Raw genomic sequence first — 115,343 nt, 5'->3', positions numbered from 1 at the left:
TTGAAAGCTACAAAAAGGCATTATCGATTCAGCCCAACACACCAGACTTGCATTTCAACCTAGGAATCGCCCTTACCAACACTGGAGACATAGAAGCCGCCAGCAGGCATTATCAGCAGGCGATTGCATTGCAGCCCAACTTCTTTGAGGCCTATGGCAATTTAGGCGCGCTATTGCAAAAGCAAGGCTTATTAGAGGATGCGATTAAGAACTACCAGATTGCATTAAATATTCATGAAGATGCACGCGGCCATTTCAACATGGGCACGGCACTACGGGACCAAGGCAAACTGGATGACGCTATCCAGCATTTTAAACATGCGATTCGTATGTTTCCAAATTATGCGGATGCCCACAACTACCTAGGTGAATGTTTGCGTGACCAAGGCAATATGGAAGATGCTGTTAAGAGCTATCTTGATACATTAAAACTCAATCCCGACCATGCCGGCGCCAATTACAATATGGGTGAGTTTTTATACTTGGCTAATCGCTTTGACGAGGCGGTTGAGCACTTTGAACGCTCGCGCCTAGATGATTGGCAAGAGCGTGCGCTGTATTGCACCTATAAAGCAGAGCACTTTGATGTGTTTAAAACAAAGCTAGATGAAATTGTGCGTACCCACAAAAAGCATGACGCACCGTTTCTGGCTACATTATCTTCACACTATGCTCGCAATTTTGGGGTAGAAGACCACTATAACTTCTGTAAAAACGGCTTTGATTTTGTTTACCAAAACAGCATTGCAGAACTTGCTGAACCTAATAGCCAGTTTCTTAAAGACCTGCTTAACGACATAGACAACACCGCGATTGAAGTACGCGCACAGGGCATGATTATCAACGGCAAACAATCTGCCGGCAATTTATTTAAACGCCCGGAGGCATCCTTCAGAAAGCTGGGGGAATTAGTTAAACAAGAGTTTATTAACTACAAAAATCGCTTTGCCGGCGCCGACTGTGAACTGATTAAATCATTTCCGAAGGAACTGGAATTCACCAGCTCATGGTATGTACGATTACGCCGTGCGGGCTACGTAGATCGCCATATCCACGAAGTGGGCTGGATTAGTGGCGCGGTGTATCTGGTGTTACCTAAAGATCGCAAAGACCCTCTAGAGGGCTGCTTTGAATATGGGTTACATGGTGACAACTACCCACAAAAGCACGATGACTTCCCTGTAGGCGTCGCCTCACCTAATGTTGGCGACATTGTGCTGTTCCCATCCTCGCTGTTTCATCGCACTATTCCATTTAACTCAAATGAAGAGCGGATTTGTATTGCCTTTGATTTAAAGCCACAAGGTGAAATTTTCAGACGATCTAACTATTAAACAGTTAGCCCTTTCTGATCATGCTATCTACAAAACGCGCATCCCAAATACTAGTAGCATTGGCTGCTTGGGCCTTCATTTCGGCAGTGCTTTCGTTGCTGATTGTCAAAATTGTTTATACGGCGACATTACCGACGTCGTTAACTAACATCACAAGCGAGATCAACCGCATTCAAGATCTGACAACACTTAAAAAGATTTCTGTGCTATTGGCAGACTCGATTACGGCTGAAAAAGATGCTGGATGGTTATTGGTGTCGTGGGGACTTTGGTTCGTTGCCACATGGTCCACCATCTTCGGTATTGCCACTATGTTTTTGTATCGCCAGTTGATTACTACTAAGGCGACTGAAGATTCTCACCCGAAAGAAACAATGCTGGATTTGGCACTTACTGGCAAGCTGAAACTTTGGCAAGCGTTTTGGGGCCTGTATGTCGCGCTTCCGATGGCTGCATCGTTCGCTGTTTATGAAGTGCTTGCATTCCTCAAAGGCATTCACATTATTGAGCCAACCAAGGTGGCTGACCTAATCCTTACACCATTATCCTACTCGGCAGTGTTGGTGATTTTCTGGGGGGGGCGCAATCGTCACATGGCGCTGCTCCGCTAACACAACTCACAAGGCTTTATGCTACCTTGCAAGAGTCGCTGTTGTTTTACTCACAGTTGCACCGCTAGTTCAATCCGCAACATTATTGAGCCATTATCTTGTGCGCTAAGGCGGCCAAGATATCTTAGGCTACTAACAACTAGCAGCACCCACTTGCCCTACACCTAGTTGGAAAAAGTTTGCACTTACTTACCCGCAGAGCTAATCTGCATCAGGCTCTATAAGCTTGCGTGCATCTTCAATCATAAATTCCAAACGCGCTTCGGCAATATCTACCTGTGTATCCATAATAGGGTCGATACACTTACTGCCGAAGATAATTTTGCCTTCCAAATTGGCTTGGCTAGTGAGACGTGTGTAGTCTTCCACGATACAGTTCTTAATTACTGCGCCGCTCTCAACCACACAACTTGCCCCTAATACTGCAGGGCCTACAATCGTGGCGCCAGCCTCAATCTTGGTACTACCACCTATATAAACCGGCGGCGTAATATTGACCTGGTCAAAATCAACATTTAGATTAATGCCTACATGCACGCCCGGCTTCACCTCGCGACCCGGCATTTTGAACCCGGCAACTTCACCGTTTAATATCTGGCTGGTCACTGTCCACACATCCTGCACATTGCCAATATCTAGCCATTGGAACGGCAAGTTAATGCCGATAAAAGGCAGGTGCGCTTGTGCAAGTTTAGGGAACAATTCGCCTCCAATATCATAGGCAACACCTGAAGGAATATAGTCAAAGATTTCCGGTTCAAAGATATAAATACCGGTATTAGCTAGATTTGAAATTGCGTCTTTTGGATCTGGCTTTTCTTGGAACTGCAAAATACGATCATCTTCATCCAGCGCAACGATGCCGTATTTAAATACCTCATCGTTTGGCACTTCTCGAATAATAATGCTGGCAATCGCCTTTTTCTGGCGATGAATCTCTAGTGCTTTACTGATATCTAAATCAATCCAGGCATCGCCACACAGCACAATAAACGTTTCGTCAAAGAACCCTGAAAAATCCTGGATCTTTTTCATCCCACCAGCCGAACCAACCGGTGAGCTAATCGCGATACCAGACTCTACATAACCCTCGTATGAATAAGCCATGCTCACACCAAACTGCTCACCATCTCTAAAATAGTTCTCAATAATTGGTGCCAAATGGCTGGTATTGACCATAATCTGATCAACGCCATGCTTTTTCAGCAGTTCAATCAGATACTCCATCACTGGCTTGCGCACCAATGGGATCATTGGCTTAGGAATTTCATGGGTGATAGGCTGTACTCTAGTACCTTTACCAGCCCCAAGTATCATTGCTTTCATGTTTTTCTTAACTTCAGATTTAATTATTTAATAGACTCTATTATGCCTAATAAATAACAAGCTGACACGACTTGCTTTAGCAGAATCAGCCTATTAATACGTACGATGCAAACAAGGGAGTGGATATCGGAACAACGTAACCTCACTGGAGTAGATTACAGCACAACTAATGGTGCGTTGCCTTTTGTTTATACATGGCAGTATCCGCCGCCTTAAGCAATTGATTGATTGTTTGCTCATTACCTTTGAACAGCGTAATACCCAGACTAACAGTCACTTGATGCTCAAATAACTGCAACTTAAAAGGCTGCTCTACTACGGCACGAATCTTATCAGCAACCTGCACTGCAGCTGCATTGGCTTCAGTAGACTCAGTGCCTAACTCACTTAAAATAACAACAAACTCATCCCCACCTAGACGAGCGGCAGTATCTACATCCCGAACACAACTCTTGATTCTTTTAGCCACTTCAATCAAAAGCAAATCTCCAGCATCGTGCCCCTTCGTATCGTTAAGGCCTTTAAAGTTATCAATATCCAGAAAAATAACGGCGCCATACTGGCCACTACGTTCACTCACAGCCAAGGCTTGCTCCAGCCGATCCAACATCAGCATCCGGTTAGGGATTCCCGTGAGCCCATCCTGATTGGCAAGCTTCCACAACATATTCTGGTGATTAATATGCCTGAGTCTTCCGCGCTGAATAGCGCGCAAATATCGATACAAAATCGCCGAAGAGGCAAATGATAATACAGCCATTAATCCAATCAAGCCCAAACTCAAGTCAGTCCAGCCCGCTTGCCTAGTCATTAAAATTAAAAATGGCTCACCCATGGTGGCCAAAGACTTTTGATGTTTAAAAACCGGGAATATCGCCACCTCAATTGCACTGCGGGTGCGCCCGGCCACAGAAAAGAGCTGACCTTTAGGGTCGTGCACAGTAAAGTCTTTATGATAAACCGTTGCGCTAAAACCATCTCGCATCAGATTATCGCCGGGCCGCAGCAACTTATCTGCATCGATAATCATATCAACAATCATGTTTTGTTCTGACTTTATGGGGCAGAACACTACATAAGCAAGGTTGCCTTGTATCAACCGGAATGGATGGCTCGCAACGGGGCGCTGCAGTGTAATTGCCTGAGTCACTGCACTTTCAAGGAACGGGACACTTGATACATCCAAGCCAATAATTTCATTTGAGCTAGATGACAGCGACTCCATATAAATGACAGGATAATAATATGGCTTGTCTTGAGGATGCTCCCACCCCCGATGCCCACCAAAAGCAAAAGCCTTCAGCGTAAAATCAGGAGTGCCACTGAGCCGCCGGCTGACAATAAAATCTTGCAGCTGCTTCTTTGCTACTTTTTGTATAATTTCTAATGCAAAAATTTGATCGTTGGTATCAATGACACTACGCACATACACAGACACCTTTTCAGGGCTAGTATTGCCAATGGCAGCAAACAGCGCAGAAAATCCCTTCAGAACTGTTTCGCTACTCACCATACTTCTGTTGAGTTTATCTACGTAGTCCTCACCATGCTCGGTGAAGCTTCTTTCAGCATCGCGGAGATTGAGGTTAACCACGGCCCACAGTGCCACTGAGCAAAGTGACACCCAAACCACTAACGCTATAAAGATAGCTAGGGTTGAAATTGGTTTAATATCATTTAACTTAGCGTTCATCATATCCCGCCAGCCAATCAAGATTAAGGCAATACTAACTCATTTGTCACTCACCTATCGCAGCCACTTGGTGACAAACAATCAATACAGCGGACACACAGCTTTAAAAAACAAAAGTTGCACACCGAATACTACATCCTCCCAACAACTCCTGCAAACAAGTATCCGCGCGGCAATACAGTTTAGCAATCACCCTAAAGCATGCACAACCTCATTTGTGCAAATGAATGCAACAAGTCTAAGGACAAATGCACCCGCCCGAACTAATGCTCTTTAGTAGTGTATATCCTGATAATTATTAACAATCGCCTGTATTTCAGCGCGTTGTTCTAATAGCACATCAACACAATTTGCATCCAGTTTACCAACTTCCACCATGTGCTTGAGCTCAGTAAATGCATCATCTAGTGACCAGCCTACTTTATATGGCCTAGTGCTTACCAGCGCATCTAACACATCGGCAGTCGTAACTATGCGCCCCTCAATAGGAATAGCATCCCCTTTAATTCCTTTAGGATACCCAGACCCATCCATCAGCTCATGGTGAAATGCCACAATATTACGCATCACCTTGGATTCGGCGAATTGCTGTAAATTAAAATCCCCGAGTATCTTCTCAATAATCTCAATACCTTTTTCAACATGCGTTTGCATGATTTTTTTCTCGTCAGGGTCTAATCTGCCTTCTTTTAATAATATTTTGTCTGGAATACCAATCTTGCCAATATCATGCAAGGGGGCAAACAAGTACACATGCTCAACAAACTCATCTGCCAAACCCAGCTTACTCGCCACGCCTTTTGCAATCACTCTAGAGTAACGTGCCATTCTTTCAATATGTGCCCCAGTCTCAAAGTCTCTAAGGTTTGTCAGCTCTTTAGCCATTTCAACCGAAGCAATCACCGTACGTAATGCGGTCATCTCAGTTGATAGTGTCATATTAATCAAACTTGAAAAAAGCAGCAGATCACGCTGAGTTTGAGGGGTAAATGCCGCATGCTCTACCGAATCAAAGAACAAGAAGCCTAAAAGCATCCCTTGGTCATACATTGGAATCGTAAATGATGACTGATAGCCCTGCTCTAGCAGCCAAGCAGAATGCTGATTGCTTGGTTGAATTGACTCTTGAATTGAGTCAATCACCCGAGGGCTTCCACTTAACGCAATATCTGACAAGGAAATACTGTCACCAAGCTTAATTTCATAGCCTGAAATCGGCATGCCTTGCCTAGTGCTATTTACGAAGGTTTTTAGTCTATCTTCTTTTGCATCATAAATCGCACATCCAATCCGGTCCACGGCCGGCACAGACTCAAGCATCCGATCATGCAAATGGCTTAAACGCTCATTTAACGTGTCGCCATGCTTTGTTACATCAAGTAATTGGGGATTTATCATATTTTCTTAGTATTATTAACCAACAGAACAACTATTTGGGAACAGGCTTTTTCGTAAACATTAAGCAATTTGTACCAGATGCCTCAAATACTTCACTACATGGCGTGCGCTTGCTTTGAAAATTTAACGCCCGGCAGCCATAAGGAAAGTTTGGCTTATATGTAATGAAATAATGAACACAACGTGAGCATAACTTAGTATCCAGATGATTTGAATCATTAACCATAGGTTTCATTTACAAAAAAATAGCCACCTCTCGGTAGCCAAAACACGGCGCATATCATCAGTCATGATATTGCGTCTAATAAAACACATCAACCATGGCCTTCAGCAATTAAGACTGCTATCAATCCACATCGCGCAAGTGAGAAACTCACTCGCGATAGCTACAGTCAACCCACATCACCGCATACAGAACAACTAGCCAACCTAAGCACGCCGTCTGAGATCAAAAGCGGTTTTTTGATAATCATGCGCTGCTAATGGATGGTGCACTACACCATCTTGCATTACCACCTCTTCAGGCAAAGGTAACTCGTTGATTGCTCGTTTCAATGCAAGCTTAGTTGCCTCGTAATTCCAGTCTTGGATTTTATTATCATCGGCTGCATCCCAATGAATAAATACACCAACACAAATGAACAAGTCATTTGCTTCACCAATAGGAATCAAACCCTCTTTCACACTATCAGCTACGGCCTGCGCAACCCCACACTGGGCTGGACCAAACATCTGAACCGCTTGCTTAGCATTTTTGATATCAACCTTATTAAACATCACAGTGGCCGGTTTAGCCATCATATTAGGCGCAAGCACTGCCAATAAACCGTTCACACCACGTTTTTGGTTAGTAAGTGTATTACAAAATGCTGTTTCAGCCGGGCTACCGCGTGGACCGATGATTAAGTCGACATGGGCAACCTCATTGCCCTCACCATACAAGGCTTCGCCGACAAACACCTTGTTGATTTTCATTGTGTTCATGATAAACCTCTCACTTAATCTGCTATTGGTAAGCACATTGAAAGATTTATCGTTTATTATCGTTAGCTACAATCGGTATTACGGTAAGGAGCATTTAGGTAGCTATCGACCAAATTCAATCACTTACCTCAAGCTATCTCCTCAATAGTTAAGACTTGTGTTCAGTAAGAGAGTTCTGGTTAAGTTAGCAAGCTTGGCACAAATTTATTAATTGATATTGCGCAGGAATACATCGTGAATGGCTTTAACACGGGTGGGCTTTAATAGGATATCCGTCACATTGAGAGACTTAAGCTCGTACAGCAGTCCTTCAGTAATTGCGCTTGTCATCACAACAATCGGCACACTTTTATCTGTCAGTGTCATGCCGCCTCTTATCAACTCAATAAAATGCTTTTCTTCATGCTCTTGCCCCATTCCGATAATAACTAATTCAAACGCATTGGTCTGACACAAGTTATTTGCTGTAGGCAAATGTGCGGTTTCCATCACGCTTGCCTTTGCAGTTTGATTCGCCAGCAAGGCAAAGACACTTCTGATCATATATTCAGAGTCGTACAACAACACTAACGGTAGTTTAGAGTTTTTGTAGGCATGTAGTGACATAGGCTTTACCAATTAATGATCTACGGACTTATCGCTATTTGCTACTAGCTCAGTAACCACCATCTGCCTTAACGTAGACAAAATGCTCAGATCGTTTTCATCCAGCGTTCTGGGTTTTCTGTCTATCAGACAGAAAGAACCTACAGCTTCGCCTGTGGGCAGCACCAACTGCGCCCCAGCATAGAAACGAATATGCGGCTCTCCAGTCACAAATGGGTTGTCATGAAAGCGCACATCTTGGGTTGCATCCTCAATCACCATAATCTGATCTTGCAAAATGGCGTGCCCACAAAAAGAAATATCTCTAGATGAACTACAAAAATCAGTGCCAAACGTAGATTTACACCACTGCCTTTCATCATCTATCAATGAAAGTAACACGATAGGCACATCAAACTCAAAGGCTGCGAATGCTGTTATTCGGTTAAACCGTTCTTCTGGCGGGGTATCTAGGATAAGTAGCGCCCTCAACGCTTGCAATCGTTTGTCTTCATCATGAGGTATGGGCGCTGCAATCATAAAATTAGTCTACCATAGGCATTATTGGGTTTATATTCCACTGCTACTTAATGATTCTATAACCATTTAAGTAACTATACAAAAGATTACCGTTACCTCCTAGCTACCATATGGGGCGAATCCTACATCACGCACTTAAATTGCTTTCCGAGCCTATCAATAAGTTAGGGCTAACTAAATCTGCTTGGCTTTTGCACTTACTTTTATATCAAATTTTTGTTTGTTGATAATGAAGCGTTCATGACGCCCTTTGGAAATTAAATCCACTCCATCATGCGCCTCCACATTAAACAGCAACTTTCTACCATCGATAGCAAGCAATTCAACTTTCACGGTTATTTCACAGCCGGGAGGGGTTGCAGCTTGGTGGCTAACATCAATATGCGTACCTACCGTCTGCTCGCTTGGCCAATCTATATGAGGGTTAATGGCTTTAATGCATGCCCACTCCAGCAAACCTACGAGAAAGCCAGTTGCAAACACCTCGGGCATAACAGCAAACTCTGTGGATTCTGGATAAAGAGCTGGTACTGTTTTGGATAAAGGAACCAAAAACTTATGCTCATATTTGATGCCAGGCTTTAAGGTTTCTTGCATTGGAGCAATCCCAATTAATGACCTAGTTGATGACAGTCTGTAAAAATAATTCTTTACAGCTTAATGTTGCAACAACAAGCAGCTAATGCTTAAACAAAACCAACAACATAACTGGACAATGCTTTACCAAGTAACTCATGCTGCTCTAAATCAAGATGCACGCCGTCAACATTACTGGATGCAGTTAATAATCCTGCATCAAAAAAACGGCATTGCATTTCTGCGCACAATTGCCGGTATGCATCAGCTAACCCTATGCATTTTATTTCGGCACCTTTAAACTTAGCGGCAATATCTCCCTTAGCTTCCCTAATCGGGGGCGCAGCTACCACCAGTATTTCTGGAACTGGCATACCCGGTTCTATAGGAGCAGTGCGAATCGCCTTAATCAACGCTCGCATGCCAAAGGCAGCATCAGATGCGTTATGATCATGATTGAATTGGAAATCGTTTGTCCCCAGCATTACAATCATCAGTGCTAAAGGTGAGTTAAGCTCTATTCGCTGTGCCAAACCAACCAAACCATTACGACCAGGTTTGACTGCATCCTCATAAACAGTGCGCCTGCCATTAAGGCAATCTTCAATGACGCGCACATTTTTGCCTAAACTTAGTAGCTGGTTTTCCATAACACCAGGCCAGCGCTGATTAAAGTCAAAACGCTCCCTAGTCATGGGAATAATGCCCCACGATAGCGAATCAGAATATACGAGGATCTGTTTCATGCAATAAATTCTACATAATATAATTAACAATCAATTAGTTAAAGTTGCAAACAGCGCACTACCAAGTTCTTCTTAAATAGATTTGCTTAATTAAATGACGATTTACACTTCCAAACAGATTTTACCAAAATGCTTATTAGTCTCCTGATATTGAAAAGCCTCGACTATGCTCTCCAGAGGAAATACCCGATCAACAACCGGGTGCATTTTGTTTGCATCAATCGCTTTAATCATGTCTTGTTGTTGTGTGCGATTGCCAACGATAAGCCCCTGTAAACGTAGCTGCTTAATGAGCGCTGTCACTATAGAAACTTCACCCCCTAACCCCGTCAGGATACCAATCACTGAAATGTGCGCACCAACACGTGCCGCCGCCATAGACTGATCTAGTGTTGCCGGACCACCTACCTCAACAATATGATCGACGCCTCGTCCACCACTAATTTCACGTGCCAGCTCACCCCAATTAGCGGTCTTTCGATAATTGATTAAATGGTCTGCGCCAAGCAGCTTAAGTTTTTCTAACTTTTCATCACTGGATGATGTTGCAATCACGGTAGCGCCTGCCATCTTTGCAAATTGCAAGGCGAAAATTGACACCCCCCCTGTACCCTGCACCAGTACAGTATCACCTGGCTTTAAAGAATCGTCTGACATTAATGCACGCCATGCGGTAAGCCCAGCCGTTGTAAGCGTGGAAGCCTCCACATGGCTCCAGCCTTTAGGCGTTTTAGTAAAAGCATTGGTGGCAGCAGTAACCATTTCACGTGCATAGCCATCAACGCCATCACCTGGCACTGTCGCAAACCCTTCTACCAGCGGCGCTCCTGCTAACCAAGTGGGGAAAAAGGTACTTACCACATGGTCACCCACCGCAAACTCTGTCACACCGTCGCCGACTGCAGTCACCACACCTGCGCCATCTGCCATAGGGATTCTAGGTTCGACTGGGCCCCACATGCCACTCACTACAGCAAAGTCGTGGTAGTTGAGTGAGTTAGCATGCAAACGCACAGTAATTTCACCCGCTTTGGGGTCTTTAGCATCGCGCGTACCAACCGTCACTTTATCGTAACCGCCACCAGTCTGAACAATAATTGCCTTGTTTTGCATACGAATCCTTTCCAATCATTTACTTGAAAATATTAACCGAAAGATGCACGTTCAACAGCCACTCGGCGTTGAACTGACCGGAAACTTTGAGAATCGCTCACTAATTTTCACGTTTAATGGCTAATACATATTTGATCAGTTTTTTCAATTACTCATTATTATCAGAATCTAGTAATAAGGAAATAGACTACAACAATACCAACAATTATCGTGAGCACAGCCAACCTAACTAGCCGCTTACGATTTAACTCAACCGCATTGATAAGCTGAGTATTTTGATCTGCAAGCACCCTGATCAGCTCAGCCGACGCAAGTATTTGATTGTGCAGATCCGCATAGGCAGCTTCATTTGCTGCTAGCCTCTCTTTTAACCATTTAACTTCCTGATCTTGAGAGCTGAATAAATGGTTTTCAGTTTCAACTTTAATGTCTGGATTTGAAGGGTTTTTTGCAATCGTATTCCATAACTTTTTTGCACTTTCAGCCACTTCAGGCGCTTTTTTGGCCACTTCTGCCCAAGGAACTGCTTTCAACAACGTCAGCCAGCCAATTGCCATAACAACCTCTCTAGTAAGGGCTAAAATATAAACTACCACCTCAAATATATTAACTCACACTCTTAATATCCTGCCATTTAGTTGTATCAGTCAGCATCTTATTTTTCTTCTTAAATATCCAAACTTGCTCTAACAATTGACCATACGATTTTCCACTTCATCCTGATTTACCCACATGAACCCGGAAGTCTTAGATACTTAAAAAGACCCTGTACTGCTTAGCCATCAGCGCTCTAACAAAAGAGATTTCGTCAGAGACTGACTCCCTCATCTACACAAATGCACGCTAGCGTACCGACAGGCTAACTTATATGAGTAAAATTTTCGTAACTCAGGACTATGCTAGATAAAATGAGTGTGGCGTATTAACCCTGACTTGCTAACCATTGACTGGGAGTTGCCATGTGTATTCAATATTTCAGACTTATCTGTTGCGCATTGTTTGCGCTGTCACTCTCACCTACGGTAAATGCTGCTGTTATTCATTGGGAGTTGGATAGCTCCTCTGGCGCGTATACCGATGGCTACGTAAAGGGTGGATTTGATTTCAATACAGCCAACAATCAAATTAACAACATCACGGCTGAAGTATTTACCAACGGCTATGGTTGCATTCAATGCATGTTATACGATGACGCCACAGTCACTTATTACCCCGGCATCCAGCCTATTGTGGAATTCAGCAAAACATTTTATACGAACAATGTGCTGGATCGAGAGGGCTACTTTTCAATTAGCGCGAGCAATATTGACGACGTTATCTCGCCATTCGATTTAAGTTCACCAGGAACATACGTTGGACTTTCGTACAGGGAAAGAGGCTACTTAAGGCTGGACAACCCGATGGATCCGAGCATCTTTTCGCAGGACGACTGCCCCCAATGCGCTGTGGCAGTAGGCACACTGATTGCCATACCTGAACCGGAGAGTTGTGCATTGTTACTTGTAGGCTTAGGCATGATTGGCTGGCGTCTAAAATCGATGCAAAAAACTGCAACCAACCCACTAATAACAAGTAGCTGAAATAACGGAAAATATTAAAATGTGAAATTGACAGAGATTTATCTAAGTCGTTTATTTTTGGTGGCCTCAATGGCGAACACATTACAAAGCTAAATAGTTATAAGTAAATTTAGGTGCAGATATTGATGCAATCTACAATCAGAACCTAGGCCTAACCTCTTTGTACAAACTTGAATTTAATTAACACGTAAGAATAATTAAAAACAATCAGTTACTACTGCCTTTTATCGAAAAAAATCCGAATAGGTGTTGAAATCACAATTTAGACTAGAACAGCTACTGCACACACTACCGCCCCTGTGGAAACTAAACTTATATATCAACCTCCAACTTAAGTTGAACCATAACTCAACACTCCTGCAGTTAAGTAAAATCAACAGAAAGTGGGGTATCAAAATGAAAAGCATGAGCAAAACCGTTATGTACTCATTACTGTCCATTGCACTTCTGGGCATGAGTGCCTGCAGCAACATGTCTACACGTGATAAAAATACCGCAATAGGTGCCGGCATAGGCGCAGTTAGCGGCGCAGTGCTTACAGGCGGTAGCGCTTTGGGCACAGTCGGCGGCGCAGCAGTTGGCGGCGTAATAGGCAACCAGATCAATACGAAAAAGAAATAGCGCAATAGTTATTAAGCGCCTTAAACGTTTAACTCGCTTTCCAAATCTAGACATTTAAAAGCAAGTTAACTGATTAAGGACGCGACTTGCTGCAACTCGCCAACGGCAAGCTTTGCAATAAAATCAAAAGACAAGGCCCAAGGCGCTAACCTTGGGCCTCCAACAGAAGGTCTCTGTGTCGAACATAGCCCTACGGCTTATGAGTAAAGAATCGTAACATGTTATATAGACTTGTAGTAACTACTGCATTACCAACTGTAATCGCAGAAGCTATCAATACGCCACCCTAAAACTCTCATTCAAATTAATTAGAAAGTAATCATCGGAACAAATAAACCATTTTTGCATCCTACGTTAAGTATTTAACTTATCAAGATGGCTATGAAAACACTTAACTTAATATTATCTAGCTTAACTTTTATCATTCTTAGTCAATAAACCGTATATAACAAAGACGGTAGCATTAAATACCAAACCTCCTAATTTGATGGCAAAGAAGTTAACTAGTATAAATTTGCTTATTTCTCAGCCCTTACATATCAAATGCAATTTCATCACTAATCTCCATTAAAACACTCATGACCAAGTGAATAATCAATCTATTTTTAAAGGTAATAAAAGCCACTTACCAACTAAACTATGCACATGTTGTGGTTTGACCATGGCATGGCGTAAGTCTTGGGCCAAAAACTGGGATTCCATTAAGTATTGTTCTGACAAATGTCGAAAATTATCTAAAGCTCACCAATGACTCGCAACCTTATTTTGATCTTGGGTGATCAATTAAATTTTGATAACCCCGCGCTAGAAGGCTTTGATGCTTCTCAAGATGCGCTATTAATGGTTGAAGCAAGCCATGAAGCAACACAAGTCTGGAGCCATAAAGCCAGAATTGTCTTATTTTTATCTGCTATGCGTCATTATTATGATTCCATTGCAAGCCAATACCCATGTGGCTTACAAGGCGCTTATTTAAAGCTAGGTGAGCACCAATTTGCAACGCTGAAAGAGGCTTGGGCAGAACAAATTGCCATGCTAAAACCAAAAAAAGTGATCATTTGTGAACCGGGTGAATATCGCATTCAGCAAGACCTAATTACACTTTGTGAAGAAATGAATACGCAGCTCATTATTCGAGATGACAGCCATTTTATGTGTAGCAAAGCTGATTTTAAGCATTGGGCTACTGATGGTAAAAACGGGCAAAGCAAAGAACTACGTATGGAGTTCTTTTATCGAAAAATGCGCCAAAAATATGATGTGTTAATGGATGGGCACAAACCTGTAGGTGGTGCATGGAACTACGATGCTGAAAACCGCAAAGCCTTTGCCAAGGCGGGCCCTAAAAATTTACCTGTAACACCTAAAGTTAATATTGATGAGCTGACACAAACGGTTATTCATGTAGTTGAGCAACATTTTCCTCATCATCCTGGTAGTTTAGAGAATTTTATCTGGCCTGTCACACGTAATCAGTCACTGCAATTTTTAAATACCTTTGTTAATAATCAACTTGCAAAGTTTGGTGACCATCAAGACGCCATGTGGCAATCAGCCGACAATAGCCAAAGCCCCTATTTATGGCACTCTCTGCTATCTACGTCGCTCAATTTAAAACTGCTTAACCCGCGTGAAGTGATTGCGGCTGCAATAACTGCCTACCAAAAACATCAATTACCGCTCGCCAGTGTAGAAGGTTTTATTCGGCAAATTTTAGGCTGGCGAGAATTTATACGCGGCGTGTATTGGCTAGATATGCCACACATGGGCGAGGCTAATTATTACCAACATACACGCGCATTACCAAACTGGTATTGGACAGGCGAAACGCACATGAACTGTATGCGACAAACCATTAATGACACCATGAAGCTTGGCTATGGACACCATATTCAACGCCTAATGGTCACTGGCATGTTTGGCATCTTGGCAGAGCTTAATCCGCGTGAAGTAGAAGCTTGGTATTTAGCTGTGTATGTAGACGCGGTCGAGTGGGTAGAGCTACCCAACGTTACAGGCATGGCCCTATACGCCAATGGTGGCCGCTTTACAAGCAAACCCTATGTGGCGAGCGGTGCCTACATTAAACGTATGAGCAACTATTGCAACCACTGCAAATACAAACCAGAAGTTAAATTAGGCGCGGATGCCTGTCCTACCACTACACTCTATTGGAATTTTTTAATTAAACATTACGACTCTTTTAGCCGCAACCCGCGTACTGCATTAATGGCTAAAAATGTCGATCGATTTAGTGAGCAAGATACTGCGTCACTAAAAGCGCAAGCGCAATATTTGCTAAAAAATATCAATACTGTTTAAGCCAATAAATCGCTAGCTTTTGCTTTTTAAAAATTGAAGGTGCGTAACGTTAGCAAAGTTGGTCGCATTGATGACAATACCAGTAGTGGTAGCCACATTGATCACAGCAGCAAGGTTGCTGCAATGATGATCAAAAAAAGCTTATTGATTGATCTCAAGCGATAATATGGTGAATAAAGAGTTACAAAAAGATTTGAATGTAGAATCAGTGACTAAAAAGAGTTTTTAATAACATGGAAGCAGAAACCTAAATGCAAAACTGGGTGCTGTTGACTGTGCAATCTAGCTATTCACAAAAAGTTTCTTACACCCTTTTACACCGCAGCTAAAACAAAAACGACCTAGAGATTTCTCTCTAAGTCGTCTTTAATTGGTGGCCCCCCTGTGAGTCGAACACAGCACCAACGGATTATGAGTAGAAGGCAGCTAATGAGCACCCGTTGTGTAAAGTTGAAGATTTGTAATAAATTTTTGCTTTCATAAAACTCTCAAAAGCAAGCTACCGAAATGAATACCGAATCAATAAATTGGAAATTTCCAGACTGCAAGTAGTGACTTCATTTAAATCAATCACTTACTTACAATTTCACCGAAAAAATTCTGAACATGATTTTTTGAAAAATTTATCCAAAAAGTCTTAATCCGAGGTGTTCCAATTGTTATTAAAAATTGAATCAATGATAGTGCGAGATAATGACAAACGATTTAAGTTGGGGATACACCAAACCATTCACCCTCAAAAACTTTTGTCCCTTGCCCCCATAGCAGCGCAAGGCGAGGCAACTTTCGCCACCCCACCTCTCACCTTCTTGATTGGCTAAGTAACCCGAGCCATATCTTTTTCTGTTGGCATTGCACCAGCGATGATAGCAGAAGCACCTGCTGAAGCTTCATGTAATGACTTGATTGATAAGTGAGCATAGCGTTGAGTTGTGATTGGATCAGCATGACCCAACACCTGACCCACGAGATAAAGACTTGAACCAGAATTTATCAACATGGATGCAGCTTGGTGACGTAAATCATGAATCCTCAACCTCGGAAGTTCTGCTTCCACCCTCAACTCCTCCCAAATCTTATGAATGCTGGCGTAAGGCAGTTTAGTTTTCTTGTTGATGAAGAGGTGTGCATAGGCGCCTTTAGTATCTAGCTGGTTAATAACAGCCATTGCACTGTCATTAATCGGGACTGGCCTCATTCTTCTCGACTTACTATTACTAGCAGGAATGCGCCACACACGACTATCTAAATCAAATTGATCCCACGTCGCAGAAAGCACTTCGTTTAGACGTGCCCCCGTAGCTAGCAGCATTAGAGCTATGTTGCACACACCACGTCGAGAATCAGTTTTTAATACCTTTAACAACCTAGCCAACTCTACATCATCCATATAACGCTCGACTTTGTTATCTTCGAGAAACATTGGAATTCGTGCTGCAGGGTTAGTAGTCACCATATTCCACTCAACAGCAAGACTATAAAAACGTCTGATCAGCTTAATATAATGATTAGCTGTTGCAGGAGCCAAACCTTCAGCTAATACCTCACTGTGGAATGTTTGTATCTGCTGACGAGTCACTTCATTCAGGCGTTTTTTACCGAACTTTGATGATATGCGCAACTCGTATAATGTTACATCTGACTCCCAGCTTCGTTTCCTCGGCTTCACATAAGGCAGATAGTGCTCTTTGAAGAATGTATCAAAATCAATAACTGCCAAGCGTGCCTTTTCTTGTGCCACAGGATCGGCACCTAAGTAGTCAATTTCTGCTTTTACCTTTCCCGCCATCTGGCGAATTTCAGTGAGTGATAATTTGTTGCTGTGCCCGAGTCGATGATGACTCATGGTCTTGTTTTGCCCAGAGGCATATCTGTAATACCAAGTTCCTTTCCCTGGATAGCCTGTACGTATCTCTAGGTAAAGTCCTGGAAAATCCGCATCCACATACTCAATACGTTTTTTGCCTTCTGGTGTCGACAACTGTGTAATTGTGTTTTCATTAAACTTTATGACTGGCATGATCTAATTCCTTTCATTGTGTTAATCCATAGAAATGGAATGACCACAGCAAAGTAGCGCCGTGGACACTCATTTGCTTGTTACTTTCTTTACTTCAATTGGCAATCTTCGCCATCATCACTAACTTTTGGCTCCGAATGTAGACTTAATAATCTGATGGGTAGGAGGGGGAAGCAGAAATTTGAACTTGGGAATGAGGCTTAACAACTTACATCTCACCACCTACAACTTACCAAACTTGCAGCCCCTCCCTCCCCTTTATCATTTACTTGCTCATCAATATAAGTCATCCTTATTAGTTGGGTTTTTAGGTCTTTTTGGCTTAGTTGACTTTTTAGGAACACCGAATATCTCATCGAACACATCTAACTGAGGTAAGAAACGAACGCGCCATTTATTCTGACCCTGGATTCTTTTTGACTCACCGTAACAATCCCTAAGTACTGCTGCACACTCTTTGCATTGCTGGTTTGTGGGCTTATCAATATTGAGTCTTTTCAGGACCTCAGTAGGTGTCATGGTCGACTCATAGTCGTCATTCTGATAAGTCAACTCTGGGTCTATCGCACTTAGTATCCGCTCACGAATGACACTGACATAAGCATGACTTTTGTTGTGCTCTTCTAAGCATTGCTCCTCAGCTTGTGTCAGCCACCATTGCTCACCCTGTTCGAACGCAATGGCCATCTGAGCGAACAACTGCTGCATATCAATATTGTGTGCAAAGTTAATCTTACTCACGGCAATGGACCACCAACGTGTATTGCCCGTGGTATCGACCAGAAAGTCATGATCGTTCACGGTCGCGCAAAACACTGTTCGCCTTTGGTATTCAGACTCGGTTCTTGCATAAGGTCGCCGCACAATATCTTGGTCAGCAGTGATGAAGCCTTTCAAGCGGGCATTATCTTTTCTGAAGCTACTATCCAGTTCACCTATCTCAACAATCCAGTGACTAACAGCTATCAGTAAAGAGTCTTTATTGCCTGCATCAAGATGGTGGTCGAGTTTCACAACCGACTCTCTTAGCACCACATCGGGTACAAGTGCGTTGACCCAAGCTGTTTTTCCTATGGATTGCGGCCCCTGCAAAGTAAGCACACCGCGTGACCTGAATCCACTTGGCTTGAGTGCTGCTGCCACTGCACTGATCAGCCATCGGCGCATCAGGGTCTCTTTCAGAGTCTTAGGATAGCCCTCAGCCTCTGTCAGCGTGTCGAAGAATGCTTGCAGCCTGTCTTCACCGTCCCACGACCGTTGCTTAATCCAGTCGGCCACCGGATTGATCTGGTTCCTATCGGCTAACATCTCAACAAAGCTGGGAATCAATCCTGTTTGCATACCATTTAGATTCGCCAAGGATATGATTTGTGTCATAGCCACATTGTCAGAATTGTCCGGTGACCCGTAAAAGTCAGGAAGGTGGATCAACAGCCTTTTCTTGATGACGTTGTATTGCGGCTTAATGCCGTATACATTCAGCATATAGTCCACATTTGGCACTGTAGTCGGAGGTGGATTGTCTTTCTTTCTCGGTATATGGATGAACTTGTAGGGATCAATTGCCTGTGCCACATCTAAGCATGACTTGCCTCTTTCTGGTGGCTTGGTTACTTTTGTACTCGCCGGATCAGGTGGCAGTCCAGTAGCTTGATTAATTGGGAGGGGACTACCACCAGACTTGGGAGTTTTTATATTTTTCAGGTCATACGTTCTACCTGTCTTTTCTTCGTAATTTTTCATTTATTTTCCTCATAGTTTTATTGCTTTTTTACCCCCAGAAAGTTAAGAGTTATAAGCTCTAAGGTAACGGGTTCATAACATACTGATTAATATAGATAATCCCTAAACAGGGAATTTGTGTTTTATTAACAAAATTTTGATAAGGTGGAGGCGAAAATTTGCCTTAATTTGACGTAATAATTACTCAATGTGAGTACCAAAATTAGGGCTAATTTTCATAGTTAAAATTAAAATTCTTAGAACTTGCACCCACCTCCACCCACAGAAAAAAAACTAAAATTTCCAGCTATTGATACGCTGAGTAATTTGCTTTTTTAGTGGATGGAGTGGATAGGTAACGGATGTTTAGCTTTTAGCCAGTCAATCGTACTGACCCGCCCAAATTTCTTCAGCATCAAAACCTGCGAGTAGTTTCATTTGATCGCTGACTGCAATTGGTAATAAGTCTTCTGGCAAATCCCAAGATAAAACTGTATCCAGTGCATCAAAAAAGTAATGTGCGTTGTACATAAAATTGCTCCTATGAAATTAAGTGTTAAGTAGTAAAAAGGGGATAAAACAGACAAAAAAGAGAGGTGTTACTCGGTATTGAACCGGTATTAACTTTTTGATAATTTGTGTCTAGAAAAAGACGAGGTAGAACAAGATGTTACAGAGATAGATTTTTTTAGAGCTGCGGACTACAAATACAACACAATCAAGTTTTGGACTTATTGGCTTCTTGCATAGCTAACCGTTTAGCAACTCTTGCTGAGACTTTTTTGATTGCTGGGCCAGCTTCAAATAACTCCAGTCGCTTGTGTTTCTTTTTTGGGTTAGGTTCTACTTGGATGTTGATGTTAGATGCAATCAGTTGATTGATTTCTGTGATGAATGGGCCAGGATTGGTGGCCGCATAACAGCGTTGATTCTCTTCATGCATGTGTACTAAACCTTCTTTTAATAATGCAGCGAGTAAGAAAGCTGGTGTATTCACTGACTTACCATTAAAGAGAGTGTATAAAGCGAATGATGTAGTAGGTTTTCTGCCCTGCTCTATTGCCTGTTGAATAGCTTTAAGTGAAACCCATTCAGTGCTGAAGTAGCCACCGCCGCTGTTTTCATTAACTCGAAAGTAGATGTCTGAATTTGCATTGCAACCTATGTGGTAAGTGAGTTTATGTTTACCGGATACATTGGTTGTGGTGCCAACTTTGACGATACGCGTTACTAATTCTGGACTGCTCATAGAATTGCTCCTTTGATTGAGAATTGAAGATGGTCTTCATATAAGATGGCTAAAAACCCGCACTACGAATTCCATGCGTTATGTGTTGCCGCGATATGCTCGATAACTCTAGCCATTTGCCATAGATGCTTTGGCACGTAATAGACCGGGCCACCTGCATTGTTCCAGCACAGTAGAAAGATGACCCATTGCGGTTCACCTGCTGACTCTTGCAAGTAATCGCAGCTATCCCATGACATAGGCATATCGGTGACATTCGGCCAGCAACCATGCGTTTCTGCCCATTCAAAATCACAACCTTGAATTTGCTTAAGATCTGCTTCAGTTTCACAGACATATACATTGCCACCCAAGTAGTCCGAGTAGCTAAAGGCTGCTTCTTCTTGCACAAGCAGCCAATTAATATCGTGATTGGTAATGTCTAAAGCATTTGCAACGGTTGGATGTGGATTGCTACAGATACCTAGCATGACTGCTGCTTGGTCTTGTAACAGGCGATAGGGGGTAACGCCGGATTGGCATTGCTGAAGTGCTTCGTTGAAATTATGAATTTCTATCATCAATTCTCCTTTGTATGGACGTAAAAAAGCCCACTGACCTTACGGTGCAATGGGCTGCTTAAAATTTAGTAACTAACTATTTATCTTCTTAAAGTGGATGTACCATATTTTGTTTCTAATGAAATGAGATCTGTAGCTGTAATGCCTTTTTGAAACTGCACATCCCCTACAATCCCTTCGAAGACTACCTTGCACCCGGACGAGCATCGATCCAAAAGTAATTTACGACCTTCACGGGATAGCTGCTTGTTATCGACATAGATAACGGTTGTTGATATTTCACTTTGTGACAACATACCTAGATCGCCATATGGTAAAAACTGACCACTAACTTGCACTTTCTTACCGACCATGTTGTTGTAGTCCACGTACAGATCATTGAATGCCAAGCTGGCAACTTTAGTGCTTTGTGGTGTAGGTTGAGCCAATGTATCTTTGGCGGTAGCCAGTAAATGACAATATTCGTAGTTAGATTTCATCACCTCTTGAGAATTGACCGCCTCAAATGACCTTGACTCCTTAAACTTAGGTGAATCCCATAAGGTGTCATTCAGCCTTTTGGCAAAGCAGTTATATAACAACTCTTTTGATTCGTCACTCAGGTTTCCTATTGCTTCATTATCTTTGAGTGAAGATTTGACTGAATCATAAAAACTTACCAGCAATTCAGTTCTGTAATTTTCGGTGAGTGCTGGCATTTCCTTCGCAGCGGCTGCAACAGGCTTTTTGCTCGCATTCTTTGTTTCGCTATACGCTACCCCTGAAAACATAACGGTTATCAAACTGATAAATGAAATGATGAATGTGCGGAATTTGTATTGCGGAGGGAATGTATTACTAAGTGTTTTTTTGTGCATATTTTTCCTTAAATTGATGATTAAAATTTTTACAACTAATTAACCGCTTCAGCACAATCGCAACTGATACTAAGTATTCCTTAGTATCCAGTCAAGCCAAAAACTAAGAATCTCTTAGATATCTAACCGTACCTAGAGATTTGATGGACCACACATCAGTTATTACGAAACGATTGCTTGAAGCAAGACTGGCAGCTGGCTTGTCACAGAAGAGGCTTGGCATTGCGGCGGGTATTGATGAGTTCTCAGCGAGTCCACGTATAAACCAGTATGAACGTGGTGTGCATGTTCCTGACTACTCGACAGTGGAGCGTTTGGCATTGGTGCTGAATGTGCCAACACCGTACTTCTATACAAGGGATGACGACATGGCCAAACTGATTTTAAGGTACGGTCAACTTGATGCCGCTGAAAAACTAGAACTGATGAAGTTTTTAAAGCTAGATGAAGTCACGAAGTAATGAGTTTATAAATTAGGTAAAAGCCAAGAGTTGTATAAAAGATAATTAATACAATACGGACTATCAGCATCACAAATATCAGCACTATGGGCTGAATCACGCCCCATATCAAATCCAACACAAAAAGCAGGTAGTCAACAAGCCAACCCCATGCAATTCTGATGTAACCATCGGGTTTGCCAGTTTCTACTAATCGTTCGTGGCCTAGGTTTTCCCTATGCATACGCCGATTTCTTAACTTGATATCTGCAAATATGAAGTTAATACTTTGTTGTGCTTCCATGATGTTGATGTAGCGGTTAGTTGTTTCATTGGTTTCAGATTGGTGTTTTGTGAAGCTGCGAAAGGTTTTGTGCGACAAACTGGTTGAGGTTTCTAGAAGGGATTTTGAGACTTGTTTTGCTGTGTGGCCAAGTTTAGGTGTTCGGTATGTGATAAGTTTTTTAGGTTTGAAGTTAGCTATAGAAATATCCTCTTTCTGAGTTATGGGCAAAATAAAGCCTAAAGTAATTAATCGATGGGCGGTACTAGGTCTATTAGTTGTAAGTATGTAATGAGCTCTTTGTGATGGGTGCAAGCTTGGGAAAGCAGTCCTTAAAACCATTGCAATCAAATACTTGGTGTATTGAGCTTTGCATAATTTGGGTAAGTAATTCAGCTAGATAGTTATGCAAAAAATCCTTTATCGGCAGAAATCTATGTGTAGGCATAGCTATTAATACCACTCAAAGCAATTTCTAATATAATTGGGAGGTTCGCTGGGTTTAAGATGAGATTGAAGCGCTCAAAAAGGCGCAAATTGAGCTTACGAGAAGACTTTAGTTATTTTAAATGCAAAAATAATTCAATAAGAAGAAATTGTGGAAATTAAAAAAATTACATTAACTCAGTTAGAACAATACCTTTCAAAAGCTGCCTGGATTCTTAAAGGGCCCGTCGATGCTTCCGACTTCAAGGTGTATATTTTTCCGCTGCTTTTCTTCAAGCGTATCTCAGATGTTTATGATGAAGAGTATCGAATTGCGCTTGAAGAGTCTGATGGCGATAAAGATTATGCTTCTCTGCCTGAAATGCATCGTTTTGAGATTCCAGAAAACTGTCATTGGAAAGACGTACGCCAGAAAACAACAAATGTTGGCGTAGCGATTGAAACAGCACTGCGCGGCATTGAGCAAGCCAACCAAGAGTTTTTGTATGGCATTTTTGGTGATGCGCAATGGAGCAACAAAAACAAGCTTTCAGACCGCTTGTTGATTGACTTGATTGAACACTACTCACAATACAACCTTGGCAACGAGAACGTCAACCCAGACATTCTTGGCCAGGCTTATGAATATTTGATCAAACACTTTGCTGATTTAACCAACAAAAAAGCTGGGGAGTTCTATACCCCACGTTCAGTCGTTCATCTGCTCGGTTTAATTTTAGACCCCAAAGAGGGAGAATCCATTTACGACCCTGCCTGCGGTACTGGCGGCATGTTGCTCGAATGCGCTGAGCATTTGAGAGAAACCAGCAAAGACTACCGCACACTCAAACTCTACGGCCAAGAGAAAAACCTCACTTCAAGCTCCATCGCCCGCATGAACATGTTTTTGCATGGCATTGAAGATTTTGAAATTGCTCGTGGCGATACCTTACGCAGCCCCGCTTTTTTTGAGGCAGATGGTCTAAAAACATTTGATTGTGTGATTGCAAACCCACCTTTCTCACTTAAAGAATGGGGCGCAGACAATTGGGCAAATGACCCATATGGCAGAAATATTGCTGCCGTTCCGCCACAAAGCAATGGTGACATGGCTTGGGTGCAGCACATGGTTAAGTCTATGAACAGCACTGGCCGCATGGCCGTGGTATTGCCGCATGGCGCATTATTCCGCAAAGGCGCTGAAGCCACCATTCGTGAAGCGCTGATCAGGCAAGATTTATTAGAGGCTGTCATAGGCCTTGGGCCGAATATCTTTTACGGCGCATCGATTGCCGCCTGTGTCATGGTGTTTAGGCAAAACAAAGATGCTGCTAAAAAAGGCAAAGTGTTGTTTATTGATGCCGCCGACCAAATCCGCGTTGGCCGTGCGCAAAACTATCTAGAGCCAGAACATATCAACCAAATTTATCAATGGTATCTAGCTTTTGCCGATGTTCAAGATCACGTCAAAGTGGTGAATCTAGACATGCTGCAAGAGAACGATTTCAATCTCAACATTCCGCTGTATGTTGAAAAAGTTATTGAAGATAATCTACCCACGGTTGAAGAAGCACTGGCTGATTTAAAACAAGCCTGGCAAGCCAGCCTAGAAGCTGAAGAAAAATTTAAAGCGATATTACAGAAATTTATTGCCTAAGATGATGACCCAACAAGAACTAGAAAAATTTTTATGGGGTGCTGCAACTGCGCTCAGAGGTACGATTGATGCGGGGGATTACAAGCAGTATATCTTCCCACTGCTGTTCTTCAAGCGTATTTCAGATGTGTATGACGAAGAGTTTGAAAAAGCGCTGGCTGAGAGTGATGGTGATTTAGAGTACGCGGCTTTTGCAGAAAATCACCACTTTGAGGTGCCTGAAGGTGCGCATTGGCGTGATGTGCGGGCAGTGACAACCAATGTGGGATTGGCGATTCAAAATGCCATGCGTGCGATTGAGCAAGCGAACCCAGATACTCTGCAAGGCATTTTTGGTGATGCCAGTTGGACCAATAAAGACCGCCTTTCAGATGAAACACTTAACAACTTGGTGGAGCATTTTTCTCAGCGCAAACTCAATTTAAGCAATGTGCCCGATGATAAATTGGGCAACGCGTATGAATACCTGATTAAAGAGTTTGCTGACGACAGTGGACACACTGCAGCAGAGTTCTACACCAATCGCACAGTGGTCAAACTCATGACCATGATTGCCAACCCACAACCAGGTGAATCGGTATATGACCCCACATGCGGCTCTGGTGGTTTGCTACTTAACTGCGCCCTGCATTTAAAAGAAGAAGGCAAAGAATACCGCACGCTCAAACTCTATGGGCAAGAGATTAATTTGCTCACATCGGCCATTGCACGCATGAACATGTTCTTGCATGGCATAGAAGAGTTTAGTGTGGTGCGTGGTGACACCTTAGCCCAACCTGCCTTTATTGAGCACGATGCGCTTAAAACCTTTAATGTGATTTTGGCTAACCCGCCTTACTCGATTAAATCGTGGGATAGAAAAAGCTTTGAAAATGACCCGTATGGCAGAAATCTCTGGGGTACACCGCCACAAGGCTGTGCTGATTATGCCTTTCAACAACACATCCAAAAAAGTTTAGACCCTAAAAACGGTCGCTCAGTCACATTGTGGCCACACGGCATTTTGTTTAGAGATGCCGAACAAGACATGCGTCGGAAAATGATTGAACAAGACCAAGTGGAATGCGTGATTGGACTTGGACCAAACTTGTTTTACAACTCACCGATGGAAGCCTGTTTGTTAGTGACTAACACTAATAAAAGCGAAGATAAAAAAGGCAAAGTGCTGATTATCAATGCGGTAAAAGAAGTACGCCAAGACAAGAATATAGCCTTTCTAGAAGCAAATCATATAACGCGGATCTACCAAGCCTATCAAGCATTTAAAGACCAAGAAGGTTTTTGTAAATTGGTAAGTATTGATGATGTGCTCAAACACAACGCCAGCCTCAATATGGCACTGTATGTAAGCAATGTGGAATCTAAAGGAGCAGAAATTACTTTGGATGAGGCGGTAAAAAATTGGGTTCAATCATCAGATCAAGTTAAAAATAGCATGACTGAATTGTTTAAGGTGCTTGGATAAATGCTTATGGAAAACCTACCAGCACTCAATTTAAAAAATCTCGATAAATCTGAGTGGAAAAGCTACCGCTTTGATCAAATCGTCAAAAACATTTCTGAGCGCGTGGACCCTAACAATACCGACTTAGAAGTGTATGTCGGTTTAGAGCATATTGACTCAGAATCCATTCACCTTAAGCGCTCTGGCACGCCAGATGATGTAGATGGACAAAAGCTCAGATTTTATCCTGGCGATGTGATTTTTGGTCGCCGTCGTGCTTATCAACGTAAAGCAGCTGTAGCAACCACACATGGATTTTGCTCAGCGCATGCCTTGGTTTTGCGAGCCAACCCTGAAATAATTGACTCACAACTGTTTCCATTTTTTATGCACTCAGATGCTTTTATGCATAGAGCAGTGGATATTTCTGTGGGCTCTCTATCACCTACGATTAATTGGGGCACATTAAAGTCTCAACAATTTTTAATACCAAACAAGGAACAACAAAAGTCTATTTTTAAGATTTTATGGGCTCTGGATAAAGTAATTGAGCAAGAAGAAGAGTTATTAAGAAGCATTTATATATCCAGGAAAACTTATATCAATTCTGTTCTCTATAAATACGAAACTGGTATTGAGTCTGCTCTGCCAAATGGCTTCTCAGTTAAAAAATTAGAGGACGTTGCAGAGATTTCAGGGGGTTCAACTCCATCAAGGACTAATCCTGAATTTTGGGGTGGGGATATACCATGGTTGACACCTACAGATGTAACAAAAAATGAAGACATACACTTGTCAACGACTAAAGAGAGGATAACAAAAGACGGTCTAAAGAGCATTTCAAATCGTATCTATCCTCCTGGTTCAATATTATATTGTTCGAGGGCAACAATAGGCTATGCAATAATAAATGATGTAGCGATGGCAACAAATCAAGGATTCACAAACTTTATTTGCAAGTCTTCAATCAATAATTATTTTCTATATTTCTTACTACAACACATTACTCCGGAATTAACTAGATTGGCTGGAGGAAGTACATTTCTCGAAATACCCAAATCTTCAGTAAAATCATTTAAGGTTGTTATACCAGAGGAGTTTTTACAAAAAAAAATAGCTAAAAAAATTGTTGAATATGAAAACACAATCAAAACAATTAAATTAAAAATATGTAAATCTAAAGCGCTACAAGATAGCTTAATTAATCATATATTCTAAAAAATGGCTTTCACCGAACTCAACAGCGTAGAACATTACATCATTCACCAAATGAGTGGTGTGAATTTGAATCAATCTGCGCATGTTGAGCAGCCCAAAAAAGCCTATGGCGCTGAGTGGGTGTATCAATCCCCCGAACAATTAAACCGTGGTGTGAATGAGGTAATGCTAGAGTCTGAACTCAAAGCATCACTGATTAAACTTAACCCCGAAATTACCGCCAAGCCTGAGTTGGCCGATGAGGTGATATATAAGCTTCGGGCGATTTTAATCTCGGTAAACCAAGTGGGTTTGGTAAAAGCCAATGAAGAGTTTTTTAAATGGATGGTGGGCGATAAAACCATGCCATTTGGTGAGAACAATCGCCATGTGCCTGTGAAGCTGATTGATTTTGATGATTTAAGCCAAAATAGTTACATCGTCACCAACCAATTTCGCATTCATCACCGCGAAACAAAAATCCCCGATATTGTATTTTTGATTAATGGCATCTCTGTTGTTGTCGGTGAAGCCAAAACGCCGATACGTCCATCCATAAGTTGGTTGGATGGTGCCAATGAAATTCACAATATTTATGAAAACGCTGTGCCGCAATTGTTTGTACCGAACGTGCTAAGTTTTGCCACTGAGGGTAAAGAGTTGTTTTATGGCGCGATACGTTGCCCTTTAGAGTTTTGGGCGCCTTGGCGCCTTACAGAGGGTGAGAGTGTATTAGCAAAAAAATTAGGCCTGGCTGGAATTGGCGAAGAGCTCTCCGATTTATTAAAACCAGCACGGTTGCTGGATATTATGCAAAACTTTTCTTTGTTCACCACCAACAAGAAAAAGCAACGCATGAAGATAATTCCGCGCTTTCAGCAATATGAAGGTGCTAATAAAATTGTTGAACGTGTGATTGATGGCCGGATTAAAAAAGGTTTGATTTGGCACTTTCAAGGGTCCGGTAAATCGTTGCTCATGGTGTTTGCCGCGCAAAAACTGCGCAGAGCACCAGAGCTCAAAAGCCCCACGGTGGTGGTACTTGTAGATAGAACGGATTTAGATACGCAAATTAGTGGCACTTTTAATGCGGCGGATATTCCTAACGTGGAAACCACGGACAATATTAAAGAGCTACAAAGCCTGCTAGAGCGTGATACGCGCAAAATCATAATCTCGATGATTCATAAGTTTAGGGATGCCAAACCTAATATGAATACGCGTGAGAATATTATTGTGTTGGTAGATGAAGCGCACCGCACACAAGAAGGTGACTTGGGCCGCCAAATGCGCGCAGCTTTGCCGAATGCCTTTTTGTTTGGCTTAACGGGTACGCCAGTGAACAAAGCAGATAAAAACACCTTTTGGGCTTTTGGTGCTGAGGAAGATGAAGCTGGGTATTTATCGCGCTATACCTTCCATGATTCTATTCGTGACGAAGCAACTTTGCCCTTGCACTTTGAACCACGTTTGGTTGATGTGCATGTGGATAAAAAAGCCTTGGATGATGCGTTTACGCAGTTTAAAGAAGAGTCTGCCCTGACAGATGAAGAAGCCGATGCACTTAACCAAAAATCAGCCAAAATGGCGGCGTTTTTAAAAGCCCCTGAGCGCGTTGCCAAAATTGTAGAAGACATTGCCCAGCATTTTAAAGAGAAAGTCGCGCCACATGGCTTTAAGGCGATGATAGTGACGCCAGACCGATTTGCCTGTGTGCAATATAAAGAAGAGTTGGATAAGCATTTTTCAACCGAAGCCAGCCGCGTGGTGATTTCAACATCCGCCAATGATGAATATGAGTTTAAGCAAAAGTGGGCAGTAGATAAAAGCCAGCAAGAGAAAATTACGGATGAGTTTAATGAGGCGAACTCTGAGCTGAAATTTTTGATAGTGACGGCTAAATTGCTAACAGGGTTTGATGCGCCGATTCTGCAAACCATGTACTTGGATAAATCGCTCAAAGACCATACTTTATTGCAGGCAATATGCCGCACGAATCGCTTGTTCCCACATAAAACATTTGGCCGCATCGTGGATTATTTTGGCGTGTTTGACGATGCCGCCAAAGCGCTCTCGTTTGATGAAGAAAGCGTCAAACAAGTGATTAGCAATCTTTCAGAGTTGCGCGACCAATTACCAGCCGCCATGCGCGCAGCCCTTGCGCATTTTGAAGGGGTGGATAGAGAGCTAGAAGGCTTTGAAGGATTGGAGGCAGCTCAAAATGCCATCAACACCGATGCGAAAAAAGATGCCTTTGCTAAAGACTTTAAACACCTCAGCAAGCTTTGGGAATCGCTATCCCCGGATAGAGTTTTAGATTTATACACCAAAGACTACCGCTGGCTGGCACAAGTGTTCGAATCAGTCAAACCTGCCTCAGACAATATTGGCAAATTACTCTGGCTTACCTTGGGCGCGCAAACCACGCAATTGATACATGAAAATATACATGTGGGTGACGTACATCAACTCGATGAGTTTGTCTTGGATGCAGATGTGATTGAAGATATTTTCAACAACCCAGACCCCAAGAAAACCAAACAACTCGAAAAACTACTGGTTGAACGCTTTAAAAAACGTGACGGCATTCCACAATTTAAAGCACTCAGCGAACGGCTAGAAGCCCTGCGCGATAAAGCAGAAAGAGGCTTGATCTCATCTATCGAGTTTGTGAAAGAGCTCTGCAAATTAGCCAAAGATACTATTCAGGCAGAAAAAGAACTGGCCGATGCGGTACAGGAAAAAACGCCACAAGCGGCGCTTACCGAGCTATTTTTAGAGCTTAAAACCGACCAAACACCCGCTGTGGTAGAGCGTATCGTTACTGATATTGACGCCATTGTGAGGGTGGTGCGATTCCCAGGTTGGCAAAGCACTGTGTCAGGTGAACGTGAAGTGCAAAAGTCGTTGCGCAAAGCGTTGCTGAAATATTCGCTGCATAAAGATCAAGATTTATTTGATCGGGCTTATGCTTATATCAAAGAGTATTACTAGAGTTAGCCTTAAAATAACACAAGAAAATAATATCAATATGACAGGCACGGGGACGTTAGACAAACCAGATCACATAAGCTGTTTTACCGATTCAGGCAAATCACTTACAACCTCAGATGGTGCTGAAATTAAGATTTGGGAGCTTGTACCTCCCACAGAGGAAATAAAAAAAGCGTGGGCAAAATCCTTCCGTCAAAACTACTGTCCAGACCATGAGATAGACTTATTTAGAGAGGGAACTGGACTTTCTAGGAAAGACTATCTTGAGCAATTAATATTTCCAGACAAAAGTTCTGCTCCTGGCCCTTCAATTCGATCTGGTGATTTTGCAGAATTGCTGATCACTGATTATGTTGAGTTTGTTCAAAATTACTGGGTGCCCAGAACGAAGTATGCTGAAAAGGCGAGTAGAAATGAGTCAGTTAAAGGGGTAGATATTGTTGGATTCAAATGTGCAAATATTGCTACACCCAGACCAACAGACATTCTTTTAACTTTTGAAGTAAAAGCACAGTCAACGGGAGACACCTATGATAATCGCCTCCAGACCGCAATCAATGACTCATCAAAGGATATTGTTAGGATTGCTCAAACATTAAACGCAGCAAAGCAAAGATTAATCAGATCGGACAATCAAGAGAAAGCAAAACTAGTCGAACGCTTTCAAAATTCTACTGATAGACCTTATACGTATAAGTCAGGTGCTGCGGCAGTATTAACAGATGATGTTTTCGATGGGGAATCGATTCAAGAAAATACTACAGTGTCTGAACATAAAAACGCCACCAACTTAGAGTTAATAATATTTAAAGGCACTGAGCTCATGACTTTGGTAAATTCAATTTACGAGAGTGCTGCAAATGAGGCATGAGTTCAACAGTAAGCGTTTATTAGGGATTACCAGATCTATAGGTAAGATGTTTGAGTTTGGTTTGCCTGAGAATTTACATATTGAAGTTCCTCAAGGCAGCAATCCAGAGGAGCTTTTTTTACTGACGATAGGAACATTAGGTGATGTTGCTGCAAAACTTGCTCAAGCAGATGATTTAATTGATGTTTCAAGCAAAGAAATTGAGGAGCTAAGCTTTTCTGCTAGCTTCTTTGATGCTTTTCTAGAGTCAAAATTTGAACAAGAACTTAATAACGACACAATATTACTAGCTGCATCAGCATACTATCTTGCAGGCCGCCCTGGCAGTAGCCTTGTTATGGCAAGAAAGTTAGATGAATCAGTTCTTGAAGATTCTTTCGATAAATTACTTGCTTGGATATTGAAGTCCAATTGGACAGAAAACCTTCAAATCCAACACCCGCTTTGGGATCAAGCTCTTCAGTATATTATTAATTCAATTGGCAATCACTTTGCCTCTGGCACCAATCCTCAAGAGTCAATTTCACTTTTAAAGTCTTTAAGGACTGAAGTATATAAGTCTGGTACACCCAAGGAATTACTCTTTATCGACATCATCACCGCTGTAATGCGTATCAGATTTAATGCTTCAGCATGGGAAACGCTTCCAAGATTCACAGGGATTGATGCCTCTCAATGGGGCGCATCAATTAATAGAAATGGTTTTCCAAAAGAGTTATGGCCATCTCAAATGCTTTTAGGGGAAGCTGGGATTTTTTCTGGTAATTCCGGGGTGGTGCAAATGCCTACAAGCGCTGGAAAAACTCGATCTATAGAAATAGTAATTCGTAGCGCCTTTTTATCCAACCGAACGAATCTTGCGGTTATCGTTGCACCATTTAGAGCACTATGTCACGAAATTGGTACCACCTTAAGACGCGACTTCAAAGACGATAACATCAAAGTAAATGAGTTGACGGATGCAATTCAGTTGGACTTCCTGAACGACATTGCTGAATTATTAGGTGGATTTGAACCTGTATCGAAATACCTACTGGTCGTTACCCCTGAGAAGCTACTGTATGTTCTAAGGCAAACACCCTCTTTGTTAAATAGTATTGGCTTAGTAGTTTATGATGAAGGTCATCAATTTGACTCAGGAAGCAGAGGAATTACTTATGAGTTGCTATTAACAGAAATTAAATCTCTGCTACCAAATACTGCTCAAACAGTCCTTGTTTCGGCAGTAATTCAGAATGCTGCTGAAGTTGGAGAGTGGTTGATCGGTGAGGATGCAAAAGTCATAAATGGAGTGGGTCTTTTGCCAACTTCAAGATCTGTAGCTTTTGCAAGCTGGATAGAGCGATTAGGTCAGCTTATTTTCTTTGAGTCGAATGAATATACCCAAGCGGATTATTTTGTTCCAAGAGTAATTGAACAGACTAAGTTTGAAAGGCAACCTCGTCAGAAAAAAGATAGGTATTTCCCGGAAAAAAATGATCCTAATGACATCGCGTTATATTTGGGTCTAAAGTTAGTCCCTGAGGGGGCTGTAGCAATATTTTGTGGTCGTAAAGATACCGCAACAAGTTTCGCCAAACGTGTTGTTGAAATTTATGGTTTAGATCTGGGAATCGCACCACCTGCGGCTGTATCTAACCAAGAAGAACTCCGCAGACTGAATGTTTTGTTTACTGAGAATTACGGACAAAATTCTGTATTTACTCGCTCAGCCTTACTAGGTGTTTTTGTTCATCATGGCGCAACACCACAGGGTATAAGATTAAGTATCGAATATGCGATGCAAAAAGGATTGATAAGGTTTGTTGCCTGTACATCTACCCTCGCTCAAGGTGTAAATCTTCCTATTAGATATTTAATTGTTACAAGTATTTACCAAGGGCAAGAAAAAATCAAAGTTAGAGATTTTCAGAACTTAGTAGGCCGTGCCGGTCGTTCAGGAATGCACACAGAGGGGCTGATTATTTTTGCCGACTCAGATGTTTATGACACAAGACGTACTGATCGTTGGAAGTTTGACTCATCTGTGCAATTGTTGTTTCCAGATCGCTCTGAATTAACAACCAGCTCTATTTTAGATATTTTTCAACCAATTCTAAGCATGGATGAAAAGTCTTCATTAGATTTAGGTGCAGATTATCTGATGAGTATTCTTATGGGCGGGGAAAATTCATGGTCCAATTTTGCAGATGAGGTTATTAGGATAAATCAGCAAGTTAGGTTTGATAAAAAACAGATAATTGCCGATCTAGCTAGACGAAGAAAATACTTACATGCAATAGAAAGCCATTTAATGGCTAACCGCGGGACTGTTGATTTTGATGAGTTTAGATATGCTGCAGAAAGGTTGGCTACTCAAACATTAGCATTTCATTTGGCTTCTGTAGATGTTCGTAAAGACATCGTTATACTTTTCACACGTTTAGCAGATTATTTGAATGAGACAGAGCCGGATATAGTAAAACAGACTAAGTATGCGAAAACTTTACTAGGTATTAGTGAGGCAAAAAAAGTAGAGCACTGGGTCAATGAGAATCGAGAACGACTGTTAATCGCCAGCTCAAATCAAGAATTTTTAGATTTGGTATGGCATCTCTTTCCTACATTACTTGTTGATAAGTTTTTTCATGCAATAGAACCATCAACACTCGCCCATGACATAGCATTCAAATGGTTAAGTGGCCTAAGTTACGGAGAGATTTATGAGCATGTATGCTCAGTGGGCGGGAGTAAACCATATGGTGAGAATAGAAGAAGGCAGATTACTTTTGAGGATGTTATTGAGTTTTGTGACAATACGCTAGCCTTTCAATGTTCTCTTCTTTTGGGTGCTATTGCAGAGTTTTTGTTTTTTGATGAGCTTATTGTTGGAATGGATTCAGCATTTAAGATATTCCAAAAAGCTTTAAAGTATGGTCTCCCAGATTCCCTATCAATCTCAATTTATGAAAAAGGGTTTAGTGATCGGTGCGTTGCAATTCGAGTTCGTGACGAATTAGTTGGAAGAGGTTATGGCGATTCATATTGGGGAGATTCGGCTGATTTATATTACTTTGATTTAGAGGTGATTCTTGATAACTACCCTAGTTACTTTCAGACAGTTCTAAGATCAATATAAATCAGGGGGCCAGTTTTATAAATAATTTTGAGGAAACTGAAATTTTGTAGGAAACTCCGATCGTACTTTTGAAAATTCAGAGTGAATAATGCTACTAGCAACACCTATAACGGCAAAGTGCCTAAGATTCTCAAAGCTGACTGTGGCGAACTACCAATAGAGAGTGCTATAGACACATCAATAATTTTTGTCAACAAACAAAAACGACCTAGAGATTTCTCCCTAAGTCGTTCTTAAATGGTGGCCCCTCTGTGAGTCGAACACAGCACCAACGGATTCTGGTTTGTGACGGTTTCCCGCCTCCCTGGACTATGCCTTCACCATAACAACCATTACGATTGCATTAGGTGGGTGCCGTCTAGTCTCTACACTTTCAACAAACATTTCTATTTGAAGCTTAGCTCGGCATTGCCTTGTGCATTTTACTGCCGTCAGGTTTCACCGAATTTGACACCATCCCATATACAGTTTCCACGTATATGGCACATTTACATATGAGTCCGCTGCTCTAACCAAGCATGAGCTAAGGGGCCGTAACTTTTTATCGTGAACGATTTTAACATCAACACACTCCGAAACTACCGAATTAAAGTGGTCTCGGTATTACTAAATTCTTTTACTGCTATATGTACTTAAGCACATGAAAATTATCAACTAAGTCCCTAGGAGCTTTGTTGGAGCGTTGGATTATGAGTCCGCTGCTCTAACCAAGCATGAGCTAGGGGGCCTAAACTTTTGAAGTCGTTATTTTAAACTAATCTTGTCCAGTTTCTAAGAAGCTTCTTAATCTTTCTGAACGAGTTGGATGGCGCAATTTACGTAGCGCCTTCGCTTCAATTTGTCTAATACGCTCACGCGTTACATCAAATTGCTTACCTACTTCTTCCAAGGTATGGTCTGTGTTCATTTCAATACCAAAACGCATACGTAATACTTTAGCTTCACGTGGTGTTAGTGACTCCAACACTTCACTTGTCGCATCGCGCAAGCTTGCGTATACCGCCGCATCCACAGGTGCTAAGGTCGTGCTGTCTTCAATAAAGTCACCCAAGTGCGAATCTTCATCATCACCGATTGGTGTTTCCATCGAAATTGGCTCTTTGCTGATTTTCAAGATTTTACGAATCTTGTCTTCAGGCATTTCCATTTTCTCAGCTAGCAATGCTGGGTCTGGCTCAATACCAGTTTCTTGCAGAATTTGGCGGCTGATACGATTCATTTTATTAATCGTTTCAATCATATGCACCGGAATACGAATCGTACGCGCTTGGTCAGCGATAGAACGTGTAATCGCCTGACGAATCCACCATGTTGCATAGGTTGAGAATTTGAAACCGCGGCGGTATTCAAACTTATCTACCGCTTTCATCAAACCGATATTACCTTCTTGAATCAAGTCCAAGAACTGCAAGCCTCGGTTGGTGTATTTTTTAGCAATAGAAATCACCAAACGCAAGTTAGCTTCAATCATTTCACGCTTAGCACGACGCGCACGCGCCTCGCCTGTTGTCATTTGCTTGTTGATTTCTTTCAGCTCTTTCGCTGAAATACCTACTTTGGTTTCTAAATCAATAATGCGTTGTTGCTGGTCTAAAATTGAGTGATTGAAACGCGCCAATTTTTCATTGTATGGCTTGTCTGATTTAAGCTCTTCTTCCAACCAAGCTAAATTACTTTCATTGCCTGGAAATGATTTAATGAAGTACGGGCGTGGCATGCCTGCTTTTTCTACGCAGAAGTCCAGCACTTTACGCTCATGGCCACGTACAGTTTCAACTAAGCCGCGCACTTGGTCACATAGTGTTTCTACTTGTTTTGGTGAGAAACGGAATGCCGTTAACTCAACAAGAATTTCTGACAGCAAAGCTAGGTACTCAGGGTCTTGCGAGCCTTTAACCGGCAAGATTACTGTCATTTTCTGGTGTGCTGCACGCACTACTTGGAAGCGTTTAAGCAGCTCTTCTTTAAGCTTAGCTAACGCTTCAGCAGAGATAGCTGCAGCTTTTGCACCGTCTTCGTCGCCTTCGTCTTCATCTTCGTCAACTTCCGGCTCTTCATCGTCTTGCGTATCTTCTGTCATTGCGTCATCTAGACCAATATCAGAATCAATCAAGCCGTCTACCAAGTCATCTACACTCAGTTCATCACGTTCAACTTTGTCTACCATTTCCAACAAAGCAGCAATCGTGGTTGGGCAAGCGGCAATCGCCTGCACCATGTGTTTCAGGCCATCTTCAATACGGCGTGCAATCTCAATTTCGCTTTCGCGTGTGAGCAAGTCAACCGTACCCATTTCACGCATATACATACGCACAGGGTCGGTAGTACGGCCAAACTCAGAGTCTACTGTGGCAAGTGCTTGTTCAGCCTCCTCCACAGCATCATCATCAGTCACCGCTGGAGGTGCATCAGACATTAACAACGCTTCAGCATCAGGCGTTTCTTCGTACACCTGAATACCCATGTCGTTAATCATGCCGATGATGCCATCAATCTGCTCAGAGCCTTGAACATCATCTGGCAAGTGATCGTTAATCTCTGCATAGGTCAGGTAGCCGCGCTCCTTACCTAATATGATTAAGCTTTTTAGACGAATGCGGCGCTCTTCAGCGCTGACTTCTTGCAACTGTTCTGGACGAACGTAGTCTTCTGCATTTTTTTCAGCTTGTTGATCACTTTTCTTTGGTCTTGCCATGTCTTACCTCTAAAATTTTAGCTCAGCCATGATGCCTACATCACATATGGTGAATAAGATTACCGTAACCGTGCATTATAACAGAATATAGCCTTATTTTGGCTGGGGTTTATTGCCTACAGATTTCAATAATGCGATTTCATCAGCAGTTAATGCGCTCAAAGGTTTTTCGCTAATTCGCGCCAATAATGACGCACCTTGTCGCTGTGTATGCACTGCCTGCAACTGCTGTCGCGCACCTGCAACCTCTTGCGCTTGGTCTAGCGTATCATCCAGCAGCGTTAACTCACGCTGCAACTCTTGCAGGACACTAGCATCAATTTTTTTCTCCAACTCGCGTAACAGTACCGCAGGTTTAGAATGGGGATGCGTCAGGCAGATTTCAATCACCTGACGCAATAATGCATCGGCATCATCTCGTTCATCCAATAAGCTTAAATCATCTTGTTGCGCCAGCGTTGGGTGCATCAATAGCATCAAACCAAAGCGTTTTTGCAGCGACATCGTGGTTCGCGTCAACTTTGGCTTAGCTTTCACCGGCACCTTATTCAAATTAGGCAGCTTTAACAACGCGTGCATCTCATCTTCTGACAACTGCGCAAGCTCAGCTACTTTTTTACGCAAATACATCGCACTACGAGGCGCACTAATCTGCTGCATAATAGGCTCAGCTTCATTCAGAAAGCGCACCCTATCTTCCTGACTTTGCAGAGAATTATCCTCGCTCAAATGCTGCAATATGTATTGAGACAACGGCATTGCCGATTTAATTTCAGCTTCAAATTTTTCTTTACCAAACTCACGTACATAAGAATCTGGGTCGTGCTCTTTAGGCAAAAACAGAAATGACAACTTCAAACCGTCCGTCAATGCAGGCAATGCGTTCATTGCAGCACGCCAAGCCGCGGTGCGCCCAGCGTTATCACCATCAAAACAAAATACAATTTCATCCGCTTGGCGCATCAGTTTCGTAATATGGTAAGGCGTTGTTGCGGTACCAAGCGCAGCCACTGCATACTCAATGCCGTATTGTGCTAGCGCCACCACATCCATATAACCTTCCACTACCAAGGCCCGCCCTGCATCACGGATTGCCCTGCGTGCCAAAAACAGGCCATACAACTCATGCCCTTTTTGAAACAACGGCGTTTCTGGTGAGTTGTAATATTTAGGCGTATCTTCCGGATTGATTACTCGACCACCAAAACCAATCACCTGACCTTTTTGGTCATGAATTGGAAACATGATGCGATCGCGAAAGCGGTCATAGCGCTTACCCTGATCATTTTCCACCACCAAGCCAGCTACATTTAGCGCCTCGTTCTCATAATGCGGAAAAACAGTCTGTAAATTTTGCCAGCCAGCCGGCGCATAGCCTACCTGAAACTTAGCGGCGACTTGACCGCTCAAGCCACGCGCCTTCAAATATTCAATAGCGCGCGGGGATTTTTTCAGCTCAGCTTTATAAAAATTGGCGGCTTGCTGCAGCGCCTCCTGCAAGCCGACAACCACCTTAGGCGCGGGTTTATCGTTATCACGTACCTCTTGCGGCACCGTCATACCGGCCATCTTGGCTAGATCATGTATTGCATCAACAAAGCTAAGGCCTTGATACTCCATAATAAAACCGATAGAGGTACCATGCGCGCCACAGCCAAAGCAATGATAAAACTGCTTGGTAGGACTTACAGTAAAGCTGGGGGATTTTTCATTATGAAATGGGCAGCAGGCAGAATAATTAGCACCGGCTTTTTTAAGCGGTACGCTTTTATCTATCACGTCGACAATATCAACGCGATTGAGCAACTCTTGAATAAAACTCTCAGGTATCAAAGTGTCTGCTTTAGCTAAAAATAACTACGTGAATAGAATTTGCTAGCAATTCTAGCGAATTTAAAACAAAAAAGGAGCATATCGCTCCTTGAATGTCTACTTGCACTTATCGCTACAGGTTAACCTAGACGAGTTTTAATCAATCCGGAGATTTTACCCATATCAGCACGACCAGCGACTAATGGCTTAATTTCTGCCATTACCTTGCCCATGTCTTTAATACCAGCGGCGCCTGTATCAACAACAACTTTTTCCAAGATGGCTTTAATCTCATCTTCAGTCAGTTGTTGTGGTAAATAGGTTTGTAGCACGGTAACTTCAAACTTTTCTACATCAGCTAAATCATGACGATTCGCTGACTCATACGCAGCAATAGAATCGCGACGCTGTTTGAGCATTTTTTCGATGACAGCAATCACATTGCTATCATCCAACTCAATACGCTCATCTACTTCACGCTGTTTAATAGCCGCTTGTAACAAACGTATTGCACCCAAACGCACGCTATCTTTAGCGCGCATCGCGGTTTTCATGTCCTCAGATATCTGAGCTTTTAACGACATGCTAATAACTCTACTTAGAGGCTATTAGTACAATTTTGCTGGTAATGTTTGCTTCATCAAGCGACGATATTGACGCTTAACAGCAGCAGCAGCTTTACGTTTACGTTCCCATGTTGGCTTCTCGTAAAATTCGCGAGCGCGAAGATCATTCAACAAACCAGTTTTTTCAATTAGGCGCTTAAAGCGACGTAGAGCAACGTCAAACGGCTCATTTTCTTTTACGCGTACACTAGACATTTATTCTCTCTTATCTGCAACAATTTAATTAGGTGATGCTCAAGTCCGCCAAACAAAGGCTCATAAACTTGAGAAAAGTCCACCATTTTAATCGTATAATTACTTTTATTCAATTACTTTTATAGCTTTGTATTATAAAAATGCACTTTATGACAAAAATGGACCCAAATAAATGTTAGTTTTAGGCGTTGAATCATCGTGTGACGAAACCGGTATCGCCTTATACGACACGGACCATGGCCTATTATCCCATACGCTGCACTCACAAGTAGAGATGCATGCAGAATATGGCGGCGTAGTGCCGGAACTTGCATCACGCGACCATATCCGCCGCGTACTGCCACTGACTGAGCTTGCATTGAAAGATGCTAACAAAACATTACAAGACATCGACGCCATTGCCTACACGCAAGGCCCAGGCCTCTCTGGCGCACTACTTGTAGGCACCAGCTTTGCCGAGTCATTAGCATTTAGCCTGCAAATCCCCACTATCAACGTCCATCACCTTGAAGGTCACTTATTAGCGCCTTTATTAGAAGACAACCCACCTGCGTTTCCATTTGTTGCCCTATTAGTTTCTGGTGGTCATAGTCAGCTTATGCGCGTTGATGGCATAGGCCAATATGAATTATTAGGCGACACGCTAGACGATGCCGCTGGCGAGGCATTTGATAAAACCGCTAAATTACTAGGGTTAGGTTATCCGGGCGGCCCTGCACTATCCAACTTAGCTAAAACAGGCAAGCCACGCTTTAAATTACCACGCCCACTACTCAATAGTAGCGATCTGAACTTTAGCTTCAGCGGACTAAAAACCTCGGTATTAACATTGGTGAATCAGCATCAGCCACTAGATAATGAAACTAAAGCCGATATCGCTTATGAGTTTCAAGAGGCCGTGACTGAGGTGCTCACCATCAAGTGCATGAGTGCACTACGTGAGACGGGGCTAGACAATCTGATTGTATCTGGCGGAGTGGGCGCAAATGCAAAACTGCGCGAAAAACTCAACGCCGCCACCAAACGGAAGCTATGCAAAGTTAGCTACCCACGTTTAGAATTTTGTACAGACAATGGTGCCATGATTGCGTTTGCAGGCGCGATGCGCCTGAAAGCTATGCAAAGAAATCCGAATTACAGCTTTAGCGTAAAACCGCGCTGGAACTTAAGCGAACTACAAGCACCATAACCATCATACCTTATCTACAAGGCATGATGCGGCGCGCTTATTTCTTTTTACCGAAGCCTGACTCCGTGCCAGCCAATAGCTTTTTGATATTGCTTCTATGGCGCCATATCAGGAAGACGGACATTACCAATACCATCTGCACATAATCTGAAACACCAATTGCATTATCTGCATTAGCCAGCAAGAACCATGCATACACCGGCGCCAACGTAGCAGCTACCAATGCTGCAAGTGATGAATAACGCGACACGGCAAACACCGCAATCCAAGTTAACACAGCTGCCAAAGCCAGCATAGGATCAATCGCCAGCATTACACCTAAGGCAGTTGCCACTCCTTTACCACCTTTAAAACCGTAGTAGATTGGGTATAAATGACCAAAAAACACCGCCAAACCTACCGCGCTCACTACCCACATGGTCATGCCAGACTGTAAAGCCAGCCATACCGGGAACCAGCCCTTAAACACATCGCCCAGCAAGGTAAGAATCGCAGCGGACTTTTTACCACTACGCGCCACATTGGTTGCACCAATATTGCCACTGCCCACGGTGCGCGGGTCAGGCAAGCCAAACAACTTACTCACCAAAATACCAAAAGCAATAGACCCCAGCAGGTAAGCCGCAACTATCCATACAGCAGGAACCAAGGTAACCGGAATAAAACCTAACTCATTCATTTAAACACTCTCTCTAATTGTCATCCCATATAGACGGGAATCCATTTCTTATTAGCGCAACACCACAATAAATTGTGGTTTAATATTCAAGATATTACTGGATTACCGCCTTGGCGGGAACGACGACATACAAATAAGGCATTATGGACACCATTTTTTTAAGCGAAGTTAAAGTACAAACTAAACTCGGCGTGCCCGATTGGGAGCGTATGACCGCGCAGACGATTATCCTAGACATAGAAATCGGCTACGACCTCAGTCAAGCTTGCCAAAGCGACGATGTAAACGACACTATCGACTACGGCGCAGTGGTTAGCCGTGTACGTGAAACCCTACAAGAAAACAGCTTTCAGCTAGTAGAAAAACTAGCAGAACATCTATGCCAATTGATACTGAAAGAATTTAACGCATTGAGCGTGAAGATTAAAGTAGCTAAGCCTACGATATTGCCAGGATTGAAGGCTTTGGGTGTGATAATCGAGAGGCGAAAATAATTACCCCCTTCTGACGCGCCGAGTAACGCTATACCCGTGAGAAATTCTGTTAATCAGCTGTTGGAGCTCCGCGACAAACCATGCTTTATGTGGCTTGTTAGGGCGAGTTTTGATTGACAGTCATAGGGATGAGCAACGTAGTAAATCAGCGGCACGGGACGCTGTTTTCTTTGGTTACTTTTGGCGCCAAGATCGCTGTGTAACAGCGGGCACTTGGCGGACACACCCAATTACTGATGCTTTTCAGGCAGTTAATGAAAGTAACTAGCTATCGGGCTACCCCCGACACAGTTCAACAATCACCTTAGCCACAAAGCCACTAGATTGCGACTTTCGTCGGAGTGACCACTAACCTCGCGGATGATGAGCCGCATGCAACTTCTTCAAGCGCTCACGTGCTACATAGGTATAGATTTGCGTCGTTGAAATATCTGAATGCCCGAGCAACATCTGCACCACCCTTAAATCCGCCCCATGGTTGAGCAAATGTGTGGCAAAGGCATGACGCAACACATGTGGGGAGATATGTTTAGTGATGCCAGCCAGCAATGCATAACGCTTAATCATGTACCAAAATGTTTGGCGTGTCATAGCATCACCACGGTTTGTCACAAACACAGCATCACACAGGCGATTTTGCAAAATATGCGGCCGTGCAGTTTTTAAATAGCGCGAAATCCACTCTACGGCATTTTCACCCATCGGCACTAAACGTGTTTTACTGCCCTTACCCGTGACACGAACTACGCTGTCACTCATGCTAATTTCGCTAATTTTAATTGACACCAATTCCGAGACACGCAAACCGCTGGCATATAACAACTCAAGCATCGCTTTATCACGCAAGCCCAATGCGTCATCAACATCCGGCGCGTTAAGCAATGCCTCTACCTCCTCCTCATTCAAACTCTTAGGCAAGCTACGTGGTAACTTGGGGGATTCAATCTGCAATGTAGGATCTATTGCGACTTGGTTCTCACGCAAACTATAGCGATAGAATCGCCTAAGGGTGGCGATTAGGCGACCAATACTACGTGGTTTACTAAGTGGAAACTTAACAGCCAAATATTGCTGCACATCGGCTTTATCAATGGTGAGTAGACTTTTATTCTGCGTCGACGCCCAAATGGCGAATGCGGTTAAATCTAATCGATAACTATCCAATGTATTTTTAGATAAGCCATCCTCCAACCAAATGGCATCGATAAACGCATCAATACTTGCCACATCTTCGGGCGCAAGTGCACGCTCACTCATGCAAGCGTCCTTCTGGGTTAGCTGATTCATGCTGCAACAGCCATTGCTTAATGAGCAAACCATTGTGCGTGCCCTGCATAAAGCCGCCTAAGCCACTTTTAGCCACCACTCGATGGCATGGAATCAGCAATGGCAAACGATTGGCACCACAGGCATTGGCAACCGCACGCGGGCCTGAGCCAATATGCTGTGCAAGCTCACTATAGGTGCGGGTTTGCCCACGCGGGATGGCGGCGATTGCCTGCCACACCTTTTGCTGGAAGGCTGTGCCATTTTGCTGCATAGGCAACTCAAACGCTGAGCTGGCTTGCTGCAAATATTGCATAACCTGCTGAGATGCAAGGCGCACTAATGAGTGGGTGGACGGAGTTTCTAGCGCCACTTCCCCACGCGACGGTAACGCTTGCACATCTGCTGGCAACGCCAACAGTTCTATCATTAACTGTTCATCATGAATAGTAATGCGCACAGCACCAAAAGGCGCCTTGATGTAGGCATCATCATGTACGATTGGGAGGTTAATATTCATCTTGTCATAGTAAACCAAAGCAAGATTAAACTAAAGCAAGCTAGCGTAAGCCACACCAAAGCCTACTAGCTAGGCAAGAAAACTGCCTGGTGACCGTACATAACAAAAAACCCCAATGATTTTCATCTATTGGGGCTTTGCTGTGTTTTACAACACTAAGACTGAGTCTTACGCTTTTTCTACTGGCGCTAAAACGTCTCTGTCACGTGCTACTAATTTCTCTTTAATACGTGCAGATTTACCTGAACGCTCACGGAGGTAATACAGTTTCGCACGACGTACATCACCGCGGCGTTTCAATTCGATTGAAGCGATCAATGGTGAGTAAGTTTGGAATGTACGCTCAACGCCTTCACCTGAAGAGATTTTACGTACGATGAATGATGAGTTCAAACCACGGTTACGTTTAGCGATAACAACGCCTTCGTATGACTGCACACGTTTACGTGTACCTTCAACTACGTTCACGCCAACTACTACTGTGTCGCCTGGTGCAAAGTCAGGGATTGTTTTGTTTAGGCGGGCAATTTCTTCCTGCTCTAACATTTTAATAATATCTGCCATCTTCTTTATCTCTTCCGGTTGCCCGTCGGAGTTCCTTTTAATTGTGAAGAAACTTGTTCCTGCTACTAATCTTCTTGTAGCAGCCGTGTTTCCTCTTTCGTCAACGGCCTTGCGGCCAATAAATCGGGACGTTGATCCCGGGTTCTGTGCAATGACATTTTCAAACGCCATTGCTTAATCTTGGCATGATTACCAGACATTAACACTGCCGGTACTTTCACACCCTTATATTCTTCTGGTCTTGTGTAGTGCGGGCAATCTAACAGGCCATCTACGAATGAGTCTTCAATCGCAGAATCACTATCACCTAACGCACCTGGCAGCTGGCGGATAATCGCATCCATCAACGCCATCGCAGGCAACTCACCACCACTTAACACATAATCACCAATTGATATTTCTTCATCGACTTCAGCGTCGATTAAACGCTGATCGACACCTTCATATCGACTGGCAAGCAATACCAAGCCTTGCTTCTTGCTTAACTCCATGACCTTTTGATGGGTCAGCGGCTTACCGGCTGGAGATAAATGCACCACCCAGCTATCAGCTTGCTCTATGGTTTGCGCTGCCTTAGCTGCGCCAATCGCTTGCTCAAGCGGCTGTACCAGCATCACCATGCCAGGACCACCACCATACGGCCTATCATCTACGGTTTTATGATTATCACTGGTGAAATCACGCGGATTCCAAAAGCCAACTTCATAAATACCCTGCTGCATTGCCCTGCTTGTAATACCATGCTTAGTGATGGCATCAAACATTTCAGGAAACAGGGTCACTATGTCAAATTTAAACGCCATGATTCAATTTATATGGTTTGATTTTGACCAAAACTAAAAATCTTCGTCCCAATCAACCAGCATTGTCTTAGCTTCTAAATCTACCGCTAATACTACGTCTGCAACAAAAGGCAACAGGCGCTCTTGCGGTTTGTCTTTCCCTGCATCTGCCGGCGCTACATCAGACTTAACTAGATTATCCGGTTTAACCACTAGCACATCATTTGCGCCCGTTTCAAACACTTCCGTAATTAAGCCGAAATCAACACCCTGACTATTGGTAACTCGCAAACCGACTAAGTCTGACCAGTAATATTCATTCTCGTCAGGCTCTGGCAACTCGCTTCTAGGCACAGCAATTTGTTTACCTTTACAAGCAAATGCCGCATCACGGTCATCGATCCCCTCTAATTTCACAACAATCACATCGTTATGAATTTTAGCGGTTTCTACCACCATTTCGCGCCAGTCGTCGCCTTTACCTAGCCACCAAGTGTCGTAATCAAACAGACCATCAATCACTTCGGTATCAGGCAGCACTTTGAGCCAACCATAAACGCCGTAGGGCGCAACAATGCGCCCCATTACCACCATGTTATTCACAGCCATTTTAATTGCTTAGGTAAATTACCTAAGCTTTTTAAATTAAGCGTCAGCAGCTGGTGTTTCAGCAGCGGCAGCCTCGGCAGCTTTAGCAGCAGCCTCTGCGGCTTGAGCGTCAGCTTCTGCCTTAGCAGCGTCAGCAGCTGCTTTTAATTTTGCAGCTTCTTCAGCAGCAGCTTTAGCTTTAGCAGCTTCAACTTTAGCAGCATCTTTTGCTTTAGCAGCGATAGCAGCTTCTGGGCCTTTTGCGTGGAATTTAACTAAACGTGCAACTGTCTCTGACAATTGCGCGCCGTTATTTTGCCAGTGAGTAACACGAGCTAAATCAATACGTAAACCTTCAGCATTTGCGCTAGCTGATGGGTTGTAAAAACCAACACGCTCAATAAAGCGACCATCACGACGATTGCGTGAATCAGCTACAACCACGTTGTAGAAAGGAGTTTTTTTCGCGCCACCACGAGCTAAACGAATAATAACCATAATCTTTGTTCTCTTTTGAAAAATTTAAAGCAGAAAGGCGCGGATTTTACGTTATTTATGCACCACTTGGCAAGCTATTTATCGATATTTCTTATCGACCAATCATTTATATAAAAAATTATATAAAAATCGCTTAGCTGCCAGATTTATAAATGCATTTTATAACGGGTAGGGTCCGCTAACCCTGCGGCTAAGAAGCCATCGCGCCGCAAGCGGCACGAATCACACAAACCACAGGCTTCACCTTCACTATCAGCCTGATAGCATGAAACCGTCATGGCATAATCTACACCTAACTCAGTGCCTAGCGTGACGATTTGCGCTTTGGTCATATCGATCAATGGCGCATGAATCGTAATGGTTTTACCCTCTACTGCACTTTTAGTGGCTAGGTTGGCCATATCCTGAAAAGCTTTTACATACTCGCCACGGCAATCAGGGTAGCCAGAGTAGTCCAAGGCATTAACACCAATAAATATATCTTGCGCCTGCAACACTTCTGCCCAGGCTAGCGCTAGCGACAACATAATCGTATTACGGGCCGGCACATAAGTAATGGGGATACCCTCGGTTGCACTTTCCGGCACAGCGATAGCATCATCAGTGAGAGCAGATCCACCGAACAGAGATAGATCCAGCTGTGCAGTTTTATGTGCTGCAGCACCCATCACTTTCGCTACGTTTTTAGCAGCGTGCAACTCAGCAATATGGCGCTGATGGTAATCCAAACTCAGACAATAACATTCAAAGCCCTGACTACGTGCGTAGGCAAGTACCGTGGCGGAGTCTAACCCGCCGGAGAGCAATACAACTGCATTCTTCGTCATTTCCCAGGCACCTCGCCCCATAAAATCTTATGTAGCTGCAACTGCATGCGCACAGGCAATTTATCCGCTAACACCCAATCCGCCAAATCTGACGGGGCTAGCTGGCTATAGACAGGTGAGAACAGTACAGCACATTTTGCCGTGAGCTGCTCTTTGACCAACAACTCTCTTGCCCACTCATAGTCTGCGCGGCTACACAGCACAAACTTTACTTCATCGGCCTTTTTAAGATGGGCTAAGTTACCCCATACATTGTTCTTTAACTCACCGGAATCCGGTGTTTTAATATCCAAAATGACAGATACACGGGCATCAACCGGGCTAATATCAATTGCACCACCAGTCTCTAGAGAAACGCTATAACCCAGATCACACAAAGCTTTGAGCAACACATGGCAATCCTTTTGCGCAAGTGGCTCGCCGCCAGTCACAGTTACGTATGGTGTACCGAACTCCGCAACTTTAGTGAGGATGTCATCAATCTCCATATTACTACCGCCGCTAAATGCATAAGCAGTATCGCAATATACGCAGCGCATTGGGCAACCTGTCAGGCGCACAAATACCGTAGGCAGCCCTACACGTGATGACTCACCTTGCAGCGAATAAAAAATTTCATGGATTTTAAGTTTCATCTGAATACTTTGCACACCAACAATGAAAAACGCAAAAAAATAGCGCCAATAATTAATGGGCGCTATTTTAACTTAAAAGCTTTATTTACCTAAATATAGGCAAATAAACAACTTTCTGAATTACTTATCTAATCGCCTCTAGTGCTTTTAGGCGTTTCTGCGCAGCTGGCGTCAGCTCACTGTTTGGAAATTTGGCGATTAAATCACGCAATGTTTTTTTAGCGCCCGGCACCAAGCCCAGTTGAATCTGGCTATTGGCCATATTAAACATTGCATCAGGCACTTTAGGACTATCCGCATAAGTATCAATCAGCTTTTGCTGTGTAGCAATTGACGATTTATAGTTCTTTAATGCAAATTGTGAGTAGCCCAAGCCGTACATGGCTTCAGGTGCTAAGCTACTGCTAGGATAGTCTTTAAGGAATTTATCGTAAGTGTTAAAAGCGTCTTTATGTTTAGACTCTTTTGACAGGCCGTTGGCTAACTCCAACAGCTGGTATTCTTGTGTATTTTTCTCAGCCACCGCTGGCACAGCGGCCGCAGCTTCAGCAACTGGAGCAGACTCTAACTTACGCAAACGCTCATCGATATCTGTATATAAATCTTTTTGGCGTTGAAGTGCGGTTTCAACTTTATGATTAGCGACTTCTAGCTCGCCTTTCAATCTTGCATTCTCTTGCTTCAATGCATCGATTTGCGACTGCATATCAGCCAAACCATTTCTTGTGACAGCATCTCGCTGCTCATTTGATTGCTTTAAATCACGGATTGCAGATTGCGTAGCCTGATTCTGAGTTTGCAAGTTCTTCTCAACTTCCAGTATTTTCTTTCGTGCCTCATCGTCATCGAACAATGCCGAGTGGCCGCTAATAGAAAATAATTGGGTTGCTAAAAACACGCTAGACAGAATCAGGTTTTTCATCATTTTTTAAACGTAATACCTAAAAAATTAATCGTTTTCGTAAACTACATCTACGCGACGGTTTTGTTGGTTGCAAGCTTCATCTGCACAATTTGCTGTTGCTTTTTCTTCACCCAAGCTTACTGTTTCGATTTGTTTATCTTGCACACCTAACAAGTTTAATGATTTTTTAACTGCTACTGCACGGCGTTGACCCAATGAAACGTTGTACTCACGTGTACCGCGCTCATCCGTATTACCTTGCAATACTACTTTAGCGTTGCTGTTAGCTAGCAAGTATTTAGCGTGCGCTTCCACTAGTGGACGGAACTCCGCTTTTACTGCGTCGCTATCAAAGTCAAAGTAGATGTTTCTTTTTGACAAGATGTTGTTTGGATCTTTCAATGGGTTGTTGCCATTGTTAGCATTGCTATCAATCACTACTTCTTTAACGCCAGAAGTGTCTGCTGAACCGTTTGCAGATGATTGTGTTGACGCACCTGCTGGGCTTTTATCTTGCACGCCAGCTGGTTTGTCTGTCATTGGTGTGCTTTTACAAGCAGACAACAATGCTGCTAATACTAATGCACCCAATACTTTTTTATTAAACATTCCCTTATTCATTACACTCTCCTTTAGTAAAAACAAATCTATCTATTACATACTACTAATTCAGTAACGGGCCCCAGGCAGGCTCGCGGATATCTCCGCCAGACTCACTCAGGCGCTGCTTCACGCGACCATCCGCAGACACGGCAGCAAGCGCACCACGACCAGCTGACCTAGTGGCATAAAGCACCACACGACCATTAGGCGCAAAGCTAGGTGACTCATCCTGATTACCTTCGCTTAGAATCTGCACTTGCCCAGTTGCTAAATTTTGCAATGCAACGCGATACCTTCCACCGTCATTGCGAATCATCGCCAACGACTTACCATCCGGTGAAAAACGCGGGCTTAAATTGTAAGGGCCGTCAAACGTAACGCGCTGTGCGTCACCACCGATAGACGACACTTTGTAAATTTGCGGACTACCGCCGCGATCTGAACTGAAATAAACCCATTTAGCATCCGGCGACCAAACAGGCTCAGTATCAATGGCATTGCTTTTGGTCAACTGCCTTAAGCCGCTGCCATCAGCGTTAATTAAATATAACTGTGAGTTTGCAGCATGTGTTAACACGATAGCAAGTTTGCTGCCATCTGGCGACCATGCCGGTGCACTATTATTACCTTTGAAGCTAGCCAAAGTAATGCGCTGCCCAGTCATTAGTGACTGCACGAATATAATAGGCTTTTTCTTCTCAAATGAAACGTAAGCGATTTTGCTGCCATCTGGCGACCATGCCGGAGAAATTATCGGCTCATTAGACGATACCACGGTTTGCGGATTAACGCCGTCAGCATCTGCCACTTGTAAGGCATAACGCCCTTTAGATTTATTAATGTAAGCAATGCGGCTGGCAAATATCGCTGACTCGCCGGTTAGCTTCTGGTAAATCACGTCTGCAATCTTATGCGCTGTCATGCGCAATTGGCTAGGCGTAATGTTGTAATCCATATCGGCCAACTGCGTTTGCTTGAGAACATCGCCCAACTGGAAACTTACTTTAAGGCGATTGCCAGGCAGTGCTTCAATTTTACCGACGGCAATCGCTTGCGCCTGCAGGCTAGTCCAATCACTGTATTTTACTTGCGATATAGCGCTAGGCTTACTCGCCACGCCAGCAGTCTCCAACACGCGAAACATGCCGCTACGGCGCAAGTCGGCACTGATGATATTGGCGATATTTTCTTGGTTTTTAACTGCATCTTGGTTAAAAGGCACAATGGCGATAGGTAATTGCTGCGCATTACCGCCGCTGATTTCAATTTCTAAGGCGGCATGACTTACTGAAGTCATCATTGCAGATACGGCGACTGTGCAAACAAACAATACAGTCTGAAATAAACTAGGCATTTTTTTCATATAGCGTATGGTCAGTAAGGTGTTAAAAAGTTCATGAAATTTTACTGTAATCTGCAATAGATGCCAGCGCATTTACACTTGCTTACATTTCACCCTTACCGCATTTAGTCTTTGTTCGGGTGGAAAGTCAGCTTTAGTGTTCTAAATTGTGGGAATAAAGCTTTATCATCAGGCAGCGGCAAAGGTTCTGCGGCACGAATCGCCCGTTCCACTGCGTCATCACAACCAGATATACCGCTAGACTTAGTTAGCTTAGGCGCCGGCCCCAAATCACCTGTAGGTAACAAGGCGATTTCAAACTTCACTTCTGGGTTGCCATCACCGCATAGGGATTTATTCATTTTGTTACGGATTGCCGCCTGAATCTTGGCTTTAAACTCATCCACTACGCCTGTTTTAGCAGCATTGACTTTAGGTTCTGCAGAGGTGCCGGAGTCACTCAGGCTTTCTTGCTGTAGCTTTTTCAATGCATCATTGACCGGCGGTTTTTTAGGCTTTTCTACAGGCTCTTGCAATAACTGCTTCTGCAACTCGGCTAGCTGATCAGTTTTTTTGACCGGTTTAACTGGCTCTTTTGGCGGCTCTTTAATCGGCTCTTTCTTAACCGGCTTTTTAGGCGCCTCATGTTTAATCACGATTTCTGGCTCAGGTTTAGGTTCTGGCTTGGGTTCAATCACCGGTTCAGGTTTTGGCTCTGGCTTCGGTTCAGGCTTGGGCGTTTCTTTCACCACAGGCACTGGCGGCGTCACTTCAGGCTTAAGCACATTCGCGGCAGGCAGGCTATCCCACAACTCAACCTCGGCAATACTGACAGGGTGAGTGGTTTTCCAGTTAAATGAAACCAACAAGGCAGCCAGCAATATGGCATGCACAGTGATAGAAAGCACACCGGCTTTAAATGAGTCTGGATTTTCGCGCTGACGTAACATAATGTAATTAAGTGCTAACCGCACACCTTAGGCAGGTTTTAGCAGCAAACCAACTTTATTGACATGGTTGGTTTTAAGTAGATCCATAATGCCAATCACATCTTCGTATTTAACGTTTTTATCCGCGGCAATCACAACAGAGCGCTCAGGTGATTTTGTAAGTGTGGCCTGCACCGCTACCAATAGCTCATCACGCTGCATGGCTTTGCTATCAAGCTCTATGCTGCCATTCTTTTTCACCGTTACCACCACTGGCGGCAACTTAGGTTGACTGAGGGCTTGCCCAGCACCCGGCAACTCAACAATGCCGGGGTTGGTCATAGGTGCGGTGACCATAAAAATAACCAGCAAAACCAAGGTCACGTCGATATACGGCACGACGTTGATTTGATTCATCATCCGGCGTTTACGTGTTCTGCTCATCACGCAACTCCTGTTGAAATCAGTTTAAAAGTAAGCATAAAGCGCACCGCCACTTAAGATTTGCGCTGCAAAATATTAGTAAACTCTTCCATAAAGCTTTCGTAGCGCACGGAGAGCCTATCCACAGAACTGGCAAAGCGGTTATAGGCAATCACCGCTGGAATCGCCGCAAACAGGCCAATCGCCGTTGCTACTAATGCCTCAGCAATACCTGGCGCCACTTGGGTTAGGGTTGCTTGCCCAACACTGGATAAGCCTCTAAACGCATTCATAATGCCCCAGACGGTACCAAACAAACCGATATACGGACTAACAGAACCCACAGATGCAAGGAAAGGTAAGTGTGCATCCAACTCATCCATCTCACGGTTGTAAGCGGCGCGCATGGCACGGCGTGCGCCTTCCATCACGTCAGATACATCCATACGCGTCTGCTGCTTGTGGCGTGCATACTCTTTGAAACCTGCTTCAAAAATACTGGCCATGCCTTGTGGTTTGCGGCGATGGGCCGTAATGCTATCGTACAGCTTATTGAGGTCACCACCGCTCCAGAACGTATCTTCAAAATCTTCCGCGTCACGCTCGGCGCGCTTAACAGTCGCCACTTTGATAAAAATATACCACCAGGAAAATAAAGAAGTGATGATCAAAATCAGCATCACCAGCTGTACTGGCAAACTTGCGCCTGCTACCAGGCTGAAAAAAGACATATCACTACTAGCGTTCATAACTTCTCCACTTTTTATCTACCGCTTTTTTGATCTAATACGCTGTTAGCAATGTGCTGGTATAAGCACTGCTTAGCCGTAATTGCCATGATTTTAATCTATTAATCACGCCCAAACGCACGTAACTAACAACGCTAATTAAGCATAGCTTGTTTAATTTGTGTTGGAATCCCTACCGGCTTGAAGGTTACGGCATTTACAAAAGCCGCTTTCACATGCGCGTTAATTAACAACTCGCCATTACGCGTAATTGTTTGCGCCAATTCGATACTACCGTGACCAATTTTAACGATATCACAATGAATTTCAAGCATGTCATTAAAATTTGCGGGCTTTTTAAAGCTAATAGACAAGCTATGAACCACAATAATCACCCCATGACTGTCTTTCACTTCGGTTTGCTCAAAACCTAAAGCGCGCAACCACTCAGTACGCGCACGCTCCATAAAGTTCAAATAATTGGAATGATAAACCACGCCGCCGGCGTCGGTATCTTCATAATAAACGCGCACAGGCCAAGTAAATTTTGCTAGGGGCATCATGGCTCCTGCCACGATTCGCCACTGGCAATCGCGCCCGGTACTGGTAAACCGAAATGCTGATATGACTGGCTGGTAGCAACCCTGCCGCGCGGCGTACGCATTAGAAAGCCTTGCTGAATCAAATACGGCTCTAGCACGTCTTCAATCGTATCGCGCTCTTCGCCAATCGCCGCAGCCAAGTTATCCAAGCCCACAGGCCCACCGCCGAACTTCTCCAGCACCGCGAGCAGCAGCTTTCTATCCATCACATCAAAACCTAGTTTGTCTACATCCAGCATTTTCAATGCGGCATCGGCAATATTGGCACTCACCTTGCCATCTGCTTTAACTTGAGCATAGTCACGCACACGGCGTAATAAGCGGTTAGCAATACGCGGGGTGCCGCGGGAGCGCTTGGCAATTTCTAGTGCACCGGTATCTACCATTTCTACATCCAGCAAACCAGCAGAGCGCTGGACAATGCGGCCCAGCTCATCTGAGGTATAAAATTCCAGTCGAGAAACTATGCCGAAGCGATCACGCAAAGGATTAGTCAGCATACCGGCACGCGTGGTAGCTCCTACCAAAGTAAATGGCGGTAAATCCAGACGAACACTACGGGCAGCAGGGCCTTCACCAATCATGATATCCAGGCGGTAATCCTCCATCGCTGGGTATAAAATCTCTTCTACCACTGGGGACAGCCTGTGTATTTCATCTATAAACAGCACATCATTGGGCTCTAGGTTGGTAAGCAGCGCTGCCAGATCACCCGCTCGTTCCAGCACTGGGCCGGAGGTTTGGCGCATATTGACGCCCATTTCTTTAGCAATAATGTGCGCCAGAGTAGTTTTACCCAAGCCCGGCGGGCCAAACAGCAATACATGATCTAGCGCCTCACCACGACCCCTCGCGGCATTGATAAATATTTCCAGTTGAGCACGGGCTTTTTCTTGGCCGATATACTCATCCAGCACCTTAGGGCGCAGTGCACGTTCTAGCGCATCCTCTTGTGGGCTCACGACATCCGGAGCGATTAAACGATCAGTTTCTATCATACAACTTCATCTGCTCTCTTATTTTGCAAAACTACCCAATGTGAAACCAGTGTTAACCCAACCGCTAGCAGGGTTGGCCCCAAAAATATGCCAATAAAGCCAAACATCAATATGCCGCCTAACACCCCTAACGCCACCAGCAACAACGGTAAATGCGATGAATGACTAATCAAGATCGGCTTAACAACATTATCCACCATGCTAATCACCAGCAAGCCATAAATCAGCAGAAAAATTGCCCAGCCTTGATCGCCATGATTAAACAGCCACAGTGATGCACCACCCCATACCAATGGCGGCCCCACTGGAATCACTGATAAGAAAAATGTAGCCAGCGCTAATAGCAGCGGCGCCGGAGCCCCTGCCAGCCAAAAACCAAACAGCCCGACGCTTGCCTGTGCCAACGCGGTACCAAATACGCCTAGCATCACACCTTTTACCGTGTTGCATGACAAAGCAAGCATCTCCTGCCCCAACTCACCACCCAGGCGGCGCACGATGGTCGTTACCGCAGCAGCCAGCTTTGTGCCATCCCTGTAAAAGAAAAATGCAACAAATACCACCAGCACCAATTGCACAAAGCCGCCCATGACCACCTGCACCACCTTTAACAGAAAAGTACGAATAGGCTCTGCATACTGGTTCAACAAGTGCATTAACTCCTCATGACTCACAACGACACGCTGCCAAGATTCAGCCAAGGGAGCACCAATAATAGGTAGATTCTTAAGCCATGCTGGCGCAACAGGCTGCAAGCTTTGCAACACCGCCTGCGCCTCATCAAGCAATAGCGTAGCTGAATCTGCAAGGTTCATCGCTAAATAGGCCATGGGCATAATCATCGCAAACAGCAAAAGCAAGGTCATGGTCGTGGCAGCAAGCATATCGCGTCGACCTAGTAGCTCCCATATGCGCTGATATAGCGGCCAAGTAAACACACAAATAATGGCAGCAAACAGCATTGCCGCCATAAATGGATACAACACAAAAACACAGCCTACTATCAGTAGCGATATCGTGGTGATACGGGCAATTTGGTTGGTGTTAATCATGCGGAGCCCTTAAATTGTGGATGACCTATCTATTGCAGCCAATTGCCACTACATCATACTGCATCCTACTTTGAAAGTAATTTTAATGCTTGCTTAATGCCGTCTGTCACACTAATTTCTTTATCTAATAGCTTAACTGCAGCCACTGCCTCGCGCTCGTTGTAGCCCAGCGCCAGCAAGGCATTAAGCACATCACTAGTGGCGGACTTAGGCTGATGTTCATTCATGGCGGCGACACCATCAATCGTAAATTTATCCTTTAGCTCCAACAGCAAACGTTCTGCCGTTTTTTTGCCAACTCCTGGCACGCGCGTTAGCATGCTGGGCTCCTGCAACGCCACAGCTTGCACCAAATCATCAATAGACAGGCCACTTAAAATAGATAACGCAGATTTAGCGCCAATGCCATTCACTTTTAGTAGTTGTCGGAAGGTTGCACGCTCTTGACTAGTACCAAAGCCATATAGCAGTTGTGCATCCTCGCGCACCACAAAGTGCGTGAGCATCACAACCTTATCGCCGATAGCGGGCAAGTTATAAAATGTGCTCATTGGCACTTCGCACTCGTAACCCACCCCATTACAATCAATTAACACCAAGGGAGGTGTCTTTTCTAACAAGGTACCGCTTAATCGACCAATCATCGGGCATTCCAATTACAAAATAATTACGAACAATAACGCATGGCTACGTATCCCAGCAAGCGTAGATTTATGCATGCAATGCCGCACCTTAAAATCGAGTGTGCATCTACTGGCTACAAAACGAAAAACAGGAGAAAGTGGAACGGAAAAGCGAATTAGCTTAGCAGCAAGGCGACTGGCACCAAAGGACAGGACTACCCAATTAAGTAATCAGCCAACTAGGCGCCCGCCTCGCACACGGAAACCGGCGGTCGCCATTAAACCTAAACCCTGTCCGCCATGCGCATGACAAATGGCACAGGCAAGCGCATCTGCAGAATCTGGCTTTGGTGCAGCAGGTAGCTTGAGTAATCGCTTGACCATTTCCTGCACCTGCTCTTTTTGCGCATGCCCACTCCCAACAACCGCCTGCTTCACTTGCAGCGCGGTATATTCGGCAACACTTAAATTGCGGATAACGGCAGCACTGATTGCAGCGCCACGCGCCTGCCCAAGCAGCAAAGTGGATTGGGGGTTAACGTTCACAAACACTTTTTCAATCGCCACTTGATTAGGCTGATAAGTATCGATCACCTCAAACAAACCATCTAAGATAATTTTGAGGCGGGCCGGCAACTCTTCACGTTCAGGGTCGCCCTCTACTTTGCTTTTTTTGCCGCTGGCAGTTTTGATGGTACCACTGGCAACGTAGGTGATTTTCTCACCTACTTTTTCAATTACGCCAAAGCCTGTTAATCGCAGGCCGGGGTCTATGCCGAGAATTCGCGTAACACTCACAGCAAGCCCTTAGTGGGTTTAAACATGCAGACTTATTCTTCAATCACTGCAGATGTATAAACATCTTGCACGTCATCTAAGTCTTCTAGCGCGTCCAGAATTTTTTGCATTTTTACGGCATCATCACCGGTAAAGATAACTTCAGCATCAGGCTTCATAGTGACTTCACCCATTACTGCCTTCAGGCCTGCCGCTTCTAAGGCTTCTTTAACTGCCACAAAATCAGCTGGCGGGGTAATTACTTCAATACTGCCATCATCATTGGTGATTACATCTTCAGCGCCGGCTTCAAGGGCTACTTCCATCACTTTATCTTCTGAGGTGCCAGGCTCATACACCAAGCTACCACAGTGCTTAAACATAAAAGCAACAGAACCATCAGTACCCAAATTGCCACCGTGCTTACTCAATGCATGACGCACATCCATTACCGCGCGTTGTTTATTGTCTGTTAAACAATCAATAATAATCGCGGCACCGTTGATGCCATAGCCTTCGTAGCGGATTTCTTCGTAACTCACGCCTTCTAACTCACCCGTACCTTTTTTAATCGCACGTGTAATGTTATCCGATGGCATGTTTTCTTCTTTTGCCAAGGCAACGGCCGCACGTAAACGTGGGTTCATATTAGGATCACCACCGCCCAAGCGGGCTGACACCGTGATTTCTTTGATGATTTTAGTAAAAATCTTACCGCGCTTAGCGTCTTGGCGACCTTTGCGGTGTTGAATATTTGCCCACTTACTATGACCTGCCATGTTTAGATCCTAATTTCAAACTAAATAAGGCGAATTTTATCACATGCGTTTACCCAAATTACAGGCTTTTAAATGAGAGGGTACAGGGGATTAATACTAGGGGGTAAGACTTAGGGCAATAGCATCTAAGCACTAAATGCCTAGACGCTATTCATTCATGTTTACTCTTGCCCAATTGCAGGGTCAACAGGGGCGTGCTTTTTAATACTGACGAAAGAAATAATCACTAACGACAATGCGATTAATACCATGCCTATCAATTCCATGCGATTTGGCACTTCATTTAACTGTATCCAAGCTGCCAGCACGCCTATTACCGGCGCTAGCATAGATGCCATACTAGCTACGCCCGCAGGTAAAATCTGCAGGGCATATAGCCATAACAGCCAAGCCAGCGCGCCGCTTAGAAACACATTAAACAATACAGAGCCAATAAAATAGCCAGTCCATTGTATCGGCGGCGCCGGTACGATAAACGCAATTGCCAGCATAGGCACAGAGCCTAGCAACATTGGCCAAGCTGTCAGGTTTAATAAATCCAGATGCGGGCTGCGTTTATGTAATTTTTTAGAAATTATGGCAGACAGCGCCCAAGACACCCCTGAAATAATTGCCAGGAACATACTAAATCCATCGGCTTTAATATGCAGCGGATCAAAAATCAGCAGCATGCCGAACACCGCTGAGATCACTGCCAACCATTGCCAGCCCTGCACCTTTTCACCCAGAATCGGCCAGGCAAACAACATCACCCAGAATGGCATGGTGTAAGTGAGCACAGCAGTTTTACCTGCGCCGCCTTCTACCAATGCCCAAATCAATAGGCCAGTAAAACCTACCGTTTGCAACAAACCCAATACCAGCATGGTAGGGAACTCTTTAAGACCCAAAGGACGTTTGGTTGCATAGATAACGACAAATAGCACTACCGCACCAAAGAACACACGCAAGGCAGCAAACTGAAACGGGCCTGCATATTGCAGCGCGCTCTTCATCACCACCCAGTTGTAGCCCCAAATAATGGTGAGTACGATCAGCGCAACAAATGCGCTAATGATTTTTTTTGTACTATTTTCCATCTATTTTCTATGCCTTAATCAATTTGTTAGCACAAACTGCTTAGTTCCAAATATGCGTAACCGCTTTCCAGTTGCCATCCGGTTGTTTGCGATATACCAAATGTACGTTACCGCCAAAAGTTTGTTTTTCGCCTTGCGCATTGAACATTGCACCCGCCCAGTTGCCGCGCTGAAAAGCTAAATTACCGTCTTCTACTGCATCTATCAAAGTGAGTTTGTGCTCAATTACGCCCGCATCAATTAAGCCAGCAAAAAATGTTTGAATCGCGGCAGCCCCTACCACCGGCTCCCCCGCTGGTGCTGGCATCACAACCGCGCTGTCAGCATAGAGCGCGCCAATCGCAGCGGCATTTTTAGTGTTGAACGCATGGTCAAAGCTTTGGTTGATTGCGCTAATTTGTTGTTGAATACTGCTCATATGATCTCCTAATTTCTTGAAAGAATTTACTTCTGCTTGGTTAGTTCCGGAATACCTAAATTGATTAACTCCAACATCTGGTGCAACTGTTCGCGTTGCGCTTCATTAATTCCCTGCATACACAACCTTAACCTTTGGTAGTAATCAGGCATCACTGCATCCAATTTCGCCTGCCCCGCCTCAGTGAGATGAATCAATACACTGCGTCTATCGCTTTTGGTAAAAACACGCTCGACTAAACCGCTTTGCTCTAAGCCATCAATCAAGCCAGTCATGGTGGCACGTGTAACGCCGGCTTTATCTGCCAACACTGAAGGCGTTGAAGCTTGTGACTCCTCACGCATCAACAAAATCAGCACCCACCAGCGCCCTTGCAGCAAACCATGCTTACTCAAGCAAGCATCCAGCGCGATAGACAAATCGGTTGCAACCCGCATTAAATGCAAAAAGCTCGATACTGCCGTGATATCCGCATCAGGATATCGTTCAGCAAACTTATGGAGCACCCCGGTTGTAGGTAAGTCTTTTAGTTCTAGCATAATTAGGTTCATTATAGTTAGCTGACTAACTATGTCAAGAAAAAATTAAATTTGTATAAGATTTAGACCTATATACAGACTATAAATCAAGTAAATAAATGATGCCCAAAACCTAGCAATATTAGCTAAGACAAGCACATCAAATCTCACAGCAGCGCCAAAAGGCAAGGGATAACAAACACACACCGAATGAATTAGTAACAGACAATTACACGAGTTCATAAGTTTTTCATTTAAACTAGCGTAAATTAAAAATTAGCAATTACACAGTAAATGTAATGCGAGTATGTTATTTTTAGCAGTGGTTTTTCTATCTTTACCGATTTAATAAGGAACATAATGAAACGCTTTTTGATGTTATTAATGGTTGCTATCACTTGTGTAAGTTTTATGTCGTCACTGGCAGAAGCCAAACGTTTTGGTGGTGGTAGCAGTTTTGGCAAGAGCAGACCAGCTCCAGCAAAACAGTCACAACAAAAAGCACCAGAAGCCACACCGAATAAACCAGCGCAGTCCGGCGCAAGCAAATGGTTAGGACCATTAGCAGGTTTAGCAGTGGGTGCCGCACTTGCCAGCATGTTTGCTGGCTCAGGTATCGGCGATGCAATGGGTTCAATATTAATGGCGCTAGCCGCTGCTGCTGCCATCATGTTTTTAATCTCTAGATTCAAAAAATCGCAGCAGCCAAATATGCAATATGCAGGCACTGGCGGTGCATACCAAGCGCCAGCTCCGATTACAGAGCCAGCCCTTAGTAGTAGCAGCCAAACCAGAAATAGCAATCAAATCCCGCATGATTTTCCTGTAGATAGCTTCTTAAGAAGCGCTAAAGCTTCTTTTATCCGCTTACAAGCAGCCAACGATAGAAAAGACATTAATGATGTGCGTGAATATACAACGCCTGAAGTGTTTGCAGAAATCTCCTTGCAAATGCAAGAGCGAGGCAATGAGGTGCAGAACACTGAAATCGTTGCAATTAACGCAGAGTTATTAGAAGTGACTAATGAAGATGCATACGTAATTGCCAGCGTCCGCTTTACAGGTCAACTGCGTGAAAACAATGGCGCACTGGAAAACATAGATGAAGTGTGGCACATACAAAAAGACACGAGCAATATCCAAGAAAAATGGTTGCTGGCAGGGATTCAGCAGCTTAGTTAAACATAAGGCTAGCATAATCGCCAATTGAAGAATCCGTAGGTAGTGGCTATGTAACCGACTTTTACTTAGCCACTGTTTGCTACCAGCTAGCTTAATCGCCTTGCGATTGCGTTTAAAAGATATTACCATCCAAATTATGGGGAGTTAGCAGCCTCCCCGTTTCAAGACATTCACGTCCAAGGCCTGCTCAAATCTTATGGCATAATGCCCTAGAGGAGAAGCTATGGACGCACAGAACAACAAAAATCTAAACTCAGCCCCTAACTCAGTACCATTTGTAGAAGCCATTTTATACTGGCTCAAACTTGGTTTTATCAGTTTTGGCGGTCCCGCCGGGCAAATCGCCATCATGCATCATGATTTAGTTGAAAATAAACGCTGGATTTCAGAAAAGCGTTTTTTGCATGCACTAAATTACTGCATGTTACTGCCAGGCCCTGAGGCACAGCAATTGGCGACCTATATTGGCTGGCTCATGCACCGCACTTGGGGCGGCATTGTTGCTGGCACCTTATTCTTTCTACCTTCGTTCTTTATTTTGGTGGGGCTAGCGTATATCTACATGGCCTATGGCTCAGTACCTGCAGTTGCCGGCGCGTTATATGGCATTAAACCTGCAGTGGTTGCGATTGTCATGTTCGCCGCATATAGAATCGGCTTACGCACGCTTAAAAACAAGCTTATGTGGGGCATTGCCGCAGCAGCTTTTTTAGCCATCTTTATACTTAAATTACCTTTCCCGCTCATTGTGTTAACAGCCGGCCTGATAGGCTACGTTGGCGGCAAACATTACCCTAACTACTTTAAATTGGGTGGGGGTCACGGTGCTGCACAAAAGAGCTACGGCGCAGCACTGATTGATGACGGCACACCGACCCCGGCACACGCACTCTTTAGCTGGCGTAGGCTATGGCAAGTGGCCATCAGCGGCTTGGCGCTATGGCTAATTGCCATGGCAGTGTTAATGGCAAATTATGGCTGGCAAGGGGCATTTACGCAGATGGGCTGGTTTTTTACCAAAGCGGCTTTACTGACTTTTGGTGGTGCTTACGCGGTATTACCTTATGTTTACCAAGGGGCAGTTGAACACTACCACTGGCTAACCCCTACGCAAATGATAGATGCACTAGCACTAGGGGAAACCACGCCTGGCCCGCTGATTATGGTGGTGACATTTGTAGGGTTTGTTGGTGGCTGGGTGACGCAAACATTTGGCGCTGACGCTCTATTTGCTTCAGCGTTTATTGCAGCAACAGTTGTTACATTTTTCACATTCTTGCCGAGCTTTGTGTTTATTTTGTTAGGTGGTCCGTTCATCGAAACTACGCATGGCAACCTTAAATTCACTGCACCATTAAGCGCCATTACCGCAGCAGTGGTTGGCGTTATCGTTAACTTAGCGCTGTTCTTTGCGTACCATGTATTTTCACCACAAGGGCTTACCGGTCAGATTGATTGGCTCTCGGTTGCACTGACCGCTTTAGCGACACTTGCAATATTCAAGTACAAAGCCAATGTCATCTTAGTAATTATCGCTGGTGGCATTTTAGGCATGGCTTGGCAGTTGCTTGCATGATGCCGCACAACAAAGGTTAATGCGCTATCCCCTAAAACTTAGGGGATAGCGCAAAATCTACTAGAGGTTAGCTAAAAACTAAAACATTTAAGCCAATACACACTAATCATAAGAACTCACTATCTAACCATAAAGGTACCAATCGACTTTAGCCTCTAATACAATTGGTAAAAGTAATTATTGGTGTATATTTACTATTTATACAGTATTTTTTGCACAACACTTTTTTGAACGTATTTTTACGCATCACAAGGGAGAGCAGCATGAAAACACTACAACAATTACTAGATGGTAAAAAGTATAAAGAGGTTATTTCAATCGCACCGTCCCGCCCTGTATTTGATGCGCTAGTCATCTTGGCTGAATACAAAATTGGCGCTTTAATTGTGCTGGACGGGCAAAACTTAGTCGGTATTTTTTCAGAACGCGATTACGCGCGTGAAGTAATTCTTAAAGGCCGCTCATCTAAAACCACCTCAATCAACGAAGTGATGACCAGCAAAGTGTTAACTGCCAGCCCCAACGACTCTGTTGAACATGCTCTATCACTAATGACAGAGCACCGTATCAGACACTTACCTGTAGTGGTGGACGAGAAAGTGGTAGGCGTGCTCTCGATAGGCGACTTAGTAAAAGAAACCATTGCATACCAGCAAGAGCTGATTAAGCAGCTACAAAGCTACATTAAGAGCTAGTTTATTAATAGATGAGCCTAAAATAAGCTGGGCAGCACCATGATTATTTACCACGTATCATGGCACCAATCAGGTTTTTACCCAGCCACTTGGATAGCACCGTCACTGCCAGCAAATGCAGAACAACCACGCCCTGTAATGAGTAAGATAAAGCTTCGTGCAGATCAACAGGCCAATCTTCTCCCCACAACTCATCTGTGCGGCTCAGCCAGCCTGTAAGCGCTAGCAAGAAAATCAACACCCACATCACGTAAACCGCATATTGACCCAAGGGGTTGTGCCCAACGTAATCATGTTTCTCACGTTTCAGCAGCGATTGAACATGTGACTTAATCTCGTTAGCTCCGGGCAAATGCAGCTTTGAAGCCTCAACACGTGCAAAGAAAAAACCATTAATTAAGCGTAACAGCACTAACCCAGCGCAGATGTAGCCTATCAAGCGGTGCGTATAACCAGATTCATTAAAGAAATTAACAATCACCCCTACAGCGACTAGCCAATGGGTTAAACGTACGAACAATGTCCACTTTATCATTATTTTTCTATCGCATTAGCGCCAAAGTAACTTAACTCAAGATAGGTGACTTAACTTAATATCAGCCAAGGTAGCGGCACCAGAAAGCGCCATGGTCATCTCCAACTCATCACGCATTAAACGTATCACATGGGCAACACCAAGTGCACCTGCCACAGACAGCCCCCAAATATAAGGTCGGCCAATCATCACTGCATCGGCACCCAGCGCCAGTGCTTTAAATGCGTCTTGCCCGCGGCGGATGCCACTATCAAACAACAGGCAAGCTTTGCCGGCAACCATATTGGCAATTTCAGGTAACACGACAAGGCTGCTAGGCACACCATCCAACACACGCCCACCATGATTTGAAACCACCAGACCATCGCAACCCAGACGCAAGATGCTGGCAACATCATCAGTATGCAATACGCCCTTCACCAGCAGTGGCACTTTGATTTGTTCTCGCAACCAAGCAACATCATCCCAGCTTGGCGCCTGCGACATCCAGCCATCAAACACCAGGCTTTGATGTGCCTGTACGGGTGGTTGCGATAATGGAGACTCCAGATTCACCGCACGCATACCGTCAGGCAAGGCCATGACAGCCTGCTTCACTGGGGCATCCACAGTAAACATTACCGCGTTGTAACCTGCTGACAATGCACGATTGAGCAAGCGCAAAGTACGTGGGCGGTCGCCCTGCCAATACAACTGAAACCATAGGGGTTGGCCTGCCGCTTCGATAATTTCCTCTAGTGATTGGCTGGCAAGGCTACTGACGACCATTTGCCCAGCTTGTGCATTGGCTGCCATGGCACTCACTTTTTCACCATGATCATGAAACAAGCGCTGGTATGCGATTGGAGCGAGCAATAAGGGATGCTCAAAATTTTGCCCAAATAAATTGAGGCGTGTGTGGCCGCCTTTTACATCCACCAACGGCCTAGACATCAATTGCACTCGGTCAAATGCATCCAAATTGGCCTTTAAACTGATGCCTTTACCCGAGCCGCCTTCAAGGTAATGCAAAACCTCTGGACTTAATCTTGGCTGGGCATGAGCAAGATAATCTTCTGCGGTTTGAATGCCAGGCGGGATCGCTGTTAACTTGCTGAGCAAAGCCATTACTCAGCCCATAGACGTAAAAGATTGTGGTACACACCGGTTAAATGCACAACGGCTTCAGACTCACCCACCGTTTGACGCAACTGCGCCAGCGAGATATCCATGTCGTACAGCAGGCGACGTTTTTCTGCGTCACGCACCATGCTCTGAATAAACATAAAACAGGCCACCCGCGCACCTTTAGTGACAGGTGTCACTTGATGCACAGAAGACGATGGGTACACCACCATGCTGCCTGCTTTCAATTTGAATGCGTGGCGACCAAAGGTGTCCTCTATCATCAACTCACCGCCTTCATACTCATCCGGCTCTGATAGAAATAAAGTCGCAGAGACATCGGCACGCACATAACCACTGCCGTCTGGCATCATGCGCATCGCGTTATCGACATGAAAACCATAGTGATTAGTTTGACCAATATAGCGGTTAAAAAATGGCGGCAAAATTCTAGAAGGTAGTGCCGTAGAGAAAAACAGTGGATTACGACCAAGCGCCATATGCACCAACTGCCTAAGCGCACGTATTTCGGGTGCATTTTCCGGCAGCTGTTGGTTATTTTTCACAATTGCAGCTTGGGTTCCCGCAGTGACTCGGCCATCAACCCAACTCGCATTAGCAAGTAAACGCCTGGCTTCTGCCAGCTCTTCAGCCGTTAGTACATCAGGCACATGCTGCAACATACGATTCCCTTAAATTGCGCTAATTGTTAGATTGAACTAACGTTGAGTTAGTCTTTAATACCTTCGGCCTTGATAATTGCCAAGGTTTTTGTATCAAAGTAGATTTCCACTTTTTTGCCATCTTTATTACGGCCATAAATCTCGTAGCAATTACCATCTACTTTAAATTTCTTGATGGTATAGCCTTCATCCGCCAATGCTTTTTTAAGCGTATCTTCTGATGCCCACTCTTCTTTTGGATGCACAGGGCAATCTGCCGCCGCGTGTGCGTAAATAGGGAGTAAAGCCAATAGAGCGAACAATATGCGCATATTAAATCCTTTATTAATTTAAGTTCTAGCCCACGTGTGAGCCATGTTGTAATGATGGCGGTGCTTTAATCACTGCTATGCTATCGACTATTTGTAGGCAAAATTAATTCAATTTAGGTGCACACAACTTAAAACAATGCACCTCGAACCCGCTTTTATAAACCAGATAATAAACAGAAAAAGCCATGAGGACTACTCATGGCTTTTTTTAGCATAACAAGTTAGAACTTGATCTCAGTGGTTAAGATTGCGGTTCTGCTGTTTCCTGGAGTCAGGAAGGCGCCGTTATCATAAACATCGCCATAATAGACTTTATCAAACAAGTTTTTCACGTTTAAACGTACCGCCCATTTTTTTGCCTCATACGCAGCCATCACATCCCAGCGAGTATAGCCTGGCACCACATTAGGCTTAAATGCACCATTTACAAAGTTAGTACCTGCACCACCACTTGGGTTATAACCAGTACGTTCGCCTTTAGCCTCAAAACCACCACCAATTTTCCAGTTACCTGCAATGGTATAGGTTGTCCACATATTAGCTGTCATAGCGGGTGTATTACGTGCGCGCTGGCCTTTGTATCCTGCGTAAGCATGCGTAATCAGACCGGTGCTTGCATTCACGTTCTCTGCGACTTCCAGAATTTTTGCATCCATAAATGCCACGCCACCAAACACTTCCCAGTTATCCGTCAAATGCCCCGCCAATTCAAACTCCAAACCATCGGTACGACGTTTCTTAGTAAGGATACTTGCGGTAGCCTCTAAATCGGTACTACGTTCCCAGTCTTTAGTTGTACGGTATAACGCTGTCCGGAATGATAAATCACCATCTAGGAACAACCATTTAGCACCCAACTCAACAGTCTTACTTCTTTCAGGCGGCAATGGTGCCACTGTTAGCTGATACAAATCTGCTGTTGGGCTGAAAGAGTCGCTAAAACTAACATAGTAATGGCTATCTGGTGTTTGGTGCCAAGACAAACCGGTACGATAGCTATTTTCACCGTAGCTAAGTTTTGGCGATGTAGCACTTGAATAGTCTGCGCGAAGTTCATCTCGACGCAAACCCACTAACAAATCCCAGTTTTTTACAAACTCAATCGTATCTTGTGCATAAACTGCGTAGTTATCTGCATCAAATTTAGTTGGCGTCCCTGTAACTTGGCTTTCAGTGTAGCCAGGTACAGAGGCAGTCCCTATATTTCTCAGACTTTGACGATAAGAGTCTTCTTTCAAATACTCAACACCTGCCAATACTTGATGTTTCATCCCCGCCAAATTTAATTTGGTGCTGAAGTCTGATTGCAAATTCAATGTATCGTAGCTTGATTTTCTTGCCTGATTCTGACCCAGGACTAATGAAGCATTAGTAGGCACTGCATTTGCAGCGGTTTGATGTGGCGTCTTTGCCCAATACGCACGGTCATAACTTGCACTCCTCAACTGAGTGCGTAGCTGCGTATCTTCCGAAAACTTATGAGTAAAAATACCGGTAGTAACACGCGTATCACTATTATCAAAGTTTTGATTGCCACCATAGAAAGTCTTGTCATCAATTTTACCCGTTGCAACAGTTCGATTAGCTGGGCGCTTATTGAAGAATGAAATACCAAAATCTGGCACATCACGTGTTTGTGTGTACACGTGATTCAAATAAAACTCGTTATCCGTACCGATACCAGTGCCAAAGCTAACCGCAATACCTTGACGATCAATCTCAGGCCTATCACCAGTCGCTGGATTCTGACGATAGTTTTCCTCATGTCTATCCATCACATTGACACGAATTGCTGTGGTGTCGCCTAGTTTCTTATTAAAGTCACCAGTCATTTGATGATAGGAATAACTACCTAAGCTACCGGTAACCGTGTTTTTATCTTCAAGCTTAGCCATTTTAGTCACTTGGTTAATCACGCCACCCGCTTGACCACGACCAAACAGCATTGCTGCAGAACCACGCAGTACATCTACTTGGTCCAAATTGTATGTTTCACGGTAGTATTGCGCTGTATCGCGCATATTATCTAAGTAAATATCACCAAATGTGTAGAAACCGCGCAGATTGAAGTTATCGCCACCACGACCGCCTTCAGCCGCGTTAAAAGTTAAGCCTGAAACGTTGCGCAATGCATCGCGTAGTGAGCTAATTTGCTGGTCATGCATTAAATCATGCGTCACTGAAGTAATTGCCTGCGGAATATCTTGTGGATCTTGCAACACTTTGCCTACGCGGGTTTTTGTTGCTTGGTAGCCACCAATCTCACTGACTGAAGCTGCTTTTACATTTACCTCTTCCAGTGTTTGTTGTGGCGCTACTTCTGGCGCTTTTTCTTCTGCAATTGCGTTTGCGGCTGGTAAAGCCAGCATCACCGCTAAATACAGTGATTTTTGTGTCAGTGATTTATGTTGTGTCAACATCATGCTTTAGTATCCTAATGATAAATGTCAATCGCTGGCTAACTAAGTCTATTGCATGAGCAACACTTACTGGCTGGCTAAAAAATTGGAATTAAGCTTTACATAAGATATACAAATGTAAAACTAAGTAAATTAAGCGCTAATGATAACTGTTCTCATTTAGAATTGCAACTATTATGTATGATTAGCTTCATAATCATTAATCGGTCACTTTCAGCGATGAAGGCACTGACTGCTTAGGGATAAAATTTGCATCATGCACCTCAATATCAAAAATGATTCAATATAACATTGTGCTAAAGACCAATATAAACATACGCTTATGTGTGGCTAGCTTGCTGCTAATCACTCAACACGCTTTTGCTGAAGATAGCATCTGGTACCAAGATCAACATGCTCAGCAAAACGACCCACTGCAAACTAAACTATTTGCATTGCCAAAACTCACGGATGGCTATCAATCGCCAGATTCACCGTGTGCAGAGCAACTATCTGCATCCACTTTTGCCAAGCCTCTCACATTAGCTGAAGTTGCCAATGCCAGTTTGTGCAATAACCCACAAACCAGTGAGGTTTGGGCCAGCGCACGCGTGCAGGCAGCGCAGTTAGGTGTTGCTAAATCAGCTTACCTGCCAACGTTAACCGACAATATTGGCACCAATCTGAGCGTACTCCATCCAGAATCAGCAACACGTAGCAACCCCAACTTGAATCTAAGCAATAGCCTAGTGGCAAGCTATCTTTTATATGACTTTGGTAACCGTAATGCAAACTTAGAAAGCGCACGCCAGTTGTTACTTTCAGCTAGTGCTAGCCAAAGCAGCACGGTACAAAGCGTGCTGCTCGCAGCCACCGTTGCGTTCTATCAAGTACAAGCCAAGACTGCTGCGGTAGAGGCTGCATTACAGGCAGAGCGTGCGGGTAACGAAAGCTTTAAAGCTGCTGAGGCCAGATACAACGCTGGCGTATCTACCCCAGCAGATAAGTTGCAGGCGCAAACCGCTTACGCACAACTCACGCTAACCCGCATTACTAACGAGGGCAGTTTGCAAACCGCTTATGGCAACTTGGCAAATGTGATGGGCTTACCTGCCAACCAGAAAATACGCGTAGTGAGCAATACCGCCATGCCATCCGCCAACATATTAAGTGATGTCAATTCACTGATAGAACAAGCCAGCACACGACGCCCCGACCTGATTGCCAGCGAGGCTCAGCTTAAAGCCGCACAAGCAAGCATTGATGCCAGCAAGGCTGCAGCTAAGCCTACCGTTTCGGTTTCCATGTCCAACAACCTGCAAGATGGGTCTAGCCTGGCCACCAGCAACAACTCTACCTTGGGATTGACTGTGGCAATCCCGCTATTTAACGGATACGCCCCAACTTACAGAATACGTGCCGCCGAAGCGACTGCAGATTTACGCGCGGCACAGCGTGACCGCTTACGGCTGCAAATTTCATTAGATGTATGGACGGCTTACCAGAACTTACGCACCGCACTAGAATCAGTAAGCGCGACCGAAGTGCTGGTAGCAAGTGCAGATCAGTCTTACCGCGTAGCGCTTGGGCGCTACAAAGCAGGTGTAGGTAATATTATTGATACGCTCAACGCACAAAGTGCCTTAGCCAGCGCACAGCAACAACAAATTCAGGCAGCGCTTAACGCCAACATTACACGCGCTACATTAGCTCAGGCCATGGGTTCACTGGATCATGCCATGATTCAATCGCTACCGAGCGCAACCGTTAATGCCTCGCCTACCACGAACACTCCTTCAATCGATTAGCTCGCTATGAAACTATTTAAAAACATCATCCTGATTATTGCGTTCATCGCATTAAGCGCTGCTGCTTATTTCTATTACCAGCGCACGCACCAGGCCAACCCAGCTGACACCTACCGCTTATCGGAAATCACACAAGGCGATATTGAACAGACCGTATCGGCAAACGGTACACTCAATCCAGTAACGCTGGTAAGTGTAGGTACACAGATTTCCGGTATCGTTAAAAAGCTGTACGTAGACTTTAATGATGCGGTGAAAAAGGATCAGGTGCTATTAGAGCTGGATAACTCGCTATTTATGGCGCAAATCAGCCAATCGCAAGCCAGTGTACGCAACAATCAGGCCGCTGTTGAATTAGCACAGGCTAATGAAAAACGCATACGCCAGCTATATGCACAGGAGTATGTATCAAAACAGGAGCTAGATACCGCAGTACAAGTATTGAAGTCTGCAAAAGCACAGTTAGACAGCGCACGCGGCCTGCTAGCACGTGACCAGACCAACCTTAATTTCACGATCATCCGCTCACCTGTTTCAGGCGTGGTGGTAGATCGCGTGGTAGACGTTGGGCAAACTGTTGCCGCCAGCTTTCAAACACCAACGTTGATTAAAATTGCACAGGATTTATCAAAAATGCAGATTAACTCCAGCTTTGCAGAGGCCGATATTGGCAATATCAAAGTGGGACAAGTTACCAAGTTTAATGTGGATGCATATCCCAACCGCAATTTTGAAGGGGTAGTTAAACAAGTACGCCTTAACCCAACCAACACCTCAAATGTAGTCACCTACGACGTAGTAATCTCAGTGGATAACAACGAACAACTGCTACTGCCAGGCATGACCGCTTACGTGAACATTGGCGTTGCCAAGCGCGAGCAGGCATGGTTGGTACCCAACGCGGCATTACGCTACAAACCAAAGCTAGACAACAACACTACAGACAGTGCGAAAAACGAACCACGCAAAAATGCGAGTGGTCGTAAAAAGGGGAATAAAGGCTCAGACCTTAACACCGGTAGCATTTATATCTTAAAAGATGGCAAGCCTTTAGCAATTAAAGTGCACACCGGCATTACCGATGGACGCAATACCGAAATTACCGGCCAAGATTTAAAAACACATGGCATCAATATAGGTACGCAAGTGATTGTGGCTGAGTTGCAAAGCAATGGACAAGCACAGTCTGGCGGCAATATGCGCGGGCCTAGAATGTTCTAGATTGGATATCAGCCATGCAAAACAGCGTTATTGAAGTCCATCATCTATACAAAGACTACCAAACAGCAGCAGGGCCATTTCCGGTGCTTAAGGATGTTAACCTAAGCATAGAAAATGGTGACTACGTGGCCATTATGGGGCACTCAGGTTCAGGTAAATCCACGTTTATGAACATCCTGGGTTGCCTGGATAAACCGAGCAAAGGTGAGTACATATTAGATGGTCACCCAGTTGCCAATATGGAGCAAAATGCGGTGGCGCAAGTGCGCAACAAAACCATAGGCTTTGTGTTTCAGGGCTTTAATTTATTGGCGCGCTCCAGCCTGCTGGATAACGTGGCGTTGCCGCTGGTATATGCCGGGGTTGATAAAGCAGAGCGCCACGCCCGCGCCAAGATACTGTTAGAAAAAGTAGGTCTGGCTAAATATCTGAACTCACGCCCCAATCAAATCTCTGGCGGTCAACAGCAGCGAGTAGCCATTGCACGCGCTCTGGTAAACAAGCCTAGGCTCATTCTGGCGGATGAACCCACTGGTAATCTGGACAGCACGACTAGCGAAGAAATCATGGCACTATTTTCTGAACTCAACCAAGATGGCATCACTATTGTATTAGTAACCCATGAAGCTGATATTGCAGAACATGCCAGCCGCCAAGTGCGATTCTTAGACGGCAGAATTGTGCAAGACACTCGCACCAAGGAAATTGGCATGACATCCACGCAAACCATTAGTGAGACTATTTAATGTTTACTGCAATGCTAGGTGAAGCATGGCATGCCATGGGCGCTAACCGCTTACGCACGTTTTTAACCATGTTAGGCATGGTGATAGGCGTAAGTGCAGTGGTCTTGATGATGGCGATTGGCCAAGGTGCTGAGGCCGCAGTTAAACGCTCTATTAGTGCAATGGGTAGCAACCTGTTTGTAGTACTCTCAGGCCCGCCAACGGCTGGTGGCGCCAGATCAGCCACGGGTAACGCACCATCGCTGAATGTGAAAGATGCAAATGCGGCCGCTGAACTTGACGGTGTAATTGGGGTTGCACCGGTGACCATGGGTAAGGCACAAATCGTGTTTGGCAGTAATAACTGGAATACCGACATCATCGGCACCACCCCTAGTTATTTAGACATCCGTGGCTGGAGCTTAAGTGACGGCTATGCTTTCTCTGAGTCCGACCTACGCTCGGCCACCCGTGTAGCACTGATAGGCCAAACCATAGCCCAAAATATCTTTGGCGACAATATTGACCCTATTGGCAAAACTATCCGCATCAAACAAAGCCCATTTGTGGTTTTAGGTGTGCTGGATAGCAAAGGCCAAACCTTGGACGGTCGCGACCAGGACGATACCATCATTGTGCCGCTCACCACCGCGCAGCGTAAACTTTTTGGCAACCAACTGCCGGGCAGCGTCAGGCAAATCATGGTGCAGGCGGAGTCTGACAACACCATGACCATGGTGGAAGAAGGCTTGAACAGCTTGCTGAACCAGCGTCACAACATCCGCGAAGGTGCTGAAAGTGACTTTTCGGTACGCAACCTAACGGCTATTGCCAACTCCGCAGCGGAAACCACACGCACCATGTCACTGCTGTTAGGGGCAATTGCTTCAGTTTCTTTACTGGTAGGCGGCATCGGCATCATGAACATCATGCTGGTATCGGTGACAGAGCGCACCCGTGAAATAGGCATACGCATGGCAATTGGCGCACGCCAGCGCGACATCTTATTACAGTTCCTGTTGGAGGCAATTGTCATCTCGATTGTCGGCTGCTTAATCGGAATTGCGATAGGCGTAAGCGGAGCCATCATGGTGAGTACTATCACCAAAGCTGAGATTATTATTTCAGTAAACTCTGTAGCCATTGCATTTGGTGTGGCTGCCAGCATCGGCGTATTTTTTGGGTTTTATCCGGCACGTAAAGCCGCAAGGCTAAACCCGATTGAGGCCTTACGTTATCAATAATGTGATGTAGAGACTGATATGCAATTAGAGCCATAAAGGGGGATCAAAACCATGCGTAAATTGTTATACCCCACTTTAGTTTTCGGACTCTTAATACCCGTCCATAACTTTTGCGACTTGTGATGCAAACGCTGAAGGGTCAACCTCATACTTAAAAGCTGAAACTTTTATATACACCTTGCCTGAAGTAAAAGCTTGGAGAAAACTGGTGTACGCAACACCTGGTAGAAAAGTAACAACAATACCAAGTTCCGACCATCAGTCATTGATTGAAGGGCAATGTTATTGGTCAGTTACTTTATTTGAAGATACGCCCGAAAAATATACGCGCTGGAATGAATTTTACATTCGAGATAAAGACAAACATGTTCTTGTTGATGACATTACTGGCGGAGATCCGATGACATTGAAACAATGGAGAGCTCAACAAAAACGGGGGAGCTCTTACCAATCATTCAAATGAGAGCGGCCCCTTAATTCAAACGTTAGGCAACATGGAATAATGGAAACATTATTAACCTTCTATATCATCACCATCATTCCTTCCGCTATTGCATGCCATTACATCGCAAAGACTTGGGCTTGCAATCGTGTTCAATGGGCTGCGATTGGCTTCTTCTTTGGCATATTTTCCCTTTTATTTATTGCTCACAGCAAGCCAGAGCAATCCAAAAAATGAAGGTTGCTAAAATGTTAAGCAACGACACACCTACCACCCGCTACTCACATTAATCATAGTTGTGAAATTTATTGTGACGTAAAATCTAAGCAACATACAAAAAAATGGCGCAGTATTCACTGCGCCATTTTTCAACTCACTCACTCAGTAAGCGACTACTTACTCTCGCTCACAAAGCCTAATTTAGAGACCCCTGCATTTTGTGCATCGGCCATCACTTCAGCCAAAATCTGATAACGTGTTTCTTTATCCGCACGGATATTCAGTTCTGGTTGTGGCTTTTGCTGCGCCACTTGTTGCAGTTTTGATTTCAACTCACCATCAACCAACGGTGCATCATTCCAGTACATTTTGCCTGCCGCATCAATCGCGATTGAAATCACTTCAGGTTTTTCAGGAATCGGCTGACTGCTGGTTTGTGGTAAATCAATCTTTACCGCATGCGTAAGCAAGGGAGCAGTAATAATAAATATCACCAACAACACCAACATCACATCGACTAATGGCGTTGTATTAATCTCAGACATAGGTGCTGAATGAGATGAAACACCTGCATTATGACCTGACCCTATCATGCTGACGCACCCACTACATGCATAGTTTGTTGCACAGCATCATTGTGCTTATGCGCATCACGTTTAGTGCTCATAACTGCGCCAGTGATAATCAAGGTATGCAGTTCATAACCAAACTTTTCTAACTCAGCAGATAACGCACGGTTACTACGAACAATTGCGTTGTACGCCAACACAGCAGGAATCGCTACAGCCAAACCAAACGCCGTCATAATCAAAGCCTCACCTACCGGGCCTGCCACTTTATCCAAAGTTGCCTGACCGCTTAAGCTAATGCTTGCCAACGCGTGGTAAATACCCCAAACCGTACCAAATAAGCCCACAAACGGAGACACACTGCCTACAGATGCCAACACAGTAAGGCCGCTCTCCATATTCGCACTTTCTTCAGCAATACTGCGATTCATAGCGCGTGCAACAAATTCGTCTTGCGCGACAATTTCTACAGCTTTAGCTGCGTGTAGTTTGTGATGTTCTGCGGCTAGCACTGCCTTTTCTGCCAATCTAGCCATGCCTGTTGCTGAGGCTTGCTGACCTTGTTTTACAGCAGCCGCTAAGCTTGGTGCTTGCCAAAATGCAGCTAGATAAGCTTTATAAGCACTACGTGTACGCCATACAGCGATGCTTTTTGTCACAATAAAATACCAGCTTGCAACAGACATTACCAACAGCACCAAAGCCACCAGCATAGAAACTGGCCCACCAGCCGTGATAAATTCCCAACTATTAAATTCATACCCGTTTTGCATCATTTACCTCGCTTCATTTGTAATCTGTACATTAATCTTATAGTCTAAATCTTGCGGCTTAATCTTATGGTCTAACTATTCAGTGAAAAGTTGATTGGCACTAATACGTATGCGCTCATTGGCTTATTGCTGCGTTTGGCCGGTACAAAACTCCATTTCTTCACCGCTTCAACCGCTGCTTCATCTAACTTGCTATGACCACTGCTTCTATCCACTTGCACAGTCGTAGCTTTACCCTCTTCTGACACCAACACCTTGAGTAATACTTTACCTTGCTCGCCCATACGTCTTGCTGACATAGGGTACGCCGGTGCAGGGTTATTTAAGTAAGCAGCGCCAAAACTTGGTGGCTCAATCGCTGGCTCAGGCGCTGCTTTTGCCTTTGCCACCTCAGCCACAGCTTCGCTCGCTTTTGCCGCCGGCTGTAAATCGGTAGGTGTATTTTCAGCAACAACCGGTGTTTCCACTTTCTCTGTTGTCACTGGCTCTTTTTGTTCGATTTTTCTCGCCGCATCATCGTTTACCACGCGTGGCTGCTCTACCACCTTTTGCGGTTTAACAACGGCTTTTTTAACTACCGGCTTTTGCTCCACCACCGGCAAAGGTTTTTCTTCCGGCATATTTTCAACATGGCTCACCAGACTCACCATCATCGGCGTCTGTGGCTTCTCTAGCTCAACAGTTTCCGGTTTAGCATAAAGAATGCCAACCAACCCGGCCATATGAAGCAGCAGCACGGTGATGAGCAACTTGTAAGAAACTTTATCCTCTGCTGCAGATGCAGTACTTGCATATGCGTTAAGCGGCGTAGCTTTTACATTTAATTTACCGGCGCCCTCTACGCTACTAACAACAGGATCCAAGAAGAAATGAGGATTCACCGCTAACTCTGAACTTGATACCATATCTTCCTCCCATCCTATTGCAAAAAACCAATTTCCATCGGTTACAGTCAGTACTACTTAGTTAAAATCAACTTACCTTGGCTAGTGAGTCTTAAACGGTAATCCTCACCGAAATGCTTAATCACCAACTCACGCGCACCTGCGAACAAAGCCTCACTCGTGGTTTCTTTCACGGGGGCAGTCTGCGCAAGTTTAGGTGCATTTTTCTTGTCATTAAGCATCATTCATCTAACTTTAGTATTCGGTTAAGTTTTGGGATGCTTACACATCAACAAACTCGAAGCACAATGATAATTGTTATCATTTAGATTTGTCAATCTATTTATTGCCAAATCATGCGCTATGTTATTGATTCTATTTAGTTGAGCACATCAGTGCACGTTGTAATTGATTGCTGTTGGCTTACTATAAACAGCCTGTTCTTGCTGATATAGTGTTAATCGAGTTGTAGCATCTGCCAACAGCATTTTTAACGAATTAAGTGCGCTGCCCTCTATGCGCAAACTAATGGCGCCAATTTCCAATTCAGCCACACTACAGCCCTCACAAAACACAATTCGGCCTATTTCATTTTTTGATAACAAAACACGCGAGCATGACTCTTCATTGTTCATTGCTTGCTCCTGCTTATTATTTTTTTCCATCTCGCACCTATTTAGTGAGTATCAATTTATTTTGCTTGGTCACACGTAAAATGTACGTCTCGTTCTCGTGATCTATCATTACCTCTTTTACATTGGTAAATAACTTATCACTGTGCAATCTCTTAATCCTTGTAATCTTAATGTCTTCATGCGTACGTTCAGTGTCTGTCACGATCGCTATATCAAAACTCATGTGCTCTTTAGAGGTTAAATTAGTAATGATTTTCATGATGGCTGCCCAATTGATACGCTCAATTAAAAAAGATGGTCGACTTACATAAGCAATTAACTTAACGCAACCATAAATGACCGATTAAGATCAAGGAGACGCATGTTGCCATGCAGTACTACATTTAAGCTGCTGTTAGGAGCAACTCAAATTCTGTTGCCAGCCGTTACACACGGTTAGCGTAATATTCAACCACCAGTTGCACATCCACCGGGAAAGGCACATCAGCAATCGCTGGCAAGTGCGACACTTTGACCAACTGCTTATCCGCCTCCCATGCCAGCCATTCTGGACGCTCTAATGATGGCTGTTTAATTGTTTCAACCACCATAGGCATATTTTTACTTTTGGCTTTAATCGTGATTTCATCCCCTACGTTCAAGCGAATCGAAGGGATATTGGCAGGCTTGCCATTCAACATAAGATGTCCGTGACTTACCAACTGGCGCGCAGCAATCACCGTAGGCGCAAATCCAGCTCTAAACACCACGTTATCCATACGGCGCTCTAACAACTGTAATAATCGCTCGCCAGTTGGCTCTTTGCCTTTACGCGCGTCTAAAATCAATCTGCGCATTTGTGTTTCTGTTAGCCCATAGTTAAAGCGGATTTTTTGCTTTTCAAGCAACTTCACCCCAAAGTCAGAACGACGCTTGCGTGAAGCTTTATTGCCATGCTGGCCAGGCGGCGTTGGGCGCGCCTCTATCGTTTTACGTGACAACCCTGGCAAATCAATCCCCAGTGCGCGCATCACCTTTAATCTTGGGCCAATAAATCGTGACATCTTGTTTCCTTATTTATTTGATATTAATTAACTTATTGCAATGTGTTATGGCTTGCCAGCAACCAGCTATCTTCGGCTCCGTACTCACTCACGATACGCGCCCATTGTTGCACTAGACGCTCGGCAATATCTTCGATCAACTTGGTATCTGCATATTCTGGTGCCGTCAGCTTATTGGCTAACTCACTCGCCAATATCGCCAACTCTTGCGTTGGCTTCAATGCATATTGCGTAGCAACACAGCAAATTGCCGCCATTAACTCTTTAGCGGTTGGCAACTCTGGGTCAAACAATTCACTTGGTGCTTTTAATGATGTAACTTGTTTTTGCATATTTTCACTCGCTTCTTATTGCTTTAACACTTACGCCTGATGCAACTCTGTTTGCATCACTAATCTCGCCACAGCCTTACGCATCATTTCATTCATCATAAAAAAATTGCGCACTTCAAGCCGTAAAGAAGTATCACCGATCTCCAGTTCAACAATGTCTTTAGCTTTGTTGTACAACACTTTGCAATCCTCATTACCGGTTAGCTTTGCTTGGCTAATAATTAATTGCTTACTCATGATTTACTCCAATCCAGAAGTTAATTAAATGATAATGATTCTCATTTATTAAGTCAACTGTTAATTTTGACTAAATTACTAAGGTATTATTGATGGCGATTATTCAACCCAGCACGGCCTACAAAGTGAATACCATTAGCTATGTAAGTAAAGTGACTGACGGCCTTCTCATGATTAATATTAAGTACCAATCATGAATACCAATAGCTCGCCAATTGATGGGTGCGCGCATAATCCTTTTCAAGAACTAGCCTTGTGGGACAGCCCAAACGCTGGTTCTAAATTAAAACTAATTATTGTGGAGAACGATTATGTGGACATCACCATCAGCAACTGAAATGCGTTTTGGCTTTGAAGTAACAATGTACGTAATGAATAAGTAATTTGATTTCAGCAATAAAAAAGGGAGCAATTGCTCCCTTTTTTATATCACACCATTGGTTTATAGGTACTTCACGACCATCGCATTACTTAAGTCGCCAGCAACGATTGGCAGCTTTACGTAGTAGCCACTACCCGATGCCTCTTGTATTGGCTCACCTTTTTTATTAAATAGGTTTTCCACAACAATATCCTGATTACCTGTTGGGTGAATCACCTGCAAGCGATCACCCACGGCAAACTTATTGCGCGCCTCTACATCAGCCAAGCCTTTTTCTGCATCATAAGCCACTACGTCACCTACATATAAACTGCGGCTAGAGCTAGAGTAACCTTGTTTGTAATTTTGGTGCTCTGCTGTGTGGTGGCGTTGATAAAAACCATCGGTATAGCCACGATTTGCCAAATTCTCTAAATCACCTAGCAGATTCCAATCAAATGGACGGCCAGCCAGCGCATCATCAATGGCCTTGCGGTAGTTTTGGCTAGTGCGCGCCACGTAATAGCGCGATTTAGTACGTCCTTCAATCTTGAGGGAGTCCACGCCCATTTTAATCAAGCGCTCCACATGCTCAATGGCACGCAGGTCTTTACTGTTCATGATATAAGTACCGTGCTCATCTTCTTCAATCGGCAATAATTCACCAGGACGGCCTTTTTCTTCAATCAAGTAAACCTTATCCGCCAATGGATGACGGGGCAAACTGCCACAACCAGACAAGCTGGACTTTTCCATCTCAGCCTTAAAATCAAACTGATCCAAACGAATCACACCAGCGGCATCTTCTGCTGCGTCATGCACTTTATAATCCCAGCGGCAGCTATTAGTACAAGTACCTTGATTGGGGTCGCGCTGATTAAAATAGCCCGAAAGTAAGCAACGACCAGAGTAGGCTATACATAAAGCACCATGCACAAACACTTCCAGTTCCATATCCGGGCAGCGTTGGCGTATATCTTCAATTTCATCTAAAGATAACTCACGCGATAAAATTACACGTGTGAGGCCTAGCGCCTGCCAGAATTTCACCGTCGCATAATTGACAGTATTGGCTTGCACAGATAAATGCACCGGCACTTCAGGCCACTTCTCGCGCACCATCATAATCAAACCTGGGTCAGACATAATCAGGGCATCTGGACGCATAGCAATTACAGGCGCCATATCTGCCATATAGGTTTTAATCTTGGCGTTATGTGGCGCGATATTGCTCGCAACAAAGAACTTCTTACCGCGCGCATGCGCCTCTTTGATGCCAATCTCAAGGTTGGCCATCGTAAAATCATTATTACGCGCACGTAAGCTATAACGTGGCTGCCCGGCGTAAACGGCATCTGCGCCATAATCAAATGCTGTACGCATACGGTCTAAATCGCCCGCTGGGGCCAAAAGCTCAGGTATTTTCATCACAATTACTTCACTTAAATTTCTATAAAATCAAAAGTACGATGCCAGACAAGCGCCAATAAAGCACAAGCGCCGTGGCATATCATTAATAACTAAGGTGAAATTTATTAACATGCAGCACCCTAGGCAAGCTTGTACTGGTTTTACTCGCCGATAATTTTCACCAACACACGCTTCTTACGTCTACCATCAAACTCGCCATAGAATATTTGCTCCCAAGGGCCAAAATCCAGATCGCCATTAGTAACCGCCACTACTACTTCACGCCCCATGATTTGACGCTTCATGTGCGCGTCTGCATTATCCTCGCCAGTATCATTGTGACGATAGCTGCTCACAGGCTCGTGTGGCGCAAGCTTTTCTAACCATTGCGTGTAGTCATGATGCAAGCCGCGCTCATCATCATTAATAAACACACTGGCTGTAATATGCATAGCATTAACTAACACCAAGCCTTCACGCACACCACTTTCACGCAAGCATTCACGAATTTGCTCGGTAATACGAATAAACGCCACGCGTGTAGGTGGGTTAAACCAAAGTTCCTTACGATAGCTTTTCATCAAATAGTCCTTAATTTTCAATAGCCTAATTTTAACATTGCATTATCTGTTTCAGACAAATAATTTCCACATTTTAATCATGGTCAAAAAAAATGGCCTCACATTGGAGGCCATTTCATTATTAAATATTAACTTTATATTTTCACATCATATTGTTGGCTAAATGTCTTACCTTCATTATCTGTCGCTACTGCCTCTAATTTGCCTGCTGAAGCTGGAATAAAACTAAATTTGAAATAAGGGTCTTCCGCTGTACCCACGCCGACATCTACAGTCATCAGTGGCTTACCATCATAAGCAAAATCAACCTTATTAATATAAAACGCTGGTACATAACCTTGAGACACCAAGTCACGCTGTAAACCAGTGCGCATAATATGCTTGATATTAAAAGTTGCCACGGTTGGTGTGCCGAACTTGGCCGGCGCTTCCACATTCATTTTAATACGGCCGGCAGCAGCGCGAATCTCTGCCTCATTGTTCTCTACCATACCGCCACAGCCACCAGCGGCACGAATCACACGCGACCCCAAGTAGAGCTTACCATCTTCAGTTTCACCAACTAAACGTACGTATGCGTCAGTTTCAAAGCGAATACGTGTTGATAATTGAAAATCCCCCAGTGCATCCGTCAAATGATAAGTAGCGGTTAATGGAATCGGGTTTGCATCTACAAACGCATATAACTTCTTGATGACCACACCATTGGCTGCCGCACGATCAATGCTATAGGTGACAGGCACCTGCGCGCCGCTTTCTGCACGCTTCGGTGCTTCAATCTTGATGAAGTCCACCTCTTTCATTTCACGCTTTGCGAAAAAAGCTTCTTTCATTACTGCCCATAATTTAGGGTCGGCCTCTGCATTAGTATTAGCAATAAAAGCTAGAGACAACCCCACCGCAACAGCAAGTTTACCTACCCATCTTTGAAACTGCATAACCATACGATACGCTCCAAATAATATTTATTTTAACAAGACTTAAGACAAACAATTTTGCAAAATAGTTCTACAGGCTAACGACTAACAGAGAAAGCAACACCACCCCATTAACTACGCTCATTTTCCATGTAGAAAAACAACTCTATACCATTACCCACCGGATCTTTAAAATTGATTTGCTTCACGTTCAACACCGGCAAGTCTCGGGTAGTGTAGTGAATACCATGGCTTTTTAAATGTGCCTCCATTGCAGGCAGGTCGGTACAGGTAAATGAGATATGATCTATGGTGGTGAGCACATTGGTTAATGGCTCCCCTTCACCACGATACTCTGCTAAGTGCAGCACATGCGTATCACCAATATAAAGCCAAAAACCTCTACTGGTAAAACCCTCACGCGGCCCAACCTTTAAGCCAAGTACATCGCAGTAAAAATCCTTGAGCTTTAACATCGTCTCGTAAGGCGTGCGTAAATTGTAATGATTAAGCTGGGTGACTGGCATAGTATGACTTCAGTAAGTTGAGGTGGTAAGCCGATAAGCTTTCGGCAATATTAATTGAAACACTTTAACATCTTTGCTGCATTGCGTAACTAGCACAAAGAGATGAAATACAGGATTAATCGCCTTCAAACTCGCATAGTGAATAAGGCACCAGCCCAGCATCACTTAAGCGCTGAGCCCCGCCTAAATCAGGCAAGTTGATAACGAAGGCACAGCCCACCACCACGCCACCCAGTTTTTGTAGCAAGGCCACTGATGCTTCGGCGGTACCGCCTGTTGCAATCAGGTCATCGACTAATAGCACGCGTTCACCTTGCGTAATGGCATCAGTATGAATCTCCACACGGTCAGCACCGTACTCCAAAGCGTAATCATGGCCTATGGTCTCCGCAGGCAACTTGCCAGATTTACGAATCGGCACAAAGCCTACACCCAGCTTATACGCCAGTGCTGCGCCGACAATAAAGCCGCGCGCTTCTATACCTGCGATTTTATCTATAGATTGGGTAGCATAATGCTGTGCAAACGCATCAATCACCATACGAAAACCTATCGGGTCTTTAAGTAATGTGGTGATATCGCGGAACTGAATACCCTGCTTGGGGTAATGGGGGATAGTGCGGATAAGGGATTTTAAAGGCATAAACGCTTACACCATGTTGAAGCACATTGAGTAGCCAGCCCTAAAAACATTAGGACCAGCCAACTCATGTGGGAATTTAGAAGCAATACTTAATCTTCCAGAATACAATTCACGATACGAGAACTAGGCACATCCACGTAGACAGTACGAATAGTACGGCAAGCGGATGTAACAACGTTATCGTGAAGTGAAATGCATTTTACGCCGCTGGGTTTTGTGAACGAACGCGGATGTGCAGTTCACGCAATTGTTTCTCATCCACTTCGTTTGGTGCATTGGTCATCAAGCACTGTGCACGTTGTGTTTTAGGGAAGGCAATTACATCACGGATAGATTCTGCACCCGCCATCAATGTTACCAAACGGTCTAAACCGAATGCCAAACCACCGTGCGGAGGTGCACCGTATTGCAATGCGTCTAGCAAGAAGCCAAACTTCTCTTGCGCTTCTTCACGGCTGATTTTCAGTGCGTCGAACACTTTAGACTGCACTTCTTGCTGATGGATACGCACAGAACCGCCGCCTACTTCCCAGCCGTTTAGGACCATATCGTAAGCTTTTGATAAACAGGCACCGGGGTTAGCCGCTAGCAAATCTTCGTGACCATCTTTTGGTGCAGTGAACGGATGGTGTAATGCTACCCAACGGTCAGCATCTTCATCATGTTCAAACATCGGGAAGTCTACCACCCACAATGGCGCCCATGCGCGACCATCTACATGGCCTTTATCGTGACCAACTTTAAGGCGCAACGCACCTAAAGCTTCGTTCACTACTTTAGTTTTATCTGCACCGAAGAACACGATGTCGCCATTTTGTGCGCCAGTGCGCTCAATAATCGCCTGCAATGCTGTCACGTGAATGTTTTTAACAATCGGGCTTTGCAAGCCTTCTTCATTCAACTTAGTGATGTCGTTAATCTTGATGTAAGCCAAGCCTTTAGCACCGTAGATTTTTACAAACTCGGTGTAGGCATCAATTTCAGAACGGCTGATTGCCGCGCCATTTGGCACGCGCAATGCAGCTACACGGCCACCCACCATATTGGCAGCGCCAGCAAACACTTTAAAGTCCACGTCTTTCATTACATCTGAAAGCTCAGTGATTTCTAAGGTCACGCGCATATCTGGCTTATCTGAACCGTAGCGGCTCATGGCTTCAGCAAATGGCATACGTGGGAATTTAGCTGGCAGGTCTACGTTTTGAACTGCTTTAAGCATTTGGCGGATCATTTCTTCCACCAAATCCATAATGTCGTTTTCTTCCATAAACGATGTTTCAATATCCACTTGCGTGAATTCTGGCTGACGGTCAGCACGCAAGTCTTCGTCACGGAAACATTTAGTGATTTGGAAGTAGCGGTCAAAGCCAGACACCATCAACAATTGTTTAAACAATTGTGGTGATTGTGGCAATGCAAAGAACTGGCCATGATGCACACGGCTTGGTACTAGGTAATCACGCGCGCCTTCAGGTGTGCTACGTGTAAGCATTGGTGTTTCAACTTCGATAAAGCCGTTAACATCTAGGTAATCACGCAAGGTTTTAGCCACGCGGTAACGCAACATCATGTTTTTTTGCATCGTCGGGCGGCGCAAATCAATATAGCGGTGTTCTAAACGCACGGTTTCAGTTAGGTTTTCATCATCTAACATAAACGGCGGCGTGAGTGATGGGTTTAACACCTCAATCTCGGTCGCCAGCATTTCTACCTCACCCGTAGGCAAGTTAGGGTTAACTGTGCCTTCTGGGCGCGCACGTACTTTACATACCACTTTTAGCACAAACTCACTGCGCACAGTTTCTGCAACGCTAAATGCGTCTTTAGTATCTGGGTCGATCACAATCTGCGCTAAACCTTCACGGTCACGCAAATCGATAAAAATAACACCACCGTGGTCACGGCGACGATGTGCCCAACCACATAATGTGACAGTTTGACCAATGTGTTCGCGGTTTAAGTGGCCGCAGTAATGTGTACGCATCATAATTTAATTGTTTGAATATTGAGTTAAAAGTTTTGGAATCTTAGGTACAGGCGCAACTACGCCCATAGAAATAATATATTTAAGTGCTTCGTCTACCGTCATTTCAAGCTCTACCACATCCGCTTTCGGCATCATCAAGAAAAAGCCGCTGGTCGGGTTTGGTGTAGTTGGCACAAAAACGCTGACATAATCACCTTGCAAATGATTTGCCACATCGCCGCCGGGCGTACCGGTTAAGAACGCGATAGTCCACGCACCCTCCCGCGGGAACTGCACCAGCACGGCTTTACGAAAAGCATTGCCTGAATCTGAAAACAAAGTATCAGATACCTGCTTTACGCTAGAGTAAATCGACTTCACTACTGGCAGATGATTAAGCAGTTTTTCCCACAATATAATGAGCTGCATGCCAAAGAAATTGGTCGCAATCAAACCTGTCGTTAAAACGATTAACACGGTTAAAATCGCGCCGATACCTGGGATATCACGCCCCAACAAGGTATGCGGATGCCAAGCTTCAGGCAACAACAACAAGCTTTGATCCATCACCGCGATGAAAGACTTTAGCACCCAGATGGTAATCACCAACGGCACTAAGACTAACAAGCCTGTAATAAAGTATTTTTTCATTCGCGTGATTTATTCAGCCGCTACTAGTGACAAGCGCAACCTGTGGCGCAAGCAGCTGGCGCTGCAGCACTGGGCTCACTTGCAGACGCAGATGCTGCTGAATCATCAGATTTAGCAGGCTTACTTGCACCGCCGCCTTTAAAGTCAGTCGCGTACCAGCCACTGCCCGTTAACTGAAAGCTGGGCGCTGAGAGTTGCTTGGAGAAAGTCTCCTTAGCACATTGCGGGCAAGCTTCTACGCTTGCAGCACTCACTTTGCGCATGACTTCTGCTTTGTGTCCGCAGCTACTACATTGATAATCGTAAATAGGCATAGAAAATCACCGTTCTTAATACGTTAAATAACCAGCGATTATACCTGAATCCATTGCAATTTTATTGCAGCTAACACCGTAGCGATTTAACCAGCAAAGACTATCGAGTTTTACTCGTCACTATCATCATCTTGTTGATTTTTAAGGCGACGCGCCTTCACGCTTTCCGCCAGCATATCTAACAAGGGTAAAGTTTCTTCCCAGCCTAAACATGCATCGGTAATCGACTGACCATAGGCCAATTCGCAGCCTGGAGCATGGTCCTGACGCCCGGCTTTCAGATGCGACTCAATCATCAAGCCCATAATACGATCATCACCCGCACGTAACTGCTCGGCTACATTTGCAGCCACTTGTGCCTGCAACTGATATTGGCGCTGACTATTAGCGTGAGAGCAATCAATCATCACTTTGGCATTTAAGCCAGATTGCGCCAGCTCAACCGCCGCCGCTTCTACACTTGCGGCATCGTAATTAGGAGTTTTACCACCGCGTAAAATCGCGTGACAGTCTTCATTACCGGTAGTAGAAATAATGGCTGAACGGCCTTCTTTAGTCACAGACAAGAAATGGTGCGGGCTAGCTGCTGCTTTAATCGCATCGACTGCAATACGGATATTGCCATCGGTACCATTTTTGAAACCCACCGGGCAAGACAAGCCAGAAGCTAACTCACGATGAATTTGGGATTCTGTCGTACGCGCACCAATCGCACCCCAGCTCACTAAGTCAGCTGTATATTGTGGCGTGATGGTATCTAAAAACTCGGTGGCGGCAGGCAAGCCTAACTCGTTCACTTCTAACAAGAAGCGCCTTGCCAGCTCCAGACCGGCATTGATATTAAAGCTACCATCCAAATGTGGGTCGTTAATCAAGCCCTTCCAGCCCACAGTAGTGCGTGGCTTTTCAAAGTAAACCCGCATTACGATCAATAACTCGTTACTATACTTGTGGTATTGCTCTAGCAAGCGCTTTGCATACTCGATACCTGCCGCATAATCATGAATAGAACATGGCCCAATCACCACCAATAGGCGGTCGTTGGCGCTATGCAGAATACGATGTATATCGGCACGGGTTTTAACGATCATATCCGTAGTGGCTGCACTAGGCTCAAGTCTATTCAACAGCACAGACGGCAACGTCAGCTCTTTGATTTCGATGATGCGCACATCATCAGTAATAATTTTTTGGACTGGGCTCATTTAGATAACTCATTGGTTGCAACAACTAAACACGTGCGCAACAGCAAAACACACAAACAACAAAGCCCGTATAGCGCGGGCTTGTAAACAGTAATACGATGACATAACAGTATGCCACGGCTTTATACCGTGAGTTTTAAGCAAAAAAGCTGAACTCTCACACTTTTCTGCTTTTTTGCCTTTAAACCAATCGTCTCGTACGATTTTAACACTTTACAGCACACTTGATACAATTTAGTGGCATTTCCACCATCACGCTTAAGTTAAGCCTGCAGTCACAAGCTACCAACGCTACAAACCAGCACTGAAAAGCAAGCCTTCAAACACATCAACAGGCACAGGCCGACTAAACAAATAGCCTTGATAATACATACAGCCACTATCTAACAGTATGCCTTGTTGCACTTGCGTTTCAACCCCTTCTGCAATCACGTTCAGGTTTAAAGTATGGGCCATGGCGATAATTGTGCGCACAATGGCCTGATCGCTACCTTTAATTGCGATATCCTGCACAAATGAGCGATCTATCTTCAGCTGGTACAGCGGCAACAACCTTAGATACTGCAAGGAAGAATAGCCTGTACCAAAGTCATCCAACGAGAACCTGACACCAACCTCCTTCAACGCATCCATGATTTGAATCGCATCTTCAATATGATCCAATAGCGCACTTTCTGTTAATTCCAGCTTCAATAGCGCTGGGTTAATAGCGTGTCGTACAACAGCGTTAGTGACTTGTTCCACAAAGTCTGCTTGGCGGAACTGCTTAGCACTCACATTCACCGAAAGCGTTAGGCCGCTCGTAGTCTCACTATGCTCCCACCGCTTTAATTGTGCACAGGCAGAATCCAGCACCCATGCGCCTATCGATAGAATCATGCCGCAGTCTTCAGCAATCGCTATAAACTCATTAGGCGCAATTAAACCGCGCTCTGGATGCATCCAGCGAATTAGCGCCTCTGCACCCACAGCTCGGTCATCCAGACCAACCTGCATTTGATAAAACAGTTGGAATTCATTTTTATCAAGCGCCTTACGCAACTCGTGCTCCATATCCACACGCGCTTGAATACCCTCTTGCATTTTTGGATCAAAAAAGCTAAGTGCATTGCGTCCTAATTTCTTCGCCTGATACATGGCAATATCAGCCTGCTTTAACAGCTCGTCAGATTTCAGGTTGTTTTTACCAAATAAAGCAATGCCGATACTGGAGGTAATATGGTATTCATAACCTTTAAACTGATAAGGCTGAATAAACTTGGTCAGGATTTTCTCGCCTACCGCCTCTGCCTGAGTTGCAGCCTCTACCTCCTGGTCACTCAAGCCCTCCAAAATTACTACAAACTCATCACCGCCCAAGCGGGCAACCGTATCACCCTCTCTCACGCAAGCGGTCAGGCGCTCGGCAACTTGCTGCAACAACAAATCACCTACATCATGCCCCAACGTATCGTTCAATGTTTTAAAGTGGTCTAGATCTAAGAACAATAGAGCACCGCTACGCCCAGTACGCATAGCAGAGGAGAGCGCATGACCGAGCCTATCCAACAACAAGCGCCTATTGGGCAGGTTGGTTAATGGATCATAAAGTGCTAAGTAATTACTTTTATCTTCCGCCGCTTTACGCTGTGTAATATCGGTGCGGATAGAAATGTAGCTCTGCGGCTTGCCATCTTCACCGAGAAAAGGCGCAATCGTAGTATCTACCCAATATAAGCGGCCATCTTTGGCACGATTGCATATTTCATCATGCCAAACCTGGCCGTTAGCAACGGTACGATACATTTCTTTAAAGTAACCCTTGGGATGATAGCCAGAATTCAGAATGGCATGGTCTTGCCCGATCAGTTCTTCAACCGAATATCCACTGATTTCACTGAACTTATCATTAGCGTAAGTAATACTGCCTTTAACATCGGTGACGGCAACAATCGCATGTTTATCCAGGGCATATTTTTGGCACTTCAGCTCCTCCAACGATTTTTTTGCAAGGGCTTCACTCAGCAGCAGCGCATCCTGCGCCTGACGTAAGTCAGTCACATCATAGAACCAGCCCAATATTGCGGCAGCCCCTTCATAATGCACTGGGCGATAAGATGCCATCACCCAGACTGGCCCCTTACCCTCCACTATCAGCTGGATTAATTTATCATTGATTGCGTGTCCACTATTAACATGCGCTAGTAGCGCCTCGTACTCATCGGCTTGTGCATAATACAATTTAGGATTACGCCCCATCACCTTCTCTGCCGGGCAATTAATCAGCTCGGTATAACGTTTATTCGCGAACAAAACCTTGTCGCCGGATGAGGTAGCAATGCGCACAGCGATAGGGCTGGTTTCCAACATCTGAATCACACGCTCTTTACTCTCACGGTCGGCATCAGCCGCCAGCCGCTTGGCTGTCACATCATGAATGACGCAAACCAGCTCAGCTGATTGGCCGTGTTCACCATAAACTACATGGCGGCTGTCTGACACCCAGCGCACCGTGCCATCAGCCAATACAATGCGATACTCCAGCGCCACACTGGATTGCTCAAATACAGCGCCCATTGCCAATTGCGCTTGTGCGCGATCAGCTGGGTGAATGAGTTTTATCCAGGTATCGATATCGTCTATCAGCGCTTGCTGCGCCAACCCGCAAAGCTTTTCTATCGCTGCATTGACGTGATTAACCCTGAAATCTGGCGCACTCGCGGTCCAAATCACTTCTTCAACCGAGTTTAGAATATTGGTGAGGTAACTTTCGGTTTTACGGATTAGTGCTTCACTATTTTGACGCTCGGTGACATCCTGTACCGTACCCCGCGAGCAAGTCGGATTACCTGCGGCATCATAATCAGACGTGCCACGCTCATGCACCCACTTCACAGAGCCGTCTGCCAGCAATAAGCGGTGAGTGATATCATATGTAGCATGGTTAGCAACCGATGCCTTGAATGCACAATCTACTGCTTCACGATCGCAAGGATGCACTGCATTTAAAAACGCTTCATAATTTGCATGGAACTGGTGTTCATCAATTTCAAATATATGAAAAATCTCCTCACTCCAAAGCAACTCCCCTGTCTGCCAATCTAGCGACCAACTCCCTACTTGCGCAATCCGCTGCGCCTCTACCAAAAGCGTTTTACTTCTAAGCAGACTTTGCTCTGCTTGCGTGCGTTCCACATCGTGCGCATGCAATAAACTTTGCATTTTTGCCAGCTCAGCCAGCACGCTATTGTCTTGCGCAGGCGTGACAGTAATAGGTACAGAAAAGTCACCGGCTCCTATCCTAAAAATATGCTGATATACCTCATTTGCACTTGCCCCCAATGTTGAATGCAGTGCTCGATAGGTTCGCCATATATATAATATTGTCCAGAATGCAACCAGTATGAACAGTATCCTAAACACAGTTGCCACGCGCTTGGCGTGCGCCACTGCACGCAATGTACGGCGATCCATCATCAAAAAGGTCTCGTTAATTGGCCCCATGATTTTGGACTTAGCTTGATGGTAATTGTTATCCAACAGCATCTGCGCGGCTTTTAAGCGGTTCGCATCAACATCTGGTGTTTTCAACTCAGCAAACCGCATCGCTTCAAACTCCAAGGCGGTTAAATCATCTGAATACTGTTTTGCAGAGGCGAGCTTATTCAACTCATCCTGTGTAAATCCGGCATCACGCATCATCTCTAATAGCGCAATGCCTTTGCCATGTGTGGATGGTGGCGGCAATTTACCCACCAGCACCATATCCCAGTAAGAATGAAAGTAACCCTCAGGAAGCGGGATTTTGCCGTTACGAACATCTAGAATATTTTGGAAATAACGCTTGTATCGGGCATCCCCCGTTAACACGTAAGATCTCACCATTCGCGTCAAGTCATCTGATGTCTGCCTGAGTTGACTTGCTAACTGATGAGAAAGATAGCGAGACTCACTGGCTGCATCCAGTTGCTTCTCGGTATACACATAGTAGCTAAACGCAGAAGCTAAGAGTGCCAGTATTAATACGGCAAATCCAGTCTTCTGGCGGAAAAAGTACGCAATTGCATTCATGTTGAGCACCACCTTAAAGCACTAAATGTGATGACCAACTAAACACACGCCAACAGTGATTTGGCTGCAAATATAATTCAGATTTTGAATATGCAGATTAACTACATCGTGAAGTACACCACACATAAACCTTAGCCCCTTTAAGGAATGCTTGTTTTATTACGGATTAATCCAATAACAAAACCCTTGGAGGCGGCTTCTAGACCCCACTCACTTTACATACCAACTTTAGATTAGTTTTGAACACCATTTTTAATGGTTCAGGCAATTTAACAAACTTAATTAGCTTAATCAATCACAGATTGCCTACTATTTGATATAAAACAAAGACTTCAATCATTGGTGCCTGCCCGAGGTAGCAACAGTAGGCGAGCGATCAACTGATACAACTAGTATTCCGGCAAGATTTGATAGCAAAACAAGCACAACTCTGGCATAACTGATGCTAGTTAAGTTTTTATCATTTTAGAACTCATGCACTTAAACAGACGACTTGAGATGCGCCCTTATAAACGCGAGTTCCTGCACAGAAGCCTCTTGGGATTTAGCAATCAGCGCATGATAGTTTTCCAACACTTTAACGCCAAACTCTGTTAGCTTAGCACCGCCACCGTGGCTACCGCCTACACTGCTCGCAACCAGCGGCTGATCAAAGCACTTATTGACTTCATCAACCAGCTGCCAAGCGCGGCGGTAAGACATTTTCATTTGCTTAGCTGCAGCGGAAATCGAGCCGCACTCATGGATTAAAGCTAAGAGTTCAGCTTTTCCTGGCCCCATCGCTGTTGCCGGCCCATTAGATATTCTAATTTTGATCTGATTATTTAGCATGTCGCCAATTATAGTACCTAAAAAATTAAAAGCACCTAGCCAGCAAGCTTAATATGGCCTTGCAACTATATTTAGTCAGGGAAAATTATACTAACATCATCGCTATATTCATTGAAACATAGCGAGGTTTGTGCTTAAATTGCGTCTTCTTAAAAAATTACAATAATCATTGTCCTATGAAGAACTCGTCCAACCTGAGCGCACCTTGCCAACCAACCCGCACCAAGCCATATACAAGTGCGTTATGTGCGCCGATTTTATTAGCTGCAAGCATGCAGTACGCATCTGCTGCGGAAGGCACTAGCGGCACATACTACGTAGAGCGTAAAAGCTATGGCACCTCACTGGAAACCGAACCGCCAAAATACGTAAAACAGCTTAATAAAACATGGTTAAAAGATGTGAGCGGGCTGGAGGATGTAAGCTGGCTATATATAGGTTTAGACCACAGAATTAGATACGAGCACCGCGACAATGACTTTAGGCGCGCCAAAGACGTGATTGATGATCCAATCTTGCTCAGAACACGCGCTTATGTTGGCATTAAGGACATTTTGGACCCACTGCGCTTTGCAGTAGAGATAGGCGACGCCAGACGCAACCATAGCCAATTCAGCCGTGAGTTCGACACGCGCGACGTTAACCAAGGTGAGGTAGTACAGGCTTATTTGGAACTGTTTTTCAAAGAGACTCCACTAGGCAAAGATGACTTAGGCAACAATCGCCCAATTAGTATTAAAGTTGGCCGCCAAGCGCTGGAGCAAGGCGATAAGAGGCTGGTAGCACGTAATGGTTATCGCAACACTACCAATAACTTCGAGGGAGTGCGTGCCATTATCGGCCAGCAAAGCAACGACTGGCAATTAGAAACCTTTGCATTCAAACCGGTGCAACGTTTTACGGTGCAAGCAGACGAAGATAACGATGCGCAACATTTTTATGGTGCGCTGGGCAATTGGAGAAGATGGTCTGAAGTCATTAACTTACAACCTTACTACTACCTGCTCAAACAAGATGGCGACAAAGTTAAATATGACCTCAATGGCCGTGATGAAACAAGTGCAACGCGCAGAATCGACCGCACCATCCATACCGCAGGCTTACGCGCATACGGTGTGTTAGGCAAAACTGGCTGGGATTACGACACCAATTACGTTAAACAATGGGGCGAGCAAGATACCAGCCTCACCAATAAAACTAAAATCGACCATGATGCTTACGCCTACAACGCAGAGGTGGGCTATACGTTCGACCAATCTTGGAAACCTAGATTAAGCGGCTTCTATGGCGTGGCAACAGGCGATAAAAGCTCAACTGACAAGAAAAACCAGCGCTTTGAACGCCTGTTTGGATTTGCACGCCCATGGTCTAACAGCGATACCATGGAAATGTCTAACATCCGAGCAACCAAGCTGAGAGTAGAGTTTGACCCTAAAGTCAGCTTTATCAAAAACTTGAAGATTGACGCTGGCTACAACTGGTACCGCCTAGAAAGCGACACCGACAGCTGGGGCCCAGCCACACTGCGCGACACCAAAGGCCTAAGCGGCAGCGACATTGGCGAAGAGTTCGATATCACGGCGCGCTTCCCGATTAACAGCCAAATCTACACCTCGATTGGCTATGCCCACTTTATGGCAGGTAACTTTACGAAAAACGCTACGCAAATTTCAAGCAACAAAGACGACCCTACACGCAGAGATGATTCCGACTATCTATACGTGCAATTTGAAATCAGTGCGTTCTAAATTATTCACATAGGAATTTGGAGTTTATGATGCAATTCAATCAATATTTAAAAGTAGCAATCGCCAGCATCTGCTTAGCGTTAGCTACCAGCCTAAATGCTGCGGAAAACAAAGAGGCGGTGGTGGTGTTTGCGGCGGCCAGCCTTACCAACGCCATCAATGAAATCTCGGCCAATTACGAGCAAGAGAAAGGGGCGCAAATTAAAACATCGTTTGCAGCGTCATCTGCTCTTGCCAAGCAAATCGAGAATGGTGCACCCGCAGATATTTTCATCTCTGCAGACACCAAATGGATGAATTATTTAAAAGACAAACATGCGTTAAAAGACAATACTGTGTCTAACTTGCTGACTAACCACTTGGTGCTGATTGCACCTGTGGGCAAGCGCTTTGATGTTACTATGAATAAATCTTTCGACTTTTTTGGTGCATTTAACGGCAAACTTTGTACCGGTGAAATGGCATCAGTACCCGTAGGCATTTACGCGAAGCAAGCGCTAACTTCTCTCGCATGGCTGGATGCAGGCCAATCTAAGATAGTGGGCACGCAAGATGTACGTGCAGCACTTACCTTGGTGGAAAGAGCAGAGTGCGCAGTAGGTATAGTGTATGAAACTGATGCAAAAATATCCAACAAGGTTGAAGTTATCGCGACCTTTCCAGATAATGTGCATGAGCCAATTTTGTACCCGCTGTCACTCACTAAAGACGCAAGCGCAAAGTCTGCAGACTTTTATGAATATTTAAAATCAGATAAGGCAAAAGCTATTTTTACTAAGTACGGTTTTACGTTCTTAGGAAAAAAATAACAAACTAATCAAATGCTGGAGTTTTTCAGTTTCACGCCTGCCGAAATCGCCATATTACTGCTATCTGTCAAGGTAGCAGTATGTTGCGTGCTCTTAATCATCGCACCTGCGATAGCGGTGGCATGGTTACTTGCCAGAAAATCCTTCCCGGGCAAATCATTGTTAGACAGCCTGATTCACCTCCCGCTGGTACTGCCGCCGGTAGTACCAGGCTATTTACTGTTACTGCTGTTCGGCAATAATGGCCTGATTGGTAAATTCCTGAATGAACACTTTGGATTTAGCATCGCATTCACTTGGCTAGGCGCAGTCGTGGCCTCGGCAGTGATGGCTTTTCCACTCATGGTACGTTCAATCAGGCTAGCAATTTCGCATGTGGATCGCCGCTTAGAGCTGGCAGCCCAATCACTGGGTGCGCGCCCGCTCAGTGTATTTTTTACTGTCACACTGCCTTTATCCATGCCTGGCATTATTACCGGCCTCATTTTGGCATTTAGCCGCAGCATGGGTGAGTTCGGCGCAACCATTACATTTGTGGGTAATATCGAAAATGAAACCCGCACCCTGCCGCTCGCCATCTACTCACTCACCCAAACCCCAGATGGCGATTTAGCCGCGCTGCGTTTAGTGATTATCAGCATGGTACTGGCATTAGGTGCACTCATGATTAGCGATAGGCTGGAGCGCAAAGCGAGCCAGCAGATTGGGCATAGCCATGATTGAGGTCGTCGCACAACTTAAACGCCAAGACTTTGAGCTGGACGTATCGTTACAGCTAGACCAACACCTAACAGCTATTTTTGGCCCATCAGGCTCAGGCAAGAGTACTTTGCTCAATGTGATTGCTGGTATTAGCAAGCCAGATCAAGGCAGAGTGGTGGTGAACGGAGAAACTGTATTTGACCATGAAAAAAGAATCAACAAACCCATTCACCAACGCAGAATAGGCCTAGTATTTCAGGATGCGCGTTTATTTCCACATTTAAACGTAGAGCATAACTTGCGCTACCCATTGAAGTTTATTCCTGCACATGAACAGCAGTTTCATTTAAAAGACATCGTCAATTTACTAGAAATTGAACCGCTGCTCAAACGCACTACGCACCAACTATCTGGCGGCGAAAAACAGCGCGTGGCGCTTGGCCGCACCCTTCTCAGCTCACCTAGATTACTTATGCTAGATGAACCGATGGCGTCTTTGGATGAGTCTTTAAAAAGCCAGATCCTGCCGTTTTTAAAGAAAGTGGCAGACGAAATTAACATCCCCATGATTTACATCAGCCACTCCAAGGATGAAATCATGCAAATTACCAATAACGTGGTGTATATCAACGCAGGGAAAATAGTGGACTAAGTTATCGCAACTACCATCCAAATAGCAACTTATCACCACCAAACGTAAATATAATACGTAAACAAAGAAAAACCCCATGAATCATAGACTCATGGGGTTATTGTTTACACTGTGTTACTTGGCACATCTCAAAACGGAATATCATCCTCAAAGTCATCAAAACCAGAGCCACTGGTGGCAGGTTTTGCTGCTTGCGCTTGTCTTGCCTGACCTTGGCTAGGGGCTTGGTTGTAATCATTGTCACCACTTTGATCCATGCCACCATCATAGCTAGCGTTTGAGCCGCCACCATCGCGACCACCCAGCATTTGCATTTGGTCTGCAATAATTTCAGTCGTGTAGCGGTCTTGGCCTTCTTTAGTTTGCCATTTGCGCGTTTGCAAACGACCTTCTACATACACCGGACGGCCTTTTTTCAGGTATTCGCCTGCAATTTCAGCCAGTTTGCGATACATCACAATATTGTGCCACTCAGTACGTTCTTGCTTGGCGCCTGATTTATCTTTCCAGCTATCGGTTGTTGCAATACTGAAGTTACATACGGCCTCACCATTTGGCATATAGCGCACTTCTGGGTCGCGACCAAGATTACCAACCAATATCACTTTATTTACTGATGCCATGTTTATCCTCTCAACAATTGATACACTTGGGCGTCATCCCAATCATACGATTTATCTATCTTCAATATAACAGTGCGCTCTTGCGGCAACACTGCGGCTTCTATTACGCCAGCCAGTTTTGCAAGGCTATTTCGCACACTCGCTGCCACCTCTGCTGTCATTTGATCAGCAGACGCTTCCATGGTGTACATTTTGGTTCTAACCGCTAACGGCGCTTGCATTGAAAGCGCTAATAATAGCCATAAAAGCATCATCATGCCACAAAATACAAACACACTTGCAAAGCCGTAAACATGAGATAGATAACCACCTAATGCACCGCCCACAAAAATCCCTAAAGACTGCGCCGTGTTGTAAACACCCATCGCGGTGCCTTTGGCTGCAGCTGGCGCAATTTTGCTGATTAACGATGGCAGTGAAGCCTCTAGCACGTTGAAAGCAACAAAATAAACAGTGAGTGAGGCAACAATCCCCCAGAAATAATTTATCGATACCGAAAACATCAATTGCGCCACCAACATCATGGCAATCGCTATCACAAACACGCGTTTCATTTGGGATTGCTTTTCAGCATAAATAATCGCCGGCACCATCAGTACAAAGGATGCCAACACGATAGGTAAATAGACCTGCCAATGCTGGTTTTCATGCATGCCGCTGGCGCTCACAATCGCAAACGGTACCACTACAAACATCGCCATTTGTGCCGCATGCAGGGCAAAAATGCCATAATTCAAACGCAATAACTGCTTATTTTTAAGCACATCTTTTAATCTGGCAGGCGTAGCACTGGCATCAGAATGGTAATGACTATGCACTGGGTCTGGCACCACAAAACGCACTACGGCAATCGCCGCCAAGGTCAATACACCGGTCAAGGCAAAAATACCAGGCACCCCAATCCATTGATTCAAAATTGGGCCGCCAACCAATGACACTGAGAACGCAACGCCTATCGTTACACCGATGGTAGCCATGGCCTTGGTGCGGTGCTCATCACGGGTTAAATCAGCAACCAAAGCCGTAACTACCGCAGAAACAGCGCCTGCACCCTGTAAGGCGCGGCCAATAATGATACCTTCAATACTGCCGGCTAGTGCCGCAACTAAACTACCGACGGCAAAAATAGCCAAGCCCAGATAAATCATCGGCTTGCGGCCGTATTTATCGGAGGCCATGCCAAATGGCAATTGCAGCAAGGCTTGGGTCAGCCCATAAGCACCTAACGCCAAGCCCACTATAAAGCTGCTAGGCTTGCCAGGCAAGGTAGATGCGTAAATTGCAAAAATCGGTAAAATCAAAAACATACCAAACATTCGCAAGCCATAGATAGAGGCTAAACTCAAAGTCGCACGGGTTTCTGCCGGGGTCATTTTTTCTGATGAGAGATGTTGCGGTGATGACATGAAAAATAATTAAGCTAATTGCGTAAAAGTAGGTATATTAGCAGGTTGCCTTAATGTTAACCTGAATGTTTCATAAAATTGCATATGGTCAATTGCCTATTTTATAGCATGCAGCGTTTGCTGGCTTGGCTCATGGGCCAAAACACCACCTCTTTCACAAACTTTACCTACATCATAAAATATTGCGTAATGCGCGACTATCTTATCAGACACACAGGTGAGTAAAAGTACAATGGATTTAGCTATATGGATTTAATTCGTATTCGCGGTGCACGCACGCATAATTTAAAGAATATTTCTCTGGATATTCCACGTAATCAACTAGTTGTGATTACTGGATTATCCGGCTCCGGCAAATCTTCACTTGCTTTTGACACCTTGTATGCCGAGGGTCAGCGCCGCTATGTAGAATCGCTATCAGCCTATGCACGCCAATTTTTGGCACGTATGGATAAACCTGATGTCGATTTAATTGAAGGCTTGTCGCCAGCGATTTCCATTGAGCAAAAATCCACCTCGCACAATCCGCGCTCCACCGTGGGTACGGTGACAGAGATCCACGATTACCTGCGTCTACTATATGCACGTGCCGGTGACCCAGAGTGCCCTGAGCACGGTATTAAACTTGAGGCGCAAACGGTCAGCCAAATGGTGGATAGCGTATTGGCATTACCTGAAGATACAAAACTCATGATATTGGCGCCTGTGGTTTCCAACCGCAAGGGTGAGCAAATTGACCTGTTTGAAGAGCTGAAAGCACAAGGCTTTGTCAGGTTGCGCGTGGACGGTAAAATCTACGAAGTAGATGCGTTGCCTCAGCTAGCAAAAACCACCAAGCATAATGTCGACGTAGTGATTGACCGTATCAAGGTCAAGCCAGACATGAAACAGCGCATCGCAGAATCATTTGAAACCGCATTGCGTTTAGCTGATGGCAAAGCAATTGCAGTGGAAATGGATACCGACAAAGAGTTGCTATTCTCAGCCAAGTTCTCCTGCCCAGTGTGTGACTACTCACTTGCGGAACTAGAGCCGCGTCTATTCTCTTTCAATAACCCAATGGGCGCATGCCCTACTTGCGATGGTTTAGGCAACATCAACTTTTTTGACCCAAAACGCGTGGTTGCATTTCCGCACTTATCATTAGCTTCTGGCGCGATCAAAGGCTGGGATAAGCGCAACCAGTTTTACTTCCAGATGCTGGCTAGCTTGGCTGCGCATTACCAGTTCGATTTAGACACTACATTTGAACAACTGCCTGAGCCTATTCAAAAGATACTGCTTAACGGCAGCGGTAAAGAAGAAATCCCGTTCAAATACCTGAACGAACGCGGCGTGTTTTACCAAAAAATCCACACGTTTGAAGGTATTTTAAACAACCTGCAACGCCGCTATCACGAAACCGATTCACAAACCGTACGTGAAGAGTTGGCAAAATACCTCAACTCACAAAGCTGCCCGGACTGCGCAGGCACACGCTTACGCAAAGAGGCGCGCCACGTAAAAGTGGGCAACAAAAACATCCACGAAGTGTGCCAAGTGCCGCTAAAGTTAGCACTCACTTTCTTTGATTCGCTGGAGTTAACTGGTGCCAAACTAGCGATTGCAGACAAAATTGTTAAAGAGATTAGCAACCGCCTAAAATTTCTCACTAACGTTGGGCTAGAGTATCTGTCACTGTCACGCTCGGCAGAAACCCTTTCGGGCGGTGAAGCGCAGCGTATTCGCTTAGCATCACAAATAGGCAGCGGCTTAACCGGCGTGATGTATGTACTAGATGAGCCGTCAATCGGCTTACACCAGCGTGATAACGACCGCCTACTGGATACACTCAAACGTTTACGTGACATTGGCAACAGCGTCATTGTGGTGGAGCATGACCAAGATGCAATTATGGCGGCAGACTACGTGGTCGACATTGGCCCGGGCGCAGGCGAGCACGGCGGCCGCATTGTGGCAGAAGGTACCCCTGCCGAAATTAAAGAGAATATAAACTCTGTTACCGGTGAATATTTAAGTGGCAAACGCCAAATCACCTATAACAAAAAACGCACAGCACCAGACCCAGAACGCTGGCTCACCATGAGCCATGCCACTGGCAACAACTTGAAAGACGTGACTTTAAAACTACCGGTTGGCTTACTCAGCTGCATCACCGGCGTGTCTGGCAGCGGCAAGTCTACCTTGATTAACGACACGCTGTATCGCATCGTGGCACAGCACCTTTACGGCAGTAGCACCGAACCCGCACCTTACGGAGAAATCGACGGCTTAGCATTTTTTGATAAAGTAGTCGATGTAGACCAAAGCCCGATTGGACGCACCCCACGCTCTAACCCAGCCACCTACACTGGCCTGTTTACGCCTATCCGCGATTTGTTCGCTGGCGTACCAGAAAGCCGTGCGCGCGGTTACGGCCCAGGCCGCTACTCATTTAACGTAAAGGGCGGCCGTTGCGAGGCATGCCAAGGTGATGGCGTACTACGTGTAGAAATGCACTTCTTACCCGATGTGTATGTCCCATGTGATGTATGTAAAGGTCAGCGCTATAACCGCGAAACGCTAGAGATTCAGTTCAAAGGCAAAAACATCCATGAAATTCTAGGCATGACTGTAGAACAGGCCCACGCCTTTTTCAGTGCACAGCCTGTGATTGCAAGAAAACTGCAAACCTTGCTGGATGTAGGCTTGGGTTACATTACGCTAGGACAAAGTGCGACCACGCTATCCGGTGGTGAGGCGCAGCGCGTGAAACTGGCACTGGAACTAAGTAAGCGTGACACCGGCCGTACGCTTTACATTTTGGATGAGCCAACTACTGGCCTGCACTTTGCCGACATACAATTATTGCTAGATGTGATTCATCGCCTACGCGACGCGGGCAATACCATTGTGATTATTGAGCATAATCTGGACGTGATTAAAACCGCGGACTGGATTGTAGACATGGGGCCAGAAGGTGGCGATGGCGGCGGCATGGTGATTGCCGAAGGTACGCCTGAGCAGGTTGCAACAAGCGATATTAGCTACACCGCCAAATACTTAAAACTGATGCTTTAGCCAACAACTAAAAACGCTGATTAAATACAGGCTACGAATTTTAATCAGCGCTCTAAAAGCAATAAGTCTAGCAGGCAGTACACGCCGCAATCACAAGGCTACATCATCGCATTGGCTTCTTGCAGCAAGCCACGATAGTGCTCAATTGATGTTTGCCAGGCATCAGCATCCAACGTCAAGTGCTGAGCCACTTCTGTATTTAAAGACAAACTGATATTACTGGCATCATCGCCGCGCACTAGTCCTTGTGCAATCTGCACCGCTATATAAACCACAGGCGCAATTGCACAAGCATTTTTATCCAGCGGCGTCGCATAGTAATGTAGCACGCGTGAAATTTCGGACGGGAAATCCCAACGTAGCGCCAACTCTTCACCAATCTGACAGTGATCCAAGCCAATGACATCACGCTCCACCAAACACCGCTGCTCTGAACAAGTATCCGCACACAAAGCATCTACCTCAGCACACATTGCAGGAGAGACCAAGTGCAGCAATAAATCACCAATATTGTGCAATAGCCCGGCCAGATAAGCCATTTCAGCATCCAGTTCCATTTGCTTGGCAATGTCACGACTGATACTAGCGGCAAGCAAACTATGAATCCAGAATCTTTTTAAATCCAAACCCGGCACATTAGCAACCGCCCCGGTAACTCCACTGGCAATCACCAAAGAGCGCAGCTTAGCCAAGCCTAAAATAGCAACCGCATCGTCGATATTTTTAACGGCACGCGTCACACCATAAAATGATGAGTTGGCCATTTTCAGCACCTTGGCGGCAATTACTGCATCTTGCTTGATTAGGCTCGCCAGCTGATTAATATCCACGCTGTCATTGCTGAGCATCAGCATCACCTCTTGCACCACTTTAGGCAAGCTAGGTAAGCGCGCAATCGAATTAAAAAAATCCTCTACAGACTGCATACGCCCCTCCTTTTACCGCGAGTGATAGACAACACATCAGACGCTCATCCAAATTAGGCATCAACATGCCGCGCCTAAGTTAAGGCACTGGCACCATATGCATTCTTGCCTGTATCTTACCGGTACGCCGATTGAGATAACGCGTGTACTGATGCTTATCGTAAAAACGTGGGTTAGGTATCATTGCCGCCAGCCTTGCTGCCTGCCCTTTGCTTAAACCCGCCGCGCTCGTTTTATAGTAATGCCGTGCGGCCGCCTCCGCACCAAACACGCCATTACCCCACTCAATCACATTGAGATAAATTTCTAGAATGCGCCGTTTAGACATGACGTTTTCCAGCATGATGGTAATGATGGCCTCCTGCCCTTTACGCCAAGGTGTTCTTTTGGTTGATAAAAACAGATTCTTTGCCAGCTGCTGGCTAATGGTAGAGCCGCCAGCCACAATCTTGCCTTTTTTCAGGTTTTTTTCATACGCCTTCTGTATGCCATCCCAATCAAAGCCTTCATGATCAAGAAACTTCGCATCCTCCGACGCAATCACCGCACGCTTCAAGTTGTTGGATATTTTTCCATAATCCACCCATTTGTACTTCAGTTCTGCATCCGGGCGATTTTCTTGAATAACTTCTAAGCGGTCTTCCATGAATGCGCTAGAAGAAGGATTAAATTTAACCCACCAGCAAATATGCAAAAATATCCAAACCTGATACAACAGCACAAAAGCAATAAAAAGCACCGCAGCCCGCTCTAAATAAGCGCCAACACTTAGCGGCGATGCATTAGGTTTACTATTCATCAACCAGGTAATCATATTGCCAGCGCCCTTATCTTATCCATCACCGGTTTAGTGTCAGGGCGAACACCACGCCACAAATAAAATGCCTCAGCCGCCTGTTCTACCAACATACCCAAACCATCTGCTACTTGCGCACCATTACGGCGTGCCTGTGCCATAAAAGGCGTTTCACGACCATACATCATGTCGTAAGCTAGGCAGCCTTCAGCAAAAATTGAATCGGAAATAGGCAAAGTACTATCGGTCAAACCGGCGGATGTACTATTGATGATTAAATCAAACTGCAAACCATCTAGCTCCTCAAAACGCTTAGGCAGGCCTGAGACCCTACTGTTACTTGCTTTAACAATCTCGGCAAGCCGATTGGCCGCCTCATCTGCTTTAGCAAAGGTACGATTAGCAATCACAATAGAGCCAGGCGCTGCCTCAACCAAAGGCTGAAGAATCCCAAAAGCAGCACCGCCACCACCTAAGACCAGCACCCTTTTATGACGGATCTCAAACTTAATATTATGAGTGATATCGTTCACCAGCCCCACACCATCGGTATTGTCTGCAATCACGCCTATGTTCGCATCGAATATCAGGGTATTTGATGCACCAGCTCTCTCCGCACAGGAGTTAACCTTGCCGCGCGTAGACGCAAACTTCAATGCCTCAAACTTAAACGGCACCGTAACATTCAGCCCTTTGTAGCCGCTAGCCATCAGCGCTTCAACCGCAGCCTCAAACCCATCTAACGGCGACAGAATAGCCTCATAACTCATAGCCTGCCCAGTTTGCTGTGCAAAAGCTGCATGAATCAAGGGCGACTTACTATGTACGATTGGATTACCAATCACCGCATACTTATCCACCATCATTAATTCGTCCAAGGCAAGCCTGCGTGCTTCCAACCGTTAATCAGGGTGCGCTGCTTATACTCGTTGGCATCACCTTCAAAGCCTTCCAGCACGTTATACACATGCAAATAGCCTAAAGACTCCGCAACCAACGCCGCATTATGTGAACGCCCGCCAGTTCTGCATAAAAACATAATCACTGTATCTTTATCCGCACCTTTTTGCTTAAGTTGCGCCTGTAAGTGCGCAGCAAAATCCGGGTTAGCCACCATGCCTGGGTAAAAAGCCCACTCCACATGCAGCGCAGATGGCACACGCCCTACCAACTCCAGCTCCGCTTTGGTGCGCACATCTACCAACTGCGCACTCGCATCAGCACGCAAAATCGCATCAGCCTCTTGCGGCGTAAGCGCACCAGCGTAAGTCAAACGTTTTTCAATCGCACGCTTTTCTGCCTGCGCTAAAATTTCCTGTATATCACTCATGATACATTTGTCCTTAAATTACCTATCCAAAAACAACCTGTTAACGCCTTTTTGTTAACACCATTACTGCCGTTCGAATTATAATAAACCATCTTTAAGATTATGCTTAAACCTGTTGTGACAAACCATGTCACCGATGCTCTTTTGCACCTATTTTGTGCATAAAATCGCAAAATGCATTGAATTGGTGCATCAATCTGAAGTTGGTTTTATTTACCCCCTAAAATTCAAGCGCTTAGCGCCTTTCAGATTGGCACGTTTCCTGCTAATCTTATGAGTTGAATTTTTACTTGTTTTATTTTAACCCACACCACTATAGGAGATTCTAATGTCAGTGGAAAACGTAATGAAATTGGTAATCGATAACGACATTAAATTTGTTGATTTTCGTTTTACTGATACACGCGGCAAAGAGCAACACGTAACAGTGCCAGTGTCACACTTCAATGAAGACAAATTTACAGAAGGCCACGCTTTTGACGGCTCTTCCATCGCTGGCTGGAAAGGTATCCAAGCATCTGACATGCAATTGATGCCAGACGCAAGCACTGCATTTATCGATCCATTCTTCGACGAGCCAACACTAGTATTGACTTGTGACGTTGTAGACCCTACTGATGGTAAAGGTTATGACCGCGACCCACGTAGCTTGGCAAAACGTGCTGAAGCATACTTAAAATCAAGCGGCTTAGGCGATACAGCTTACTTTGGTCCAGAACCAGAGTTCTTCATTTTTGACAGCATCCAATGGGATGTTTCAATGAACGGCAGCTCAGTACGCATCAACTCTGAAGAAGGCGCATGGTCATCAAACGAGAAATTTGAAGGCGGCAACACAGGTCACCGTCCAGGCGTTAAAGGCGGCTACTTCCCAGTGCCACCAGTCGATTCACTACACGACATCCGTTCAGCAATGTGTACAACATTGGAACAACTAGGCGTGCCAGTTGAAGTACACCACCACGAAGTTGCAACTGCTGGCCAATGTGAAATTGGTACAAAATTCAGCACATTGACACAACGTGCTGACTGGACTCAAATCCAAAAATACGTAATCCTGAACACTGCTCACGCTTACGGCAAAACTGCTACATTCATGCCAAAACCATTCGCTGGCGATAACGGCTCAGGTATGCACGTTCACCAATCAGTTTGGAAAGATGGCAAAAACCTGTTCGCAGGTAACGGTTACGCTGGTTTGAGCGAGTTCGCACTTTACTACATCGGCGGCATCATCAAACACGCCCGTGCATTGAACGCGATCACAAATCCAGGTACTAACTCATACAAACGTTTAGTGCCACACTTTGAAGCACCAGTTAAATTAGCTTACTCAGCTAAAAACCGTTCAGCTTCTATCCGTATTCCATTTGTGCATTCTGACAAAGGCCGCCGTGTTGAAGCGCGCTTCCCAGATCCAATCGCTAACCCATACTTGGCATTCTCTGCATTGCTAATGGCTGGTTTAGATGGCGTACAAAACAAGATTCACCCAGGTGAAGCTGCAACTAAAGACTTGTACCATCTTCCACCAGAAGAAGACGCTAAGATCCCAACAGTTTGCGCATCATTAGAGCAAGCGCTGGAAGCACTTGATGCTGACCGTGAGTTCTTAACTAAAGGTGGCGTATTTACTAATGACTGGATCGATGCTTACATTGCATTGAAAATGGAAGAAGTAAACAAAGTACGCATGACTCCACACCCAGCTGAGTTTGGTTTGTACTACTCTTGCTAATGTGTTGTTAGTTTGATTCAATCAAAAAGGGCGATTTATCGCCCTTTTTGATTTTTAGCGCCTAATATCCATGCAAACAACAACGTCAACGCAATACAGCAAGCAATCGTTAAGCGGTGAAATGCCCCTCAACTTAATCCATGTTGCCTTATTTGATTAACTCTAATAAACTCACCTCATGAAAAAACACTTATTTTTATCACTGATTGCTATTACGCTCTCAAGCCATGCATTTGCTGAAATTTATAAGCGTGTAGATGCCGATGGTCGAGTGACTTACTCTAATATTAAAAGCAAAGGTGCCACACGCCTAGAGCTGGACCCTGATGCCAACAATATTACCAACGAAAACAGACCCAAAGCCAGCACCACCCCGTCAAAGCGGACAGCAACACCCGATAGCTTTCCACGCGTAGATTCCAACACGCAAAATCAGCGCGATGGCAAACGTAGAGAAATCTTGCAAAACGAGCTTGAGGCTGAGAAACAAGCGCTAGAAGAAGCGAAAAAAGCTTATGCAGAGGGCGAATCCAACCCTGAAGTCTACAGAACCGCTACCGGGCAGACCTTTAGAAACGTTCCAAAATTCGAAGAAAAAATGAAAAACCTGCAGGCCAACGTAGACAACCACAAAAAAAATATCGAGCTTTTGCAAAAAGAACTCGACTCACTACGCTAATTACCCTGCTTTAATAACAAGCAAAGCCATCATCGCACCATTTAGGTGCAGTGGTGGCTTTTTTGTTTTCTATTCCTGCTATACTTAAACCCATCGATATTCGGATTTAATAGATTTTACTGATTAACTAAATCCGAATATTTAGCACCTCAAAGGTTTTTTAACATTGATATTCAATGGGTTAATAACCACCATGTATGGCTGTGGCATATTTTAAAAACTTATTCATACTATATGTTAAAACTGGTCTGCCTTTTGCTTATGCTAAGTCAATCAATGAAATAACGAGTGAAGCACTATTATGGTTCAACCAACGCCAGACCACTTTGCTGGCCTAGAACATTTAGCAACAGCAATCATCCTACTGGATGATTGCTGCCGCGTCGCTTACGTTAACCCTGGTGCCGAAATTATATTCGCCTTTAGTGCAACTCAAATCGTTGGTCAGCATATCAATGAGGTGTTTCCAGACTGTGAAATCTTAATGCTCGCAGTAAACAACGCCATTAAAGAACAAAGCCCATTCCGTGAGCATGAGTTCACCATCAGCACCCACCGACACAACTCGTTTGCAGTCACCTGTACAGTAACGCCAATAGAATCGGTGGTTGCGAGCTTGATTTTAGAGTTCCAACCGATGGATGCGCAATTAAGGATCGCTCGTGAAGAGCGCATGTTGATCCAACAACAGGCAAATGCCGAGCTATTACGTAACTTAGCGCATGAAATCCGCAACCCGCTTGGTGGCTTACGTGGCGCAGCGCAGTTGCTAGAGCACGAACTGCCATCACCTAGCCTACGCGAATACACGCAAGTGATTATCAAAGAGGCTGATAGACTACAGGCGCTAATGGATAGGCTTTTAATTCCGCATCGCGTGCCCAAGTATCAGCCAACCAACATTCACGAAGTGTTAGAGCGCGTACGTAGCTTGTTACTCGCAGAATCGCCACGCAGCATCTTAATTAAACGTGATTATGATTTAAGTCTGCCAGAAATTATTGGCGACCGTGAGAAGCTGATACAAGCAGTATTAAATATTGCACGCAACGCCGTACAAGCCATGCAATCCAGCAAAACACCTAACAGCCAAATTACCTTTAAAACACGAGCAGAAAGACAAGTAACCCTTGCCAGAAAGCGTTATCGCGTTGCCATTAAACTCGAGATTATTGATAACGGCCCAGGTATTCCTGCTGACATACGTGACCGTATTTTTTACCCACTGGTATCAGGCAGCGAAGGTGGCACAGGGCTAGGCTTGACTCTGGCTCAAACTTTTGTCACACAGCATCACGGCATGATTGATTGCGATAGTACACCAGGTAACACCCGCTTCACCATACTGTTACCTATTGAAACTACCGCAATTAAACCGGCAACAAAGATGCAATAGTCGTGCACTGCACTCTGCAGAACACGATGTTAAATGAAGTAGATACAAAGAAAATAATAAGCAAAATTTTGTGCAACTTATATAGCATTACTGATAAATGAGAAACCTATGAAACCAATTTGGATTATTGACGACGACAAATCTATACGCTGGGTCTTTGAAAAGGCGCTTGCCCGTACTGATCTTGAGTTCAAAACGTTCTCATCAGTGGTAGAAGCGCTCAATGCGCTGGAGCACGAGCAACCGCAAGTTGTCGTCAGCGACATCCGCATGCCAAACGGTTCAGGTTTAGACCTTCTGAGTGAAATCAAACGCAGGCACCCAGACATTCCGGTCATTATTATGACAGCTTACTCCGACCTTGAAAGTGCTGTTGCAGCATTTCAAGGCGGTGCATTTGAATACCTTGCCAAACCTTTCGATGTTGATCAAGCAATCGATATTATTAAACGTGCTGTAGAAGAAAGTACCAGACAAACCTCTGAAAACGGCTTCAGCTCAGTGGCTGAAGACACGCCCGAAATCATCGGCCAAGCGCCATCCATGCAGGAGGTTTTTAGAGCCATTGGCCGCTTAAGCCGCTCGCATGCCACCGTGCTAATCAACGGCGAGTCTGGCAGCGGTAAAGAGCTTGTAGCGCGTGCATTACATCGCCACAGCCCACGCGCAGATAAACCGTTTATCGCCATCAATACTGCCGCCATCCCCAAAGACTTGTTAGAGTCAGAACTATTTGGTCATGAGCGCGGCGCGTTTACCGGCGCGGCTGCAGGGCGCCGTGGGCGCTTCGAGCAAGCTGACACTGGCACCCTGTTTTTAGATGAAATCGGTGACATGCCAGCTGATCTCCAAACGCGTTTATTACGGGTACTGAGTGACGGCCAATTCTATCGTGTGGGCGGCCATCAGCCGATTAAAGTCAACGTGCGCATTATTGCAGCCACCCACCAAGACTTGGAAGAGCGCGTTAAAAACGGCTTATTCCGCGAAGACCTATTTCATCGCTTGAACGTAATTCGCCTACGCCTACCAGCTTTACGTGAACGCCGTGAGGATATCCCGCTGCTGATTAAGCATTTCCTACAGCACAGCGCGACCGAGCTAGGCGTAGAGGCAAAACAACCCTCTGTTGCCGCACTAAAATTCTTAAGCGCGGTAAACTGGAGCGGTAACGTACGCCAACTAGAAAATGTATGCCACTGGCTTACTGTGATGGCCCCAGGTCAAAACATTGACATTGCAGACCTGCCGCCAGAATTAAAACAGGACGGGAATAAAGTAGACTCTAACGGCTCATGGCAAGAAGCCCTTGCAGCAGAAGTGACCGACGCACTCAACCGTGGCGAGCAAAATGTGTTGGAATCGCGCACTCAAATTTTTGAGCGCATTCTGATTGAAAAAGCGCTAGAGCATACCCACGGTCGCAGGATTGAAGCCGCTAACCAACTAGGCATGGGACGCAACACGCTCACAAGGAAGATTCAGGAACTTGGTATCGAAGAGTAGAGCTAGAGTAAAAAGTAAGCTGGTAGACACACAACATAGGCTTTGCTTTGCATGGACTAGGGTTATTAGGTTAGCGAGCAATGACGCTTGCTGCTCTTTACATCATCAATAGCTATGGTTTATTTGGCGGAGCCTTTTTACTACACGCAGCACATAACTCAAAGATACTACTTTTCTCAGCTTATTGACTCTTGGCATATTACAACATCTAGCCTACCGCATAACCACCTATAGCTTTACTAATCAGGCGTCAACCAGAAAGTCTCTATAAAAAACTCAGGCCGATTCAGCGACATTTCTGTAGCTAAGAGTTGCATCACATAGCAGTCATAAATGCCAGTGCTACATAAAAAAAACGGCAACCTAAGTTGCCGTTTTTTAATCTATTACTTAAACACTACAGGGAAACCCCTGTCTTATCCTAGAAGAATAAGATCGCGCCTAAAGAAACAGTTTTTGCTTTAGCTTTAACGTCAGCTGTTGCGCGGTTGTCTAAATCACGCTCAGACTCTGAGTACTCAGCAACCAAGTTCAAGTGTTTTGTAAGTGGGTGGTAAGCACCAACTGTCCACATTGAATCTTGAAGATCTTTCCATGAATCAGTAGCACGGTTGCCATCTAATGTAGACTCACCGTATGAAACGCCCAATTTAGTACCTACACCTGGAAGTGTGTATGTACCTTGTACGTACCATTGGTCTGAATCACGTGACTTACCGTTTGCATCAAAACCGTTACGTAATTGGAATGTTTGACCAATACCGTCACCTTTACCGTAGTAACCAGTTAAACCGAAACCAGCCACGTTAACTGTAGTACCGATATCGAATGCTTGAGCATTGTCAGCACCTGGAGTACCTGAGAAGCCAGATACTTTTTGATAGATACCTGAAGCCCAAACTTTACCAGCTACGTCGCCAGCCCACTCGTATGAAGCTTTACCTTCGTAAGCAGAACCTGCACCGCTACGGCCACTGCTTGCTAAGCTAGAAATGCCAGCACCTTCAGCAGCAGCAACTGAATTCCAACCTTGTGTCAAACCAACTGTGAAGCTAAAGCCATTCCAGTTTGGTGATGAGTAAGCAACTTGTGATTTCCAGTCAGCATACATGAAACCTGAACCGATACGGCCTAATGTTGTTGTGTTGCCTGAAAGTGCACCAGCACCGCCACCAACGCCTAACAATGTCATGTCGTTCAAGATAGCGTCAGATGCGTAGATACCTAGATCTTTACCTAACTTGATAGAACCCCATGATTTGTCACCGAATGTCAAGAATGCTTGACGGTTTTCTTGCTGAGCAGTTTGAACGCCTGAGTTAGATGTTGAAGCACCTGGGTTTAAGCTGATTGTGAAACCAACGTCTAAGTCGTTTTGACGTGTTTTACCAGAAACTGATAAGTAGTTTGGCAACAAACCAGTAGTGATGTTGTTTGATGATGCTGCATCACCGTTACCTAAACCTAAAGCAGCTGTACCACCGTTGTCACCACTGTATTTAGTAGTTGTGTAGTAAGCGTTTACAACACCACCAATGTCTAATGTCCAATCGCCAGCTGGAATTGTGATACCAGCTTGTGCGCTTGAAGCTGCAGCTACTAAAGCTGAAGCAACTGCTAATTTAATTGTTGTTTTCATATAAATCTCCTAAAAAATATTACTATTTTTATTACTCGATTACCTCATCAGTTTGTTACCGTACGGCAACCAAACCAAAGAGAAAGTTTGCAAACTCTCTCAACGTTTACTACTTAAGTAGCATTCACTAAGAAGGTAGAGCGTAGTATGCACAAAGATTTTTAGGCTTACAACTAAAAGTTGGGCTTTTTGTCACAATTACTTACATTTGTTGTAATTTTGCAACATTGCACGTTTGGCAGATGAATTTATAACCTCGGAGCTTGTTAATTAGGCTTATTGCCTCTCCTTATTATCAATGTGAGTTAGACGCTAACTTTCCTGCTACTGCTAAGCTCGCACGCAACGACAGAGCCACCACTACAATTTTCGTAAGTTGCACCAACAGCACAGGTTGATTAGCTCAACCTACAGATACTCTTCTACCGTAAATAGCTTGCGATGTTCTCTTATCGCAAATCGGTCTGTCATCCCTGCAATATAGTCCGCTACTGCACGTGCCTTATCTACTTCGGCATAGATTTGAAACTCATTTGGCAATAATCCTGTGTTTTCATAAAAACACGCGAATAACTCACGCACTATTCTGACCGCCTTTGCACTCATGCGATTCACTTTATAGTGCTGATATAGATTTTTGCGTAAAAACTGCTTTAGCTTTAAGTTTTGTTTAGCTATATCTTCACTAAATCCGATTAATTGCGGTAGCTGCCTAATATCATTAATACTAGCAGGTTGATGCTGTGCAATATTTTTTGCACTCTGTGTGCATAAATCCACAACCAAGGTGTTAATCATGCGGCGTATTGTTTCATGCACTAGTCGTTTCTGCTCTAGTACAGGGTATTTCGCCTTAACCTCAGCCAGATTCTGCGCAAACAATCCCACAGTCGATAGCTGTTCAATACTAATTAACCCTGAGCGCAGACCATCATCAATATCATGGTTGTTATAGGCAATTTCATCTGCATAATTTGTCAGTTGCGCCTCTAGGCTAGGACTGGTTTTTTTGATAAAACGCACGCCCACATCACCAAGCTGCCTGGCATTTCTAATTGAGCAATGCTTAAGTATGCCTTCTCGCACTTCAAACGTGAGGTTTAAGCCATCAAACTCCGCATAGCGTTGCTCTAACTGGTCAACCACACGTAACGACTGTAAATTGTGTTCGAACCCACCGTAATCGCGCATACAATCATTAAGTGCATCTTGCCCAGCATGGCCAAACGGCGTATGACCAAGATCATGCGCCAGCGCAATCGCCTCAGTGAGGTCTTCATGCAGATTTAAGGTTCTTGCAATGCCGCGCGCCATTTGGGCAACCTCTAGGCTATGCGTCAACCGCGTGCGGAATAGGTCACCTTCATGATTTACAAACACCTGAGTTTTATACTCTAGGCGCCGAAAGGCTGTTGAGTGAATGATGCGGTCTCGGTCACGCTGAAATGCATTGCGTGTTGACGAAGCGGGTTCGGCATGATGCCGTCCAATAGATTGATCTGGATTGGCAGCGTAGGGAGCAAGAGTATTCATGCTTGCATCTTATATAGGTAAGCTACTTCTCGCAAGCCACTAGCTCCCAGCACGACTCCGATGACAATTAAACAAAATGTTGCGTACGTAAGCAATGTCTCGCCTAGTATGCTGCTAGGCGAGGATTAGCAAATATTGATTATATAACTGATAAAGACAGGGTTTCTTTTAGCTTTTCAGCGTCATAGTCACTAGTAATGACTGACTGACCAATCGCTTGCTGTAACACAAGCCTGATTTTTCCATCAGCCACTTTTTTATCTAGCTGCATTAAATCAAGATACTTTTCCACACCCAACTTTGGCGCATCTAACGGTAGTTTGGCAGCGGTTAATAACTGACGAATCCGCTTCACCTCATCTACTGTTAGCCAGCCCATGCGTTGCGATAAGTCTGCAGCCATCATTGTGCCAGCACCTACGGCCTCACCGTGTAGCCAAACACCATAGCCCATCGCATTTTCTATAGCATGCCCAAATGTATGACCTAAATTCAACAAGGCCCTTTCGCCTGTTTCATGCTCATCACGCGCAACCACGTCTGCTTTATTTTGGCATGAGCGATAAATAGCCTCGGTTATTGCTTGTTCATCTAATGCCATTAATTGCTCTATGTGCTCTTCTAACCAATCAAAAAACTCGGCATCCCTAATTAGGCCATACTTAATCACTTCAGCCATGCCTGCAGAAAACTCACGTGCGGGTAAGGTTTGCAAAGTATCAATATCTGCCAGTACAAGCTGTGGCTGGTAAAAAGCACCTATCATATTTTTACCAAGCGGATGATTGATGCCCGTTTTACCGCCAACAGATGAGTCTACCTGCGATAACAGCGTAGTTGGTATCTGTATAAATGGAACTCCACGCAAATAAGTCGCAGCAGCATAACCGGTTAAGTCACCGATTACCCCACCACCAAGTGCGATGAGTGTGGTGCTACGCTCACAGCGATTTTGTAGCAATGCATCATAAATTAGATTAAGCGTTTCACTATTTTTATATGCCTCACCATCTGGCAATATAATTGGGATTACAGTCACGCCCGCAGCTTGTAGCGTATTGCTTATAGCCTCAAGATATAGAGGTGCTACCGTTGTATTTGTCACAATTGCCACATGTTTGCGCTTTAGATGCGGCAGTATCAGATCGGCATTAGTGATCAAAGACCGCCCTATATAGATTGGATAACTTCTATTCGCTAATTCTACTTTTAGTGTTTGCATAACCATGTTTACTTTTTCAATAAATCTTCAATATAAGCGGTAATCTCAAGTGCAGATTGAGCGCCGGTATCTACAATATAATCGGCCAAACTGGTGTAAATAGGATCACGCTCTAAATACAAACGCTCCAGCTTTTGCTTCATATTCCCTCCTTGCAGTAATGGTCTGGTTTTATCATGTCGAGTACGCTGGTATAAATCATTAACTTTGCCGCGTAGGTAGATGATTTTTCCACTTTTTTTCAATAAAACACGATTCTCAGGCATGAGCACCGCGCCACCACCCGTTGCCATAACAATATCGTTAAGCTGACACAACTCCTCAAGCGCAAGAGTCTCGCGTTTACGGAATCCATCCTCACCTTCCAACTCAAAAATAAGCGGGATTTTTACGCCAGTTCTACGCTCAATTTCAACATCTGAATCATAAAATTCCTTGTCTAGCTGTTTAGAGAGCATTCGCCCTATGGTGGTTTTACCTGCACCCATCAGACCTATAAAATAGATATTGTTCAAATTAAAACCATCCTTATTACCTACATACTCTCATAGCGCTAGCGCATTACAATGCCCAGCGTGATTTAGTCACAACAGCCATTAAAACAAAATGCCCATCATATTCCAGATGGGCATTTTATCAAAACAATGAACTGCATTGTCGCTACATAACCAACATCATCTATTATTGCAGGGTCAGGCGCTCATCCACTATTTTTGGAGTGATAAATATCAACAACTCTGTTTTATCATTTTGACGAGTTTTCTTCTTAAATAAGTTACCAAAAAGTGGCAGATCTCCAAAGAAAGGCACCTTACTTACATCGTCACGTTCAATCTGTTCAAAAATCCCTCCTAGCACAGCAGTCTCACCATTGCCTACCAGTACTTGGGTATTAATATTTTGAGTGTCAATTGATGGTACTCCGTTGAAGATTTGACCGACTTTGTCCTTTTTAATATCAAGCTCCATGATGATTTTCTCATCTGGCGTAATTTGCGGAGTCACTTCCAAGCTTAATACAGCAGGCTTAAACGCAACGTTGGTAGCGCCACTACTTGAAGCTTGTAGATAAGGAATCTCAGTACCTGCTGCGATTTTTGCTTTATGTTGATTCGCGGTAATAACACGCGGACTAGATACAATCTTACCCCGTTGATCAGTCTCCATAGCGGTTAACTCTAAATTGAGCAACAAGCCCGCTGCAACATTATAAATACTGTAAGCAATTGACCCTGTCGCGTTTGCAACCGCTAGGTTCGACATTAAATCAGGTTGCCCGTCAGAGCTGGTAAACACGCCGCCATTAGTTAATGTAGTTTGCACTGCACCATTGTGAGTACCTTGAGTGACTACACCTGTGGTTGACACTGCAGTTGGGCGATTACCTAAAGTACCACTTAACGTACCGACACTACTACCAGGCGTACCTGTTTGAGTAACGCCCAGCCTAGCACCTAGCGCCTTACTGTACTTATCATCAGCAATCACCAGACGTGACTCAATCATCACCTGCTTGACTGGTATGTCTGTCTTATTAATGATAGCTTGTACCTGCTCTAAATATTTAGGCGTATCTTGCACAAATACAGTATTAGTACGCGGATCCAGTACCGCATTACCGCGTTTGGACAATATCTTTTGTTTAGGGTCACTTAAAATATTTTTTAAAGCCTCAGCTTTCATATACTTCAAAGTAAACACTTCCGTGCGTAGTGGTTCAACATCATCAATCTGCTGCTGGCTTTCAAAAGCTTGCTTCTCTTTTGCCGCAATTTCATCCGCAGGTGCCACTAAAATCACATTACCATTTTTACGCTTATCCAAGCCCTTACTTTGCATAATAATCTCAAGCGCCTGATCCCAAGGAACATCTTTAAGACGCAGTGTAAGGTTGCCGGTAACTGTGTCGCTGGTAATAATATTCAGACCGGTAAAGTCAGCAATTACCTGTAGCACTGCACGCACTTCAATATTTTGGAAATTTAAAGACAGTTTCTCACCTGCATAACCAGGTTTAGAGCCTCGCACTAATTTATTTGGGTCTTCCAACACCTGACGCACATCAATGATGAACTTTTTATCTGCCTGATATG

The 115,343-nt window shown here is 44.5% G+C and carries 115 protein-coding genes (2 of these 115 running past the window's edge); 34 read left to right on the top strand and 81 right to left on the bottom strand.

Going from position 1 to position 115,343, the window contains the following annotated elements:
* Positions 1-1,334, top strand: the 3' portion of a protein-coding gene (locus tag VGD82_RS01615) for a tetratricopeptide repeat protein (protein ID WP_414684449.1). Its footprint begins 196 nt before the window's first position; the window shows 1,334 of its 1,530 coding nt (coding positions 197-1,530); its start codon lies beyond the left edge, outside the window; the stop codon is at positions 1,332-1,334.
* Positions 1,335-1,354: 20 nt separating this feature from the next.
* Positions 1,355-1,945 (top strand): hypothetical protein, encoded by a 591-nt coding sequence (locus VGD82_RS01610; RefSeq protein ID WP_331018715.1) that lies wholly within the window; start codon positions 1,355-1,357, stop codon positions 1,943-1,945.
* 201 nt (positions 1,946-2,146) lie between these two features.
* On the opposite strand, the gene VGD82_RS01605 is transcribed toward VGD82_RS01610, so the two are convergent.
* The 10 genes from VGD82_RS01605 to VGD82_RS01560 all read right to left on the bottom strand — a co-directional run bounded on the left by VGD82_RS01605 (position 2,147) and on the right by VGD82_RS01560 (position 11,463).
* Positions 2,147-3,271: an NDP-sugar synthase gene (locus VGD82_RS01605; protein WP_331018714.1), complete on the bottom strand. Its 1,125-nt coding sequence runs from the start codon at positions 3,269-3,271 to the stop codon at positions 2,147-2,149.
* A gap of 166 nt (positions 3,272-3,437) precedes the next feature.
* Entirely contained in the window at positions 3,438-4,967 is a 1,530-nt protein-coding gene (locus VGD82_RS01600; RefSeq protein ID WP_331018713.1) for a sensor domain-containing diguanylate cyclase, read from the bottom strand.
* Positions 4,968-5,237: 270 nt separating this feature from the next.
* On the bottom strand, positions 5,238-6,362 hold the full coding sequence (locus VGD82_RS01595; RefSeq protein WP_331018712.1) for an HD domain-containing phosphohydrolase: 1,125 nt from the start codon (positions 6,360-6,362) through the stop codon (positions 5,238-5,240).
* A gap of 429 nt (positions 6,363-6,791) precedes the next feature.
* Positions 6,792-7,346, bottom strand: a complete 555-nt coding sequence (gene fae, locus VGD82_RS01590; RefSeq protein WP_331018711.1) for a formaldehyde-activating enzyme — start codon at positions 7,344-7,346, stop codon at positions 6,792-6,794.
* A gap of 207 nt (positions 7,347-7,553) precedes the next feature.
* A complete protein-coding gene (locus VGD82_RS01585) occupies positions 7,554-7,952 on the bottom strand; it encodes a hypothetical protein (protein WP_331018710.1) in 399 nt (132 codons plus the stop codon).
* Between the two features lie 12 nt (positions 7,953-7,964).
* A complete protein-coding gene (locus tag VGD82_RS01580) occupies positions 7,965-8,471 on the bottom strand; it encodes a GAF domain-containing protein (protein WP_331018709.1) in 507 nt (168 codons plus the stop codon).
* A gap of 174 nt (positions 8,472-8,645) precedes the next feature.
* Positions 8,646-9,068, bottom strand: a complete 423-nt coding sequence (locus VGD82_RS01575; RefSeq protein ID WP_331018708.1) for a thioesterase family protein — start codon at positions 9,066-9,068, stop codon at positions 8,646-8,648.
* A gap of 89 nt (positions 9,069-9,157) precedes the next feature.
* Positions 9,158-9,793, bottom strand: coding sequence for an SGNH/GDSL hydrolase family protein (locus tag VGD82_RS01570; RefSeq protein ID WP_331018707.1), 636 nt, complete (start codon positions 9,791-9,793; stop codon positions 9,158-9,160).
* Between the two features lie 102 nt (positions 9,794-9,895).
* On the bottom strand, positions 9,896-10,906 hold the full coding sequence (locus VGD82_RS01565; RefSeq protein WP_331018706.1) for an NAD(P)-dependent alcohol dehydrogenase: 1,011 nt from the start codon (positions 10,904-10,906) through the stop codon (positions 9,896-9,898).
* A 161-nt stretch (positions 10,907-11,067) separates the two neighbouring features.
* On the bottom strand, positions 11,068-11,463 hold the full coding sequence (locus VGD82_RS01560; protein ID WP_331018705.1) for a hypothetical protein: 396 nt from the start codon (positions 11,461-11,463) through the stop codon (positions 11,068-11,070).
* Positions 11,464-11,865: 402 nt separating this feature from the next.
* Here VGD82_RS01560 and VGD82_RS01555 point away from each other — a divergent pair, with 402 nt between their 5' ends.
* The 4 genes from VGD82_RS01555 (at position 11,866) to VGD82_RS01540 (ending at position 15,429) form a co-directional block, all read left to right on the top strand.
* Positions 11,866-12,486 carry a PEP-CTERM sorting domain-containing protein gene (locus VGD82_RS01555; RefSeq protein WP_331018704.1) on the top strand — a complete coding sequence of 207 codons (621 nt, stop codon included), beginning with the start codon at positions 11,866-11,868 and terminating at the stop codon, positions 12,484-12,486.
* A gap of 405 nt (positions 12,487-12,891) precedes the next feature.
* Positions 12,892-13,107: a glycine zipper 2TM domain-containing protein gene (locus tag VGD82_RS01550; protein WP_414684448.1), complete on the top strand. Its 216-nt coding sequence runs from the start codon at positions 12,892-12,894 to the stop codon at positions 13,105-13,107.
* 586 nt (positions 13,108-13,693) lie between these two features.
* Positions 13,694-13,858 carry a DUF2256 domain-containing protein gene (locus VGD82_RS01545; protein ID WP_331018702.1) on the top strand — a complete coding sequence of 55 codons (165 nt, stop codon included), beginning with the start codon at positions 13,694-13,696 and terminating at the stop codon, positions 13,856-13,858.
* Complete coding sequence (locus tag VGD82_RS01540) at positions 13,855-15,429, top strand: cryptochrome/photolyase family protein (RefSeq protein ID WP_331018701.1); 1,575 nt, start codon at positions 13,855-13,857, stop codon at positions 15,427-15,429. Before VGD82_RS01545 ends, VGD82_RS01540 begins: the two co-directional genes overlap by 4 nt.
* An 817-nt stretch (positions 15,430-16,246) precedes the next feature.
* Here VGD82_RS01540 and VGD82_RS01535 read toward each other — a convergent pair.
* The 6 genes from VGD82_RS01535 to VGD82_RS01510 all read right to left on the bottom strand — a co-directional run bounded on the left by VGD82_RS01535 (position 16,247) and on the right by VGD82_RS01510 (position 21,837).
* Positions 16,247-17,449: a tyrosine-type recombinase/integrase gene (locus VGD82_RS01535; RefSeq protein WP_331018700.1), complete on the bottom strand. Its 1,203-nt coding sequence runs from the start codon at positions 17,447-17,449 to the stop codon at positions 16,247-16,249.
* 276 nt (positions 17,450-17,725) lie between these two features.
* Positions 17,726-18,826: a VapE domain-containing protein gene (locus tag VGD82_RS01530; protein WP_331018699.1), complete on the bottom strand. Its 1,101-nt coding sequence runs from the start codon at positions 18,824-18,826 to the stop codon at positions 17,726-17,728.
* 726 nt (positions 18,827-19,552) lie between these two features.
* A complete protein-coding gene (locus tag VGD82_RS01525; protein ID WP_331018698.1) occupies positions 19,553-19,702 on the bottom strand; it encodes a hypothetical protein in 150 nt (49 codons plus the stop codon).
* Positions 19,703-19,889: 187 nt separating this feature from the next.
* Positions 19,890-20,420 (bottom strand): hypothetical protein, encoded by a 531-nt coding sequence (locus VGD82_RS01520; protein WP_331018697.1) that lies wholly within the window; start codon positions 20,418-20,420, stop codon positions 19,890-19,892.
* A gap of 62 nt (positions 20,421-20,482) precedes the next feature.
* Positions 20,483-20,980: a hypothetical protein gene (locus tag VGD82_RS01515; RefSeq protein ID WP_331018696.1), complete on the bottom strand. Its 498-nt coding sequence runs from the start codon at positions 20,978-20,980 to the stop codon at positions 20,483-20,485.
* 80 nt (positions 20,981-21,060) lie between these two features.
* The gene (locus VGD82_RS01510) at positions 21,061-21,837 is read right to left on the bottom strand and encodes a hypothetical protein (RefSeq protein ID WP_331018695.1); all 777 of its coding nucleotides are present in this window, start codon (positions 21,835-21,837) and stop codon (positions 21,061-21,063) included.
* Between the two features lie 143 nt (positions 21,838-21,980).
* Between VGD82_RS01510 and VGD82_RS01505 the strand changes: the two genes are divergently transcribed.
* Positions 21,981-22,298 (top strand): helix-turn-helix transcriptional regulator, encoded by a 318-nt coding sequence (locus VGD82_RS01505; RefSeq protein WP_331018694.1) that lies wholly within the window; start codon positions 21,981-21,983, stop codon positions 22,296-22,298.
* Here the strand turns inward: VGD82_RS01505 and VGD82_RS01500 are convergent.
* Positions 22,288-22,902, bottom strand: coding sequence for a hypothetical protein (locus tag VGD82_RS01500; protein ID WP_331018693.1), 615 nt, complete (start codon positions 22,900-22,902; stop codon positions 22,288-22,290). The two genes, VGD82_RS01505 and VGD82_RS01500, sit on opposite strands and share 11 nt — an antisense overlap.
* Before the next feature lie 256 nt (positions 22,903-23,158).
* Here VGD82_RS01500 and VGD82_RS01495 point away from each other — a divergent pair, with 256 nt between their 5' ends.
* Genes VGD82_RS01495 through VGD82_RS01470 form a run of 6 tightly spaced genes read left to right on the top strand, consistent with a single transcriptional unit; the run spans position 23,159 to position 34,267 of the window.
* Positions 23,159-24,643, top strand: a complete 1,485-nt coding sequence (locus VGD82_RS01495) for a class I SAM-dependent DNA methyltransferase (protein WP_331018692.1) — start codon at positions 23,159-23,161, stop codon at positions 24,641-24,643.
* A 1-nt stretch (position 24,644) separates the two neighbouring features.
* Positions 24,645-26,108 (top strand): class I SAM-dependent DNA methyltransferase, encoded by a 1,464-nt coding sequence (locus VGD82_RS01490; protein ID WP_331018691.1) that lies wholly within the window; start codon positions 24,645-24,647, stop codon positions 26,106-26,108.
* Positions 26,109-26,114: 6 nt separating this feature from the next.
* The gene (locus VGD82_RS01485) at positions 26,115-27,305 is read left to right on the top strand and encodes a restriction endonuclease subunit S (RefSeq protein ID WP_331018690.1); all 1,191 of its coding nucleotides are present in this window, start codon (positions 26,115-26,117) and stop codon (positions 27,303-27,305) included.
* Positions 27,306-27,308: 3 nt separating this feature from the next.
* Positions 27,309-30,278 carry an HsdR family type I site-specific deoxyribonuclease gene (locus VGD82_RS01480; RefSeq protein ID WP_331018689.1) on the top strand — a complete coding sequence of 990 codons (2,970 nt, stop codon included), beginning with the start codon at positions 27,309-27,311 and terminating at the stop codon, positions 30,276-30,278.
* Positions 30,253-31,149, top strand: coding sequence for a Hachiman antiphage defense system protein HamA (locus tag VGD82_RS01475; RefSeq protein ID WP_331018688.1), 897 nt, complete (start codon positions 30,253-30,255; stop codon positions 31,147-31,149). Before VGD82_RS01480 ends, VGD82_RS01475 begins: the two co-directional genes overlap by 26 nt.
* A gap of 46 nt (positions 31,150-31,195) precedes the next feature.
* A complete protein-coding gene (locus VGD82_RS01470; protein ID WP_331018687.1) occupies positions 31,196-34,267 on the top strand; it encodes a DEAD/DEAH box helicase in 3,072 nt (1,023 codons plus the stop codon).
* A gap of 754 nt (positions 34,268-35,021) precedes the next feature.
* Here VGD82_RS01470 and rpoD read toward each other — a convergent pair.
* From rpoD to rpsU, 4 genes are all read right to left on the bottom strand, one after another.
* Positions 35,022-36,962: an RNA polymerase sigma factor RpoD gene (rpoD, locus tag VGD82_RS01465; RefSeq protein ID WP_331018686.1), complete on the bottom strand. Its 1,941-nt coding sequence runs from the start codon at positions 36,960-36,962 to the stop codon at positions 35,022-35,024.
* A gap of 93 nt (positions 36,963-37,055) precedes the next feature.
* Positions 37,056-38,795 (bottom strand): DNA primase, encoded by a 1,740-nt coding sequence (gene dnaG, locus VGD82_RS01460; protein WP_331018685.1) that lies wholly within the window; start codon positions 38,793-38,795, stop codon positions 37,056-37,058.
* A gap of 119 nt (positions 38,796-38,914) precedes the next feature.
* The gene (locus VGD82_RS01455; protein WP_331018684.1) at positions 38,915-39,358 is read right to left on the bottom strand and encodes a GatB/YqeY domain-containing protein; all 444 of its coding nucleotides are present in this window, start codon (positions 39,356-39,358) and stop codon (positions 38,915-38,917) included.
* Between the two features lie 24 nt (positions 39,359-39,382).
* Positions 39,383-39,595 carry a 30S ribosomal protein S21 gene (gene rpsU, locus VGD82_RS01450; RefSeq protein WP_015833002.1) on the bottom strand — a complete coding sequence of 71 codons (213 nt, stop codon included), beginning with the start codon at positions 39,593-39,595 and terminating at the stop codon, positions 39,383-39,385.
* Positions 39,596-39,767: 172 nt separating this feature from the next.
* Here rpsU and tsaD point away from each other — a divergent pair, with 172 nt between their 5' ends.
* Complete coding sequence (gene tsaD / locus VGD82_RS01445; protein WP_331018683.1) at positions 39,768-40,784, top strand: tRNA (adenosine(37)-N6)-threonylcarbamoyltransferase complex transferase subunit TsaD; 1,017 nt, start codon at positions 39,768-39,770, stop codon at positions 40,782-40,784.
* A gap of 37 nt (positions 40,785-40,821) precedes the next feature.
* Here tsaD and plsY read toward each other — a convergent pair whose 3' ends face one another.
* Positions 40,822-41,463, bottom strand: a complete 642-nt coding sequence (gene plsY, locus VGD82_RS01440) for a glycerol-3-phosphate 1-O-acyltransferase PlsY (RefSeq protein WP_331018682.1) — start codon at positions 41,461-41,463, stop codon at positions 40,822-40,824.
* A gap of 143 nt (positions 41,464-41,606) precedes the next feature.
* Here plsY and folB point away from each other — a divergent pair, with 143 nt between their 5' ends.
* Positions 41,607-41,957 carry a dihydroneopterin aldolase gene (gene folB / locus VGD82_RS01435; RefSeq protein WP_331018681.1) on the top strand — a complete coding sequence of 117 codons (351 nt, stop codon included), beginning with the start codon at positions 41,607-41,609 and terminating at the stop codon, positions 41,955-41,957.
* A gap of 348 nt (positions 41,958-42,305) precedes the next feature.
* Here the strand turns inward: folB and xerD are convergent, their stop codons facing one another.
* The 23 genes from xerD to VGD82_RS01320 all read right to left on the bottom strand — a co-directional run bounded on the left by xerD (position 42,306) and on the right by VGD82_RS01320 (position 59,433).
* The gene (xerD, locus tag VGD82_RS01430) at positions 42,306-43,214 is read right to left on the bottom strand and encodes a site-specific tyrosine recombinase XerD (RefSeq protein ID WP_331018680.1); all 909 of its coding nucleotides are present in this window, start codon (positions 43,212-43,214) and stop codon (positions 42,306-42,308) included.
* Positions 43,207-43,743 (bottom strand): methylated-DNA--[protein]-cysteine S-methyltransferase, encoded by a 537-nt coding sequence (locus VGD82_RS01425; RefSeq protein WP_331018679.1) that lies wholly within the window; start codon positions 43,741-43,743, stop codon positions 43,207-43,209. The genes xerD and VGD82_RS01425 overlap by 8 nt, the downstream gene beginning before the upstream one ends.
* A 168-nt stretch (positions 43,744-43,911) precedes the next feature.
* Entirely contained in the window at positions 43,912-44,307 is a 396-nt protein-coding gene (gene rplS, locus VGD82_RS01420) for a 50S ribosomal protein L19 (protein ID WP_135278707.1), read from the bottom strand.
* A 65-nt stretch (positions 44,308-44,372) separates the two neighbouring features.
* Complete coding sequence (gene trmD / locus VGD82_RS01415) at positions 44,373-45,110, bottom strand: tRNA (guanosine(37)-N1)-methyltransferase TrmD (protein ID WP_331018678.1); 738 nt, start codon at positions 45,108-45,110, stop codon at positions 44,373-44,375.
* A 33-nt stretch (positions 45,111-45,143) separates the two neighbouring features.
* Positions 45,144-45,698 carry a ribosome maturation factor RimM gene (rimM, locus tag VGD82_RS01410; RefSeq protein ID WP_331018677.1) on the bottom strand — a complete coding sequence of 185 codons (555 nt, stop codon included), beginning with the start codon at positions 45,696-45,698 and terminating at the stop codon, positions 45,144-45,146.
* A 36-nt stretch (positions 45,699-45,734) separates the two neighbouring features.
* Entirely contained in the window at positions 45,735-46,175 is a 441-nt protein-coding gene (rpsP, locus tag VGD82_RS01405; RefSeq protein WP_331018676.1) for a 30S ribosomal protein S16, read from the bottom strand.
* Positions 46,176-46,321: 146 nt separating this feature from the next.
* Positions 46,322-47,002: a 7-cyano-7-deazaguanine synthase QueC gene (gene queC, locus VGD82_RS01400; protein WP_331018675.1), complete on the bottom strand. Its 681-nt coding sequence runs from the start codon at positions 47,000-47,002 to the stop codon at positions 46,322-46,324.
* A complete protein-coding gene (queE, locus tag VGD82_RS01395; protein WP_331018674.1) occupies positions 46,999-47,637 on the bottom strand; it encodes a 7-carboxy-7-deazaguanine synthase QueE in 639 nt (212 codons plus the stop codon). The genes queC and queE overlap by 4 nt, the downstream gene beginning before the upstream one ends.
* Before the next feature lie 124 nt (positions 47,638-47,761).
* Positions 47,762-48,562, bottom strand: coding sequence for a YbgF trimerization domain-containing protein (locus tag VGD82_RS01390; protein ID WP_331018673.1), 801 nt, complete (start codon positions 48,560-48,562; stop codon positions 47,762-47,764).
* A 24-nt stretch (positions 48,563-48,586) separates the two neighbouring features.
* Positions 48,587-49,162: a peptidoglycan-associated lipoprotein Pal gene (pal, locus tag VGD82_RS01385; RefSeq protein ID WP_135278714.1), complete on the bottom strand. Its 576-nt coding sequence runs from the start codon at positions 49,160-49,162 to the stop codon at positions 48,587-48,589.
* Between the two features lie 43 nt (positions 49,163-49,205).
* On the bottom strand, positions 49,206-50,507 hold the full coding sequence (tolB, locus tag VGD82_RS01380; protein WP_331018758.1) for a Tol-Pal system beta propeller repeat protein TolB: 1,302 nt from the start codon (positions 50,505-50,507) through the stop codon (positions 49,206-49,208).
* Between the two features lie 104 nt (positions 50,508-50,611).
* Positions 50,612-51,436: an energy transducer TonB gene (locus VGD82_RS01375; protein WP_331018672.1), complete on the bottom strand. Its 825-nt coding sequence runs from the start codon at positions 51,434-51,436 to the stop codon at positions 50,612-50,614.
* Positions 51,437-51,463: 27 nt separating this feature from the next.
* On the bottom strand, positions 51,464-51,859 hold the full coding sequence (locus VGD82_RS01370) for an ExbD/TolR family protein (RefSeq protein WP_135278716.1): 396 nt from the start codon (positions 51,857-51,859) through the stop codon (positions 51,464-51,466).
* A 53-nt stretch (positions 51,860-51,912) separates the two neighbouring features.
* Entirely contained in the window at positions 51,913-52,587 is a 675-nt protein-coding gene (gene tolQ, locus VGD82_RS01365; protein WP_015833019.1) for a protein TolQ, read from the bottom strand.
* Between the two features lie 134 nt (positions 52,588-52,721).
* Positions 52,722-53,126, bottom strand: coding sequence for a tol-pal system-associated acyl-CoA thioesterase (gene ybgC, locus VGD82_RS01360; protein ID WP_331018757.1), 405 nt, complete (start codon positions 53,124-53,126; stop codon positions 52,722-52,724).
* Positions 53,126-54,166: a Holliday junction branch migration DNA helicase RuvB gene (gene ruvB / locus VGD82_RS01355; protein ID WP_135278719.1), complete on the bottom strand. Its 1,041-nt coding sequence runs from the start codon at positions 54,164-54,166 to the stop codon at positions 53,126-53,128. Before ruvB ends, ybgC begins: the two co-directional genes overlap by 1 nt.
* Complete coding sequence (locus VGD82_RS01350; RefSeq protein WP_331018671.1) at positions 54,163-55,218, bottom strand: AI-2E family transporter; 1,056 nt, start codon at positions 55,216-55,218, stop codon at positions 54,163-54,165. The genes ruvB and VGD82_RS01350 overlap by 4 nt, the downstream gene beginning before the upstream one ends.
* Before the next feature lie 65 nt (positions 55,219-55,283).
* Positions 55,284-55,862 (bottom strand): Holliday junction branch migration protein RuvA, encoded by a 579-nt coding sequence (gene ruvA / locus VGD82_RS01345; protein ID WP_135278721.1) that lies wholly within the window; start codon positions 55,860-55,862, stop codon positions 55,284-55,286.
* A gap of 210 nt (positions 55,863-56,072) precedes the next feature.
* Positions 56,073-56,639, bottom strand: coding sequence for a crossover junction endodeoxyribonuclease RuvC (ruvC, locus tag VGD82_RS01340; RefSeq protein ID WP_331018670.1), 567 nt, complete (start codon positions 56,637-56,639; stop codon positions 56,073-56,075).
* A gap of 32 nt (positions 56,640-56,671) precedes the next feature.
* Positions 56,672-57,397: a YebC/PmpR family DNA-binding transcriptional regulator gene (locus VGD82_RS01335; protein WP_331018669.1), complete on the bottom strand. Its 726-nt coding sequence runs from the start codon at positions 57,395-57,397 to the stop codon at positions 56,672-56,674.
* Between the two features lie 161 nt (positions 57,398-57,558).
* Positions 57,559-58,476, bottom strand: coding sequence for a DMT family transporter (locus VGD82_RS01330; protein ID WP_331018668.1), 918 nt, complete (start codon positions 58,474-58,476; stop codon positions 57,559-57,561).
* A gap of 40 nt (positions 58,477-58,516) precedes the next feature.
* Positions 58,517-58,894, bottom strand: coding sequence for a YybH family protein (locus VGD82_RS01325; protein WP_331018667.1), 378 nt, complete (start codon positions 58,892-58,894; stop codon positions 58,517-58,519).
* A 26-nt stretch (positions 58,895-58,920) separates the two neighbouring features.
* Entirely contained in the window at positions 58,921-59,433 is a 513-nt protein-coding gene (locus VGD82_RS01320; protein WP_331018666.1) for a MarR family winged helix-turn-helix transcriptional regulator, read from the bottom strand.
* Between the two features lie 339 nt (positions 59,434-59,772).
* Here VGD82_RS01320 and VGD82_RS01315 point away from each other — a divergent pair, with 339 nt between their 5' ends.
* The 3 genes from VGD82_RS01315 (at position 59,773) to VGD82_RS01305 (ending at position 62,865) form a co-directional block, all read left to right on the top strand.
* Entirely contained in the window at positions 59,773-60,594 is an 822-nt protein-coding gene (locus VGD82_RS01315; RefSeq protein WP_331018665.1) for a Tim44-like domain-containing protein, read from the top strand.
* Between the two features lie 223 nt (positions 60,595-60,817).
* A complete protein-coding gene (chrA, locus tag VGD82_RS01310; protein ID WP_331018664.1) occupies positions 60,818-62,170 on the top strand; it encodes a chromate efflux transporter in 1,353 nt (450 codons plus the stop codon).
* A 263-nt stretch (positions 62,171-62,433) separates the two neighbouring features.
* Complete coding sequence (locus tag VGD82_RS01305) at positions 62,434-62,865, top strand: CBS domain-containing protein (protein ID WP_331018663.1); 432 nt, start codon at positions 62,434-62,436, stop codon at positions 62,863-62,865.
* A gap of 43 nt (positions 62,866-62,908) precedes the next feature.
* On the opposite strand, the gene VGD82_RS01300 is transcribed toward VGD82_RS01305, so the two are convergent.
* From VGD82_RS01300 to VGD82_RS01280, 5 genes are all read right to left on the bottom strand, one after another.
* Entirely contained in the window at positions 62,909-63,400 is a 492-nt protein-coding gene (locus VGD82_RS01300) for a cytochrome b/b6 domain-containing protein (RefSeq protein ID WP_331018662.1), read from the bottom strand.
* A gap of 36 nt (positions 63,401-63,436) precedes the next feature.
* Positions 63,437-64,507: an alpha-hydroxy acid oxidase gene (locus tag VGD82_RS01295; protein WP_331018661.1), complete on the bottom strand. Its 1,071-nt coding sequence runs from the start codon at positions 64,505-64,507 to the stop codon at positions 63,437-63,439.
* Positions 64,507-65,187 (bottom strand): Fe2+-dependent dioxygenase, encoded by a 681-nt coding sequence (locus tag VGD82_RS01290; protein WP_331018660.1) that lies wholly within the window; start codon positions 65,185-65,187, stop codon positions 64,507-64,509. Before VGD82_RS01290 ends, VGD82_RS01295 begins: the two co-directional genes overlap by 1 nt.
* A gap of 47 nt (positions 65,188-65,234) precedes the next feature.
* Positions 65,235-65,498, bottom strand: coding sequence for a PepSY domain-containing protein (locus tag VGD82_RS01285; protein ID WP_331018659.1), 264 nt, complete (start codon positions 65,496-65,498; stop codon positions 65,235-65,237).
* Positions 65,499-65,719: 221 nt separating this feature from the next.
* Positions 65,720-67,921 (bottom strand): TonB-dependent receptor, encoded by a 2,202-nt coding sequence (locus VGD82_RS01280; protein ID WP_331018658.1) that lies wholly within the window; start codon positions 67,919-67,921, stop codon positions 65,720-65,722.
* A gap of 272 nt (positions 67,922-68,193) precedes the next feature.
* Between VGD82_RS01280 and VGD82_RS01275 the strand changes: the two genes are divergently transcribed.
* The 6 genes from VGD82_RS01275 to VGD82_RS01250 all read left to right on the top strand — a co-directional run bounded on the left by VGD82_RS01275 (position 68,194) and on the right by VGD82_RS01250 (position 73,574).
* Positions 68,194-69,705 carry a TolC family protein gene (locus VGD82_RS01275; RefSeq protein WP_331018657.1) on the top strand — a complete coding sequence of 504 codons (1,512 nt, stop codon included), beginning with the start codon at positions 68,194-68,196 and terminating at the stop codon, positions 69,703-69,705.
* 6 nt (positions 69,706-69,711) lie between these two features.
* The gene (locus VGD82_RS01270; RefSeq protein ID WP_331018656.1) at positions 69,712-70,926 is read left to right on the top strand and encodes an efflux RND transporter periplasmic adaptor subunit; all 1,215 of its coding nucleotides are present in this window, start codon (positions 69,712-69,714) and stop codon (positions 70,924-70,926) included.
* A 14-nt stretch (positions 70,927-70,940) separates the two neighbouring features.
* The gene (locus VGD82_RS01265; RefSeq protein WP_331018655.1) at positions 70,941-71,672 is read left to right on the top strand and encodes an ABC transporter ATP-binding protein; all 732 of its coding nucleotides are present in this window, start codon (positions 70,941-70,943) and stop codon (positions 71,670-71,672) included.
* Positions 71,672-72,895: an ABC transporter permease gene (locus tag VGD82_RS01260; protein WP_331018654.1), complete on the top strand. Its 1,224-nt coding sequence runs from the start codon at positions 71,672-71,674 to the stop codon at positions 72,893-72,895. The genes VGD82_RS01265 and VGD82_RS01260 overlap by 1 nt, the downstream gene beginning before the upstream one ends.
* Positions 72,896-73,103: 208 nt before the next feature.
* Positions 73,104-73,358, top strand: coding sequence for a hypothetical protein (locus tag VGD82_RS01255; RefSeq protein WP_331018653.1), 255 nt, complete (start codon positions 73,104-73,106; stop codon positions 73,356-73,358).
* A 39-nt stretch (positions 73,359-73,397) separates the two neighbouring features.
* Entirely contained in the window at positions 73,398-73,574 is a 177-nt protein-coding gene (locus VGD82_RS01250; RefSeq protein ID WP_331018652.1) for a hypothetical protein, read from the top strand.
* Positions 73,575-73,729: 155 nt separating this feature from the next.
* Here the strand turns inward: VGD82_RS01250 and VGD82_RS01245 are convergent, their stop codons facing one another.
* The 9 genes from VGD82_RS01245 to VGD82_RS01205 all read right to left on the bottom strand — a co-directional run bounded on the left by VGD82_RS01245 (position 73,730) and on the right by VGD82_RS01205 (position 78,029).
* Positions 73,730-74,149, bottom strand: coding sequence for a biopolymer transporter ExbD (locus tag VGD82_RS01245; protein ID WP_331018651.1), 420 nt, complete (start codon positions 74,147-74,149; stop codon positions 73,730-73,732).
* Positions 74,146-74,898 (bottom strand): MotA/TolQ/ExbB proton channel family protein, encoded by a 753-nt coding sequence (locus tag VGD82_RS01240; RefSeq protein ID WP_331018756.1) that lies wholly within the window; start codon positions 74,896-74,898, stop codon positions 74,146-74,148. Before VGD82_RS01240 ends, VGD82_RS01245 begins: the two co-directional genes overlap by 4 nt.
* A gap of 71 nt (positions 74,899-74,969) precedes the next feature.
* The gene (locus tag VGD82_RS01235) at positions 74,970-75,803 is read right to left on the bottom strand and encodes an energy transducer TonB (protein ID WP_331018650.1); all 834 of its coding nucleotides are present in this window, start codon (positions 75,801-75,803) and stop codon (positions 74,970-74,972) included.
* Between the two features lie 53 nt (positions 75,804-75,856).
* Positions 75,857-76,027, bottom strand: coding sequence for a hemin uptake protein HemP (gene hemP, locus VGD82_RS01230; protein ID WP_331018649.1), 171 nt, complete (start codon positions 76,025-76,027; stop codon positions 75,857-75,859).
* A 147-nt stretch (positions 76,028-76,174) separates the two neighbouring features.
* Entirely contained in the window at positions 76,175-76,447 is a 273-nt protein-coding gene (locus tag VGD82_RS01225) for a hypothetical protein (RefSeq protein ID WP_331018648.1), read from the bottom strand.
* Positions 76,448-76,454: 7 nt separating this feature from the next.
* Positions 76,455-76,676 (bottom strand): hemin uptake protein HemP, encoded by a 222-nt coding sequence (locus VGD82_RS01220; RefSeq protein WP_331018647.1) that lies wholly within the window; start codon positions 76,674-76,676, stop codon positions 76,455-76,457.
* A 166-nt stretch (positions 76,677-76,842) separates the two neighbouring features.
* Positions 76,843-77,460, bottom strand: a complete 618-nt coding sequence (rpsD, locus tag VGD82_RS01215; protein WP_331018646.1) for a 30S ribosomal protein S4 — start codon at positions 77,458-77,460, stop codon at positions 76,843-76,845.
* A 32-nt stretch (positions 77,461-77,492) separates the two neighbouring features.
* Positions 77,493-77,792 (bottom strand): hypothetical protein, encoded by a 300-nt coding sequence (locus VGD82_RS01210; protein ID WP_331018645.1) that lies wholly within the window; start codon positions 77,790-77,792, stop codon positions 77,493-77,495.
* A gap of 30 nt (positions 77,793-77,822) precedes the next feature.
* Positions 77,823-78,029 carry a hypothetical protein gene (locus tag VGD82_RS01205; RefSeq protein WP_135278745.1) on the bottom strand — a complete coding sequence of 69 codons (207 nt, stop codon included), beginning with the start codon at positions 78,027-78,029 and terminating at the stop codon, positions 77,823-77,825.
* Positions 78,030-78,340: 311 nt separating this feature from the next.
* Here VGD82_RS01205 and pqqA point away from each other — a divergent pair, with 311 nt between their 5' ends.
* Positions 78,341-78,412, top strand: a complete 72-nt coding sequence (pqqA, locus tag VGD82_RS01200; protein WP_135278826.1) for a pyrroloquinoline quinone precursor peptide PqqA — start codon at positions 78,341-78,343, stop codon at positions 78,410-78,412.
* 59 nt (positions 78,413-78,471) lie between these two features.
* Here pqqA and yegQ read toward each other — a convergent pair whose 3' ends face one another.
* The 11 genes from yegQ to VGD82_RS01145 form a co-directional block, all read right to left on the bottom strand.
* Positions 78,472-79,818, bottom strand: a complete 1,347-nt coding sequence (gene yegQ / locus VGD82_RS01195; RefSeq protein ID WP_331018644.1) for a tRNA 5-hydroxyuridine modification protein YegQ — start codon at positions 79,816-79,818, stop codon at positions 78,472-78,474.
* Positions 79,819-79,961: 143 nt separating this feature from the next.
* Positions 79,962-80,381: a secondary thiamine-phosphate synthase enzyme YjbQ gene (locus tag VGD82_RS01190; protein ID WP_015833053.1), complete on the bottom strand. Its 420-nt coding sequence runs from the start codon at positions 80,379-80,381 to the stop codon at positions 79,962-79,964.
* A gap of 134 nt (positions 80,382-80,515) precedes the next feature.
* Complete coding sequence (locus tag VGD82_RS01185; RefSeq protein WP_331018643.1) at positions 80,516-81,325, bottom strand: quinoprotein dehydrogenase-associated SoxYZ-like carrier; 810 nt, start codon at positions 81,323-81,325, stop codon at positions 80,516-80,518.
* Positions 81,326-81,429: 104 nt separating this feature from the next.
* A complete protein-coding gene (locus tag VGD82_RS01180) occupies positions 81,430-81,825 on the bottom strand; it encodes a VOC family protein (protein ID WP_331018642.1) in 396 nt (131 codons plus the stop codon).
* 115 nt (positions 81,826-81,940) lie between these two features.
* Positions 81,941-82,468 (bottom strand): adenine phosphoribosyltransferase, encoded by a 528-nt coding sequence (locus tag VGD82_RS01175; protein WP_331018641.1) that lies wholly within the window; start codon positions 82,466-82,468, stop codon positions 81,941-81,943.
* 199 nt (positions 82,469-82,667) lie between these two features.
* Positions 82,668-84,455: an aspartate--tRNA ligase gene (gene aspS / locus VGD82_RS01170; RefSeq protein WP_331018640.1), complete on the bottom strand. Its 1,788-nt coding sequence runs from the start codon at positions 84,453-84,455 to the stop codon at positions 82,668-82,670.
* 3 nt (positions 84,456-84,458) lie between these two features.
* The gene (locus tag VGD82_RS01165; RefSeq protein WP_135278751.1) at positions 84,459-85,085 is read right to left on the bottom strand and encodes a DUF502 domain-containing protein; all 627 of its coding nucleotides are present in this window, start codon (positions 85,083-85,085) and stop codon (positions 84,459-84,461) included.
* A gap of 23 nt (positions 85,086-85,108) precedes the next feature.
* A complete protein-coding gene (locus tag VGD82_RS01160; protein WP_331018639.1) occupies positions 85,109-85,399 on the bottom strand; it encodes a zinc ribbon domain-containing protein in 291 nt (96 codons plus the stop codon).
* Positions 85,400-85,509: 110 nt separating this feature from the next.
* On the bottom strand, positions 85,510-86,604 hold the full coding sequence (locus tag VGD82_RS01155) for a 3-deoxy-7-phosphoheptulonate synthase (RefSeq protein WP_331018638.1): 1,095 nt from the start codon (positions 86,602-86,604) through the stop codon (positions 85,510-85,512).
* A gap of 291 nt (positions 86,605-86,895) precedes the next feature.
* On the bottom strand, positions 86,896-90,654 hold the full coding sequence (locus tag VGD82_RS01150) for an EAL domain-containing protein (RefSeq protein ID WP_331018637.1): 3,759 nt from the start codon (positions 90,652-90,654) through the stop codon (positions 86,896-86,898).
* Between the two features lie 480 nt (positions 90,655-91,134).
* The gene (locus tag VGD82_RS01145) at positions 91,135-91,485 is read right to left on the bottom strand and encodes a winged helix-turn-helix domain-containing protein (RefSeq protein WP_331018636.1); all 351 of its coding nucleotides are present in this window, start codon (positions 91,483-91,485) and stop codon (positions 91,135-91,137) included.
* Between the two features lie 176 nt (positions 91,486-91,661).
* Here VGD82_RS01145 and VGD82_RS01140 point away from each other — a divergent pair, with 176 nt between their 5' ends.
* From VGD82_RS01140 to modC, 4 genes are read left to right on the top strand one after another with little or no spacing between them, the layout of a single operon-like run.
* Positions 91,662-93,233, top strand: a complete 1,572-nt coding sequence (locus tag VGD82_RS01140; RefSeq protein WP_331018635.1) for an alginate export family protein — start codon at positions 91,662-91,664, stop codon at positions 93,231-93,233.
* Between the two features lie 26 nt (positions 93,234-93,259).
* Entirely contained in the window at positions 93,260-94,042 is a 783-nt protein-coding gene (modA, locus tag VGD82_RS01135) for a molybdate ABC transporter substrate-binding protein (RefSeq protein WP_331018634.1), read from the top strand.
* 12 nt (positions 94,043-94,054) lie between these two features.
* Entirely contained in the window at positions 94,055-94,765 is a 711-nt protein-coding gene (gene modB / locus VGD82_RS01130) for a molybdate ABC transporter permease subunit (protein ID WP_331018633.1), read from the top strand.
* A complete protein-coding gene (gene modC, locus VGD82_RS01125; protein ID WP_331018632.1) occupies positions 94,758-95,396 on the top strand; it encodes a molybdenum ABC transporter ATP-binding protein in 639 nt (212 codons plus the stop codon). Before modB ends, modC begins: the two co-directional genes overlap by 8 nt.
* Positions 95,397-95,524: 128 nt before the next feature.
* Here the strand turns inward: modC and VGD82_RS01120 are convergent, their stop codons facing one another.
* Entirely contained in the window at positions 95,525-96,019 is a 495-nt protein-coding gene (locus VGD82_RS01120) for a single-stranded DNA-binding protein (RefSeq protein WP_331018631.1), read from the bottom strand.
* Between the two features lie 2 nt (positions 96,020-96,021).
* Positions 96,022-97,425 (bottom strand): MFS transporter, encoded by a 1,404-nt coding sequence (locus tag VGD82_RS01115; protein WP_331018630.1) that lies wholly within the window; start codon positions 97,423-97,425, stop codon positions 96,022-96,024.
* Positions 97,426-97,671: 246 nt separating this feature from the next.
* Between VGD82_RS01115 and uvrA the strand changes: the two genes are divergently transcribed.
* Positions 97,672-100,485, top strand: coding sequence for an excinuclease ABC subunit UvrA (gene uvrA, locus VGD82_RS01110; RefSeq protein ID WP_331018629.1), 2,814 nt, complete (start codon positions 97,672-97,674; stop codon positions 100,483-100,485).
* Between the two features lie 98 nt (positions 100,486-100,583).
* On the opposite strand, the gene VGD82_RS01105 is transcribed toward uvrA, so the two are convergent.
* The 4 genes from VGD82_RS01105 to VGD82_RS01090 all read right to left on the bottom strand — a co-directional run bounded on the left by VGD82_RS01105 (position 100,584) and on the right by VGD82_RS01090 (position 103,537).
* Positions 100,584-101,411 carry an HDOD domain-containing protein gene (locus VGD82_RS01105; RefSeq protein ID WP_331018628.1) on the bottom strand — a complete coding sequence of 276 codons (828 nt, stop codon included), beginning with the start codon at positions 101,409-101,411 and terminating at the stop codon, positions 100,584-100,586.
* A 79-nt stretch (positions 101,412-101,490) separates the two neighbouring features.
* On the bottom strand, positions 101,491-102,225 hold the full coding sequence (mtgA, locus tag VGD82_RS01100) for a monofunctional biosynthetic peptidoglycan transglycosylase (protein WP_331018627.1): 735 nt from the start codon (positions 102,223-102,225) through the stop codon (positions 101,491-101,493).
* The gene (aroE, locus tag VGD82_RS01095) at positions 102,222-103,070 is read right to left on the bottom strand and encodes a shikimate dehydrogenase (protein ID WP_331018755.1); all 849 of its coding nucleotides are present in this window, start codon (positions 103,068-103,070) and stop codon (positions 102,222-102,224) included. Before aroE ends, mtgA begins: the two co-directional genes overlap by 4 nt.
* A gap of 2 nt (positions 103,071-103,072) precedes the next feature.
* Complete coding sequence (locus VGD82_RS01090; RefSeq protein WP_331018626.1) at positions 103,073-103,537, bottom strand: rhodanese-like domain-containing protein; 465 nt, start codon at positions 103,535-103,537, stop codon at positions 103,073-103,075.
* Positions 103,538-103,865: 328 nt separating this feature from the next.
* Between VGD82_RS01090 and glnA the strand changes: the two genes are divergently transcribed.
* The 4 genes from glnA to ntrC all read left to right on the top strand — a co-directional run bounded on the left by glnA (position 103,866) and on the right by ntrC (position 108,856).
* Positions 103,866-105,275, top strand: a complete 1,410-nt coding sequence (glnA, locus tag VGD82_RS01085; protein ID WP_331018625.1) for a type I glutamate--ammonia ligase — start codon at positions 103,866-103,868, stop codon at positions 105,273-105,275.
* Between the two features lie 178 nt (positions 105,276-105,453).
* Positions 105,454-105,954 (top strand): DUF4124 domain-containing protein, encoded by a 501-nt coding sequence (locus VGD82_RS01080; RefSeq protein ID WP_331018624.1) that lies wholly within the window; start codon positions 105,454-105,456, stop codon positions 105,952-105,954.
* Positions 105,955-106,255: 301 nt separating this feature from the next.
* The gene (glnL, locus tag VGD82_RS01075; protein ID WP_331018623.1) at positions 106,256-107,350 is read left to right on the top strand and encodes a nitrogen regulation protein NR(II); all 1,095 of its coding nucleotides are present in this window, start codon (positions 106,256-106,258) and stop codon (positions 107,348-107,350) included.
* Positions 107,351-107,458: 108 nt separating this feature from the next.
* Positions 107,459-108,856, top strand: a complete 1,398-nt coding sequence (gene ntrC, locus VGD82_RS01070; protein WP_331018622.1) for a nitrogen regulation protein NR(I) — start codon at positions 107,459-107,461, stop codon at positions 108,854-108,856.
* Positions 108,857-109,277: 421 nt separating this feature from the next.
* On the opposite strand, the gene VGD82_RS01065 is transcribed toward ntrC, so the two are convergent.
* The 5 genes from VGD82_RS01065 to pilQ form a co-directional block, all read right to left on the bottom strand.
* Positions 109,278-110,495 carry a porin gene (locus VGD82_RS01065; protein ID WP_331018621.1) on the bottom strand — a complete coding sequence of 406 codons (1,218 nt, stop codon included), beginning with the start codon at positions 110,493-110,495 and terminating at the stop codon, positions 109,278-109,280.
* A 408-nt stretch (positions 110,496-110,903) separates the two neighbouring features.
* The gene (locus tag VGD82_RS01060; RefSeq protein WP_331018620.1) at positions 110,904-112,028 is read right to left on the bottom strand and encodes a deoxyguanosinetriphosphate triphosphohydrolase; all 1,125 of its coding nucleotides are present in this window, start codon (positions 112,026-112,028) and stop codon (positions 110,904-110,906) included.
* Positions 112,029-112,167: 139 nt separating this feature from the next.
* Positions 112,168-113,250 carry a 3-dehydroquinate synthase gene (aroB, locus tag VGD82_RS01055; RefSeq protein ID WP_331018619.1) on the bottom strand — a complete coding sequence of 361 codons (1,083 nt, stop codon included), beginning with the start codon at positions 113,248-113,250 and terminating at the stop codon, positions 112,168-112,170.
* Between the two features lie 8 nt (positions 113,251-113,258).
* The gene (locus VGD82_RS01050; RefSeq protein WP_331018754.1) at positions 113,259-113,738 is read right to left on the bottom strand and encodes a shikimate kinase; all 480 of its coding nucleotides are present in this window, start codon (positions 113,736-113,738) and stop codon (positions 113,259-113,261) included.
* A 193-nt stretch (positions 113,739-113,931) separates the two neighbouring features.
* Positions 113,932-115,343 carry the 3' portion of a type IV pilus secretin PilQ gene (gene pilQ / locus VGD82_RS01045; protein WP_331018618.1) on the bottom strand. It continues 748 nt past the right edge of the window, so the window shows 1,412 of its 2,160 coding nt (coding positions 749-2,160); its start codon lies beyond the right edge, outside the window; its stop codon occupies positions 113,932-113,934.

The organism is Methylotenera sp. (assembly GCF_036401095.1).
Taxonomy (GTDB): domain Bacteria; phylum Pseudomonadota; class Gammaproteobacteria; order Burkholderiales; family Methylophilaceae; genus Methylotenera.
This window is presented reverse-complemented; position numbering and strand designations above follow the sequence as displayed.

Coding starts and splice junctions, on each gene's coding strand:
- VGD82_RS01350 (WP_331018671.1), bottom strand. CDS start 55,218: ATGATTAACACCAACCAAATTGCCCGTATCACCACGATATCGCTACTG.
- ruvA (WP_135278721.1), bottom strand. CDS start 55,862: ATGATTGGTCGATTAAGCGGTACCTTGTTAGAAAAGACACCTCCCTTG.
- VGD82_RS01390 (WP_331018673.1), bottom strand. CDS start 48,562: ATGATGAAAAACCTGATTCTGTCTAGCGTGTTTTTAGCAACCCAATTA.
- ybgC (WP_331018757.1), bottom strand. CDS start 53,126: ATGCCCCTAGCAAAATTTACTTGGCCTGTGCGCGTTTATTATGAAGAT.
- VGD82_RS01155 (WP_331018638.1), bottom strand. CDS start 86,604: ATGAGCCCAGTCCAAAAAATTATTACTGATGATGTGCGCATCATCGAA.
- VGD82_RS01270 (WP_331018656.1), top strand. CDS start 69,712: ATGAAACTATTTAAAAACATCATCCTGATTATTGCGTTCATCGCATTA.
- VGD82_RS01320 (WP_331018666.1), bottom strand. CDS start 59,433: ATGCTAGAACTAAAAGACTTACCTACAACCGGGGTGCTCCATAAGTTT.
- VGD82_RS01280 (WP_331018658.1), bottom strand. CDS start 67,921: ATGATGTTGACACAACATAAATCACTGACACAAAAATCACTGTATTTA.
- rpsP (WP_331018676.1), bottom strand. CDS start 46,175: ATGGTTATTATTCGTTTAGCTCGTGGTGGCGCGAAAAAAACTCCTTTC.
- VGD82_RS01065 (WP_331018621.1), bottom strand. CDS start 110,495: ATGAAAACAACAATTAAATTAGCAGTTGCTTCAGCTTTAGTAGCTGCA.
- VGD82_RS01260 (WP_331018654.1), top strand. CDS start 71,672: ATGTTTACTGCAATGCTAGGTGAAGCATGGCATGCCATGGGCGCTAAC.
- VGD82_RS01080 (WP_331018624.1), top strand. CDS start 105,454: ATGAAAAAACACTTATTTTTATCACTGATTGCTATTACGCTCTCAAGC.
- trmD (WP_331018678.1), bottom strand. CDS start 45,110: ATGGCGTTTAAATTTGACATAGTGACCCTGTTTCCTGAAATGTTTGAT.
- uvrA (WP_331018629.1), top strand. CDS start 97,672: ATGGATTTAATTCGTATTCGCGGTGCACGCACGCATAATTTAAAGAAT.
- VGD82_RS01525 (WP_331018698.1), bottom strand. CDS start 19,702: ATGTACAACGCACATTACTTTTTTGATGCACTGGATACAGTTTTATCT.
- VGD82_RS01240 (WP_331018756.1), bottom strand. CDS start 74,898: ATGCAAAACGGGTATGAATTTAATAGTTGGGAATTTATCACGGCTGGT.
- modB (WP_331018633.1), top strand. CDS start 94,055: ATGCTGGAGTTTTTCAGTTTCACGCCTGCCGAAATCGCCATATTACTG.
- VGD82_RS01565 (WP_331018706.1), bottom strand. CDS start 10,906: ATGCAAAACAAGGCAATTATTGTTCAGACTGGTGGCGGTTACGATAAA.
- VGD82_RS01090 (WP_331018626.1), bottom strand. CDS start 103,537: ATGAGTGATATACAGGAAATTTTAGCGCAGGCAGAAAAGCGTGCGATT.
- VGD82_RS01455 (WP_331018684.1), bottom strand. CDS start 39,358: ATGTCGTTAAAAGCTCAGATATCTGAGGACATGAAAACCGCGATGCGC.
- VGD82_RS01560 (WP_331018705.1), bottom strand. CDS start 11,463: ATGGCAATTGGCTGGCTGACGTTGTTGAAAGCAGTTCCTTGGGCAGAA.
- VGD82_RS01060 (WP_331018620.1), bottom strand. CDS start 112,028: ATGAATACTCTTGCTCCCTACGCTGCCAATCCAGATCAATCTATTGGA.
- VGD82_RS01605 (WP_331018714.1), bottom strand. CDS start 3,271: ATGAAAGCAATGATACTTGGGGCTGGTAAAGGTACTAGAGTACAGCCT.
- rplS (WP_135278707.1), bottom strand. CDS start 44,307: ATGGCAGATATTATTAAAATGTTAGAGCAGGAAGAAATTGCCCGCCTA.
- VGD82_RS01425 (WP_331018679.1), bottom strand. CDS start 43,743: ATGAATATTAACCTCCCAATCGTACATGATGATGCCTACATCAAGGCG.
- rpsD (WP_331018646.1), bottom strand. CDS start 77,460: ATGTCACGATTTATTGGCCCAAGATTAAAGGTGATGCGCGCACTGGGG.
- VGD82_RS01375 (WP_331018672.1), bottom strand. CDS start 51,436: ATGTTACGTCAGCGCGAAAATCCAGACTCATTTAAAGCCGGTGTGCTT.
- VGD82_RS01530 (WP_331018699.1), bottom strand. CDS start 18,826: ATGACACAAATCATATCCTTGGCGAATCTAAATGGTATGCAAACAGGA.
- VGD82_RS01235 (WP_331018650.1), bottom strand. CDS start 75,803: ATGGTATCAAGTTCAGAGTTAGCGGTGAATCCTCATTTCTTCTTGGAT.
- ntrC (WP_331018622.1), top strand. CDS start 107,459: ATGAAACCAATTTGGATTATTGACGACGACAAATCTATACGCTGGGTC.
- VGD82_RS01050 (WP_331018754.1), bottom strand. CDS start 113,738: ATGGGTGCAGGTAAAACCACCATAGGGCGAATGCTCTCTAAACAGCTA.
- VGD82_RS01595 (WP_331018712.1), bottom strand. CDS start 6,362: ATGATAAATCCCCAATTACTTGATGTAACAAAGCATGGCGACACGTTA.
- aroB (WP_331018619.1), bottom strand. CDS start 113,250: ATGCAAACACTAAAAGTAGAATTAGCGAATAGAAGTTATCCAATCTAT.
- rimM (WP_331018677.1), bottom strand. CDS start 45,698: ATGGCTGTGAATAACATGGTGGTAATGGGGCGCATTGTTGCGCCCTAC.
- tsaD (WP_331018683.1), top strand. CDS start 39,768: ATGTTAGTTTTAGGCGTTGAATCATCGTGTGACGAAACCGGTATCGCC.
- VGD82_RS01305 (WP_331018663.1), top strand. CDS start 62,434: ATGAAAACACTACAACAATTACTAGATGGTAAAAAGTATAAAGAGGTT.
- VGD82_RS01470 (WP_331018687.1), top strand. CDS start 31,196: ATGTTTGAGTTTGGTTTGCCTGAGAATTTACATATTGAAGTTCCTCAA.
- modC (WP_331018632.1), top strand. CDS start 94,758: ATGATTGAGGTCGTCGCACAACTTAAACGCCAAGACTTTGAGCTGGAC.
- glnL (WP_331018623.1), top strand. CDS start 106,256: ATGGTTCAACCAACGCCAGACCACTTTGCTGGCCTAGAACATTTAGCA.
- queC (WP_331018675.1), bottom strand. CDS start 47,002: ATGACGAAGAATGCAGTTGTATTGCTCTCCGGCGGGTTAGACTCCGCC.
- VGD82_RS01575 (WP_331018708.1), bottom strand. CDS start 9,068: ATGCAAGAAACCTTAAAGCCTGGCATCAAATATGAGCATAAGTTTTTG.
- chrA (WP_331018664.1), top strand. CDS start 60,818: ATGGACGCACAGAACAACAAAAATCTAAACTCAGCCCCTAACTCAGTA.
- VGD82_RS01510 (WP_331018695.1), bottom strand. CDS start 21,837: ATGCACAAAAAAACACTTAGTAATACATTCCCTCCGCAATACAAATTC.
- VGD82_RS01275 (WP_331018657.1), top strand. CDS start 68,194: ATGATTCAATATAACATTGTGCTAAAGACCAATATAAACATACGCTTA.
- VGD82_RS01480 (WP_331018689.1), top strand. CDS start 27,309: ATGGCTTTCACCGAACTCAACAGCGTAGAACATTACATCATTCACCAA.
- aspS (WP_331018640.1), bottom strand. CDS start 84,455: ATGATGCGTACACATTACTGCGGCCACTTAAACCGCGAACACATTGGT.
- VGD82_RS01315 (WP_331018665.1), top strand. CDS start 59,773: ATGAAACGCTTTTTGATGTTATTAATGGTTGCTATCACTTGTGTAAGT.
- xerD (WP_331018680.1), bottom strand. CDS start 43,214: ATGAGTGAGCGTGCACTTGCGCCCGAAGATGTGGCAAGTATTGATGCG.
- VGD82_RS01165 (WP_135278751.1), bottom strand. CDS start 85,085: ATGAAAAAATACTTTATTACAGGCTTGTTAGTCTTAGTGCCGTTGGTG.
- folB (WP_331018681.1), top strand. CDS start 41,607: ATGGACACCATTTTTTTAAGCGAAGTTAAAGTACAAACTAAACTCGGC.
- aroE (WP_331018755.1), bottom strand. CDS start 103,070: ATGGTGGATAAGTATGCGGTGATTGGTAATCCAATCGTACATAGTAAG.
- pal (WP_135278714.1), bottom strand. CDS start 49,162: ATGAATAAGGGAATGTTTAATAAAAAAGTATTGGGTGCATTAGTATTA.
- VGD82_RS01175 (WP_331018641.1), bottom strand. CDS start 82,468: ATGCCTTTAAAATCCCTTATCCGCACTATCCCCCATTACCCCAAGCAG.
- VGD82_RS01490 (WP_331018691.1), top strand. CDS start 24,645: ATGATGACCCAACAAGAACTAGAAAAATTTTTATGGGGTGCTGCAACT.
- VGD82_RS01505 (WP_331018694.1), top strand. CDS start 21,981: ATGGACCACACATCAGTTATTACGAAACGATTGCTTGAAGCAAGACTG.
- VGD82_RS01285 (WP_331018659.1), bottom strand. CDS start 65,498: ATGCGCATATTGTTCGCTCTATTGGCTTTACTCCCTATTTACGCACAC.
- VGD82_RS01335 (WP_331018669.1), bottom strand. CDS start 57,397: ATGGCAGGTCATAGTAAGTGGGCAAATATTCAACACCGCAAAGGTCGC.
- rpsU (WP_015833002.1), bottom strand. CDS start 39,595: ATGTCTAGTGTACGCGTAAAAGAAAATGAGCCGTTTGACGTTGCTCTA.
- VGD82_RS01580 (WP_331018709.1), bottom strand. CDS start 8,471: ATGATTGCAGCGCCCATACCTCATGATGAAGACAAACGATTGCAAGCG.
- VGD82_RS01265 (WP_331018655.1), top strand. CDS start 70,941: ATGCAAAACAGCGTTATTGAAGTCCATCATCTATACAAAGACTACCAA.
- queE (WP_331018674.1), bottom strand. CDS start 47,637: ATGAAACTTAAAATCCATGAAATTTTTTATTCGCTGCAAGGTGAGTCA.
- VGD82_RS01180 (WP_331018642.1), bottom strand. CDS start 81,825: ATGCCAGTCACCCAGCTTAATCATTACAATTTACGCACGCCTTACGAG.
- VGD82_RS01220 (WP_331018647.1), bottom strand. CDS start 76,676: ATGAAAATCATTACTAATTTAACCTCTAAAGAGCACATGAGTTTTGAT.
- VGD82_RS01120 (WP_331018631.1), bottom strand. CDS start 96,019: ATGGCATCAGTAAATAAAGTGATATTGGTTGGTAATCTTGGTCGCGAC.
- VGD82_RS01290 (WP_331018660.1), bottom strand. CDS start 65,187: ATGTTGCAGCATGTGCCTGATGTACTAACGGCTGAAGAGCTGGCAGAA.
- VGD82_RS01500 (WP_331018693.1), bottom strand. CDS start 22,902: ATGGTTTTAAGGACTGCTTTCCCAAGCTTGCACCCATCACAAAGAGCT.
- rpoD (WP_331018686.1), bottom strand. CDS start 36,962: ATGGCAAGACCAAAGAAAAGTGATCAACAAGCTGAAAAAAATGCAGAA.
- VGD82_RS01540 (WP_331018701.1), top strand. CDS start 13,855: ATGACTCGCAACCTTATTTTGATCTTGGGTGATCAATTAAATTTTGAT.
- mtgA (WP_331018627.1), bottom strand. CDS start 102,225: ATGATTACCTGGTTGATGAATAGTAAACCTAATGCATCGCCGCTAAGT.
- tolQ (WP_015833019.1), bottom strand. CDS start 52,587: ATGAACGCTAGTAGTGATATGTCTTTTTTCAGCCTGGTAGCAGGCGCA.
- VGD82_RS01555 (WP_331018704.1), top strand. CDS start 11,866: ATGTGTATTCAATATTTCAGACTTATCTGTTGCGCATTGTTTGCGCTG.
- VGD82_RS01115 (WP_331018630.1), bottom strand. CDS start 97,425: ATGTCATCACCGCAACATCTCTCATCAGAAAAAATGACCCCGGCAGAA.
- VGD82_RS01150 (WP_331018637.1), bottom strand. CDS start 90,654: ATGAATGCAATTGCGTACTTTTTCCGCCAGAAGACTGGATTTGCCGTA.
- VGD82_RS01570 (WP_331018707.1), bottom strand. CDS start 9,793: ATGAAACAGATCCTCGTATATTCTGATTCGCTATCGTGGGGCATTATT.
- VGD82_RS01105 (WP_331018628.1), bottom strand. CDS start 101,411: ATGCAGTCTGTAGAGGATTTTTTTAATTCGATTGCGCGCTTACCTAGC.
- VGD82_RS01585 (WP_331018710.1), bottom strand. CDS start 7,952: ATGTCACTACATGCCTACAAAAACTCTAAACTACCGTTAGTGTTGTTG.
- VGD82_RS01610 (WP_331018715.1), top strand. CDS start 1,355: ATGCTATCTACAAAACGCGCATCCCAAATACTAGTAGCATTGGCTGCT.
- ruvB (WP_135278719.1), bottom strand. CDS start 54,166: ATGATAGAAACTGATCGTTTAATCGCTCCGGATGTCGTGAGCCCACAA.
- VGD82_RS01205 (WP_135278745.1), bottom strand. CDS start 78,029: ATGAGTAAGCAATTAATTATTAGCCAAGCAAAGCTAACCGGTAATGAG.
- VGD82_RS01140 (WP_331018635.1), top strand. CDS start 91,662: ATGAAGAACTCGTCCAACCTGAGCGCACCTTGCCAACCAACCCGCACC.
- hemP (WP_331018649.1), bottom strand. CDS start 76,027: ATGATGCTTAATGACAAGAAAAATGCACCTAAACTTGCGCAGACTGCC.
- VGD82_RS01190 (WP_015833053.1), bottom strand. CDS start 80,381: ATGAAAAGCTATCGTAAGGAACTTTGGTTTAACCCACCTACACGCGTG.
- VGD82_RS01550 (WP_414684448.1), top strand. CDS start 12,892: ATGAGCAAAACCGTTATGTACTCATTACTGTCCATTGCACTTCTGGGC.
- VGD82_RS01370 (WP_135278716.1), bottom strand. CDS start 51,859: ATGAGCAGAACACGTAAACGCCGGATGATGAATCAAATCAACGTCGTG.
- VGD82_RS01330 (WP_331018668.1), bottom strand. CDS start 58,476: ATGGAAAATAGTACAAAAAAAATCATTAGCGCATTTGTTGCGCTGATC.
- VGD82_RS01475 (WP_331018688.1), top strand. CDS start 30,253: ATGCTTATATCAAAGAGTATTACTAGAGTTAGCCTTAAAATAACACAA.
- fae (WP_331018711.1), bottom strand. CDS start 7,346: ATGAACACAATGAAAATCAACAAGGTGTTTGTCGGCGAAGCCTTGTAT.
- VGD82_RS01325 (WP_331018667.1), bottom strand. CDS start 58,894: ATGAGCAGTATTCAACAACAAATTAGCGCAATCAACCAAAGCTTTGAC.
- plsY (WP_331018682.1), bottom strand. CDS start 41,463: ATGAATGAGTTAGGTTTTATTCCGGTTACCTTGGTTCCTGCTGTATGG.
- VGD82_RS01535 (WP_331018700.1), bottom strand. CDS start 17,449: ATGCCAGTCATAAAGTTTAATGAAAACACAATTACACAGTTGTCGACA.
- VGD82_RS01245 (WP_331018651.1), bottom strand. CDS start 74,149: ATGATAGGGTCAGGTCATAATGCAGGTGTTTCATCTCATTCAGCACCT.
- VGD82_RS01225 (WP_331018648.1), bottom strand. CDS start 76,447: ATGGAAAAAAATAATAAGCAGGAGCAAGCAATGAACAATGAAGAGTCA.
- VGD82_RS01145 (WP_331018636.1), bottom strand. CDS start 91,485: ATGCTAAATAATCAGATCAAAATTAGAATATCTAATGGGCCGGCAACA.
- VGD82_RS01295 (WP_331018661.1), bottom strand. CDS start 64,507: ATGGCTTTGCTCAGCAAGTTAACAGCGATCCCGCCTGGCATTCAAACC.
- VGD82_RS01185 (WP_331018643.1), bottom strand. CDS start 81,325: ATGGTTATGCAGTTTCAAAGATGGGTAGGTAAACTTGCTGTTGCGGTG.
- modA (WP_331018634.1), top strand. CDS start 93,260: ATGATGCAATTCAATCAATATTTAAAAGTAGCAATCGCCAGCATCTGC.
- VGD82_RS01160 (WP_331018639.1), bottom strand. CDS start 85,399: ATGCCTATTTACGATTATCAATGTAGTAGCTGCGGACACAAAGCAGAA.
- VGD82_RS01300 (WP_331018662.1), bottom strand. CDS start 63,400: ATGATAAAGTGGACATTGTTCGTACGTTTAACCCATTGGCTAGTCGCT.
- glnA (WP_331018625.1), top strand. CDS start 103,866: ATGTCAGTGGAAAACGTAATGAAATTGGTAATCGATAACGACATTAAA.
- yegQ (WP_331018644.1), bottom strand. CDS start 79,818: ATGAAAATACCTGAGCTTTTGGCCCCAGCGGGCGATTTAGACCGTATG.
- VGD82_RS01515 (WP_331018696.1), bottom strand. CDS start 20,980: ATGATAGAAATTCATAATTTCAACGAAGCACTTCAGCAATGCCAATCC.
- tolB (WP_331018758.1), bottom strand. CDS start 50,507: ATGAAAAAAATGCCTAGTTTATTTCAGACTGTATTGTTTGTTTGCACA.
- VGD82_RS01485 (WP_331018690.1), top strand. CDS start 26,115: ATGGAAAACCTACCAGCACTCAATTTAAAAAATCTCGATAAATCTGAG.
- VGD82_RS01250 (WP_331018652.1), top strand. CDS start 73,398: ATGGAAACATTATTAACCTTCTATATCATCACCATCATTCCTTCCGCT.
- VGD82_RS01520 (WP_331018697.1), bottom strand. CDS start 20,420: ATGAGCAGTCCAGAATTAGTAACGCGTATCGTCAAAGTTGGCACCACA.
- VGD82_RS01210 (WP_331018645.1), bottom strand. CDS start 77,792: ATGCAAAAACAAGTTACATCATTAAAAGCACCAAGTGAATTGTTTGAC.
- VGD82_RS01600 (WP_331018713.1), bottom strand. CDS start 4,967: ATGATGAACGCTAAGTTAAATGATATTAAACCAATTTCAACCCTAGCT.